Raw genomic sequence first — 113,785 nt, forward strand, 5'->3', positions numbered from 1 at the left:
CCTGGATCGAATCGAAGCGGAAGTGGCATGTCCGGCAAGGAACTTGACGGATCCTCACTTTGCCCAACTGACAGCTGACCGACAGAGTCCGTTCCTATGGTGCCGTGTCCATGACAGACACTTCGGAAGCCCCCCAGACCCAGATCAGGCGCCGCACCGTCCTGATCGCCACCGGCGCCACGGCCGCAAGCCTGGCTGTCGCCGCCACGCCCGAAGCCCCCACAGCCCGGACGGCCCCCGTGGCCGCCGCGGCCGTCTGCACCCTCACGAAGGAGATGACGGAAGGCCCCTACTACCTCGACGGACAGCTCGTGCGCGCCGACCTCCGCGAGGACAAGACCGGCATCCCGCTGAAGCTCAGCCTCACCGTCGTCGACGACGACACCTGCGTCCCGCTGGGCAACGCCCTGGTGGAGCTCTGGCACTGCGACGCCCTCGGCGAGTACTCCGGCTTCGTCGGCAACAACGGCCACGACGAACCGGACAACGGCAAGTTCCTGCGCGGCGGCGTGCTCACCGGCTCGGACGGCGTCGCGGCGATCACGACCGTGTACCCCGGCTGGTACCGCGGACGCTGCGTCCACATCCACATCAAGGCCCACACCGACGTCACGCTCACCGCCGACGGCTCCTTCACCGGCGGCCAGGAACTCCACACCGGCCAGCTCTTCTTCGACGAGACGATCACGACGGGCGTCGCCGCGCTCGCCACCTACGCCGCCAACACGGTCCCCCGCACCACCCTCGCCCAGGACTCCATCTACGACGACGGAGGCGCCGCATCCGGCCTCCTCGCCCTCACCGCCCTGGGCAGCTCCCCCTCCGCCGGCTACGCGGGGGCGCTGACCCTGGGAGTGGAGAGCAGCTGACCCGGCCGACCGGCAGAAGGCCGCGCCCGGCTCCCCGCCGGGCGCGGCCTCACGCGTGCGGGGCTACTTGCCCGGGCACTCCTTCCACGCCATGTGGTACACCGTGCTGATGTCGCCGTCGGTGGAGTCCATCGTCATGAAGCTGACCTTGTCGGCCGAGGTGCTCCCCGCCGCCACGCGCAGCTCGGTGTTGATGTTGAAGTTGCGCTGAACTCCGCAGGGTGCCCAGACCAGTTGGGCCCAGTCGGTGCTGTCGGTGGCCTGCCAGTTGTCGTTGAGGGGGCCGCTGAAGGGGTGACTCCGGTACGCCGTCTGCGGTGAGCCCTGGAAGTAGTACGAGGCTCTCTGTGTTGCGCTCGCGCCGGACTGGAGGGCGGCGAAGCCGCGGTAGTCCGCGCTGGCGATGGCGTACGTGAAGCCCTGCGGGACATGGACGATCAGGTTGAGCTGGCAGTTCTTGCGGAACGCGGTGGGGTCGGAGTTGCCGCCGGCCTGGGCGAGGTACTCGCTGTAGGTGACCGTGAAGGCCGTGTTGTCCTCGGAGACGGCCACTGCCGCGGTGCCCTGGGGACAGCCGGAGCCGTTCACCGTGGCGACGTCGATGACGATCTTGTCCGGGGGCGGGTCGACGATGGAGGACGGGGCCGCGTGCGCGGGCAGTGTGGCCATGAGCAGAGCGGCCAGTGCGCCGCCGCTCAGCAGGAGTCCACGAGACATGTCTCTCCTAAGGGTTGGGGGGTGGCTGTGCCTCCGGCCCTCGTTGACCTTTGAAGAAACTGTGAGGTTTTTGTGAAGGCGAGAGGCGTTCGCATCGTACGAGCCGTGCGCGCAGGCGTAAGGGTGAACTCCAGCCATTTACAACCCAGTTGAGCCAAGCCCGGTCAGGCGCTGACCGGCTGCCGCTCCGCGGCCGGCTCGGCCTCCGCCGCCTTCTCCCGACGGTAGGCGCGGATCGAGTAGGCCAGGGCGGCGGCCCACACCGCGTACAGGACGACGTACACGGCCGCGCTCAGCCCGCCCGACGCACCGATCCAGTCGCTCTTCAGCAGCGTACGGACGTTGGTCACGATGATGACGCCGCCGACCGCCGAGCCCAGGACCCGCGGCGGGACCAGGCGCACCAGCCACGCGGCGATCGGCGCGGCGATCAGCCCGCCGATCAGGAAGGCCGCCACCCACAGGAAGTCGATGCCCTGCGAGCCGAGCGAGAACAGGAAGCCGAAGCTCGCGGCGACCGCGACCAGGAACTCGCTGGTGTCGATCGAGCCGATGACCTTACGGGGTTCCATCCGGCCGCTGGCCAGCAGTGCGGGCGTACCGACCGGGCCCCAGCCGCCCCCGCCGGTCGCGTCCAGGAACCCGGCGACCAGGCCGAGCGGCGTCAGGAAACGCCTCCGCAGCGGCTTGCCCAGCCGGCCCTTGGGCAGTCCGCGGAAGGTGAAGCGGGACATGACGTACAGGCCGAGACCCAGCAGGATCAGGGACATCACCGGCTCGGCGAGCTCGGTCGACAGCTTGGAGAGCACGGTCGCGCCCAGGAAGGCGCCCACCGCCCCCGGCACGCCAATCCTCGCCACGACCTTCCAGTCCACGTTCCCGAACCGCCAGTGCGAGGCGCCCGACATCAGCGTCGTACCGATCTCGGCGAGGTGGACGGTGGCCGAGGCCGCCGCCGGGTTGGTGCCCATGGCGAGCAGCAGGGTGGTGGAGGTCACGCCGTAGGCCATGCCGAGGCTGCCGTCCACGAGCTGGGCGCCAAGGCCCGCGAGGGCGAGCAGTATCAGCGTGCGCATGCGGTCGGTCCCGTCTTCCCGAGGATTCCTACCGGGTGAGTAGGAATGAACAACGGGACGGGACCTTAGACCCTCAATCTGAGAACAGGCTGAGCACTCTGTGAGGCTTTACGGGTTCTCCCAGGCCGCGGGTTCGGCGGCCAGTTCCTTCACCGAGGTGGGCAGGGCGTTCCCCGCGAGGTCCGCGATGGTGACGCCCTCCAGGATCCGGCGGACATTGGCGCGCACCGCGATCCACAGCGGCAGCAGCGGCTCGGCCGACCCGGCGTAGGACAGGCCGGTCGGACGGACCCCTCGTACGGACACGATGGGTCCGTCGACGGCCCGGATCACGTCGGCGACCGTGATCGCCGCAGCTTCCCGGGCCAGCCGGTAGCCGCCGTTGCCGCCGCGCCGGCTGTCCACCAGCCCGGCGCGGCGGAGGTCGCCGAGAATGCCCTCCAGGAACTTGTGCGGGATGTCCTGGACGGTGGCGATGGTCTCCGCCTTCACCGGGCCGTCGTCGTGGCGTACGGCGAGCTCCAGTACAGCCCGTACCGCGTAGTCCGCCCGTGCCGAGATCCTCATACGCCCATTGTCACCGGTCGCGCCGGGCTCAGCGCAGCCGGATCACGTTCCAGGACAGCGGTTCCAGTACGGCGGTGAGGGTGGAGCCGTCCCGGAGCGCGGTGCCCTCGACCGGGTGCGGGGCGACCCGCTCGGGGTCGTCGAGCGTGTTGCGGGCGTCCGGGTCGGCGTCCGCGAGCGCGCTGTGCTCGACGACCGACGTCAAGTCCAGCCCGTTCAGGGCGACTTCGAGCGGCAGCGCTTCGGTGCGGCTGCGGTTCACGGCGAAGACGGTGACCGTGCCGTCCTCGGCGCGTACGGCGGTGGCGTGCAGCAGATCGGCCTCGCCGTACTTGACCGTCTCGTACGTCGGTGAGTCCACCCGTACGTCCAGGACCTTCCCGCGGCCGTACTGCGACGCCTGCGCGAACGGGAAGAACGTCGTCTGCCGCCACGCCGGGCCGCCCGGCTCCGTCATGATCGGCGCGATCACGTTGACGAGCTGGGCGAGACAGGCGACGGTGACGCGGTCGGCGTGGCGGAGCAGGGCGATGAGGAGGGAGCCGAAGACCACGGCATCGGTGACGCTGTAGTTGTCCTCCAGAAGCCGGGGGGCCTCCGGCCAGTCGTCCTGCTCGAAGGTCTTCGCGTGCGCCTCCCACTCGGGCAGGTACCAGACGTTCCACTCGTCGAAGGACAGGTTGATCCGCTTCTCCGTCTTGAGCTGCGCCCCCACGTGATCGGCGGTCGCGACGACGTTGTCGATGAAGGACTCCATGTCGACGGCGGAGGCGAGGAAGGAGTCGATGTCGCCGTTCTCGGGCCAGTAGTAGGCGTGCAGCGAGATGTGGTCGACGAGGTCGTACGTCTCCTTGAGGACGGTCGCCTCCCACTCCGCGAAAGTCGGCATGGACTGGCTGGAGGAACCGCAGGCGACGAGTTCGACACCGGGGTCCATCTGGCGCATGGCACGGGCCGTTTCGGCGGCGATACGGCCGTACTCCTCGGCTGTCTTGTGGCCGGTCTGCCAGGGGCCGTCCATCTCGTTGCCGAGGCACCAGAGCTTGATGCCGAAGGGGTCCTTGTCGCCGTGGGAGGCGCGGAGGTCGGAGAGGGCGGTGCCGGACGTGTGGTTGGCGTATTCCTGGAGTTCGAGGGCCTCCGTGACTCCACGTGTGCCGAGGTTGATGGCCATCATGGGTTCGGCCTGGGGGCCGATCTTGCGGAGGAAGGCGATGTACTCGGAGAGACCGAAACGGTTTGACTCCGTTGAGTGCCAGGCGAGGTCGAGGCGGCGGGGACGGTCCCCTGCGGGGCCTACCGAGTCTTCCCACTTGTAGCCCGAGACGAAGTTGCCTCCGGGGTAGCGGATGGCTGTCACGCCGAGTTCCCTGACCAGGTTCAGGACGTCTTGGCGGAGGCCCGCCTCGTCTGCGGTGGGGTGGTCCGGTTCGAAGATGCCGGTGTACACGCAGCGGCCGAGGTGTTCGACGAAGCTGCCGAAGAGCCGGGGGTTGACCTGGCCGACCGTGAAGGCGGGGTCGAGGGTGAAGCGGGCTGTGTGCATGTTCGCCTTTCGAAGGGGGTGCTTCATGTTTCGTGGGCGGCTTCGGGGTCGTTCGTGGCTGGTCGCGCAGTTCCCCGCGCCCCTAAAGGGGCGCGGGGAACTGCGCGACCAGCCCCCACCGGCCCGCAGACGAAAATCGTCACTGGCCTGCCAGACCCGTGTGGGCCACTCCCGCGACAATCTGCCGCTGGAAGAACACGAACACGACGATCAGCGGAATCCCCGCCATCAGGCCGCCGGCCATGAGCTGGGCCCACTGGATGCCGTAGGAGTTCATGACGGTCGCGATGCCGTTGGGCATGGTCATCAGGTCGGGGTTGTTGGTGACCATGTACGGCCAGAGGAAATTGTTCCAGGACGCGATGAAGGTGAAGATGCCCACCGCTGCCAGGGAGGGGCGGGCCAGCGGGACGACGATGGTGAAGAAGACCCGCCAGCGGCCCGCGCCGTCGATGAACGCCGCTTCCTCCAGTTCCCGCGGGATGCCCTGGAAGAACTTGTAGAGGATGTAGACCATCGCGGCGGGCGCGCACTGCGGCAGGATCATGCCCCAGTACGTGTCCACCATCCCCATCTGCTGGACCGTGGTGAACAAGGGGACCCCGAGGACCGCCGGGGAGATCATCAAGCCCGCCATGACCACGCCCATGAGGACGCCCTTGCCGCGGAACTCGGTGCGGGCGAAGCCGTATCCGGCGAGAGCGCTCACCAGCAGGACGACGGATGTCACGCACACCGACACGACCAGGGAGTTCACGAACCAGTTCGTGATGTTTCCGGTCTCGAACAGGGCGTTCCACGCCTGGCCCGTCCAGTCCTTCGGCAGCCAGTGCGGGGGCACCTCGACGGCCTCGGTCTCCGACTTGAGCGAGGTGAACAGGCCCCAGGCGAAGGGGGCGAGGAAGACCGCGGAGACGGCCGCGCCGAGGAGGGTGAGGATGATCTGGCTGGGGGTCCATGCCTTGGTCGTCATCGGGCGGCGCCCTCCTCACGGTTGCGCAGCAGCCACATCCGGGCGAGGGCGACGGCCGCGATGATCACGAAGAAGATGATGGAGATGGCGGAGGCGTAGCCCACGCGGTAGCTGGTGAAGCCCTCTTCGAGCGTGTACTGCACGAAGGTGCGGGTCGATTCCTCCGGTCCTGGGCTGAAGTCCATCATCACCACCGCCTGGTCGAAGACCTGGAGCGAGGCCAGGATCTGAAGGGCGATGACGAGGCCGGTGATGTTGCGCAGCAGCGGGAGGGTGATGCGGACCATGCGGTGCCAGGCGTTCGCGCCGTCCAGCTTGGCGGCCTCGTAGAGCTGCTCGGGGATGCCCTGAAGTGCGGCGAGATAGAGCAGGAAGCTGAAGCCGACCGTCCACCACAGGGTGGTGATGACGATGGCGAGCATCGCGTACGACTTGTCGGTCAGCCACGGCGTCTCGATGCCGAAGACGTGGTTGATCATGCCCGTGCCGGGGTTGAACAGCCACTGCCACAGGTCGCCCGCGACGGTGGAGGGGAGGAGGAACGGGGCGAAGAAGCACAGCCGCCACAGCCATTTGCCGCGCTCTAAGTGGTGGGCGAGCATCGCGAGGAGGAAGGCGAGGACCGTGATGCAGGGCACGACCAGCAGCGTGAAGTAGGCGCTGTGGCCGAGGGCGTCCCACATCAGCGGGTCCTGGAGGGCCTCGCGGTAGTTGTCGAGGCCGATGAAACTCGTGGTGTCGCCGGAGATGTTGGCGTCCGTGAAGCTGAGGTAGACGCCGCGGAGGAGAGGCCAGATCACGAAGAGCGAGAAGAGGGTGAGGAAGGGGGCCACGAACCAGCCGCCGTGCTGGAAGCCCTGCTTGCGGCGGACGGTGGCGCCGATCGCGGCTGTCCTTGCGCGGGCCGGCGCGAAGACGGTCTCAGCAGTTGTCATACGGCCGTACCTCCCTGTGCGGCGGTCTTGCCGTCCATGGGGTTCTTCATGGCGAGCAGTTCGGTGAGCGCGCCCTTCATCCGGTCGGCGACGGCCTCCGGCCTGGCGGAGCCCAGCGTCGAGGAGACGACGATCGGGCCCACGCGCTGGGCGAGGATGCCGGTGGAGCCCGCGAACCACACCTTCGGCTCGGTGGCCTGGTGGTCCATGGCCGACACATACTCGTTCTGCGGGCTCAGCTTCTTGTACGCGGCCGTCGACAGGGTCGGCGTGTAGGCGGGGATGTGGCCGCCGGCCGCCCACTGCTGGGCGTGCGTGACGACGTAGGCGGCGAGTCGGTGCGCGGCCTCGTTGGTGGTGCCGCCCCGGTCGGACTGGTGCGGCAGGACGAAGCCGTGCGACTCGGCGTGGGTGGCCTGCCTGCCGAAGACGGGCGGCAGTGGGGTGGCGCCGTAGTCGAGCCCCGCGCCGGAGTAGACCGGCACCGACCAGTTGCCCTCCCAGGCGAAGGGCGCGCCGTTGATGAACTGTTCGGCGCCGACGGAGCCCATCCCCGGGTCGGCGTACCCGTCGGTGATGTGGCGGCGCAGGAACTCCAGGACCTGGACGGCCTTGTCGGTGTCGAAAGTGACCTCGGAATGGGCGGCGTCGAACCAGGTGCCGCCGAGCTGGGTGTAGAAGGCGACGAAGAACCACCACTGGAAGTTCTGGTCGTTGACCCACAGCCCGATGGTCTGCAACCCCTTCTTGGTGGCCTTCTTGGCCTCCTTGAGTACGTCGAACCACTCGTCGGCCGACGTCACGGGCACGATCCGGCCGTCGTCGCCGAGCAGACCCGCCTTCTTCAGGACATCCTTGCGGTAGAAGCAGAGCTGGACGTGGATGTCGAGCGGGAGGGCGTAGAGCCTGCCGTCGATGACGGCGCGCTTCCAGAGGTCGGGGTTGAAGTCCGCTTCCCGTACGCCGTACTTGGCGAGCAGGCCGACGTCCCAGGGGTCCAGGAGCCGGCCGGGCGAGAAGCCGGTGACCCGGCCGAGGTGCATGACGCCGAGGTCGGGTGCGCGGTTGCCGGCGGCCGCCATGGCGAGCTTGGTGTAGAAGGGGTTGCCCCACTGGAGGGTCGAGTCCTTCACGTCGATGCCGGGGTTGGCCTCACGGAAGGCGTCCAGCATCGCGATCATGTTGGCGCCGTCGCCGCCGCTGAAGAGGTTCCAGTAGCGCACCCGGGTGTCCGCGCCGGAGGCGAGCGCGTCGGCCCCGGTCCCCAGTGCCGCGAAGCCGAAGCTGCCCGCGACCGCCAGTCCGCCCGCTGCGGCCAGAAGTTGCCTGCGATTCAGGCCAGGTTGTCCCATTCCCTGCCCCATCTGCTCGGTGTGTTCGAGATATCGAAACATGCTCGTAACTTCGAACGGGACCGTAAAGTTGATGCTCTTCGACGTCAATGGGTCGTGCACGAATTTCGGGCATCGGCGGTCGTTCTCGATTGAACGACGGTGACCGGATCGCATGACGTGCACAGTTCCGGGCGCGTAATCTCGGACGAGCCGCCGAACGGCGGGACGAAGGGGGTGCGATGGACATCGCGGGCGCGCGCAGGACGGCGTCCCGGATCGCCACGGCGCTGCGGAGCTCGCGACGCGGCTTCGCCATGCGGGCCCTGGCGGCCGACCTCGCAACCGCACTCTCCGCGGACTCCAGACCCCCGACCGACGTCCGCACGCTGTGTACCGCGCTGTGCGCGGAGATGAGCGCACGTCGCGGCGGGCGCCCCGTCGAGCTGCGCTTCGAGCGCTTCCCCGACGAGATCGAAGTGACCGGCCTGTGGGTCGAGTTCCAGGACTTCGACCTCGTCATCGTGGAGGATCGCGCCGAGGCCATGCAGCAACTGGTCATCCTCGGCCATGAGTTGTGGCACATGCACGCGGGGCACACACACCATCACGCGGCCGCGGCGCACGCCCTCGCCGGACGGTCCGGCTGGGACTCCGTCGCCCTGACCGTGGCCGCCCGCAACGGCTCCCGCGAGACGGACGAGGCCGAGGCGGACGACTTCGGGCACCGGCTCGCGGCGGCGTTCCAGCCCTTCGTGGCCGGACAGGGACGCGAGGCCGCACCCGACCCGCTCCAGAGGTCCCTCGGTTACCGCGGAGGCGGATCCCGGTGACGCATCTCCAACTGGCCGAGGGCCCGGTCGGGTTCCTCACCGGGCTGTACATATCCTTCTGGCTTCCCGGCCTGGTCCTCGCCGCGGCCCTGACGATCAAGCTGCCCAGCATCGTCAAGCTGTGGCGGGACCCGCTGCTGCGTGCCGTGGGCGGCCTGCTGCTGCTCGCCTGCGCGGTGTTCGTCTTCGCCGCCCCGAGCACCATCGCCTGGACCAACCGGGTCACCGGCGTACCGAACATCGCGGCGCCCTGGGTGTACTCCCTGATCACCGCGCTGTCCGCGTCCTGGCTGCTGCTCGTCATCCACTGGCGCAACGGCCGTACCGAGCACCAGGCGCAGACGCGGCGCGCGACCCGGTGGGTGGTCTCCGTCTACGCGGCCGTGGTGGTCGCACTGTGGGTCCTGTTCGCGCTCGCCGACGTACCGGTCGAACAGGTCCAGGACCTGGACACGTACTACGCCACCACACCGTTCATGCGCGAGGAGATCCTCCTCTACCTGATCGTGCACACGGTCGCCTGTCTGATCACCGCCCGGCTCATCTGGGTCTGGATCCGCACCGACGGCCTCGACGGCTGGCTGCGCTGGGGGCTGCGGATCCTGAGCTTCGGCTACGTCACGAACCTCCTCTTCAGCGCCGCCAAGTTCACCGCCATCGTGGCCCGGTGGACCGGGCACGACCTGGACTGGCTCAACACGAACATCGCGCCGTCCGCCGCCTGCATCGGCGCCACCATGGTCGCGACCGGCGTCATCGTCCCGCACGCCGGGCAGTACCTCCAGGACCGCTGGATGGTCCACCGCCAACGCCGGAACCTCGGGCCGCTGGCCCGGCTCCTGCGGAGCGTCGCGGTCAGCCGTGAGCCCTGGGGCCTTCGCGCGACGCCCGAGATCCGCCTGATCCGCCGCGAGACCTACATCCGCGACGCGCTCCTCCAGCTCTCCCGCCACCTCGACGAGGACCTACGACGACGGTCCTACGACACCGCCCTCGCGCTCGGCGCCGAGCACGGCCGGGCACAGGCCCTCGCCGCCGCCGTCACGATCCTGGACGCCGTGGAGGCAGGGCGGCGCGACCCGGACGGCGACCACACGACCGCCCCCGACACCGCATACCTGTTGCAGGAGATCCAGGCCGTGTCCGAGGCCCTGCGCAGCCCCGACGAGATCACGGCGGTACGCGCCCGCGCCGCCGTCCCGGCAGAGAGCATGTCCGCGCATGAGTGAACGCCCCTCCCCCGCCAGAGTCGCCGTCGTCCTCGGGGGATCCCACACCGGCATGCTCACGGCCCGCGCCCTGGTCGATCTCGCCGACCGGGTCGTCGTCGTGGAGCGCGACGAACTGCCCGCGGAACCCGCGCCCCGCAAGGGGCTCCCGCAGGCACGACACGTCCACCTGCTGTGGTCGGGCGGGGCCCTGGCCATGGAGGAACTGCTGCCGGGCAGCACCGAGGCGCTCCGCGCCGCCGGGGCGCGCCGGGCGCCGATCACCACGGACATGGTCGCTCTTTCGCCCGGCGGCTGGTTCCGCCGCTGGCCCGAGTCCCACCACGTGATCCTGGCCGGACGGGACCTGCTCGACGCCACGATCCGCGCGCAGGTCCTCGCGGACGAGCGGATCGAGGTGCTCGGCGGCACGCAGGTGCTGGGGCTGGTGGGCAACTCGGAGGCGGTCACCGGGGTCCGGGTGCGGGAGCGCGACGGCCGGGAGAGGACGCTCGGGGCGGGCCTGGTCGTCGACGCCACCGGCCGGGGCTCCGCAACGCCCCGCTGGCTGACCGGCCTGGGGCTGCCCGCACCGGAGCGACGCGAGGTCGACTCAGGCCTGGCCTATGCCAGCCGGCTCTACCTCGCGCCGGAGCAGGCGCGCGGCGGCTTCCCGGTGATCAACGTACAGCCGGCCCCGCAGGACGGCGGACCCGGCCGCAACGGCGTCCTGCTGCCCATCGAGAACGGCCGTTGGCTCGCCACCCTCAGCGGCACCCGCGGCGGCGAACCCACTCCCGCGAACGCCTCGGGCGACGACTTCGTCCGCTTCGCCCGCGAGGAGTTGCGGCACCCGCTGATCGGCGACCTGCTCACACGGGCCGAGCCGCTGTCCGAAGTGGCGTTCACCCGCGCCACCGTCAACCGCCGGTACTTCTACGAGCGGATGCCGGCCTGGCCCGACAACCTCGCCGTCCTCGGCGACGCGCTCGCCGCGTACAACCCGGTCTACGGTCACGGCCTGGCGGTCGGCGCCCAGAGCGCCCTGATCCTCAGGGATGTCGTACGGCGTCGCGGCTGGGGTGCGCCCGGTCTGTCCCGCCGTATCCAGAAGGCGGTGGCCCGGCCGGTCGGCGCGGCGTGGGATCTGGCGACCGGGCAGGACGTGTTCTACCCGGGGGCCACGGAGAACGGGCCCACCCTGCGCGACCGGCTCGTGGCCGCGTATGTGGACCGGCTGATGTACACGGCCACGGGGAACGGGCGGATCGCCCGCCGCGTGACGGATGTGACGTCGCTTGAGCGGCGGGCGGAGGTGCTGTTGACTCCGTCGGTTTTGTTGGGGGCTGTGGTGGGGCCGTTGAAGGTGCCGTTGGCTGCGCCGCCGTTGACTGCGGAGGAGTTGAAGCGGGTGGGGTTGCAGTAGGTGTTCGGGTGCGGGTGCGTGGGGGCTGAGCGCGCAGTTCCCCGCGCCCCTATGGGGCGCTCCAGTTACCCGGCGAATTTGGGTTGCCGTAGTCCCTTGCCTGCGGTCGGCACCACCAGTAGCGAACCCGCCATCGGGTGTGGCGTCTTCAGGCCCACCCGGGCTGTTGTGATGTAGAGGTCGGTCAGGTCGGGGCCGCCGAAGGTGCAGGCTGTGATCCGGGGGGTGGGGAGGGGGATTACGCGGTCCAGGTCGCCGGTGGGGGTGTAGCGGCGTACCGCTCCGCCGTCCCACAGCGCCACCCACACGCAGCCGTCGGCGTCGACGGTGAGGCCGTCGGGGAAGCCGGCGCCGTCCTCTATGTCGACGAAGGGGCGGCGGTTCGCGATGCGGCCGTCCTCGTGGTCGAAGATGTCGACGCGGCGGGTCGGCGAGTCGATGTAGTACATCAGCCGGGCGTCGGGGCTCCACCCCGTGCCGTTGCTGACCGCCACGTCGTCGAGCACGGTCTCGGCGGAGCCGTCGTCGGTGAGGCGGGTGAGTGTGCCGCCGCCGGGTGCCTCGTCGTAGCGCATGGTGCCGGCCCAGAGGGAGCCGTCGGGGGCGACGGCGGCGTCGTTGGCGCGGCGGCCCGGGACCGGCTCGTGGTGGAGCCAGCGGAAGGTGTCGTCGGGGTCGAGGAGGGCGACCCCGTCCCGGAGGTTGAGGACGAGACCGCCACCGGTGCGGGGCTTGACGGCGCCTATGTGCTGGTCGAGGGCGCGGATCGTACGGCGGCCGGAGAGGGGCTCGTAGGTGTGGAGCCGGGCGCCGAGGATGTCGATCCACAGGAGCCGCCGGCCGTCGGTGTCCCAGGTCGGGCCCTCGCCGAGCGTCGCCTCGGCGCGGACCGCCACGTCGTACGCGTAGGTCATCCCACGCTCCGGTGACCGAGGCGCTCGGAGAGTTCGACGGCGCCCTTGGCGGCGAGCTGCTCCAGTTCGACGCGGCGCTCGTCGCTCCAGCGGATCATGGGGACGGAGATGGAGAGCGCGGCGACGACCTGACCGGTGCGGTCACGGACCGGTGCGGCGACACAGGAGACGTCCGGATTGGACTCGCGGCTCTCCGCGGCGATGCCGCGCTGCCGGATCTCGTGCAGGGCCTCGCGCAGGGCGCCGGGGTCGGTGATGCTGTTGGGCGTCATGGCGACCAGTGGGACGTCGTCCGGGACGCGGGAGGTGAGCTCCGGCTCGGGGAGGGAGGCGAGCAGCATCTTGCCGACCGAGGTGCAGTGCGCGGGCAGCCGCCGGCCGGCCGCGGAGACCATGCGGACGGCGTGCGTCGAGTCGACCTTGGCGATGTAGATGACGTCGGTGCCCTCCAGGATCGCCACGTGTACGGTCTCGTCACAGGTCTCGGCGACCGACCGGGCGACCTGCTGTCCCTCGGCCGCGAGGTCCAGCTGCTCGGCGTACCGGCTGCCGAGCTGGTACGGACGTACGCCGAGCCGGTAGCGTCCCGGCTGACCCGGTACCTGGACGATGTACGACCGGGCGGCGAGCGTGGTGACCAGTTCGTGCACGGTGGTGCGCGGCAGCTGAAGCTTGCGCACGATGTCGGGGGCGGAGAGTGTGCCGTCCCCGTCGAGGAAGAGCTCGAGTATGTCGAGAGCCCGGGTCACGGCAGGTACGAGGCGTCCCATCTTCCGGCCCCCTCCCTTGTGTCGCTGGCTGCGTTCGAAATTTCAACAGCCGATCGGAATGACGAACACAGGCTACTCAAGGTGCGTTTACCCGGGCAATGGGGCGGCACGACCGATCGGCACGGGACCTGACGTCAGCCCTCACCGGGAGCGGACGTCAGCCCTGCACTTCGCCCACCCGTCCCCTCAGTCGCTGAGCCCGCAGTACCAGCTCCAGCTCGAAGCGCCGGTCCGGGTTGTCGATCTCGTCGCCCCACAGCTCCCTGATCTGGCGGAGGCGATAGCGGACGGTCTGGGGATGGACGCCGAGCCGGGCCGCCACCTCCGGTGCTCCACCGCGGGTCTCCAGCCAGGCGAGAAGGGTCTCGGCGAGACGGCGGCCGTGGGTGGGGCCGCAGTGGGCCAGGGGGGCGAGGCACCTGAGGGCCAGGTCGTCGATCAGTTCCTCGGGCTGGAGCAGGACCAGCGCCTCGGTGTGCTCGGTGCAGTACAGGACGTCGCCGCCGGGCAGCAGCCGGCGTTCCATCAGACGTACCGCCGCCTCGGCCCAGCGCAGCGACTTCGCGGCGTCCGCCAGCGGCACGGGCGGGCCGATCGCGCCCGACCAGCCGGTCAGCGCGCGGTGCAGCAGCTCGGGGCGGCCGGCGGCGTCCGGGTCGGGGACGACCATGCGGGGCTGCTCGTACTCCATGTCGAGGAGCACGCCCTGGCCGACGGCGGGGGCCACCGCCTCCCGGGCCGGGCGCAGCAGTACGCCCACCGAGACCTTCTCGGGCAGCGGCCAGCCGATCCGGGCGGCCCGTTCGCTGAGCGCGTCGGCCGGGTCGCCGCGGTGATGCTCGGCCAGCAGCAGCTCCATCAGCCGGCGCTGGAGGCGCAGTCGTTCCCCGGCCTGCCGCGCCGCCGCCTCCGCATAGCCCCGTACCGACTGGTCGACGAGGCCGTCGAGGTACTCGTAGCCCGCGTCGACCAGTTCGTACATCGCCGGGGGCGGGATCTCCACGCGCTGGCCGATCTCGGCGAAACGGCGCCAGGCCAGCCGTACGCCCATGCGGTAGATCGCTTGCAGGGAGTCCAGGCTTCGGCCGTTGAGGCCCTCGCCGCGGCCGAAGTCCTGGAAGACGCCCGGCGGTACCGTCGGCCGTCCCTCCGCCGTCTCCAGATGCTGGACGAAGACCTCGATGGCACGGCGGATGCCGATCAGGGCCATCGGCTCACCCGACTCGTCGAGGACGACGGGCAGATGGGGATACTCGCGGCGGATCTCGCGCAGGATCTCCTCGGCCAGGTCGGGCGCCTCGGACATGGCGATCGCGGCGAAACGGCGGACCTGGAGACGGGGGACGTCGAGCCAGGCCGAACGCGTCGGGACGACCGGTGAACGGGCGGGCTGCGTCATTTGCTTCGCACCGGTCAACTCCCCTGGCCGGCTTGCTCATACGTGATCAGCGGGGTGTTCGGTTGGTCGGGCGTCGCCTCCAGGAGCGCGACGATGCCGAGGGCGGCTCCTGCGGCGAGTGCGGCGGCGGCCGCCACGGTGAGCGCGGCGGCGAGCAGTCTGGACATCTCAGGGTCAGCCTTTCCGGACAGATCTAAACAGATCTAGACGTACTCGAAAGGTCACCCTCACCCCGGTGCCGGTCCCGTCCGGCAGAGGTTCAGTCTTGACTTTCCATTGACACTCCGTCAAGGGTGCGCCTACGGTTCCCGGCCCAGACGACCGCACGCGCACTGCCCTTAGCACTGTCCCAAGCCCTTGGAGTGCCAGGATGCGCCGTACCGCCTCACCTTTTTCGCTGATTTTGCTCTGCCTCGGCACGTTCCTGCTGGTGCTGGCGCCGCTGCTGGCCTGGTACGTGGAGCCGCGTGCCGCCGTGAATCCGATCGACATCGACCAGACCGCCGTTTACCAAGGCACGGGTTCCGTCTTCGACGTGGAGAAGGTCGAGACCGTCCCCGACCAGGACATCACCATCACTCAGCGCGTCCGCGGCGACGTCGCCGAGAGCGAGCGCAGCGGGAAGGCCGCGGTCTGGGACGTGACGACCACCGTCGACACCGACAAGTCGCTGCCGGCGGCGGATCCGCACGACGCGCTGGACTTCGCACCGCACCGCTGGGTCAGCGACCGGCGGACCAACCGGCCGGTGCACTGCTGTGGCGAGACGCCGTACATCGAGGGCGAGGCGTATCTGAAGTTCCCCTTCGACGTGCAGAAACGCTCCTATCAGTGGTGGGACAACACCGGGGAGCGCACGGTCACTTTGCAGTACCGGGGCGAGAAGAAGATCCAGGGCTACGAGGGCTACCGGTTCACCGGGACCGTTCCGGCCACGCGGACCGGAACGCGACTCGTGCCCGGCGCCATCGTCGACCAGCCCGAACGCTCACAGGTGTTCGCCGAGGAGTGGTACGCCAACCACGGCATCGAGCTGGTCGTCGACCAGGCCACCGGCCGGGTGATCTACGCACAGACCGGCCCGCGCCGCACGCTGCGCGCACCGGGCGGGGACACGGATGCGGCGGTCCTCCTGGACAGCAGGAAGATCGCATTCACGGACGAGACACAGGAGTTCGCGGTCGACCGGGCCGAGGAGGACAGCGGGCAGCTGCGCCTGGTGGGGCGGACCCTGCCGGTGGGTGCGGCCGTGGCCGGATTCGTACTCGCGGTGGTGGGTGGCGTTCTGGTGATACGTGGGCGGAAACATCCGGAAAGCGGCGGGGAATCCGAACAATACCCACCGACGCTCACGATGTGATGTTCCGTCAGCTCCACAAAGCCCGGAAATTGTCACGCCGGTGAGTAGCAGCTTCGAACCACTGGGCGAAAACTGTCCACTCCCACATCTGAACACAGTGCGCCCACACCCCGTTCACAGGAGATATCCCCTCGTTCACAGGAGGGTCCCACCCCTTCACCGGCGAAATCCACCTCACCCCCACACGCACCACTCCCGCCCCACCGCGTTCTTCCCCCACCTTGAGTTCCGCACCCTGAGACGAGTTGGAGCACCGATGCCCCAGCACGTGCCCGTCCCTCTGCGCGCCGCATTCCCCCGGGCGCCGCAGCACCCCCCGGCGCTCCCCCCACCTCCGCGCCGAATCGTTTTTCTCGCCCATCGGGACCTGGGCAACCCTGCCGCCGGCGGTTCCGAGCTGCTCGTCGACCGGCTCGCCGACGGACTGACCCGGCTCGGCCACCAGGTGACCCTGCTGTGCGGCGGCCCGGCCGCCTTCCGTGACTACCGGGTCGTGTCGGCGGGCGGTGAGTACGGCCATTTTCTGCGCGCCCGTTCGGCGTTCGCCCGGCAGGTCGGCGACTGCGATCTGCTGGTCGAGGTGTGCAACGGCATGCCGTACTTCGCGCCGATGTGGCACCGCGGTCCCACCGTATGCCTGGTCAACCACGTCCACACCGATCTGTGGAAGATGCGGTTCGGCGGCGGGCCACTGGCCCCGGCCGCCCGGATCGGCCGAAGACTCGAACACTGGGCACTGACCGGTGCGCAGCGCCGAAGTCTGCTGGTCGCCGTCTCCCCCTCGACGGCCCACGCACTGCGTGGGATCGGCGTCGAACGGGACCGGATCCGCGTCGTGCACAACGGGGTCGAGGACCCCGGCCCGCGCGCCGACCGCTCGCCCGAGCCGCTGTTCGTGGCGGTGGGGCGGCTCGTCGAGTACAAGCGGATCGATCTGCTGCTGCGGCTGTGGGAGCGGGTACGGCCGGTGACGGGTGGGCGGCTGGTGATCGTCGGTGACGGCCCCGAGCGCCGGCGGCTGGAGCAACTCGCCGGTCCGGGCGTGGAGTTCAAAGGGCATGTGAGTGAGGCCGAGAAGCATCGGCTGCTGTGCGCGGCCTGGCTGTTGCTGCATCCCTCCGCGGTGGAGGGGTGGGGGCTGGTCGTCACCGAGGCCGCGGCGCGGGAGACTCCGTCGGTTGCGTTCGATGTACCTGGCCTGCGTGACTCTGTCGTGCACGGTGAGACGGGGGTTCTTGCGCACGGTGAGTCGTCGTTTGCGGCGGCGTGGTGCACGTTGGCCCTGTCCTCGCACCGCCGTGAGCTGATGGGGAAGACGGCGCGTGACCATGCGGCGCGGTATCGCTGGTCGCGGACGGTGAGGCAGTTCCGGGTGGTTGCCTCCGAGGCGGTGAGGGGCTTTGCGCCGTGACGCCTATTCGCCGTGAGGGGGAGGACGAGTCGCGGCTGCGGCGCCGTCGTGGCTTGTCGCGCAGTTCCCCGCGCCCCTATCGGGGCGACCCAGTGGACGAGCGTTTGGAAGATCCGTCTCTTCGGCGGTCCCTTGCTCTCTTCCTTGCCTTTCTTCATGAGCAGGATGATCCCGTCGCCTGTTACTCGCTGCTCGCCCGGGATGCCGTCGATCAGGTCGAGGCCTACGACGGGCCTGTTGCCGGGCGTACCGTCGTCGATGTCGGCGGTGGCAGTGGGTACTTCACCGAGGAGTTCCGGCGGCGCGGTGCGCAGGCGTTTCTCTTCGAGCCCGACGTGGCGGAGTTGGGCGAGAAGCCTCCCGACTCAACTGTGATGGCGGACGGTTATCTGCTGCCGCTGTACGACGGGGTCGCGGACGTCGCGTTCTCCTCGAATGTGCTCGAGCACGTGGCCGATCCGCAGACGTTCCTGAGTGAGCTGGTGCGGGTGACGCGGCCCGGTGGGCTGATCTATGTGTCGTTCACCAACTGGCTGTCCCCGTGGGGCGGTCACGAGTGGGCGCCCTGGCACTACTTCGGCGCGGAGCGGGCCCGCGCCCGCTACCGGCGCCGTACCGGGAAGCCCGCCAAGCACACCCTCGGCGAGAACCTGTTCGCCGTGCACATCGGCTCCACCCTGCGGCAGGTCCGTGCCCGGGACGACGTCACGGTCGTCTCGGCGCGCTCCCGCTACTGGCCGTTCCTCGCGGAAACCGTCGTAAGAGTGCCGGGCATCCGTGAGGTCGCCACCTGGAACCTTCTCCTCGTCCTCCGGCGGTGTCCCACATGACGACCACGGTCCAGGCTCCCCCTCCGGCAGCCGTCCCCACCACCACGACCGCGTCGGGCCCGCCGCACGGCCCCCGGTCGCGGCGCTGGCTGCTGGGGTTCTGGGCCGTGGTTCTCGTGCTGCTGCTCGCGGTGCACCCCGGGCGGCAGACCTTCGACACCAAGCTCGGCGTGACCGTCGATCCCGGTCAGTTCCTCGCCGATCTGGGCCAGTTGTGGCACGACCGGGGTTCCTTCGGCGGGATCTCGGACCAGTACGTCGGCTATCTGTGGCCGATGCTGCCGTACTACTGGCTGTGCGATCTGGTGCAGTTGCCGGTGTGGCTGGCGGAGCGGCTGTGGCTGTCGCTGATCGTGTCCGTCGCCTTCTGGGGCGCGCTGCGGCTGGCCGAGCGGCTGCGGATCGGCAGCGGCGGCTCCCGGCTGCTTGCGGCGGCCGCGTACGCGCTGTGGCCGACCTTCACCATCGTCGTCGGCTCCACCTCGGCGGCCGCGCTGCCCGGCGCCTTTCTCCCCTGGGTGCTGCTGCCGCTGACGAACGAGCGGTACACGGCCCGGGTCGCCGCCCTCCGCTCCGTGCTGATCATCCCCTTCATGGGCGGCGTCAACGCGGCCGCGACACTCGCGTCCCTGCTGCCGGTCGGCCTCTACCTCCTCTCCCGCCCGTCCGGACCACGGCAGCGCAAGCTGATCGCCTGGTGGGTGCCCGGCGTGATCCTGGCGACCGCCTGGTGGTGGATCCCGCTGCTGCTGCTCGGCTTCTACGGCGAGAACTTCCTTCCGTACGTGGAGACTTCGCAGACCACGACGGACACGATGGCGGCGACGGAGGCGCTGCGCGGCGCCGGGAACTGGGTCGCCTATCTGCACTTCGGTGAGGCCTGGCTGCCCGCCGGCTGGACCGTCGTGGCCTCGGTCGTCGTGATCGTCTGCTCGGCGCTCGCCGCCGGACTCGGCCTCGCGGGACTGGCCCGGCGTGACCTGCCGGAGCGGCGCTGGCTGGTGCTGACCGTCGTGACGGTGGCGCTGATCATGCTCGCCGGGTACGGCGGAGCGTTCGGGGCGCCCTTCCACGGGGTGGTGCAGGACTGGCTGAACGGCGGGCTCGCCCCCTTCCGCAACATCTACAAGTTCCAGCCGGGCCTCGCCCTCGCGCTCGTCCTCGGTCTGGCCCATCTGGTGGGCGTGGCCGCCGAGCCGCGCGGCGCCCGCCCGGTCCGCGGCCGCCGTCTCGCGCCGCTCATCGCGGCGGTTCTGGTGCTGCCGGGGCTGCTGTGGCCGTACCTCAACGGCTCGATCCTGAACCCGGGCTCCTTCCAGGAGATCCCCAAGTACTGGACGGCAACGGCCGATTGGCTGGAGGAGTATTCGCCCGACTCGCGTGCCCTGGTCGTCCCGGCCACCGCCCACGGCATCCACACCTGGGGCTCGACGATCGACCAGCCCCTCGACGTCGTAGCCGAATCCCGTTGGGCTCAAAGGGATTACGTCCCGATGGGCACCCCCGGCAACCGGCGCGCAATGGACGCCGTGGAGCAGGCGCTGATGTCCGGCGCCGAAGTCCCGGGCCTCGCCGACTACTTGAGCCGCTCCGGCATCCACTACGTCGTCGTCCGCAACGACCTCGACCCAGACCAGATCGGCTATGTACCGACCACCACGGTCAAACGCACCCTGGAACAGTCCGGCTATACCCGGGTGAAGGGCCTGGGCCCGGTCGTGACGGGCGGCCGGATCGCCGAGGACACCCCGCTCGCGATCGAGGGCATCTACCCGAGGCAGCGGTCGGTGGAGATCTACCAGCCGCCGGCGGACGAGGGTGTGCCGCGCCCCGGGCAGGCCGCTCTGCTGCCGGTGGCCGACACGGCCGCGGTCTCCGGCGGCCCCGAGGCGCTGTTGCCGCTGGCGTCCGAACTCCGGGGCCGGGCAACCGTGTTGACCGGTGACAACCACCCCGGGGTCGGCACCCCGTCCGTGCAGGTGGTCGGCGACGGACTGCGCCGCGCGGACACCCGGTTCGGGCTGGTCAACTCGGGCACCTCGTACACGTACACCCGCGACGAACGCAACGCGCCGGACGCCGCCCAGGACGCCGGTGAGCAACCCCACCAGATCCTGCCGACCGAGGGCCTCGCCCACCAGACGGTCGCCGAACTGCGCGGCGCCCGCTCGGTCACGGCCTCTTCGTACGGCAACTGGCTGTTCCACCTCCCGCAGTACGACCCGGTGAACGCCTTCGACGGCAATCCCGACACCGCCTGGGCGGAGGGCGCGGCGGGCTCGGCGGACGGGCAGTGGCTGCGGATCGGGTTCACGGAGTCGTACGACATGCCGTCGTCGTTCAAGGTGACGCCGTTGCCGCAGGACAGTGTGCGGTCGGCGGCGACACGAGTGCGGGTGGAGACGGAGAAGGGGGTGCGGACCAGCGTCCTGCGCCCCGACGGAATGACGCAGACCATCAAGGCGCCCGCGGGCGGGACGAGTTGGCTGCGGCTGACGATCGTCGACTCCGTGGCGCGGCACACGGGTCTGACCGGCGCGGGCTTCTCCGAGATCTCCCTGCCGGACGTGCAGGTCACGCGCATGCTGCGGCTGCCGACGGACGCGGAGAACGCGAGCGCCGCCACGGAGATCGTCTCGCTGCACCGCACGGCCGACCCCACCGGCCTCTCCGCGACGGGCACGGAGGCGGGCCTGCACCGCCGCTTCTCCACGGGCACGGCGGGGACATACGAGGTGACGGCGAGCGCGGTGCCGGTGCCGGGCGAGGAACTCGACCGGCTGCTGTACCAGGTCGCCCCCGAGCAGCAGAACCGCATCGTGGCCACCGCCGACTCGACGGCACGGCTCGGCGCGGGCCTGTCCGCGCGCAACCTCACCGACGGCGACCTCACCACGGCCTGGATCGCGGGCGACCGCCCCACGATCCACCTCCGCTGGAACGGCGACCAGCCCGTCGGCGAACTGGTCCTGGCCCCCGCGGGCGGCCTGTCCACCCGCCCCACCGAGGTGCAGATCAGCTCCCCGGACGGCGCGGCCCTCGCCGGCGTCGACGAGAACGGCTGGGTCCGCTTCCCGCCGATCACCACGGACCGCCTGGACATCACGGTCACGGCGACGGCCCCGCTGACCCTCCACAACCCGGTCGTCGACGAGGACCTGCGACTGCCAGTCGGCCTGACGGAGGCGTACGTCCCGGCCCTCGACGCCTACCGCACTCCGCAACCGGCGGCCACCCGGCCCTTCTCGCTCCCCTGCGGACAGGGACCGGTGCTGGCGGTCGACGGGGAGCTCTACGAGACGAGCGTGCGCGGGACGGTACGGGACCTCACGGAACGGCGACCCGTGCAGGTGACGCTCTGTCAGGAACGGCGTGCGGACGCCGAGTTGCAGCTGACCTCCGGCACGCACCGGGTCGAGGGCGGGGACGCCGGGCCGCTGGCGCTGACCGACGTGACGCTGACGCGCGGCGGCGCGCTCACGGAGCCCACGTCGGCCGACCGCAACCTCCGGATCCGGGACTGGCTGGGCGACCAGCGCCAGGTGACGGTGGGGTCGGGTGCGGCCACGTACCTGACGACGTACGAGAACTACAACGACGGCTGGAAGGCGACGCTGAACGGCAAGGAACTGTCCGCATTGCGCCTCGACGGCTGGCAGCAGGGCTGGCGGATCCCGGCCGGGGCGGGCGGCACGGTCAAGCTGTCGTACGAACCGGCGACGACGTACGACGCCGCGCTGATCGGCAGCGGGGTCGCGGTGGCGGCCCTGCTGTGTCTGGTGTTGTGGCGCAGGCGCGCGCCGAACCCCGACGAACCGCAGCCGGTGCCCCCGCCGCCCGGCCTGTGGCTCGGCACGGTGGCGCTGACGCTGGTGGGCGTGGTGATCGCCGGCTGGTTCGCGCTGCTGGTGCCCGCGCTGGCACTACTGGCCTACCGACGGCACGCGCTCCTCGTCCCGATCGCGTTCGCCGCCCTCGCGGGGGCGGGGATCGCGGCGGCGGTGGGAGCCGGGGAGCCGGCGGGCGCGGAGGAGGGAGCCTTCGGTCCTGCGGCTCAACTCCTGGCGTTGATCGGGTTGTTCGCGGGGCTGGTGAGCATGCGGGAGCGGGACTCGGTGGCGGTACCGCCACCGGCCGCGGGGCCGCCCACTTCGGAAGCCCCGACGCAGCAGCTGCCGCAACGGCAACGGGGCGCGAGCCCTCTCGGAGCCGAGCCGGCGCCGCCTGCCCGCCCGGACTCCGGCCCGACCGTCTCGGCGCGGGGCCCCGGCGGCCCGGCACCCGATCCGCCCACCGTGCGCTTCCCGTTCCGCAAGCCGAAGTTCAGGGTGGCACCCCAGGACGACCCGAGGGGGGACCGCGCATGACCACGCTGGAGCACCGCGCCGAAGGCCCCGTACGGCCTCCCGAGCGCATCCCGTTCCCGGTGGTGGACGAGATCGCCCGCCACTGCCTCCAGGAGGAGGAACCGGAGACCGTCCACATCGAGGTCCACCTCCCCGGCCACCTCGACCCCGACCGCCTCCGCGCCGCCTTCGACGAGGCCCTGCACCGCCACCCCCGCATCCTCATGCGGGAGGCGGCGGGGCGGTGGTACCGGCGACGGTACGAGTGGGAACTGACGGCGGATCCGGATGTGGACGTGGTGACATTCCTGCCGCCGGGCCCGGATGCGTTACGGGACGCACGGACGCGTGCGCTTGTCGAGGCCCCGCCACTGTCGACCTCGCCGCCGATACGGCTGGAGGTGGTGGAGGGGGCGGGGCCGGTGGAGGGGAGCGAGGCGAGCGATGCTGTCGGCACAACGGCCGCAGCTGCGGGCAACGGTGTCCATCCAACCGCCGCCGCAGCGGGCGGCCGCGCTGGCCAGGGCGGCGCCCATCAAACCGCCGCAGCTGCGGGCAGTCGTGCCGCTGGGGCGGCACGGGTGGGCGCAGCGGCACCCGGCAAGCGCCGGCAAGTGACCCCACCCGCCCCCAGCAGCAAAGCCAGTCACAGCACAGGCACGGTGCTGTTCCTGACCATCAACCACACGGCCCTGGACGGCCCAGCCTGCCTCCGAGTCCTGGCCACCGCCGCAGAGCTGTACGGCGGCAAGGACAACTCACCGGCAAGCGCACCCATCCGTCCGACGGAAACCCCACCGCAGCCCGAAGAAACCCCCTCCAACTGGTCACCCCCCGCGCGGGTAGCGCCCGGCACCCCCGAACCCTCCCCCGGCAACGGCATGCTCGTCACCGAACTCCCCCTCCCTCACCGCCCCAAAGGCTCCCCCTACACCGTGAACGACCAGCTCATGGTCACCACGGCCCTGATGATCACCCACTGGAACAGAGAGCACGGCGAACACCCCCGCCCCCTCCGCATCACGATGCCCGTGGACGACCGCCCCAGGGACACGACCATGCCGATAGGCAACGGCACCCGCCTGGTCGAAGTCCCCTTCACTCCGGACGAGTTGACCCCGGCGGACATGCCCGCGCTCCTGAGCCGTACCGCAACCCGAACCCGCGCCCTCAAGTCCCTCCCCCGCCCCCAACTGGGCCACGGAGCCACGCTCCTCACCGCCCCTGTCACCCCCGTGTCCTGGCGCGCCGCCCTCACCAGAACCCTCCGCCGGACGGCCGCCCCCTGGACCTCGACCACGCTCCTCAGCAACATCGGCCGCATCCCGTACGCCCTGGACTTCGGCGAGGAGGCAGGCCGCGCGCACGCGGTCTGGTTCTCGGCGCCGGCGAGGGTGCCCCGCGGCCTCACCGTCACCACCGCCTCCACGAACGGCCGCCTGCACCTGGCCCTGCGCTGGTCCCGCGCCCTGCTCAGCCATGGCGACGGCGCCCACCTGCGCGACCTGTTCGAGCACTATCTGCACACCACGGAGGTGGCCCCATGACGACGACCACCCCACCCCGCACCGAGCTGCGCGACTTCTACGAGAACCCGGCGGTCCCCGTCGCCTCCGGCACCCCCCGCACCCTCCGCCAGGCCCGCCTCCTGGCCACCGCCCTCGGCCCCGCGACGCCGACCGGACCCACCCGCACGATCCTCGACATCGGCTGCGGCGACGGAACAGCGGCCGCCACCACCGCCCCCTTCCTCCCCGGTCACCGCATCATCGGCGTCGACTGGTCCCAGGACGCCCTGAAACGCGCCCGCGCCCGAATCCCGTACACACTCCGCGCCGAACTCAACTGCCTCCCCTTCAGGGACGGTTCAGCCGACGCCGTGCTGTTCAGCGAAGTGATCGAGCACCTCGTCGACCCGGACGCCGCCCTGGACGAGATCCGCCGGGTGCTGCGCCCGGGCGGCCATCTGATGCTGTCCACCCCGAACCTGGCCGCCTGGTACAACCGCGCCCTCCTCCTCGCGGGCGTCCAGCCGGTCTTCTCGGAGGTCAGCCTGCGCGCGATCCACGGCCGGCCGGGACGGGAAGTCGTAGGGCATCTGCGGCTCTACACGGCCCGCGCCCTCCGCGAGTACGTCACCGCGGCAGGCTTCGACGTCGTACGACTCAAAGGGGCCCCCTTCCACGGCGTACCGCGTCCCCTGCGACCGCTCGACCGGCTCGCCTGCTCCAGAGCACCGCTCGCCTCGATCCTGCTCCTGCACGCGCGAAGGACGTAGCCGATGTGGTGGGGAGTGGCCGCGGCCCTGTTGGCGAACGTCCTGTACAGCACCGGATTCGTCCTGGAGAAGCGGGCGCTCGCGGCCCTGCCCCAGGTCACCGTGCGCGAACCCGCGAAGCTCCTGCGGCTCGTCCTCGGCAGCCCGCTGTGGATCGGCGGATCGCTGTCCCTCGCCGCCGGTTTCGCCGCGCAGCTCGTCGTCTACCGCACGCTCCCGATCGCCGCCGCGCAGGGCATCTTCGTCTCCGGCCTGGTACTGCTCGTGCTGCTGTCGGCCCGGCTGCTGGGCGAGGAGACCACCGGCCGCGAGCGGTACGCGCTCGGCGCGATCCTCGCCGCGCTGCTGATGGTCGTGCTGTCCCTGCGGGGGGACGGCGAGGACACAGTCACCGTGGGCAGCGAGGCACCGTACCCGCTGATCCTCCTCGTCTGCGTGCCCTCGCTCGCCGCCGGCGTCTGGCTGTACGGCTCCGCCGAGCGCCGCGCCCGCCACCGGCACCGGCTGCCGACGACCGGCGTCGAGTACGGCGTGGCGGTGGGCGTGCTGTACGGCGTCAGCTCGCTGGCCATCAAAGGCGTCTCCAACTACCTGACGGCAGGCGGGATCAGCGAGGCGGTCCTCGATCTCCTCCGCTCCCCGTATCCGTATCTCCTGCTGTTCACCGGCGCGTTCGGGCTGGTCATGTCGCAGGCGGCACTCCAGCGCTGCCGGGCCTCGCTGATCGTGCCGGTGTGTACGACGGTGACCTGTCTGTACACGGCGGTGCTCGGCACGCTGTCGTTCGGCGAGGCGCTGCCGCAGGAGCCGTTGCGCCTGGCACTGCGGCTCGCGGGCACGGCGCTGGCGATCACCGTACTGCTGGCCATGCCCAAGCACGACCGGCAGGCAGCCGCCCAACCCCCCGTCGCCGCCAAGGAGTTGACACCACCGTGAAACCCGACGACCCCCTGCTCCAGATCCTGGCGTGCCCGCTCGACAAGGGCTCGCTGCACCTGGTCACGGCCGATGACGACGAGGAGGTGCTGTACAACCCACGCCTGCGCCGCCGTTACCCGATCGTCGACGGCATCCCGCAGCTGCTGCCGTCGTCCGGTGAGCAGGTCACGGACGACGAACACGAGGAACTCCTCGAACTCCTCAAACGGATGGCCCCATGACGCCCACCGCTCCCAGAACCCTTGCCGCCCGCATCGCGCCCCTTCTCCCGACCCGTCTCGTCGCGGCCGCCGCCCGGGCCGTGTACCCGCGCTTCGAACCGGAGTTGGCCCGGCTCGGTGAGCTGTGCCCGCCGGACTGCGGTACGGCGGTGGACATAGGCGGCTGGTACGGCCCCTGGACGCACCGCCTGGCGGGCCGCGCCCGCGAGGTCGTGACGGTGGAACCGGTCCCCCACCTGGCCCGTCTCCTCGCCGACGGGACCCCGCCGAACGTCCGCGTGATCCGCGCCGCCGCCTCCGACCGCCCCGGCACGGCCCGTCTGTGGCTCCCGGCGGACGACGCGGGCGACCGGGGAGTGTCCTCTCTCATCCGCCGCGACATCCACGCCCGTGCGCTGGACGTCGGGTGCGTGGCCCTCGACGACCTGGGCTTACGGAACGTCGACTTCATCAAGATCGACGTGGACGGCGGCGAACTGGCGGTGCTGCGCGGGGCGACGGGCATCCTGTCCCGCGACCGCCCGGCCCTCTTCGTCGAGCTGGAGTCCCGCATCCAGCCGATCGCCAGGGTGGTCACGTACCTCTCCCTCCTCCGCTACGACGGCTGGGTCCTGCCCGGCGACACCTGGGTCCCGCTGGCCTCCTTCCCCCTGGAGGCCCACCAGGCAGAGGCTGCCCACGTGGTCTCTCAAGGCCTACTCCCCCGCGTCCTCCCCTTCCGTCCCCGCCCCCGCTACGTCAACTCGGTCCTCTTCCTCCCGGACGGCCGCCGTCCGGCCGGTCGCGTGGTGAGCGACGATGGTGGGCATGCCGTCCGCAACGCGCCCCCCAGGCCCCTTTACCCCCCTCGACTTCCAGCTGGTCCTCCTGCGCCGCATGGCCGACCACAATCCGGACCTGGTGGCGGACGCACGGACTGAACTGGGCGCCTCCATCGCGGACATGCGCGAGGCGAACAAGCGTTGGCAGGCGATGCTGCACTCCCCGCGGTCCCGTGCGGCAGCCTCCCGCTACCGCTCGATCCTGGGCGCCCCCGAGTCATCCGTCATGCGCACCATCGGCGACCTGAAGTGCGAGGCCTTGCAGTGGCCGCTCCCCCTCTGGCCCGACCTCCGCTTCGAGGTCCTCGTCGCCCCGAACGGAGCGGTGTGGAACGAGTGGCTGGTCCGCGCCCCGGGCGCCAAGGGCCCCACCCTCCGAACCCTGGAAGACCTCACCCCCTGGTCCTGCACGGTCGACGAGGCGGCCCACGCCTTCCCCCCGGCCCGCCCACTGGAGGGGTCGGCTCCGACCCGGTGGGGGTTGGCGTTCACGGCGCCGGATGAGGAGGGGAGGACGCGGAAGGTCGTTGCCGAGTTCACTTGGGGGTTGTTGCAGCGGACGGCGGTCGGCGACGGGCTCTGAACGAGTGCAGGTTGGTCACGGCGAGGGTTTGCTCCGCGTCGTATGCCTCGAAGGTGCTGATGCGCTGGAAGCCAAGGCGGGCGGCGAGCTTGAGCGAACGCTCGTTGGTTGTCTGGGTCACGACCAGGACCGGCTGGTCGGGCAGTTCGTCGGCAGCGGCACGCAACGCGGCCGTGGCGGCCTCGAACGCCAGCCCCGCGCCCCAGGCGTTGTGTCGTAGCAGATACGTCAGTTCCAGTTCCCCACCCTCCTCGGTGACGTGCCCGGGAAGGTCGGCGGAGCGCCGGTCGAGCACGAGCGTTCCGATGAGCCGGTCGGTCGTCTTGTCGGCGATGACGAACGTACCGGGCTTGTTGGTCACGTTGCTTGTGCCGACCGCGTCGAAATACTGCTCGACAGCGCTCCGGGGTCTCGGTCCGCCGAGGTACATCCGGACCTGTGGATCGGTCAGAAGCTCGATGATCCCGTCGCGGTCGGTGTCGTGGGCCTTGCGCAGCCGGAGTCGGTCCGAGGTGATCACTGTGGCGGACAGCGTAGACGAGGACTTCATGGGACCCATCCTGGCCGGAGCCCGGACCCCTTCTTGTCAAGCCAGCCAGAGGAGAGACAGCCAATCCCCAGAAACCCCACATATCGCAGCCGGTGATCCGCCACGATGCCTCAATGAACGAACACGGATTCCTGGAGAGCACCAAGCAGTTCGCCCTCTACCTGTCCGAGCTCCAGAACACCCTTGACTCCGAGTCGTACGACCTTCTGCTGCGCATCCTCAAGGGCACGAACGACGCACTGGTCCACCGCAACACCGACATCGACATCGCCCTCTCCCCACGCGAACAGGAACTGTTCACCCCCGAGTTCGGCAGGCAGCTGCAGCAACTCCTGACCCTCCTGGGCCCACTCGGCGCACACACGTTCGTCGACTTCGACACCCCGACGGACACGGAACCCACTCAGGGAGACACCGAGCGGGAACAACTCCGCCGCGAGGTCGAGGCGATCGCCAGGGTCAGCGGACTTGAACCGTAGCCGCACGGCTTCTGTCCCGGCACGAGGTGTAGGCACGAAGCTTCGGGATCAGCTGAGGACCTTGCCCACCTCATAGATCGTGGGCCTGTCCTCGGGAGCTGGGCTGAGCATCGCGTCGATCAACTTGCCCAGCTCACCAGGCGCCTTCACGGGCCGACGACGACCGCTTGCCACGGCCTCTCGCTGCACCGGGCGCGGCGCGTCGTCTGGATACTCGACGGCCCGCCAGCCCGTGGCCGAGATCAGGAGCGAGGCGCCGAGTGCGTAGATGTCGGCTTCCTGCGTTGGCTCCGCTTCCCCGGTGGCGAGCACGTTGCGCGCGATCTCCGGCGCTTCGTAGTGGACGAGGCAGCCGCGGAATGGGAAGTCGTACCCCTCGGGCACGTGGCCGCCCCGGGCAAGGGCAAGGTCGATGAGATGTGTCCGCTCCGGCCCGATGATGAAGTGGGCGGGCTGTACATCGCCATGTGCCCAGCCTTTGGCGTGGAGTTCGGCCAACGCTTCGACACAACCCAGCGCCACGCTGGTGTGCGGTGCGATGGACGAGCCCTTCTGTCGGCAGGGCTGCCACAACGCGTACAGGTCCGGCCCTTCACGCCAGGGCTGGAAGTTCCACGTCCCGCGCTCCCACTCGCCGTACGCGAAGTCACCGAAGCCGAGGCGATGCAGCACAGCCCCCTCGCGTGCGGGCGCGAGTGCGGTCCAGGGCTGAGCGGGCCAGTCGACCGTGGCCTCGATCGGATAGCCGACCTTCACGGCGTAGTGGCCCCGGGGGCTCTGCACGTCCCAGACCGTGGAGCCCCGACGGTTGATGACCAGGTGTTGAGCCGTGGGCATGAGCGCGTCGAGCACGACGATGGGCAGTTCAGGGGGTGAGCCGGACAACGTCTCTTCTCCTTCCCGGCGAGCGCGGCCGACCACAGATCGAGGTCGACCGCGTCGCTGTTGTCGTGTGCGCTACGTCTGACCGTACGGTCGGCCGCAGTCCGAGTCGCGCTGCCCGAGGTTCGTGCCGTCCACGGTCCACAGGTCATCGAAGACCATGAACCCGGCCGCCTTCATGGTGCGTGCCGAGACGGCGACCATTTCCGGGTCTCGGGAGCCACCGCCCGGCTTCGGATTGTGGTCGAGGAAACGGCCGGCGTACTCGTAGCACAGCGCGGCGTAGTCCTTCGTGTGCAGGATGAGTGCATGCAGGCCGAGGTCCACGTCGTCCGACGGGACCATGGGGACGGAGGCGGTGGCCGCGGTGACCACGAAGGCAACCGCCTGGTCCGCGATTCGCTCGGCACGCTCGGGCGATTGCCCGTTGTGCGCGACCACGAAGTGGGCGAGGCTCTCGAACAACTCCTCACCAGCTAGCGCGCGACCGGTCTTCTGATCGTTCGCCGTTGCCGTTATGTGCAATCTCCTTCGCTGAGGCGGTACGTGGGACCTGCCGCCCGCGCGGATCTCCGAGTTCACGGACGATCAGGTGGCGGGCTTGGATAGCCGCCCCGAACGGGGGCGGGGAGTTGGGGAATTGGCGCCCTCGGGGCGGCCGGTTTAGTGGCTGATGCCGAGGAACATGCCGATCGCCAGGCCGTACGATCCACTGATGGCGATGTTGAGCAGGCCCCCCGCGTATCGGCCGACGCCACACATCACAGCCCGACCTGGCTGTTGCCGTTCTTGACGGCCAGACGCGCACTCAGTTCTTCCCGAGCGCTGAGCGCGACGACGTTGTCCGGCACGGCGTCCCACTCCACGCCGCCACGGATTGGCCTTATCTGCACACGTCCGCCGGCCTCATCCATGACGACGCCAATACGTCCCCTGGCCCGGTCCTTCGCCAGTTCACCGATACCTGGCCTGGTCTGTTGGTTACTCGCCATGAACAGGAGCATCGCGATCCGGGAGCCGTCTCCAAAAGGTCAGGTTGATTACCCAACGTGGGTAACATCGCGGCAAGTAGAGAGTCCGCGACGTTGCGTAGCCCTCGCACTGTGGGAGCTTGCCCATGCCCGACGCCGACCGGCCGCAGGAACTACCCGCCAGGTTGCTCACCGATCCCGAGATGATCAACGCGTGTCGAGTACGGGACTTCGCCAGAGTCTTCCGACTGGTGAAGACCCGGGCGGGCATCTACCCTTCGATGATCGCCAGACGATGCGATCTGACGCCCAGCCGAGTCGGCGAAGTGATCGCTGGGCAACGCCAGTTACTCCACATGGACGTGATCGAGCGCATCGCGGACGGCTTGCGGATCCCCGGACACATGCTCGGGCTTGCCCGCCGGTCTTGGGAGACGCCTGAGGCCATTGCCGTCGCCGAACGCGAAGTACCGCAAGTGCCGGAGCCCGAGCAGCAGACCCCTGCGTCTCTGCCGGGTCCCGATGTCGACAGCATTTTGGCCTTGGCCACCCGAACGAACCTCAGCGCAGCGACACTTGAAGCCTTCCGCTCCGCCATCGAGGACTATTGGCGACGGGACGACCAGCACGGCGGCGAGGCTCTGAGGCCGGCCACCGTCCATCCAGAACGGCCTCTACGGAATCGCCGCCGAACTGGCACGCCTCACCGGCTGGACGTACTTCGACGCCCGCCAGTACAACCAAGCCCGCGCGTACTTCACCGAGGCACTGCAACTGGCCAAGGAAATCGACGACCGCCAGTTCATGGCCAACGTCCTGGCCTGCATGAGTTTGCAAGCGACCTACCAGGACAAGCCCGCGGATTCCCTGGCACTCGTGACCGCCGCCCAGGACCAGGCCCGCTCAGCCTTCGGCACCACTTCGCGCGTCCTGTCCATGCTGTCCATGCGTGAAGCCTTCGCTCACGCCACCCTCGGGAACCGGGACTCCACTCACCGGGCGATCGGGGAAGCGCACGGCCACTTCGAGGAGATCCGCGCGATCGATCCGGACCCCTCATGGGTGTCCTACTTCGACGAGCCGAAGCTCATCGTGGACACAGGCATTGCTCATGGTCGACTGGGCGAAGCAACGACCGCAGAGCCTTTGATCGCGGATGCTCTGCGACGGGAGAACCAGACCAACCAGCGCGGCCGGGCGTTTCACTCGTTCTGGCTGGCTCGCACGCAACTGGACCAGGGCAAGCTTGACCAGGCGTGTCATACCGCCACCCAAGCGCTGGTGCCCGCGTCGGCAGTGGCCTCCGAGCGAGTGTCAGGCCATCTCCGGGAGTTCTACGACCAGTTGGCCCCACACAGGCATGAGCCCGTAGCCCTGGCCTTCGAGGCGCGGCTACGGGAACTCCTCCCACCGGTCAGCGGATCGCTTCGTCCATGAGCAGGTAGAGAAGACCCACGAGCGACCCACTGCTCACGACCTCGCGGCGGTCGATCATTCCCCGCACCTCCGAGAGCGGGATCCACTCGATGCGGTCGGACTCGTTCTTCTCCGTGGGCGGACCGGTGTAAGTGGCGCCATCGATGCGGAAGACGTGGTGCTGCGAGTCGGTGATCCCGTTGGCGGGCTCGGCGTAGATGAGGGGTTTGATGGGGCCAGGACGCCAGCCGGTCTCTTCCAGGACTTCGCGGGCCACAGCCTCTTCGGGGGTCTCGCCCTCCTCGACCAGACCCATGGGCAACTCCCAGGCCCACGAGTCCGTGATGAAGCGATGCCGCCACATCATCAGGACCTCTTGACGATCATTGACCACGGCGGCCACGGCCAAGTGGCGGAGGCGCACGACGTGGTACTCCCACCTGCGCCCGTCCGGCTGTTGGACGTCGACGAGACACAGATTCACCCACTTGTTGGTGTAGATCTGTCGCTCACCGTGGGTCTTCCACTCCATACCTGCGGCCCCTCTCGATCGGCCTCCAGGATCTCAGACCGATCCGGCGGTGGGCGCACGTTCGGCCCTTTTCGCGTCACCTTGACGAGATACCCGACGCGTGACCCTGGATACCAGGGACGTAAACGATGCAACAGGTCTCCTTCCTGCATTTCAGGCAGAGATGCCGGCTCGGGTTTGCGCCGGGATTAGCAAGAAAGATCTTTTGCTGGCTCGAGTTACGGGATAGACGGCGGCACAGAGCGGCGGAGTCTCAATGACCGAGTCAAGCCATCGTTCGACGTACGCTTTGCACTGCTGTACACAAGTCATCGTGGGATGTCTCGCGTCAGAGCCTGAAACCAGGGTTCAACGATTCGCGCATGACAACACGGAGTCGGCGGAACGCGTCGTCGTACGGGACATGGATGGCCCGCCAGTCTGCGGACTCGTCACCCACGACGACGTTGGTCGTGGCTATGGCTACTCGCATAGCCCTCAGCCGGTCGTAGGCCTCGTGCGCAGCGCTGTACACGCTTGGTGGCGCCACCAGGAACAGCTCATATCGTGCTGCCATCACATGGCGTGAGCGAAAAGCTTCGACTACTTCGGCGTTCGCGATGGGTGTCGAACGACTCAGCGCGAGCGCCTGTAGCGCAGCCTCGGTCTCGGTGAGCGCAGTCAGATACCGGACGCACGCCGTGCGTTGCAGTTCTACACGATGGTGCCCTCGCTCTCGCCTGGCGCGAACAGCTTCGACGACCAGTGTCGAGCCCACACCGAGCACGCCGCCACTCAACGTGCTGATCAAGGTCAACCATTCCACTCGGTCAACATACGAGCAGAACACAGTGGCCAACAGGCGCATCCCCAGCGCTTGGGTGGTCAGGCGGCTCTGACGGGGGCGGCGGAGTCTCAATGGGTAACAGGACGTCTCAACTGGTGACTGCACTCATTGGTGCAGGTGATCCAAGAGTCCGTCGGGCATGGGGTAGGGGAGTTCTTGTGGAAGAAGCTGCTGGGCGACTTCCAGGTCGCCGTCCCGCACATGCCCGTGGATCTCGTGCGCGAGGGCGGTTATGTCGGTGATGGAGAGCGTCCACTCATCTGCGTAGCGGTGTGCGGCTTCGCCGACGAGCCCGAGCTGCAGCGAGCGGTAGTGAAGGGGCTGCAGATGCATATCGCGCTCGGGGTCCCATTGAACTCGAGCCGGGGCCCGCTTCAACTGCCGTTTCCAGGTGGCTCGGTCGGAGTGCAGCCCGCGCTCGTAGTGGGACAGACACGCGTGCTGCAGCGCCCACTCGAAGCCTTCGCGGGTGATCTCGACTGCGAGGACGGCTTCCTGACCCTCCTTGGTCCCCCATCCACAGCGGTACATCATCCACAGGAAGGACGGCTTGATCCACGTCATCCGATCTCGCTTCCAGGTCGCCGGGAAGCGGCCCTCCTGGGCTGCGGGCAGGCCGATCTCTGGTTTATATGCCTGGTAGACGATGATCGTGGAGTCGGTGTAGCGGGCGCGGATCTGGTGCTTGAGTTCTGCCACGGTGACAGCGTGCGGAACCTGTTCGATGCGCGCCATCGAATTACCTGAGCATCCGGCCGAGCCTCCGGTAGCAGCTCAGAGCGGCGGCGATGCCGGCGAAGGCCAGGAAGTGTTCCGCCTTGCGCTCGTAGCGGCGGTGCAGTCGTCGGCATCCCGACGACCACGCCACCGTACGTTCGAAGACTCCCTGAACTGACAGCCGTCAGCGAGCAGCCGCCGCCAGGATCGCGTCCCTGACCGGCGGCACCGACCCCGGATGCAGGAACAGGAACAGGTTCGGCTCGACCAGCTCCAGCTCCATCACGCACGGTTCGCCATCGGGGCCGTCCACCAGGTCCACCCGCGCGTACAGCACGTCGTCCCCCTCCGGCACGGCGGCCAACGCCCGCTCTGCGACGGAGAGTTCGGCCGGGGTCGGGGTCCAGGGCTGAAGGTCCGGATGGGCGACCTTGGCGGCGTCGTACGCCGTGCCCGGCGTCAGGACCGCGCCCTTGCGGCTGGCGTGCAGGAAGTGGCCGCCGAAGAACTGGAGGGCGCGCTCACCGCTGACGTCTATGCCGGTCAGATACGGCTGGACCATCGCCGTGAGCCCCTCGGCGTGCATGCGCGCAAGATGACGTACGGCTGTGTCGTGGTCGTCGGGCGTGTAGCGGGCGGCGTAGCGGGCGCCGGCGCCGGAGGTGGGCTTGATGACGTACTCGTGGTCGGCCGGGAGGTCGGCGGTGTCACCGGGGGCGAGATACCGCGTCGGCACGACGGGCACCCCGGCCGCCGCGAGATCCCCGAGGTACCGCTTGTCGGTGTTCCACCGCACGACCTCGACCGGATTCGCCAGCCGCGTGAGCGCCGCGCACTTCTGCGCCCACACCAGGAATTCGTCCGCCCGCCAGCTGTAGTCCCAGGTCGACCGGATGACGGCGAGGTCGTAGGCGGCCCAGTCGGCCTCGGGGTCGTCCCAGTACACGGCCTCCGCCTCGGCACCTGCCTCGCGCAGCGCCCGCAGCAGTACGGGGAGGTCGGCGTCCCTGCTGGGCGCCGGTCGGGGGTCGTAGGTGACGAGGGCGACTCGGGGCACTGCGGGACTCCATTCTCGTACGGCTGTCCGAAGGGTAACCACCGCTCCCGCAACCGCGACAACCCATTTGACCTTCACCTTCGGGGAAGCCCCAGCATCAGTGGCGGAACCGGAGGAGCTCACGGATGGATCGGATGGATCTGTTGACGATCGGCGCCTTCGCCACGGCGTCCCGGCTGACGCCCAAGGCACTGCGGCTGTACGACGAGCTGGACCTGCTGCGGCCCGCGCGCGTCGACCCCGACACCGGCTACCGGTACTACGCGCCAGGCCAGTTGGAGCAGGCGCGGCTGGTGGCGTGGCTGCGGCGGCTGGGGATGCCGTTGGCCCGGATCCGTGCGGTGTGCGGCCTCGAGTCCGCTGCCGCCGCTCGGGAGATCCGTGCCTACTGGGCCGGCGTCGAGGCCGAGACGGCGGCCCGGCGTGATCTCGCCGTGTTCCTCGTCGATCAGCTGTCCGTCGTATCGGACGTATCGGAAAGGGGCATCACCATGCTGGAACTGCGTTACTCCGCCCACTCGGACACCGGGCTCGTACGCCCCGTCAACCAGGACACCGCGTACGCGGGGGCGCGGCTGCTCGCCGTGGCCGACGGCTACGGGCCGGCGGGGGCGCCCGCGAGCAGCGCCGCCGTGCAGGCACTGAAGGTCCTGGACACGGAGGAGGTGCCGGCGGGCAGCGTCCTCAATCTGCTGGAGGATGCGGTGCAGGGGGCGACCGAGGCGGTCCGGGACGTCGCGTCCGGCGGCGAGGAGGCCGGGACCACGCTCACCGCCGTGCTGTGGACGGGCTCTCAGCTGGCCCTGGTCCACATCGGCGACAGCCGCGCGTATCTGCTGCGGGACGGCGGCCTCTTCCGGATCACCCACGACCACACCATGGTCCAGTCGATGATCGACGAGGGCCGGCTCACGCCGGAGGAGGCGGCGTCCCATCCACAGCGGGCGCTGCTGACGAAGGCTCTGGGGAGCGGCACACCGGCGGCCGCTCCGGACCTGCGTCTGTACGAGACCCGCCCCGGTGACCGCTATCTCCTGTGCTCGGACGGCCTGTCGGCGGTCGTTCCCGAGGACCGCGTACGGCAGCTCCTCGTTTCCGTCCCGGATCCGGACGCCGCGGTGCGGGCCCTGGTCGGCGCCGCGAACGACGCGGGAGGCCCGGACAACGTCAGCTGTGTCGTGGCTGACGTCGTCCGGGCCGGGGAGCGGTCGGGGCGGGGCTAGGACGAGTAGAAGTCCCGGGGGCTGCCGCGTCGGTCCCGGGCCCGGGCCAGCAGGCTGCCCGGGTACTCCACCACCCAGTAGCTCACCGTCGCGGTGAGCAGGGCCATGGCCGTGACGATCACGACGGCCAGGGCGAAGCCCGGCCGGGACCCTTCGGAGGGGAGCAGGCCGGTGTCGTAGAGGAAGAGCATGACCGGTTCGTGCCAGATGTAGAGGCTGTAGCTGATCAGGCCGACGGCGGTGAGCCAGCGGGCCCGGAGGGCGCCTTGCCAGCGCGGTTGGACGCTGTTGTGGAGGATGGCGTGCAGCAACACGAACCACAGCACGGCCGCCATCGGGTGGTAGTACGTGCGCCAGAAGCCCTCCGGGCCGGTGGCATGGGCGGTGTACGACAGCCCGTAGAGGGCCGTCGCCGCCGTCGCCGCCAGCACGGTTGCCGTCCGTACGCCCAGTCGTCCGCGGTCCCCCAGGGCGACCAGCAGCACCGCCAGGCCCATGCCGGCCGCGAAGCCGCCGAAGCGGGCCTGCGGGCCGAAGTAGACGGGCCAGTCGGTGTGCGGGATGCCGAGGGTGTAGTGAGCTACGGAGATCCACGCCAACGGGAGAGCGTAGAGGGCCGCGCAGCCCGCCGCGCAGGCCGTGATGCGGGCCCGGCGGGTGGTCAGGCGGCGGCAGGCGCGGATCACCACCGGGCCCAGGGCGATCAGGACCAGGTAGAAGCTGATCTCCAGGGACAGGGACCACGTGGGTCCCAGGGTGTAGAAGATCCGCTCGCGGTCGAAGATGTGCGTGAACGTGAGGTGTTCGAGCAGGTCGCGCCAGTCGCCGGGCAGAGTCGGATTGCGGCTCGCCCAGACGACCAGCACCGCCACCACGTACACCGGCAGGATCCGGATCGCCCGCCGGAACAGGAAGTCCCGGCCCGTGCGGACGGTGCCCTCGCCGTCGATCGCGGCGCGCGCGTACGGGAGCGTGAGCAGGTACGCCGACATCACGAAGAAGAGGTCGATGACCTCCAGGGAGAGCAGTGCGGCCAAGTGGGGGTTCTCTACGGGGGGATGGCCGCCTGTCGCGTCGTACACGTAGTACTGCTGCCAGACGTGGAAGGCGACGGTGCTGAGGGCGGCCAGGCCGCGGACGCCCTGGAGTTCCTGGGTGCGGGTGCGCTTGCGAGTGGGGCGCGCCTCAGTAGGCGGTGCTGTCATTACCGTCATCGGGCCACCGCCTTCGCCACCGCGCGCGGCGTGACCCGCCAACGGCGGTCGCCCAGCAGCTCCTTGAGGTGCGACTCGCGGGCCACCATGTTCTTGAAATGGGTGTAGAAGACGGTGGACACCAGCACGTAGCGCCAGAACCAGCCGCGGCGGACCCGCAGTTCGGGCACGGCGAGCCGCCACGCGAACGCCGCCTGCACCGCGCCGGCCGACACGGTGAACGCGGCGGCGAGCAGGCAGGTGGGCACCGCCCAGTCGATCCGGTCCACACCGCCCGCACGCCACACGGAATGCAGCAGGATCGCCGGGATCTGAAGGGTCAGCCAGGGCTGCACCTCGCGCCAGCCGAGCAGCACGAACAGGCCCGTTTTCTGGCGGGCGGTGAAGGCGTCCGAGCGCAGCGCCCGCCACAGATGCCTGAGCGACACCTGGAGCCAGCCCTGCGCCCAGCGAGAGCGCTGGTTCCACAGCGGGCGCAGGGTCGTCGGCGCCAACTCCCGGGAAATCAGCGTCCGGTCCACGGCGATCCGCGCGCCCTGGGTCAACGCGCGTAGCGTCGAGTCGATGTCCTCGGTCAGCATCGAGCCGTGCATCCGCGTGCGGGCGAGGACATCGGTGCGCCAGAAACCGTTGGAGCCGCCGAAGATGCCGAAGCCGTACATCCGGGCCCGGCCGGGATGGCTGACCGCGTAGATCGCCTCGAACTCGGCCGCGACCTGCCGCGCCACCCAGGAGCCGTCGCCGTTGCGGATCACACAGTGGCCCTGGACGACGTCATAGCCGGCTGACAGCCAGTCCCAGGCATGACGGAAAGCGTCCGGCGCCGGGTGGTGGTCCGCGTCGAAGATCCCGACGAACTCGCCGCGTACCTGGGTGACGGCGGCATTGATGTTCTGCGCCTTGGAGGTGCTGCCCGGCACCTGGAGCAGGACCAGGCGCGGGTCACGGGCGGCGACGGCCCGCAGGGTGTCCTCGACCGGCAGCGGGTGCGGTGTGTTGTACGCGAGGACGATCTCCAGGTCGTTCGGATAGTCGAGGCTCAGGAAAGACTCGACGGTGTCGACGATCGTCGCCGCCTCGTTCGGCAGATACGCGGCGATCACGGCGCTCGCGGGCGGGTACGGCTGCGCGGGCTCGGCGGGTCGCGCCGGCGCGTCGAGCGAGAACAGGCACTCCAGGATGATCAGCGCCGCCGACAGCAGCAACCCGGCCACCACCACCCAGTACACGGCTCCGGCGATGTCCCAGCCGAGCACGTCGTACGCCTGCTCGTAGAGCAGGAAGGGGGCGCCGATGCCGAGCAGCAGGGCGAGCAGGGGGGACGTCGCGAGCAGTACCGGCCGTATACGAGGACGGCGTCCGCGCCGGTGGGTGGTGCTGGCCCGCATCCACGGTTCGTAGCGGACGGGCCGCAGGTCCCGGTGGCGCAGCGCCTCGGCGACCGCGGCGACGGACTGGGCCGTGACATGACCGGCTTCGCCGTTCTGATCGGCCAGCGGGACCCAGCCGACGGCAGGGGTCAGCCGTACGTTCTCGTCGGCGACGACGAACCGGGTGCCCGCCGCGGTGGTCGCGAACTGGTGCAGCCGGCGCCGGGCCGTCTCCTCGTCGAGGGCCGGCATCAGGACGAGCAGCCGCCCGTCCTCGTCCCGGCCGAGCCGGTCGCAGCCGCCGCCGAGCCGCTCGACGACCTGCGCCAGCCGCTCGGCCACCTCCTGCCGGACCCGCGGCCCGAACCGCTCCTCCAGCGTGGCCATTTCGGCGACCTGGACGACGGCGAGGACCCCGGCGCGCCGGCCGGTGACCGGGCGGCGGAGTTCACGGTCGAGTTCGGCGCGGAAGTGGGGCGCGGAGTACAGGCCTGTACGCGGGTCCAGGGCCAGCCGTTCGACGGGGACCGGGACGCGGTTGAGCTTGGCGGTGATGCGCGCGGACAGCTCCACCGGGTCGGACGCGTCCTGTACGCAGTCGTCGGCGCCGTGGCTCAACAGGTCGGCCACAGCGGCCGGTTGGCTGCCGTCGGTGACCATGAGCAGTGGGACGGTCTGTCCCTCGGGGGCGGTACGGATCTCCCGGACGACATCGACGCCCCGGGCGTGCTCGTCGAGCGCGACGATCGCGTCCGGCGGGACCTGGCGGAACTGCCGGTTCACCTCGCCGGGCAGGGCGTGGACGACTTCGTAGCCGGTCGATTCGAGGGTGCGGGTGAGCCGTTCGCGCCTCGGGCCGGGGGTACCGACCGTGAGAACACGTCCGGCCGCCTCCGTCGGAGGGCAGGTCACAGCGTCCCGGGGCGCGGGTGCGCGCCTCAGTTGGGTGTGCATGTATGGGGTCCCATCCTGTTCGGATTGTGGGGGGAGGACCTTATTTGTGGTGTGCGGTATGTGTTGTGCGGTGTGTGTTGTGTGATGGTTGTGCGATCCACCAGCCTCAACCACCCCTGTGACACCGCTCCTTCAGCGGCGTAACGCTTCCATGTCACGTTCATGCCCAAATTGCGGAGACGAGACGTTCGCGGCACGGTTTCAGGGCAGGTCAAGGTGCAGCGAGCACAGTCACACCAAACGGCGAACGTCCCTGCACTCGCCGAAACTGCTCGTCGCCCACGTGTCAGAGTCTCGGAGCAGCGCGAGAGTCTCCGACCGCGAGGGGCCCCATGGGAGATCCGGCGACGCCGTCCACCACCACCTCCGACACCGAGGAGCCTCCAGGCCAGGAGCCTCCGATCCGGCACCGGAGACGATTCGATCCGACCGTCGTGGTCGCCCTGATCGCTGCCGCGGCCAGCATCGCCGTAGCTGCCATCACCGTGGGGGTCAGCGGAGGAGACGACGCGAAGTCGGTGCCGACCGAGGGCTCCCCCGGCGTCAAGCCGGTCAATTCGGATCCGTTCGCGCAGGGGTGCGGACGGGATATGGAGCCGCTCGGTGAGTCCGCCACCAAGAAGGGCGTCGGGACGGTGCAGGTGTTCCGGTCAGAGGCGTGCCATGCGAAGTGGGTCGTACTCACGGAAGGGGAGGCTCTCGTGACTTTCTACATGGCTCCCGAAGGACACGACGACGACAAGCACCGTAAGTGGGGGACTGTCGACGGCACGTACAACATTGAGTCCGTCCCGGAAAAGTACCGGCGCGACGGATCGTCGAACGTGATCAACGCCTTCCACACGCCGCTGCTCTCCGCGGACATCCCGGTCATGGGCTGTGTCCGGAACAAGGGCAAGAAGGACCGCGTGTGCACGGAGTTCCTGTGACCCCTCAGGGGCTGTCACTTTGAACTAATTTCGGCGGGCGATCAAATGCGTCAGATTCGCATGCCCAGGGTGTGGAATACCTGCCCTGACCTGTCGACCGATCGCCCGCCGATAGGCTGTCGCACCAGGTTCCCTCTATTTCTGCCGCCAGCCTGCTTTTGAGCTTGCTCATTTAAACCCCGTTCCATAGAGCTCATTTGGCGTCGGTGGTCGTTGACGACGCCGGATGAATTCTAATTAATGCGGCACACTTGATCAACTTCGAAGACCGTTCGCCGCCCTGTGAGCCAAGACACAAAGCGAGTTCAACGCATCAGCGTGCGGACGACTCGATGGGTGGGGTTACCCCCAGCTTCAAAGCTCGGGGTTGCCGGATGGGCCTGGGGGTTGCCGCTGCGTAGCGTCCGAGGTGTGTTGATGACGATGCGAAAGACGTCAGGCCGGCCGGCCCGGCCGAGGTGGGCACTGGCCGTGGCCGGTGCCGGTGCACTCGGAGTCGCCACCGTGCTCGGCTCGGGGGCCTGGGCGCTGGGCGGCGACGCAGGCTCGGCGATCGGGAGCCGGTTGCAACGGGACGCCGACGCGGTGCGGGACACCGGCGCCTCCGGTCTGATCGTGCAGGCGCGGGACGTCGATGGGCGCAACCGCGAGGCCAGGGCGGGTGTCCGGGATCTGGACGAGGGCGGGCGGGTGCCGTTCGACGCGTACTACCGGATCGGCAGCGACGCCAAGACCTTCGTTGCCGTGGTCGCTCTTCAACTGGTGGCCGAGGGCAAGTTGGCCCTCGACGACACCGTCGAGAAGTGGCTGCCCGGAGTGGTGACCGGCCACGGCAACGACGGACGCCGTATCACCGTCCGCAACCTGCTCCAGCACACCAGCGGCCTGCCCAACTACACGGACATACTCTTCAGCGATCCCAAGGAACTGACGCCCGAGAACTATCGCGCGAAACGGTTCACCGTTCGCACCCCCGCCGAACAGGTCGCGTTGGCCATGACGCGCGCCCCGGGCTGGCTGCCGGACGCCGAGGATCCCGGGTCCGAGACCCGGTGGGCCTACTCCAACACCAACTACGTGCTGATCGGCATGATCGTCGAGCGGGCCACCGGACGCCCCTGGGAGCAGGCGGTCCACGAGCGGATCATCGAGCCGCTCGGTCTGCGCCACACCCTGACCATGGGCACCTCCGCCTACGTCCCACTGCCCACCGCCACCGCCTACGTCCAGTTCCCGGGACGGGACGACCTCACCGACACCACGCTCCAGGTGGACGGCGGTGCGGACGGCGGCATCGTCAGCACCACCAGCGACATGAACACCTTCCTGCGCGCCCTGATGGACGGCACGCTGCTGCCGGCGAAGCAACTGGAGCAGATGCGCACCACGGTGCCGGCACCCGACATGTCCGGCGGAGACAAGGCCCGCTACGGGCTCGGCATCGCCTGGCGCCCGGTCGCGGGCTGCGACGCGGGCGTCTGGTACCACGGCGGCACCTCCTTCGGCACCATCTCGGAGGCCGCCGTCACCCCGGCCGGCGACGCCTCCGCCGCCGCTGCCGTCTTCACCACCCGCTTCGGCGACGAGCAGCGCTCCGCGGAGCAGGACAAGGCGACGTACGACATGATCGAGAACGCGGTGTGCGGGAAGCGCCGTTAGTCCGGGAGAAGTGACGTCGGTCGCGCGCCTCGCGGCTACTCGCCCTCCCCCGGATCCCAGTCCAGCAGCCGCACCTTCGCGACCGTCCGGACATGCCGTCGCATCGCCGCGGCGGCCGCTCCGGGGCGGCGGTCGGTGATGGCGTCGAGGATGGCCTCGTGCTGGGCGTAGGAACGGGTGGGGCGGCCGGGCTGGCGGAGGGACTCGGTACGGCTCTCGGCGATCTGGTCGGAGATGGAGCGCATGAACTCGGCGAGGATGCTGCTGTGCGCGGCCGCGGTGACCGCCGCGTGGAACAGCCGGTCGCCGTCGACGCCGTGCCGGCCCTGCTCGATCTCCTCGGCCATGCGGGCGAGCGCCTGACGCATCGCCGTCAGGTCCTCCTCCGTACGGCGCTCGGCGGCCAGTTCGGCGAGCTTGGTCTCCAGGGCCTCGCGGGCGTCGAGGACGTCGGGCAGGCGCCGTCGGCGCTCGACCAGCTTCTCCACGGACTCCACGTCGAGGCTGTCCCGGACGAGATACGTGCCGCCGCCGTGCCGCGCCTCCACCAGGCCCTGTACCTCCAGGACCACGATGGCCTGCTTCACCGAGGCCCGGCTGACGCCCAGGCGCTGGGCGAGGTCGCGCTCGGGCGGGAGACGGTCGCCGGCCTTGAGGCCGCCCTCGGCGACGTACTGGCGCAGCCGGTCCAGCACTTGCTCGTAAAGGCGCTGCTTGCTCATGGGACGCAGGGCGTCGGTCACGGGATCCCCCTCTCGTGGGGAGGGTAACACTGAGTGGTCGAGTGGTTCATTGGTCGATTGGTCGATTGGCTCAGCCAATTCTGCGCGACCCCTTGACGCGTCAGACAGCTGGGCCCACGCTAATCAGCCAACCGGCCAAGTGGCTCAGCCACTCGACCACTCATCCAGCCAGTCAACCCTCTCATCCAGCCAGTCAACCCTCACCGCTCCGGGACCCAAAGACGGGAGCCCGTATGTCCTCCGAGCTCATTTCGATCCTCGTCCTCGTCGTGGTGTTCGTCATCGCCACCACGCGTTCCATCAATATGGGCGCGCTCGCCTTCGCCGCCGCCTTCGTGGTGGGCGAACTCGTCGCCGACCTCGACGCGGACGGCATCTTCGCCGGCTTCCCCGGGGACCTGTTCGTCGTCCTCGTCGGCGTCACGTATCTGTTCGCGATCGCGCGGGCCAACGGCACCACCGACTGGCTGGTGCACGCGGCCATCCGGCTCGTACGGGGGCGGGTGGCGCTGATCCCCTGGGTGATGTTCGCGATCACCGGGGCGCTCACGGCGATCGGCGCGGTCAGTCCGGCCGCGGTCGCGATCGTCGCGCCCATCGCGCTGAGCTTCGCCTCCCGTTACGGGATCAGCCCGCTGCTGATGGGCGCGATGGTGGTGCACGGCGCCCAGGCCGGCGGCTTCTCGCCGATCAGCATCTACGGTTCGATCGTCAACGGCATCGTGGAGCGCGAGAAGCTCCCCGGCAACGAGCTCGCCCTCTTCCTCGCCTCGCTCTTCGTCAACCTCGCCGTCGCGGCCGTGGTGTTCCTCCTCTTCGGCGGGCTGAAGCTGTGGGCGCAGGGCGCGGTGCCGTTGGAGACCGGGACGGATGCGGATGACTCCAAGGACAGCGGCGGTACGGGGAAGCAGGACCGGGAGCCGGAAGGTACGGGCACCAGCCCCGCCCCCACCACCACGGCCGTGGTCACCCGCCCCGACGCCCTCGACGTCCGCCTCACCCCGGCCCGGATCACCACCCTCGTCGCCCTGGTCGCCCTCGTCGTCGCCGTGCTCGCCTTCGACCTCGACGCGGGCCTGACCGCGATCACCCTCGCCGTGGTGCTCAGCGCCGCCTGGCCGGAGGACAGCAAGAAGGCGGTCGGGCAGATCGCGTGGCCGACGGTCCTGGTGATCTGCGGTGTCCTCACCTATGTCGGCGTGCTTCAGGAGATGGGCACGATCACCTGGGCGGGCGAGGGCGTCAGCGACATCGGCGTCCCGCTGCTCTCCGCCGTGCTGCTGTGCTACATCGGCGCGATCGTCTCGGCGTTCGCCTCGTCCGTGGGGATCATGGGCGCGCTGATCCCGCTCGCGGTGCCGTTCCTCGCGGAGGGGGAGATCGGGGCGGTCGGCATGGTGGCGGCGTTCGCGGTGTCGGCGACGGTCGTGGACGTCAGTCCGTTCTCGACGAACGGCGCACTGGTGCTGGCCGCCGCGCCGGACGTGGACCGCGAGCGATTCTTTAGGCAGCTGATGGTGTACGGAGGGATCGTGGTGGCGACGGTACCGGCGGTGGTGTGGCTGGTGCTGGTCGTGCCCGGCTGGGGGTAGGTCCCGTACCCGCGGCTCAGTGACACAACAGACAGGAGTACGACGCGTGTCCTCTCTCTTCCCCGCCCTGACCGAAGGCCCGACCGACCGGCCCGCGCTGCGGTTCGGCGATCGCTCCCTGACCTACGGGCAGCTCGCCGCCGCGGCGGGCGTGACGGCCGGGAGAATCCGGGGCGCGGGGCGGGTGGCCGTGTGGGCGACCCCGGCGCTGGAGACGGCCGTCGCCGTGGTGGCGGCGCTGGAGGCCGGGGTGGCCGTCGTACCGCTGAACCCGAAGTCGGGCGAGAAGGAGCTCGGGCACATCCTGGCCGACAGCGCCCCGTCGGCCGTGCTGACCGCACCGGGCTCCGAACTCCCCTCTCCGCTCGGCGACTTGCCACGCATCGACGTGGACCCGCAGGGCACCGGCACCATCGCCCCCGCTCGCTCCGTCACACCCGATGACGCGGCCCTCGTCGTCTACACCTCCGGCACCACCGGCCCGCCCAAGGGCGCCGTCCTCCCGCGCCGCGCGATCGCCACCACCCTCGACGCGCTCGCCGACGCCTGGCAGTGGACCGGCGACGACGTACTCGTCCATGGTCTCCCCTTGTTCCACGTGCACGGTCTCGTCCTGGGCATCCTCGGCCCGCTGCGCCGCGGCGGATCCGTGCGCCACCTCGGCCGATTCACCACGGAGGGTGTGACACGCGAGCTGAACGACGGCGCGACCATGCTGTTCGGCGTACCGACGATGTACCACCGCATCGCCCAAACCCTCCCCGACGACCCGGAGTTGGCGAAGGCTCTCGCCCATGCCCGGCTGCTCGTCTCCGGGTCGGCCGCGCTGCCCGTGCACGACCACGAGCGGATCGCGGCGGCGACCGGACGCCGGGTCATCGAGCGGTACGGCATGACGGAGACGCTGATGAACACCAGCGTGCGGGCCGACGGGGAGCCGCGGGCGGGAACGGTGGGCGTACCGTTGCCCGGCGTCGAGCTGCGGCTCGTCGAGGAGGACGGGGCGCCCATCACGTCGTACGACGGCGAGACGGTGGGCGAGATCCAGGTGCGTGGGCCGAACCTGTTCACCGAGTACCTGAACCGGCCGGACGCGACGGCCGCCGCCTTCACGGCCGACGGCTGGTTCCGCACCGGCGACATGGCGGTGCGGGATCCCGACGGCTATGTCCGGATCGTCGGCCGCAAGGCCACCGACCTGATCAAGAGCGGGGGTTACAAGATCGGGGCGGGCGAGATCGAGAACGCGTTGCTGGAGCACCCGGGCGTACGGGAGGCAGCGGTCACCGGTGAACCCGACGCCGACCTCGGCGAGCGGATCGTCGCCTGGATCGTCCCCGCGGACCCCCAATCCCCGCCCCCCATCGATGAGTTGGCCGACCACGTGGCCCGCCGCCTCGCCCCGCACAAGCGCCCGCGCGTCGTCCACCACCTCGACGCCCTCCCCCGCAACGACATGGGGAAGATCATGAAGCGGGCGCTGACCCGTGACTGACCGTCTCTCCGCACGCGAGACGATCGCCCTCGTCACCGACGACTTCACCGAACTCCCGCCCCCTTCAAGGGAGTCCGGGCCCGACGGCCCGCTCTCCTGGCAGGGCTACGACGCCTCGCGCGCCCGCGCCGCCGAACGCACCGGCGAGCAGGAGTCCGTAGTCTGCGGCACGGCCCACATCGAGGGCACGCAGGCCGTCCTCATCACCTTCGAGTTCGGCTTCCTGGGCGGCTCGTTGGGCGAGCGCACCGGCGACCGGCTGGAGGCGGCGTACGCCTACGCTCGCGCCCACCGTCTCCCGGTCGTCCCGCTCGTCGCCACCGGCGGCAGCCGGATGCAGGAGGGCATGCTCGCACTCACCCAACTCCAGCGCGCGGCACGGCAGTCCGTCCTCACCCGCGAGGCGGGCCTGCCCCAGATCGCCGTACTCCGCGACCCCACGACCGGCGGCGGCTGGGCCACCCTCGGCGCGGGCGCCGACGTCATCCTCGCCCTGCCCGGCGCCCAGGTCGGCTTCGCGGGCTCCCGGGTCCGCCCACCGGACGCGGACCCCGCCGCGTACACGGCGGAGGCGCAGGTGGCGGCGGGGGCGGCGGACGGGGTCGTCCGACCGGAGGAGCTGCGGAAAACGCTGGGGCGGTGGCTCCGGCTGCTGACGGGATCGTCCGTCCAGGAGGCGCCGGTACCACGGGCGCTGGGCGCGGCGGAGATACGGAGCACGGGCGACGCGACGGAGATCCGGACCGCCGGCGACGCGACGGAGCCCTCCGCAGCCGACAGCGCGGCGAAGCTCACCACCGCCACGGGCGACGCGACCGAACCCCCCGAGACCGGCGACGCACGCGAAGTCCCCGGCACCGGCCGCACACCGGAACCTCCGGCCCACGGCGGCACACCGGAACGCCCCGTCCACGGCCGTACACCAGAACCCCCCGCCCACAGCGGCACCCCAACCCTCCCGCCGACAGGCTGGGACGCCGTCCAGCGCGCCCGTGCCCCTCAACGCCCACGCGCCCAGGCCTACTTGGACTCCTACTTCACCCACCGCGTCTCCCTCAGCGGCGACCGCTGCGGCGGCACCGACGCGGGGATGCTCTGCGGGTTCGGCGAACATGACGGCCGTACGGTGGCGTACGCGGCGCAGGCCGGAACGGCGACCCGCCCGGCCGGTTACCGTACGGCCGCCCGGCTGATCCGTCTCGCCGACCGGCTCGGCATCCCCGTACTGACCCTCGTCGACACCCCCGGCGCGGCGAACGACGCGGAGGCGGAGCGGCAGGGCGTGGGCGCCGCCGTCGCGGACCTCTTCGCCGCGGTGGCCGCCGCACGGACGCCGATCACCACACTCCTCATCGGCGAGGGCGGCTCCGGCGGCGCGCTGGCGCTGGCCGCGCCGGGCAACACATGGGCCACGCCGGACAGTTACTTCTCGGTGATCGCACCGGAGCTGGCGGCGGCGATCCTGAAGCGCCCGCCGGAGGAGGTCGAGGCGACCGCGGACCAACTCCGGATCCGGCCTCAGGATTTGACGGAGCTGGGCGTGATCCGGGGTGTTACGGACACCGGACGTTCCTGAAGCCCTGGATGATGGCGCCGCTTCCCGTCCGAGGGAGGCGACGCGCCGTACAACCGCCGGAAATCACCCGTCCAGCGGCACCCCACCCGGCCCCCCACAACAGGCGCCCCCCACCCCCGCCCCCGCACGATGCGAGGGAGAGGTTCGCCGCCCGGCGGCCCGCGAAACGAGGCCCGGCCACCCCACCCGGAGGCCGCCACGGTCTGCACTCGGGAGGATCTGCCGTGACCGAAAGTCTGGGGCAGTTGCGCCGCTGCCATCTCGGAGTCGACCTTGGGGCGGCGCGGACCAGGGTCTGGGTGAAGGGCGCCGGGCTCGTCGTCGACCAGCCGTCGGCGGCGGCCGTGAACACCAAGACCGGCGCGCTGATCGCGGTCGGGGAGTTCGCGGAGAAGATGACGGGCCGTACGCCGCACTACATCCGGGTCGTGCGGCCCGTGTCGGGTGGCAGCGTCGTCGACATCGAGATGGCGCAGCGGATGCTGCGGCATCTGCTCGGCGACAAGATCCGCCGTTCCCTGCGCCGCAAGCCGATCCTGCGTGCCGCGGCCTGCACGCCGCACGACGCGGACCCGCTGGCCCAGCGGGCGACGATCGAGACGCTGGTCGGGCTGGGTGCGCGGCGGGTCGAGCTGGTGGACACGCTGATCGCCGCCGCCGTCGGCTGCGGGCTGCCCGTCGAGCAGCCGGAGGCCACGATGGTGCTGGTGTGCGGGGCGGCGGCCACCCAGATCGCCGTGCTCTCGCTGGGTTCGATCGTGACCGCCGAGCGGATTTCGGTGGGCGGCGAGGCGGTCGACCACGCGATCGTGCAGCACCTGCGTCACGAGCATGAACTGATGCTGCCGAGTCAGTCCGTACGGCCCCTGCAACTCGCCCTCTCCGGCAACGGGCTCACGCCCCACGGGCCCGCCTCCACCGAGATCCACGGACGTGACGTCGCCACCGGTCTTGCCCGTTCCGTGCAGGTCGACACCGCCGCCGTACGCGAATGCATCACGACCCCGCTGACCGCCGTCCTCGACGGCATCGGGAAGGTGCTGCGTGACTGCCCGCCCGACCTGGTGGCCGACCTCGGCGACCGCGGGATCATGATGGTCGGCGGGAGCGCTCTGCTGCCCGGGCTCGACCAGATGCTGCGGCAGTTCACCGGTATGCCGGTGCACATCGCGGAACGGCCCGACGTGTGCGCCGTACAGGGTCTCGGCTACATGCTGGAGGGCAAGATCGAGCCACTGGCGCTCGACACGTCGACGACCTGACCGTGCCCGAAGACTCCCTCTGGTGTATCTGCGGGTGCGTGATCCGGACGGCAATCGGCTCCGGATCGGCACGCCGGCGGAAAGTGCTCAGGGCCTGTCCGGCGCCTAGCGGGTCGGGCGAAGTCCACTGCGGTTCGGCAGCGCCCTGAAGGGGCGCGGGGAACTGCGCGACCAGCCACAACGGAGCCGCAGGCGATGGACGGCCCCTCGCTGCACGTCCAGCGGAGCGCTCAGGTGCGGCTGACCGTTCCGCAGCTCTCGTCGCGGTTCGGGTCCGGGGTGCGGCTGCGGTCGTAGGGGTCGACGGCCGAGCCGGAGGGCGAGGGGCCGACCGGGGCGTCCGAGTCGAAGTCGGGGTGGAGGAAGCCGTCGTAGAGGTCGCAGGCGGAGTTGCCGATCTCCTGGTCGTAGCGCTGCACGCTGATCTTCCCGGGGGTGACCTGGTAGCGGCTCGGGTCGAGGAGCTGGACGTCGAGCAGGCGTCGTACGACGGTACGGGCCACCTCGGTCGCGCCGTCCCGCGCCTTCACCAGCGGGTAGACGAAGGTGTAGTCGGCGTGCACGAGGACCGAGCCGTCCTTGCCGGCCTCGAAGGTCATCCGCCCACGGGTTTTGACGACGTCACCGGCCGGTCGTACCTCGGCGGGGTCGAAGCGGCTGAACATCGTCAGCGGATCGTGGTCCTTGTCGGGCTTGCGCAGCGAGGTGTTCAGCAGCTCGACCAGCTCCGGCTGCCGGGGATCGAGCACGCCGAGCGCGGTCTCGGGGCGCCCGCCGCGCAGCGTGGCCGGGTCGAGGTTGGCGGCGACCAGCAACTCCCTTGTCTGCTCCAGGGCCTGCGCGACCTGGGCCTTCGAGAACCCGCCGACCGCGGTCGCCTTCGGCGCCACGATCCCGGCCGCGCCGTCGGCGTACCGCTTGGCCGGTGAGCCGGCGAACGGGTCGGCGAGGGTGGGGGTGTCCGGGGCCATCGAGGAGGGTGGCCCGGTGGGTCGGCCGGTTTCGGCGGGCAGCGGGGAGGCGGCGACGGAGTCGTCCGAAGCGCCGGATCCGAAGGGGTCCCCGGGCAGCAGCGACGGCTTCACCGCCACCGACGCGACCACGACCGCGACGGGGACTCCGATGATCGCCCACATCCGCCGGCGCCGAGCGGTACGCACTTCCGGCCGGGCGGGCCCGGTGCGCCACCCTTCGGGCGCCTCCCCCCGCGCGTCCTGCTGCCGCAACCGCTCGGTGACCATGCGCGCCCGTGCGGACGGCTCCTTCGGCGCCGCGTCCGGGGTCTCCCGCTCCGCATCCTTGAGGAACCTCTCCCACTCCTCGTCGGATATCGGCGACTCGTCGGACGGCTGTCTGGCCATGCTGATACTCCCCCTCGCGGCTGACGCGCAGGCGCAAGTGTAAATGTGCCATGGACATGGCCGGTGCCGGGACCCTTGCCGGCTACAGTTCGCCAGCGCCCCAAAGGGGCGCGGGGAACTGCGCGACCAGCCACAACGGACCCGCAGGCGATGGACGGCCCCTCGCTGCACTTCCCGCGGAGCGCTTAGCGTGGATGTATGGGTGGCGGTGTGGTGACGCTGTTCCTGTGCGGCGATGTGATGCTCGGGCGGGGCGTCGACCAGATCCTCCCGTACGCCGGTGATCCGGCCCTGCGGGAGCCATGGGTCGCGGATGCCCGGTCCTACGTCGGCCTCGCCGAGGCTGCGAACGGGCCGATCCCCGTCCCCGTACCGCCGTCCTGGCCGTGGGGCGAGGCACTGCGCGTGCTGGAGGAGGCGGCACCGGACGCGCGGATCCTGAATCTGGAGACCACCGTCACGCGCGGCGACGCGTTCGCGCCCGGCAAGGAGGTCCACTACCGGATGCACCCGGCCAACCTGTCCGCCCTGACGGTGGCCCGCCCCGACGTCTGCGTCCTGGCCAACAACCACGTCCTCGACTTCGGCCGCCCGGGGCTCATGGAGACGCTCGGCTCACTCGCGGGCGCGGGCCTGCGGACGGCGGGCGCGGGACGCAACGCCGACGAGGCGTACGCGCCTGCGGTGGTCCCGGTCGGTCACGGGCGCAGGGTGCTGGTGTTCGCCCTGGGCGCCTCGTCCAGCGGCATCCCGCCCGACTGGGCGGCGACTTCGGACCGGTCCGGCGTCGCGTACGTCCCCGAGCTGTCGGCCGCGGAGGCCGCCGCAGCGGTCGTACGCATACGACGGACCGCACGCGCGGGCGATCTCGTGGTCGTCTCCGTGCACTGGGGCTCCAACTGGGGCTACCGCGTCCCCCGGGACCAGACCGGTTTCGCGCACGCCCTCGTGGACGCCGGCGCCGACCTCGTCCACGGCCACTCCTCGCACCATCCCCGGCCGCTGGAGATCTACCGCGACCGCCTGATCCTGCACGGCTGCGGCGACTTCATCGACGACTACGAAGGGATCTCCGGCCACGAGCAGTACCGCGACGACCTGCGGCTCGCCCACCTCGTGTCGCTGGACGCGGACACCGGTCGGCTGACCGGCCTGCGCCTGGTGCCGCTGCGGTCCCGCCGGATGCGGCTGGAGCCCGCGCCGCCGGAGGACCGTATGTGGCTCGCCGCGACGCTCGGCCGGATCAACGACGGGCTGCGCATCGTGCCGTCGGACTCGATGAGTTCGGCGACGTGGCTCTACGCCCACGAGCCGAGCCACACACGGGCCTGCCAGGAGTCGTAGGGAATGGTCACGCCGGCGTAAATGGCGAAGAAGTAGACGAAGTTCCACACGATCAGCAGGGTGAGTGTGCCGACGCTCACCGCGCCCCGGACGCGGCGTCGCCGACCGGCGCCGGGCGGTCCGGCCATGGCTCCCGCCATCATGGCCACGGCCAGGCACAGGTAGGGCAGGAAGACGATCGCGTAGAAGGAGAAGGTCGTGCGGTCCTGGTAGAGGAACCAGGGCAGCCATCCCGCCGCCACCGCGCACAGGATCGCGCCGGCCCGCCAGTCCCGTCGCAGCGCCCACCGGTACAGCAGATAGACGAGGGCACAACTGGCCGTCCACCACAGCAGCGGCGTCCCCAGCGCGATGATCTCCCGGGCGCAGCCGGCGGCCGCCCGGCAGCCGTCCTGACCCTGCGCCGAGAAGTGGAAGTCAATGGGCACGGGACGTCCGAGGACGAGCCAGCTCCATGGGTTCGACTCGTAGCGGTGCCAGGCGTCCAGGCCGATGTTGAACTCGTAGACCTGGTGTTGGTAGTGCCAGAAGCTGCGCAGGGGTGCGGGGATCCACGCCCATGGGCCGCCGCGGCCGTCCGCCCAGTGGCGGCCGTACCCCTGGTCGGAGGCGAACCACCCGGTCCAGGTGAGGAGATAGGCGGCCAGGGCGACCGGCACGAGGGACGTCAGCGACGGGACGAGGTCCTTGCGCAGCACCGCCCGGAAGGGGCGCCGGGCTCCCGCGACGCGTCGGGAGCCGACATCCCAGAGCAGGGCCAGCACCGTGAAGGCGACGAGGAAGTACCAGCCGTTCCATTTGGTCGCCGCCGCAAGCCCCAGGCAGACCCCCGCCGCCCAGCGCCACGGCCGCGAGCCCATGCTTCCCCGGTCGGCCAGCAGGGCGCGTGCCCGGTCCCGGTCGAGCAGCAGACAGCCGAAGGCCGCCAGCACGAAGAACATCACGATCAGGTCGAGCAGCGCGGTACGGCTGAGGACGTAGTGCAGTCCGTCCACCGCCATCAGCAGCCCGGCCAGGCACCCCAAGTAGGTGGAGCGGAACAGGCGTCGGCCGATGCGGCACAGCATCAGCACCGACAGCGTGCCGAGTACGGCCGTCGCGAACCGCCAGCCGAACGGGTCGAGGCCGAACGCCCATTCACCGGCCGCGATGACCCACTTGCCCATGGGCGGATGGGCGACGAACGCACCCGTCTCCGACAGTGGGACGACCTGCGGATCACCCAGCACCTGCGGGTCGGCGACCTTGCGGTCGGGCCACACCCCTTCGTAGCCGAACCGCAGCTGCGACCAGGCGTCCTTGGCGTAGTACGTCTCGTCGAAGAGCAGGGCGTGCGGCTGCCCCAGCCGCCAGAAGCGGATCACCCCGGCGAAGGCGGCCACCAGCAGCGGCCCCAGCCAGCCGGTCGCTCCGGCGAGACGCTCCGCGACAGCGGGCGGCAGGCCGATCAGCCGCCACAGATGGAACGGTGGCCGCGGAAACGGCGGTACAAGACGCTCCCGCGCACTGGTCCGGAGGGGCGGCACATAGCCGAAGCGACGCAGCCGGACCGCCCAGTTCAACGGCGTGTCCACGGTCCGGCGAACCACCCGCGTATCCCCAGTACTTGAGCACGGCGCGGGACGGAACCCCTCGTCGTCGAGGTCCATGAAGCGGCCGCCCCCCGGATGTCGCCCTGTACGGAGATCAGGCTCGTACGTCTCGCTGCTGAACTTCCTTGAGTACTCCGGACACCGTCGCGAAGTCGTTGTCCAAGTGGAGGACGGTATGGCCGTGGTGGACCGCGGTCGCACACACCAGCAGGTCGATCGCTCCTGCCGCGCGATGCTGACCCTGTTGGGTCAGTTTGTACTGGGCGGTGTCGACCCAGCGCCAGGCATTCTTGGGAACGGGAGACAGCAGGCAGAGTGCGTCCAGTTCCTCCGCGAGCTCATCCCGGTGGGACGGGCTGGTTGCCGAGTGGAGAAACTCGGCGCGGGTCGGCTCGCAGAGGTGGAACACTCCAGCGGCGATGTGCCCCTCCCATGGGCGCAACGCGCCCGGGGTGCGGAACAGGTGCCACAGAGCAGAGGTGTCCACCAGATACGTGATCACTCGAAGGCCGTGCGCCGGGCGCGCTTCTCCGCGTCATGTGCGGCCGATGCCTGCTCGAACTCGCCACGCGCACCCCGCGCGGCCAGCTTCTCCGCAGCCTCAAGCCTCTTGATCCGCGCCACGTAGTCCCGAAGGGCCGCGTTGACGGTCTCCTTCTTCGTCTTGACACCCATGAGTCGCATGGCCTCGGCCAGCGCCTCGTCGTCGAGATCGATCTGCGTGACGGACATCGGGCACCTCCAGCATCCACGATGTATGCATCCAGGATACATCACCAACATTGACACGCCCGCCGAAGGCAAGCGGACCGCTCAAGGGGGCCACTCAGGAGTCAGGGTGTTTCCGTCAACCCACCGACCCAGCAGCGAAGTTGCTGATCAGATCGTTTCTGCACGAAGAGTGCGCGGTGGGGCGGGTGGGACTCGAACCCACGGCCGACGGATTATGAGTCCGCTGCTCTAACCGGCTGAGCTACCGCCCCATAGCGGCGTGTCGCGCACATTTGTGCGCGCCGTCTGCCGCAGCATAGCCGCTCATACGATCTCCTGCCTCGGATGGTCGACTTCGCACGCCCATGAGGACTTCGGCCTGGCCTGGGCGGTTCCACCAGGCATGAAAAAGGACCCCAACGGGGTCCTCTTCCAGGTGCTCTCCCGACTGGACTCGAACCAGTAACCTGCCGGTTAACAGCCGGCTGCTCTGCCAATTGAGCTACGGAAGACCGAAGCTCCCCCGACTGGACTCGAACCAGTAACCTGCCGGTTAACAGCCGGCTGCTCTGCCAATTGAGCTACGGAGGATTGCCTCGCTGCATCGAACGTACCTCCCTGGGTATTCGCCAGGGGGCGGGCGCTCGCTGCGACACATACATTAGCGCAAGCAGGGGGGTGCTCCGCCAATCGGTTCCCCGTCGTCAAGGAAGGTGGCCGCCATGCGCTACCGGCTCACGTTCGTCGCCGGACTCGCTCTGGGTTACGTGCTGGGCACGAAGGCCGGACGCGAGCGCTACGAGCAGCTGAAGAAGTCCGCCCGCCAGATCTCCCAGAACCCCGCCGTCCGCAACACCGCAGAGTCGGCCGCCCACCAGGGCCGCCAGTTCGCCGGCAAGGCGTACCACACGGTCAGCGAGAAGGTCCCCGACTCCGTGGCCCAACGAGTCCGCTCCTTGCGCGAACGCAACACCAACGGCGCAGCAGAGGACGACTGGGGCACAAGCAATACATAGCGGTACCTCTTCAATGCCGGCACAGCCACCCCCTAGGGGCGCGGGGAACTGCGCGACCAGCCACGACGCACCCGCAGCCAGAAGACGAGACGCACCCCCACGGCGCTGGCCCATAGAATTTTGGCCATGGGGATAGTCGCCGGGCTGGACAGTGCGCCCGATTTCACTCGCATCGTCGTCTGCGACGCGGACACCGGAGCCGTGCTCAGGCAGGGGTACGCCCCGCATCCGATCGAAGGTGCCGAAGGCGGCTCGCGGCCCTCCGACGTCGACCCGCAGGCCTGGCTGCTGTCCCTCGGCGAGGCGGCCGGCGGCGGGCTCCTCGAAGGCGTGCAGGCCATCGGCGTGTCGGCGCAGCAGAACGCCGTGATCCCGCTGGACGCGCAGGGCAACACCGTGCGGCCGGCGATGGTCGGCGGTGACAAGCGGGCGCAGGTCGCGGCGGCCGATCTGATCGACGCGCTCGGCGGACGCGAGGCGTGGGCGCAGGCGGTGGGATGTGTACCGCAGGCCGCTCAGCCCGTGACCAAGCTGCGGTGGCTGGCGAAGACCGAACCCGAGAACGCCGTACGAGCCGCTGTGCTCATGCAGGCGCACGACTGGCTGGTGTGGCAGTTGCTCGGGCGGCCGGTGCGCAGGACGACGGATCGCGGCGGGGCTTCCGGTACGGGGTACTGGTCCGCGGCCACCGGCGCCTACCGGGGTGATCTCGTCGAGCTGGCGCTCGGGCATCAGGCGATGCTGCCCGAGGTGATCGGGCCCTCCGAAGCGGCCGGTACGACGCCGGAGGGGCTGCTGATCTCCGCCGGGACCGGCACGACCATGGCCGCCGCCTTCGGGCTCGGCATCGGGCTCGGCGACGCCGTCGTGTCGCTGGGCGCCTCCGGGTCGGTGATGGCCGTGCACCGCGAGGCGCTCGTCGACCAGACCGGGATGATCACCTCGCTCGCCGACGCGACCGGTATGCACCTGCCGGTCGTCACCACGCTGAACGCCGTACGGACCCTGCGCGGAACCGCCGAACTGCTCGGGCTGCCCGACCTGGAGAGCCTGTCCGAGCTGGCGATGAAATCGACGCCGGGCGCCCACGGTCTCGTACTCCTCCCCTATCTGGAGGGTGAGCGGACGCCGAATCTGCCGCACACCGCCGGGACCCTCGCCGGGCTCAGGCGGGAGTCGATGAGGGCGGAGCATCTGGCGCGGGCGGCGTTCGAGGGGATGCTGTGCGGGCTCGCGGACGCCCTGGATGTGGTGCGGGGGCGTGGGGTCGAGGTGCGGCGGGTCTTTCTGCTCGGGGCGGCCGCCGAACTGCCCGCCGTACAGGCGGCGGCGCCCGCGCTGTTCGGGGCGCAGGTCGTCGTACCGCAGCCCGCGGACTACGGGGCGATCGGTGCCGCCCGGCAGGCGGCGTGGGCGCTCGGCACGTCGCAGGGCACTCTCGACCCGCGGACCCCGCCGGCCTGGCAGGGTCCCGCCGCGCAGGTTCTGGAGCCAGGCGAGGATCTGGCGGTGGGACAGGCGGTGCGGCAGCAGTTCGTGTCGGTGCGGGAGCAGACCCATCCCGGGGCGTTCCGGGTGTGAGTTCGGCGTTCCGGAAGGTAAGAGACCGGTAGGAGTCGGCGCGATCCGCACCCAGAAGGCCGTACGAAGCACTGCTGACGGCTTAATCGGTTGAGGTAACACGGGCGGAGTGTTCGACGATAGGGGCCAGGGGCAACCACCGCCCCTACCGCCGACTCCGAGAGACGTAGCGTGCTCATACGACTTCTGCGGACCTATCTCAGGCCCTACAGGAAACCCATCGCTCTGCTGGTGCTGCTTCAATTCCTTCAGACCTGCGCCACCCTCTACCTGCCCACGCTGAACGCGGACATCATCGACAACGGTGTCGTGACCGGAGACACCGGCTACATCCTCAGCTACGGCGCCCTGATGATCGGCATCTCGCTGGTGCAGGTCTTCTGCAACATCGGTGCCGTGTACTACGGCGCCCGAACGGCGGCGGCGCTCGGCCGGGACGTCCGGGCCGCCGTCTTCGACCGGGTGCAGTCGTTCTCCGCCCGTGAGGTCGGTCACTTCGGCGCGCCCTCGCTGATCACCCGTACGACGAACGACGTCCAACAGGTCCAGATGCTGGCCCTGATGACGTTCACGCTGATGGTGTCCGCGCCGATCATGTGCGTCGGCGGCATCGTGCTGGCGCTCGGCCTGGACGTTCCGCTGTCCGGGGTACTGGTCGCGGTGGTGCCGGTGCTGGGCATCTGCGTGACGATCATCGTGCGTCGGATGCGGCCGCTGTTCCGGACCATGCAGGTGCGGCTGGACACCGTGAACCGGGTGCTGCGCGAGCAGATCACCGGCAACCGGGTGATCCGCGCCTTCGTCCGCGACGAGTACGAGCAGCAGCGCTTCCGGCAGGCGAACGCCGAGCTCACCGAGATGTCGCTGGGCACCGGCAAGCTGCTCGCGCTGATGTTCCCGATGGTGATGACGGTGGTGAACCTGTCGTCCATTGCGGTGGTGTGGTTCGGGGCCCATCGCATCGACAGCGGCCAGATGCAGATCGGCGATCTGACGGCGTTCCTCGCCTATCTGATGCAGATCGTCATGTCCGTGATGATGGCCACCTTCATGTTCATGATGGTGCCGCGCGCGGAGGTCTGCGCCGAGCGTATCGAGGAGGTGCTGGACACCTCCTCCAGCGTGGTTCCGCCGACCGCGCCCGTGGTCAAGCTGCTCCGGCACGGGCATCTGGAGCTCCGCGGGGCCGGGTTCCGCTACCCGGGTGCCGAGGAGCCGGTGCTGAGGGCCGTCGACCTGGTGGCCCGGCCCGGCGAGGTGACCGCCGTCATCGGCTCGACCGGCAGCGGCAAGTCCACGCTGCTCGGGCTGGTGCCGCGGCTGTTCGACGCGACCGATGGGGAGGTGCTCGTGGACGGCGTCGAGGTGGCGTCCCTGGAGCCGAGGCTGCTGGCCCAGACGGTCGGGCTCGTCCCGCAGAAGCCGTATCTCTTCGCGGGCACGGTGGCGTCCAATCTGCGGTACGGCAATCCGGACGCGACGGACGACGAGCTGTGGCAGGCGCTGGAGGTGGCGCAGGCCAAGGAGTTCGTGCAGCGGCTCGAGAACGGGCTGGAATCGCCGATCGCGCAGGGCGGCACCAACGTCTCCGGTGGTCAGCGGCAGCGGCTCGCGATCGCCCGCACGCTGGTGCAGCGGCCGGAGATCTATCTCTTCGACGACTCCTTCTCCGCGCTCGACTACGCGACCGACGCGGCGCTGCGGGCCGCACTCGCCCGGGAGACCGCCGAGGCGACCGTCGTGATCGTCGCCCAGCGGGTGGCGACCATCCGGGACGCCGACCGGATCGTCGTACTCGACGAAGGACGGGTGGTCGGCACCGGCCGGCACCACGAGCTGATGGCGGACAACGAGACCTATCGGGAGATCGTGCTCTCCCAACTGACGGAAGCGGAGGCTGCCTGATGGCCGGGCCTATGGGGCGGATGATGGCCGGGACGGGCCCCGAGCACCGCTCGATGGAGTTCAAGGTGTCGGGCAGACGGCTCGTCGCCCAGTTCAAGCCGGAGCGGCTCACCATCTACGCGCTGCTGCTCTGTGTGGTGGTGAGCGTGGGTCTGTCGGTGGTCGGGCCGAAGATCCTCGGCGAGGCGACCGACCTGGTCTTCGCGGGCATCGTCGGGCGGCAGTTCCCGGCCGGGTCCACCAAGGAGCAGGTGCTCGCGTCGATGCGGGAGCGCGGTGACGGTTCGGTCGCCGACATGCTCCGCAGTACGGACTTCACGCCGGGTGAGGGCGTCGACTTCGGTGCGGTCGGCTCCGTGCTGCTGCTCGCGCTGACCGTGTTCGTGGTGGCCGGGCTGCTGATGCTGGTGGCGACACGGCTGGTGAACCGTTCCGTGAACCGGACGATGTACCGGATGCGCGAGGACATGCAGACGAAGCTGTCGCGGCTGCCCCTGTCGTACTTCGACAAGCGGCAGCGCGGTGAGGTGCTCAGCCGCGCCACCAACGACATCGACAACATCGGGCAGACGCTCCAGCAGTCGATGGGCCAGCTCATCAACTCCGTGCTCACCATCATCGGTGTGCTCGCGATGATGTTCTGGGTGTCCTGGATCCTGGCGCTGGTGGCGCTGGTGACCGTGCCGCTGTCGTTCGTCGTCGCCACCCGGGTCGGCAAGCGCTCGCAGCCGCACTTCGTGCAGCAGTGGCGCTCGACCGGCAAGCTCAACGCGCACGTCGAGGAGATGTACACCGGGCACACGCTGGTGAAGGTCTTCGGGCGGCAGGACGAGTCGGCGCAGCAGTTCGCCGAGCAGAACGACGCGTTGTACGAGGCCGGGTTCAAGGCGCAGTTCAACAGCGGGATCATGCAGCCGCTGATGATGTTCGTGTCGAACATCAACTACGTGCTGGTCGCCGTCGTGGGTGGCCTGCGGGTCGCTTCGGGTGCGCTGTCGATCGGCGATGTGCAGGCCTTCATCCAGTACTCGCGGCAGTTCTCGATGCCGCTGACGCAGGTCGCGTCGATGGCGAACCTCGTGCAGTCCGGGGTCGCCTCGGCCGAGCGGATCTTCGAACTCCTCGACGCCGAGGAGCAGGAGGCCGATCCGATGCCGGGCGAGCGGCCGGAGGAACTGCGCGGGCGGGTGGCACTGGAGCACGTGTCCTTCCGCTACGACCCGGAGAAGCCGCTCATCGAGGACCTCTCGCTGAAGGTCGAACCCGGGCACACGGTCGCGATCGTCGGGCCGACGGGCGCGGGCAAGACCACGCTGGTCAACCTGCTGATGCGGTTCTACGACGTCTCCGGCGGGCGCATCACCCTCGACGGCGTCGACATCGCGCGCATGTCCCGGGACGAACTGCGCGCCGGGATCGGCATGGTGCTCCAGGACACCTGGCTGTTCGGCGGGACCATCGCCGAGAACATCGCGTACGGAGCCTCGCGGGAGGTCACCCGCGGGGAGATCGAGGAGGCGGCCCGGGCGGCGCACGCGGACCGTTTCGTCCGTACGCTGCCGGACGGGTACGACACCGTGATCGACGACGAGGGGGCCGGAGTCAGCGCCGGTGAGAAGCAGCTGATCACCATTGCCCGGGCGTTCCTCTCCGATCCGGTGATCCTGGTCCTGGACGAGGCAACCAGTTCGGTCGACACCCGTACCGAGGTGCTGATCCAGAAGGCGATGGCGAAACTGGCGCACGGGCGTACGTCGTTCGTCATCGCGCACCGGCTGTCGACGATCCGGGACGCCGACACGATTCTGGTGATGGAGAACGGCGCGATCGTGGAACAGGGCGCGCACGGTGAGCTGTTGGCGGCCGATGGGGCTTATGCCCGGCTGTACAAGGCGCAGTTCGCGCAGGCGGTGGCTGAGGTCGACTGACGGCTGCCGGCCCGTTGTGGCTGATCGCGCAGTTCCCCGCGCCCCTGAAGGGGCGTTAGCTGCACGTACCTGAGGGGCGCGGGGAACTGCGCGACCAGCCCCCACCGGCCCGCAGTCGGCATCAGTCCAGATAGCCCCGTAGCTGGTCCGCGAAGGCGTGGTCGCGGAGCTTGTTGAGGGTCTTGGACTCGATCTGGCGGATCCGCTCCCGGGTGACCCCGAAGATGCGGCCTATCTCCTCCAGGGTGCGGGGGCGGCCGTCCACCAGGCCGTAGCGGAGTTGTACGACCTTCCGCTCCCGCTCCCCCAGGGTCGACAGCACGACCTCCAGGTGCTCCTTGAGCAGGAGGAACGCGGCGGACTCGACGGGGCTGGCGGCATCGCCGTCCTCGATGAGGTCGCCGAGGGCGACGTCGTCCTCCTCGCCGACGGGGGCGTGCAGGGAGACGGGTTCCTGGGCGAGGCGCAGCACTTCGCTGACGCGCTCGGGGGCGAGGTCGAGGTGTGCGGCGACCTCTTCGGGGGTCGGCTCGTAGCCCCGCTCCTGGAGCATCCGCCGCTGCACGCGGACGACGCGGTTGATCAACTCGACCACGTGGACCGGGACCCGGATCGTGCGGGCCTGGTCGGCGAGGGCGCGGGACATGGCCTGGCGGATCCACCAGGTGGCGTACGTGGAGAACTTGTAGCCGCGGGCGTAGTCGAACTTCTCGACGGCGCGGATCAGTCCGAGGTTTCCCTCCTGGACGAGATCCAGCATGGTCAGTCCGCGGCCCACGTACCGTTTCGCCACGGACACGACGAGCCGCAGGTTCGCCTCGATGAGACGGCGTTTGGCCATGCGGCCCATGACGACGAGTTTGTCGAGGTCGAGGGCGAGCTGGCTGTCCAGGTCGGAGGCGCTGCCGAGCTTCTCCTCGGCGAACAGGCCGGCCTCGACGCGGCGGGCGAGGTCGACCTCCTCGGCCGCGGTGAGCAGGGGGATGCGGCCGATCTCACGGAGGTACTGGCGGAACAGATCCGAGGACGGGCCGCCGGTGTCGGCGCGGCTGCGCGGCAGCTCCACGGGTTCGGGGGCCTCGGCGGGCGGCTCTTCGGGCTCGGTCGGCGTGTCCGGCTCCGCCGTATCGGGATGGTGCACGGCACGGCCCTGCGGGGGCACCGCGATGAGCACGTCGGCCTCCGCGGCCGGTTCCGTGCCGTCGGTGATGTCGGTCTGGGTCAGGGTCTGGGTCTGCACGGGGGCGACCTCCAGGATGATCGCTGCTGAGGTGTGCGGCAGCGCTGCTTCGGGGGCGGAGTCGGCGGCCACGCCACTGTCCGTCCCGTACGCGATGAGCGGAACCGCGGGGGTGTGGGATCCGTTGGGGACGGATCGGCCGCGCTCCGAGGACTCAGGCACCGGAACCCAGTGTGGAGTACGACACATCGCCGCCACGAGGGGCGTGCGGTGACTTTTTGAGTCCGGTCCGTGACCGCGTGGTTACCCTCACGGAGAACGCGGGTGCTTGTTCGCGCCCTGATCTGGGACGATCCGCGGGTTCCGGTTTCCCTGTGGGGACCGGCCCGGCGCCCACACTTTCGGGTTCCCCGTCACAAGCCGACGAACCAGCCCGGCAGCGCCCCAAAGGGGCGCGGGGAACTGCGCGACCAGCCACAACGGACCCGCGGTCGACACACTGAACCCAGCGGAGCGCTAGAGCGCCGCCGCCCCCTGCTCCCGCAGCGCCTGGCCGTACTGCTGGAGTACCCACAACTCGTTCTGCACGGCGGCGAGTTGAGCCGGGTCTCCGCCGCTGGTGAGCCGGGTGAGGGTGCCCTGGATTTCCTGGATGCGGCGGTCCACGGCGCGGCGGCGGACCATGACGAGCTGGTCGCCGGCGTACATCTCGTCGACCGTGCGCCGCATGATCGCTTCCACGGCCAGTTCCGTGACCATCGCACGGACCGCGTCGTCCGGGGCCGCCTCGCGGACGCGGATCAGATACTCCTGGGGGTCCGATACGCCGTACTCCGCGCCGCCCGCGTCCATGACGGTCTGGCGTACGGCGGCGTAGGGCGGGGCGGTGAACTCGTCCACGCCGTAGGCGTCGAAGGCCGGGGAGACCAGCTCCGGGCGCTGGAGGGCGAGTTTCAGCAGCTCGCGTTCGGTGGCGTACACCGGGTTGCGGAGGTTCAGTGCCGGGCCGGCCGGGGCGCGGACCGTGTCGTACGTCTGCGTCGGCTGCTGTCGGCTCGGTGCCGGGCCCTTGCCGCCACGGTCCCGCGCCCAACGCGCCAGCTGGGCGACCCGCTTGACCACGAACTGTGTGTCGAGGATGCCGAGCATGCCGGCGAGCTGGACGGCGACCTCGTGCTGGGCGCCGGTGTTCTTGATGCGGGCGACGATCGGGGCCGCCTCGTCCAGAGCGGCGGCGCGACCCGCGGGGGTGTCGAGGTCGTAGCGGACGACGATCTGGCGGAGCGCGAACTCGAAGAGCGGGGTGCGGGGTTCGACCAGGTCGGCGACCGCCTCGTCACCCTTCGCGAGGCGCAGCTCGCAGGGATCCATGTTGTCCGGCGCGATCGCGATGTACGTCTCGGCGGCGAACTTCTGGTCGTCCTCGAAAGCGCGCAGGGCCGCCTTCTGGCCGGCCGCGTCGCCGTCGAAGGTGAAGATCACGCGGGCGCTGCCGTTGTCCATCAGCAGCCGACGGAGGATCTTGATGTGGTCGCCGCCGAAGGCCGTACCGCAGGTGGCGATGGCTGTGGTGACTCCGGCGAGGTGGCAGGCCATGACGTCCGTGTAGCCCTCGACCACCACCGCGCGGCTGGACTTCGCGATGTCCTTCTTCGCGAGGTCGATGCCGTACAGCACCTGGGACTTCCGGTAGATCGCCGTGTCGGGGGTGTTGAGGTACTTGGGGCCGTTGTCCGATTCGTACAGCTTGCGGGCGCCGAAGCCCACCACCTCGCCGCCGATGTCGCGGATCGGCCACATCAGGCGGCCGCGGAAGCGGTCGATGGGGCCGCGGCGGCCCTCCTGGGAGAGGCCGGACAGGAGGAGTTCCTTGTCGGTGAAGCCCTTGCCGCGGAGGTAGCGGGTGAGGTGGTCCCAGCCCTGGGGGCTGTAGCCGACGGAGAAGTGCTCGGCGGCCGACTGGTCGAAGCCGCGCTCGGCGAGGAACTTGCGCCCGGCGTCGGCCTCCGGGCTGGTGGCCAGCTGCTCCACGTACCACTGGGCGGCGATCTTGTGGGCCTCGACCAGACGGATGCGTTCGCCGCGCTGGTGGGCCGGGTTGTACCCGCCCTCCTCGTAGCGCAGGGTGATGCCGGCCTGGCCGGCGAGGCGCTCGACCGACTCCGAGAAGGTGAGGTGGTCGACCTTCATCACGAACGTGATGGTGTCGCCGCCCTCCTGGCAACCGAAGCAGTGGAAGAGTCCCTTGCTCGGGCTGACCTGGAAGGACGGCGACTTCTCGTCATGGAAGGGGCAGAGACCCTTGAGGTTTCCGCCGCCCGCGTTGCGCAGCTGGAGGTACTCGGACACGACGGCGTCGATCGGGACCGCGTCCCGTACCGCCTTCACGTCCTCGTCGTTGATCCGTCCTGCCACGAGGTGAGTCTACGGTGGTGCGCCGACACTCAAGGGACGAGGTTTTCGAGTGGAACGTGTGGATCCGCCAGTGCATCGGTGTCTACCCGGGCCCTGGACCGGATCAGCCGCTGGATCGGCTCTGTGACGTCCCACACATTCACGTTCATCCCGGCGAGCACGCGGTTGTCCTTCATCCAGAACGCGATGAATTCACGCTTCCCGGCGTCCCCCCGGATCACCACTTCGTCGTAGGAGCCCGGGGGCGCCCAGCCGGAGTACTCCATCCCCAGGTCGTACTGATCGGAGAAGAAATAGGGCACACGGTCGTACGTGACGTCCCGTCCGAGCATGGCGCGGGCCGCCGCCGGGCCGCCGTTGAGGGCGTTGGCCCAGTGCTCGACGCGCAGCCGGGTGTCGAAGAGGACGTGGTGGAAGGCGGCGACGTCGCCGGCGGCGTGGATGTCGGGGTCGGAGGTGCGCAACTGTGCGTCCACCGCTACGCCGCCGCCGTGGGCGCGGTCGACGAGCTCCAGGCCCGCGGCCTCGGCGAGGCCGACGCGGGGGGCCGCGCCGATCGCCGCGAGGACGTCGTGCGCGAGGTGCTCCTCGCCGTCGTCGGTATGGGCGGCGAGGACCATGCCGTCCTGGCCGGTGATCTCCGTCAGCCGGGCGCCGAAGTGGAAGCGGACGCCGTGCTCGCGGTGCAGCTCGGCGAAGAGGTTGCCGAGTTCGGGGCCGAGGACGCCGTGCAGCGGGGTCGGTTCCGGCTCCACGACGGTGACCTCGGCGCCGTACTCGCGGGCCGCCGCCGCGACCTCCAGACCGATCCAGCCACCGCCGGCGATGACGAGGTGGCCGTTGTCACGGCCCAGAGAGGTCAGGACGCCCTTGAGGCGTTCGGCGTGGGCGAGGCGGCGCAGGTGGTGCACGCCCACGAGGTCCGTGCCGGGGATGTCCAGGCGGCGGGGTTCGGCGCCGGTCGCGAGGAGCAGCTTGTCGTAGCGGATGACGGTGCCGTCGCCGAGGCGGACCGTCTTGGACGCACGGTTGAGCGCGACGACCGGCAGGCCGAGGTGCAGCTCGATGTCGTTGCGGGCGTACCAGGCGGGCTCGTGCACGAAGACGCTGTCGCGCTCCTCCTTGCCGAGCAGATAGCCCTTGGAGAGCGGCGGGCGCTCGTACGGGTGATCGCGTTCGTCGCAGATCAGTATCACGCGGCCGTGGAAGCCCTCCGCGCGGAGTGTCTCGGCCGCCTTGGCGCCGGCCAGTCCACCTCCGACGATGACGAATGTCTGATCCGCGTCGACCACTTGATGCCTCCTCGGGGGTCTGGGGGGTGGCCCCCAGTTGAACACTGCAGGTGCCGCCACATGTGAGCGTCCCGCACGCAGCGTGATGGGGGAAGAGGGAGTGGCCCGATCAGGCCACGGAGGGTCACGTTCGGGCTTGTTTCACTTCACAGGCGGCCCGTGAGCCGCTCGTGCAACGAACGCGCCGACGCGTCCGTGAGTGACGCGATCTGGTCGACGATCACGCGTTTGCGGGCGCGGTCGTCGGGCGCCCGGTCGAACAGGGCGCGGAACTGGGGGTCGAGGCCGTCGGGCGCGCGGACGGTGAGCGCGTCGGCGAGTTCCGCGACCACGATGCGCTGGTCGGCGCGGAGACGTTCCTGTTCGGCGCGCTGCATGACGTACCGGTCGGCGACCGCCTTCAGGACGGCACATTCGAGGCGGACCTCGCGCGGTACGCGGAGTTCGGCGGCGTATCTCGTGAGGCGGCCGGTGCCGTACGCCGCGCGCGTGGCGGCCTCGGCGCCGAGGCAGAAGCGGCCGATGAGCTGGCTGGTGGCGTCCTTGAGGCGGGCCTGGGCGACCGCCGTGCCGTCGTAGCCGTGCGGCCACCACTCCTCGTCGAGGAGACGGTCGAGGGCCTCGGCGAGTTCGGCGGGGTCGGTGTCCGCGGGGACGTAGCGGCCGATGGCGACCGAGAAGACCGACTGTCGTTCCGGTTCTGCGTGCAGGCAGTTGGGGTCGATGTGGCCGGCGTGCAGGCCGTCCTCGACGTCGTGCACCGAGTAGGCCACGTCGTCGGACCAGTCCATGACCTGGGCCTCGAAGCAGATGCGGGGGCCGGGGGCGTCCTTGCGGAACCAGTCGAAGACCGGGCGGTCGTCCTCGTAGACGCCGAACTTCGGGGACTTGGGGTCGGTGGGGTGCCCGCCGCGGGGCCAGGGGTATTTGGTGGCCGCGTCGAGGGCGGCTCGGGTGAGGTTGAGGCCGACGGAGCCCTCCGGGGTGAACCGTTTGGGTTCGATGCGGGTGAGGAGTCTCAGCGACTGGGCGTTGCCCTCGAAGCCGCCGCAGTCCTCGGCGAATTCGTTGAGCGCCTGTTCGCCGTTGTGGCCGAACGGGGGGTGGCCGAGGTCGTGGGAGAGACAGGCGGCTTCGACGAGGTCGGGGTCGCAGCCGAGGGCTGCGCCTAGTTCGCGGCCTACCTGGGCGCACTCCAGGGAGTGGGTGAGGCGGGTGCGGGGACTGGCGTCCCAGACCTGGCTGCTTGTGCCTGGGGTGACGACCTGGGTTTTGCCGGCGAGCCTTCGCAGGGCGGAAGAGTGGAGGATGCGGGCTCGGTCGCGTTGGAAGGCGGTTCGGCCGGGGCGCTTGTCCGGCTCGGGGGCCCAGCGTTCGCTTGACTGCAGGTCGTACGGCATGTCTCGACACTACGGGCAGGGGGTGACAAAGGGAGTGCGCCTTTGCGTCTGCCGGGTTCTGTTATCGGGCGAGTGCGGGTTGTGGGTGGCTTGTCGCGCAGTTCCCCGCGCCCCTGAGGTCGGGACGTGCTGCCGGGGTTGCCAGGGACTGGTCGTAGCGGTGCAGGACCAGGCGGGCCATCGCCGGGTGGGTGCCCAGCGGGGCCGAGGCTATCCACGGGGCCGCCTCCGCGCACTGGGTGGCGAAGTAGCCGGGGGCCGTGAAGTAGGAGGCCATGGCTATGTTGCGGCAGCCGCGGGCGGCGAGGGTGCGCAGGGCTTCCTGGACCGTGGGCTTCGCTGCCGACGCGTAGGCGGGGATCACCGGTACGCCCAGGCGGTCGGAGAGGAGCTGTGCCGTGCGGCCGGTGTCTGTCGCCGACTCGGGGTCCCGGGAGCCTGCCGCGGCCAGGACCACTCCACGCCCGTCCGCTCTCTTGCGCCAGCCCGCCTCGACCAGGCGGTCGTACAGGGCGTCCACGAGGAGGGGGTGGGGGCCGAGTGCGGCGGCCACGCGGGTGCGGGCCGGGGCGGCGGCGGCCATTTCCGGGATGTCGCGCTTGACGTGGTAGCCGCGGCTGAGGAGGAGCGGTACCAGGACGGCTTCGGCGGTGCCGAGTGCGGCGAGGGTGTCGGGGAGCAGCGGCTCGTTCAGCTCGATGTGGCCCAGGTGCACGGGCAGGCCGGGGCGCAGCTCGCGGACGTGGTCGACCAGGGCGGTGACCGTGCGCAGCGTGCGCGGGTCGCGGCTGCCGTGGGCCACGAGGACCAGGGCGGGCGGCTGGGGGCGCCGCCTGCCGTCCAGCGATACGAGGCTGAGCTGGCCGGCCAGCTGGCTGGAGATCCGGTTCATGATGTGCGCCGTACTGTCGAGGGTCGTGGACTCGTCGTGAAGTGGTTTCGACGCCGTCATGAACCGATGGTGGCGGCGGGAGGTTGCGGCCCCGTTGCGCGGGCATCACGGGTTTTTTCGGGGGGTTCACGGTGGGGTGCATGGGGTGTGTGAGCTGCCGTGACCTGCGGTTTCCGTGGGGAAGGTGAAGCTGGTCACGTGGCCAGGGCCGAACCGGAGGGGCCGACCGGACGTCTGTGAGTGTCGAGAGCCCACCGGGGAGGGACCGTGAGAGTGCGCCGTCTGAGACTTCGCCGGCCTCACCTGCCGCGCACCCGCACCGGGCAGCGCCGGCTGGTGCAGGCCGTGATGCTCGGGTGTGTGGTGGCGCTGCTTCCGGCGACCTGGATGTACGTCGTGACCGGTGACCGGCTGCGGACCACGGCGGACGTGCCCCGCACCGACGTCGCGGTCGTCTTCGGCGCCGGTCTGTGGGACGGCGAGCCGTCGCCGTATCTCGCGCACCGGCTGGACGCGGCGGCCGAGCTCTACCGCGAGGGCCGGATCAAGGTCGTCCTCGTCACCGGCGACAACAGCCGCGAGGAGTACGACGAGCCCGACGCGATGCGCACCTACCTGACCCGGCAGGGCGTGCCGGACGCGCGGATCGTCAGTGACTACGCGGGCTTCGACACCTGGGACTCCTGCGTCCGCGCGAAGAAGATCTTCGGGGTGGACCGGGCCGTGCTGATCAGCCAGGGGTTCCACATCCGGCGGGCGGTCGCGCTGTGCCAGGAGGCGGGGGTGCTGTCGTACGGCGTCGGGGTGACCGACGTACATGACGCCACCTGGTACTACGGCGGTGTCCGCGAGCTGCTCGCCGCCGGGAAGGCCGCCCTGGACGCGGTGTTCGAGCCGGATCCGCGGTTCCTGGGGCCGAAGGAGCCGGGAGTGGCGCGGGCGTTGGCGGCGGAGCGCTGAGGAAGCGGGAGCAGGGCGTCCGGTTCGGGACGGATTCGGGATGGATTCGGGACGGATGATGCGCGTGGGTGACAGAGGCGTGGCTGCTGTGGATGTGCGGTGCGATGCCGTGAGAGGCCCATGACAACCCCGTTCAGCAGGCGCCGGCCGAGACAGTCTTGTGGTGACCCCGGGGGCGGGACCACTGCCCCGCCCCCGGGGACGTACCACTTGTGCCCCTCACGGCAGACGGGCGGTCGCGGGGAGGTCGCCGTCCCGGCCGTGTAACAAAGAGCCGTCCCGGCGCGTAACAAGGACGAAGCATGCTGAATGGCATGCAGAACTCCGTGACGCCCACGCACTGCCCGTACTGCGCCCTTCAGTGCGGGATGAATCTGACGCCGGCCCCCGACGGGACCGTCGAGGTGACGGAGCGTGCGGACTTCCCGGTGAACCGGGGCGCGCTGTGCGGCAAGGGCCGTACGGCGCCGGCGGTGCTCTCGTCAACGGTGCGTCTGACCTCCCCGTTGGTGCGCTCCGAGGGCAAGCTCGTGCCCGCCTCCTGGGACGAGGCACTGGACCGGATCGCCGAGGGGCTGTCCCGCACGCGCACGGAGCATGGTCCGGACGCGTGCGGGGTCTTCGGCGGCGGCGGGCTGACGAACGAGAAGGCGTACACGCTCGGCAAGTTCGCGCGCGTGGTGCTGGGCACCTCACAGATCGACTACAACGGCCGCTTCTGCATGTCGTCGGCGGCGGCCGCGGGGACGAAGGCGTTCGGGCTGGACCGGGGACTGCCGTTTCCGTTGGAGGACATCCCCAGAACGGGGTGTGTGATCCTCGTCGGCTCGAACCTCGCGGAAACGATGCCGCCGTCGCTCAGGTTCTTCAACGAGCTGCGCGAGAACGGCGGCACGCTGATCGTCATCGACCCGCGCCGCACGAAGACCGCCGAGCAGGCAGACCTGCACCTGGCGCCCCGGCCGGGTACCGACCTCGCGCTGGCGCTGGGACTGCTGCACCTGGTCGTCGCCGAGGGCCGCACGGACGAGGAGTACATCCGCGAGCGCACGTCCGGCTGGGAGGAGGCGCGGGCCGCCGCGATGGCGCACTGGCCGGAGTACGTGGAGCGGATCACCGGCGTCCACGTCCCCCAACTCCGGGAAGCCGTACGGATGTTCTGCGAGCCCGAGGCCGCGATGGTGCTCACCGCGCGCGGACCCGAGCAGCAGTCCAAGGGCACCGACACGGTGGGCGCCTGGATCAACCTGTGCCTGGCGACCGGACGGGCCGGCCGGCCGCTGTCCGGCTACGGCTGTCTGACCGGGCAGGGCAACGGACAGGGCGGGCGCGAACACGGCCAGAAGGCCGACCAGCTGCCGGGCTACCGCAAGCTGACCGACCCGGCGGCCCGCCGGCATGTGGCGGAGGTGTGGGGCGTGGACCCGGACTCGCTGCCGGGGCCGGGGCGGAGTGCGTACGAGTTGCTGGACGCGCTGGGTACGGATATTCGGGCGTTGTTGCTGATGGCCTCCAACCCGGTGGTGTCGGCGCCGCGCGCCGGGCACATCGAGGAGCGCATCAAGTCCCTTGATTTCCTTGCCGTGTGCGATGTCGTGCTGTCGGAGACGGCGGCGCTGGCGGACGTCGTCCTCCCGGTCACCCAGTGGGCGGAGGAGACGGGGACCATGACCAATCTGGAGGGCCGCGTCCTGCTGCGCCGGCAGGCGATCACCCCGCCCGAGGGCATCCGCAGCGACCTCGACGTCATGCACGAACTGGCCGACCGGCTCGGCGTGGAGAAGGGCTTCCCGACCGACGCCGAGGAGGTCTTCGAGGAGTTGCGCCGGGCGAGCGCGGGCGGGCCCGCGGACTATTCCGGGATCACCTATCGCAGGCTGGTGGAGGAGAACGGGGTGTTCTGGCCGTGTCCGACGCCGGCGGCTGACCCCGGGGACGGTGAGGACGAGTCGCTCGACGCACGGGACGACGAGACGGGCGTCCACCCCGGCACCCCCCGCCTGTTCCTCGACCGCTTCGCCACGGAGGACGGCCGCGCCCGCTTCGTCCCCGTCTCGCACCGGGCGACCGCGGAGGAGCCGGACGACGAGTACCCGGTGTTCCTGACGACCGGCCGGGTCGTCGCCCAGTACCAGTCCGGCGCCCAGACCCGGCGCGTGGACGAGCTGAACGCCGCCGCGCCGGGCCCGTTCGTGGAGCTGCACCCGCGACTGGCCGAGCGGCTCGGCGCCAAGGAGGGCGAACCCCTGGCGGTCGTGTCCCGGCGGGGACGGGCGGTGGCGCCCGCGCGGATCACGAACACGATCCGTCCGGACACCGTCTTCATGCCGTTCCACTGGTACGGCGAGGGCCGCGCCAACACCTTGACGAATCCGGCACTGGACCCGACCTCCCGCATGCCGGAGTTCAAGGCGTGTGCGGTTCGCTTGGAGACCGTGAAGCCGTAGCGCCGGTTCAGCGCCGGGCGGCCGACCAGTCCCCGCCCTCCAACGGCCTCCCCCGCGCCCGCAGTCGTACGACGACCGCGGGCGCGGCGACGTACACCCAGGCGCGTACGGCCGCCCCGTCCACGTCCCGCGTCACGTCACGTGCGACGCGCTCGTAGAGGTTGCGCGGGTCGCCGGGGGCGTACTCCTCCAACTGGTCGAGGGCGGCGAGGAGTTCGCCGTACGCCTCGGGGAGGGCGGTGACGAGTTCCCCGTACACGACACCGCCTGCGGCGTCTTCCACGGCGTACGGGTAGCCGGGCCCGTCATACAGCACCGCGCCCGTGAGCCGTCCGGGCTCCTCGGCCTCGGTGCGGCCGCGCAGGAAGAGGTCGTGGTTGGGCTCGCCGGGGCGGAGGGTGCCGTAGACGAAGAACGGAAGTCGCTCAGAGCTCACAGAAACGATTCTCTCTCCACACACATCTCCTCAGCAGCGCCATGGACATGGCAGGTCAGCGGCCCCTTGAATCGCAGGACCGCAAGAAAGATCACCGCCCCCGTCCCCCTGCGCCCGCCCCAGGCGCTTCCCTGGCTTCCCTGAGGAGATCCATGAGCCGTATTCGGATACGGACCGGGAACATCCGAGGTTCCCGTCTCGCCGCGGCCGGTACGGCGGCCACCGCAGCCGCCGCTCTGCTGGCCGCCGTCCTCTCCCCCACCGCGAACGCGGTCGACCGGCCGACTGCGCTCGAGAACGCGGCAGCGGCCCTCACCGAGCACGCGACCGCCCTCGGTCTCACCTCCGCCCAGGACACCAAGGTCCGGGACGTCATCGTGGACGCGGACGGCACGCAGCACGTCCGCTACGACCGGACGTACCGTCATCTCCCGGTGCTGGGCGGCGACTTCGTGATCCATCTGGCCCCGGACGGTACGTACCGGAATGTCTCGCGCGCGACTCGTCAGGCGGTGGCGCTGTCGAGCGTGACTCCGACGCTGTCGGGGCCGAAGGCGGCGGACCTGGCGGCCAACGCCCTACGGGCGGCCAACTTGGGCGAGACGCTGAAGAAGTTGACGTCGAGGCCGCAGCTGGTCGTCGACGCCCTGCACGGCGCCCCGAAGCTGGCCTGGCGGACGGACGCGACGGCTCAGGACTCACTCGGCAACCCGGTCGCGCGCACGGTGCTGACCGATGCCGCCACGGGCGACCAGATCGACGCCTGGGACGTCCTCCATACGGCGACGGGAGACGGGAAGTCGCTGTACGCGGGGACGGTCCCGCTGGAGACGACGGCGAACGGATCGTCGTACGGCCTTCAGGACCCGACGCGCGGAAACACGTACACGGGCGACGCGGCGAACAAGACGGACCTCTGCCTGCTGACGACGATCTGCCTGAGCCGCGCCCCCTCCACGGTGTTCACCGACTCCGACAACCACTGGGGCACGGGCACGGCGACCGACCGCGCGTCGGCGGCGGTGGACGCGCAGTACGGCACGGACGTCACCTGGGACTACTACAAGAACGTGCATGGCCGTTCCGGTATCCGCGGTGACGGCGTGGGCTCGTTCAACCGCGTGCACTACGGGACGCGCTACAACAACGCCTTCTGGGACGACAGTTGCTTCTGCATGACGTACGGGGACGGTGACGGGACGCAGCTCGGCCCGCTGGTGTCGTTGGACGTCGCCGGGCACGAGATGTCGCACGGCGTGACGTCGTCGACGGCGGCGCTGACGTACTCGGGCGAGTCCGGGGGCCTGAACGAGGCGACGTCCGACATCTTCGGCACGCTGGTGGAGTTCTATGCGGCGAATGCCTCGGACCCCGGTGACTGGATGATCGGCGAGAAGATCGTCCGCTCGGGCCTCGGGCGGGATGCTCTGAGGTACATGGACAAGCCGTCCAAGGACGGCAACTCGGTGGACTGCTGGAGCACCGGGACCGCGAAGCTGGACGTCCACTATTCGTCGGGCGTCGGCAACCACTTCGCATATCTGCTGGCGGAGGGGAGCGGGGCGAAGACGATCGGCGGGGTTGCTCATAACTCGCCTACGTGTGACGGGTCTTCGGTTGCGGGGATCGGGCGGGGGAAGCTGGGGGCGATCTGGTATCGGGCGTTGACCGTGTATATGACGTCGTCGACCGATTACGCGGGGGCTCGGGTGGCTACGTTGAGTGCGGCTGCGGATCTTTATGGGGCCGGGAGCGTTGAGCACGACGCCGTGGCTGCGGCTTGGAGTGCGGTGGGCGTGGGGTGAGTTCACCGCGTTATCCGCCGCCGTTCAGGCGTCGCTCCAGGACTTCGAGGTCCTCCTTCAGGCCCTCCACCTGAGGGCTGTGGTCGTCCGCGAGGGCGAGGGACCGGTCGACATCCCGGATCAGGTCGTCGTCGCAGGGCGTGAGGTCCGAGGGAGCGACGGCGTGTATCCAGTCCAGGTAATCGGGGGCCTTGTCGACCGGGCCCAGGAACGCGACGGTACCGGCCGGGATCAGCTCCTTCTCGGCCCCCTCGCGGAACTCGACGTCCACGAGATAGAGGCTCGCGTCGTACGACTCGATGCCCCCGATCGTGAACAGGACGCGTTCCACCTCGCCGGCAGCCAGGTCGTACGCGCCCTTGACCACAGCAGTGACGGGCGCGCCCCGCTCGGTCAATTCGGAGAAGTCGACGTCGTAGTTGGCGGTGATCTCCGTGTCGCCGCCCGTGTTGGGGAGGCAGCCGCCGGGGCCCGTACCGCCGTACAGTGCCTTCTCCCTGCGCACGGTGAACCGGAACTCCGTGATCGCCGCCTTCAGGTCACCGCGGTTGCGCAGGGTGAAGGCCAGCCGAGTGGCCAGGGTGGTGCCGGCACGGAATGACTTCCCCTCCTTGAACTCGGCCGGAATCCGGGCAGGTTCGGGAAACTGCCGGGACAGCACCTCCAGGGCGGGCCGCTTCACCGGCGAAGGCGACGGTTCTTCGGCGAACGGATTGGGCAGCCACCCGAAGAAGACGGTGACGAAGGCCAGTACGGCCGCCGTGCCCACCGCGGTCAGACTGGCGCGCCAACCCCCGGTCCCGGTCCCGCTTCCGTTCGCGTTGCCGTTGCCGTTGCCGGACGAAGGGTCGGACGAACCCTCTCCGCGGTTTGCCGGTCCCGGCGCCCCATCCGTCATACCCCCGCCACCCGCCGTAGCCCCAGGCCTGCCGACAGCACTGGCCGTCCGTCCATCGTGGCCCGGCGCGGGCACCCGGCGCACCCGGAACAGCCCGCTCCCGCCTGCGGCTTCCCGTCCTAGGCGGCATACGGTCGCTTCTCTCGCGCCTCCCGCAACCCCCTCCCCCACCACACCAACTGATCCAGCATCGCCTTCGCCGCCGCGTCCGGCATGGACGGATCCTTCAAGCGTCCGTCGTCGTCGAAGGACGCCCCCGCGTTGTGGAAGGACACGGTGTCGCGGATCGTCACGGCGTGGAGTTCGGCGTAGACCTGACGCAGGTGTTCCACGGCCCGCAGGCCGGCGGGGAAGGAGTGGTTGTACTCGGGGGTCGGGGCGAGGGAGGTCGGGAGGGAGATCTCGGCTACGTCCACCACCTGGGGGACGAGGTCGTCATGGTCCCGGATGCGGTCGAGGAGCCAGTCGGCCACGACCGGGCCGAAGCGGCCGTGGCGGTTGCTGCCGATGACGAGGGTCAGGTTGAGGGGGCGTTCGGGGACGGCGCGAGAGCGGTTTTGGTGTCCATGGGGCACAGCCTCGTATCTCAACCTTGGTTGAGGTCAAGCTTCGGGGCGCCGACCCCAGGGTCACCCGTTCACACCCTCGCCCCCGCACCCTTCGGGTTCTTTTCCGACGGCTACCGCCCACACGCCGGTGACCTGCTGAAACGCCGGCACGGAAGGCCGCACGAATCTCCCGCCCGACACCCGTTCACCCCATTTCCGGCGCCCGCTCAGGAAGCGCGCTCGGCCTCGTGGCCTTTTCCTCGGAAGGGAAACCAGTGCTGATCTCGAGGGAGCACCGATGCGACGTACCGCCCGCCTGCTGTCCGGTGCCGCACTCGCCGTCGCCGCCGCGGGCCTCGGCACCGCGCCCGCGTACGCTGCGGACGCCGGCAGTCTCGACGTGTATCCGTCCTCCGTCGTCCCGGGCGGCCAGGTCTCGGTGAACACGACGGCGTGCGGGGACACGGGGACGGCGGCGGGGGACGCCAGCGCGGTCGGCGCGGGGGCGTTCACGCTGGCGCCGAGCACCCACGAGGACAACGCCATCGGGCAGTTCAGGGTGCCGCCGAGCGCGCAGCCGGGGACGTACGAGATCGTCGCGACCTGCGCAAAGGACGGTAAGCGGGTGGCGGGCGACCTGGTGGTCACGCTGACCGCGGCCCGAGAACAGGTGCACCCCAGAGGCAGTGTGAAGACGGGGGTCGGCGGCGCACTCGGCCCCGACCCCGTGCAGACCGCGGCCGGCATTGCGGCTCTCGCCGTCGCCGCCGCGGGCGGTACCTGGCTCCTGCATCGCCGGGCGAGAGGCGACGGGATCTGACGGACACCCTCCGCTGTCCGTCCGCCGGTACCGCACGTCCCCTCCCCCTCCGGGTCCGACGCCCCTCGCGGCTCGGAGGGGGATCGGGGCCGGCTCCAAGGGGTCGCTCCAGGAGGTCACCATGCGCAGGCCGGGCAAACCCGCCATAGCGAACGGCGCGATAGCCGCCGTGACCGTGACCGCACTGTGCTCCGGCGCGTGGCTGCTGAGCAGCGGCACCCGGACGCACGCCCCGCCTCAGCCGTCCACCGGAGAGGCACACGCCGAAGCGTCCGTACGGCAGTCCACCGCGCCCGGCCTGCCGCCCTCCCCGCCCGACCGCATCCGCATCCCGTCGATCCGCGTGAACGCCCCCCTGATGGGCCTCGGGCTGACGAGGACCGGCAGTCTCGACGTGCCGCCGGCCGCGGAGAAGAACCTCGCCGGCTGGTACGAGGACGGCACCACCCCCGGCGAGACGGGCACCGCCATCGTCGCCGGGCACGTCGACAACACCGACGGCCCCGCCGTCTTCTACGGCCTCGGCGCCCTCAGGAAGGGCAGCACGGTGGAGGTGGACCGGCGTGACGGGGGTGTCGCCCTGTTCACCGTGGACGCCGTCGAGGTGTACGGCGCGAAGGACTTCCCCGACGAGAAGGTGTACGGGGCGGCGCGGCGGCCCGAGCTGCGGGTGATCACCTGTGGCGGGGGCTACTCACGGACGACCGGCTATCAGGGGAACGTGGTCGTCTTCGCGCATCTGACAGGCAGCCGCTGACACGCACCCGACCGGCAGCCGTTGACACGATTCAGGCCGGGTCGGCAAGGGGGTAATCGGACTCACGCACACGTCCCTCACATATATGGCGAAAAGGTGATCTTGACCTGAGCGGTGAGCGCGCCGGACCGTAGCAGTCAGCGGAGGTGACATGGCTGCCACGGCGTACAAGGGGACGGCCGGCGTCGAAGCGGTGGTGCGGCAGGACGCCGCGCTGCTGGAGGACGACCTGCGGGAGTTCATCGGGTCGCTGGCCGTCGAGGAATCCGGGGACATGTACGCCACGGCCTTGAGCCGCTGCCTCTACGCGCCGGTCGCCGATGCCCTCGCCTCCAAGGTGGGGCAGGCGGCCCTGTCTCCGGATCGAGGGGCACCCGGTCACGACGGGCCGCGATTACGGCCCTCGATGGTCTATTGGGCGTACCGCAACTACCGCGGCTTCCCGGGCGAGACCGGTGACGACGCCGCGGACCTGGCGGTGGTCCGCCGCACCGCCGTCGCCGTACGGATCCTGCTGAAGGCAGCGGTCGCGCTCGACGACATCCAGGACGGCAGCGACGTGCGGTACGGCGAGCCCACCCTGCACCGCACCCATGGGATACCGCTCGCCCTCAACACCGGTTCCTGGCTGATCATGGCGGCGCTGCGGCACGCGGCCGATCCGGCGGTGGCGGCCAGTCTGATCCGCGCGGTGAGCAACGGCTTCACCGGCCAGGCGGGCGACATGTCGGCACGGACCGCCCGCACCCGCGCCGACCTGCTCGCCGCGCCGCGCGGGGAGCGGGTGCGCTTCTGGGAGTCGGTGGCGGCGCTGAAGACCGGGACGCTGTTCTGGATGCCGCTGGACGCGGCGGTCGCCGGGCTCGGCGTCGTCGAGGACGAGCGGCGCGCGCTGGACGACGCGATGCGGCGGCTCGGGCTGGCGAGCCAGTTGTTCAACGATCTGACCGACGTCGTGCCGGAGCTGGGCGGCGCCAACACCCACGAGGACTTCGACGGCTTGAGCAACCGGGTCTTCCTGGAGCTGCTGGACTCCGCGGAGCCGCCTGCCGCGGGTGAGCAGCTGAAGTCGTTCGTGCTCGGGCATCCGAGGTTCCAGCGGACCCTCCTCGAACTCTCCGCCGAGGCAGTCGAGTTGAAGCGCTCGGCGAAGGAGGCCGTACACCGCGTGTGCCGCTCGGCGCGCAGTGCGGCGTACTTCGATGTGACGATCGAGCGCAAGGGTCACCTCATCGACCGGCTCCACGAGACGGTCCGGCAGCGGAGCGGCGTATAACGGCTCTCGCACGAGGCGCCGCCCCCGCACTGCCACCGCACCCCGAACCAGAACATTCCGGACACCGTCCATCGCGCGCCTCCCTGGGCGTGAGCTGCTGAAACCCGACGCCTCCAGGCTGGCCCGGACCAGGTTCGTAGACGATGGTGGGGGCACGGAAGCCGGTGGTTCGGTTACCCTCACCGGCCTCGCCTCACAGCCCGCCACCTGCGTGCCGTCCGAACCCTCACACACTCTCCCCGCCCCCGCTGAGGGCAGCGTTCCCCGCGGGAAACAGACGTGATGCGGTCGGGTAACACCGGCACCGCACGCTCAGGGGCATGACCTCGAATACGCGTGTGGTGGTGATCGGCGCCGGCCTCGCGGGCGTACGTCTCGCCCGGCGGCTCGGTGAGCTCGGCACGCCCGCGACGCTGGTCGGTGAGGAGGAGCACCGCCCGTACAACCGGGTGCTGCTCGCCGAGGTGCTGGCCGGCCGGTACGCCCCCGAGGTGATCGCCCTGCCGGCCCCCGCCGGGCTCGTCCGCACCCGGGTCACCGGGATCGACCGCGCCGAGCGGCAGGTGGAGTGCGCGGACGGTTCGAAGATCGCATACGACACGCTGGTCCTGGCCACCGGCTCCAACCCCGTGCTCCCGCCCCTGCGCGGCCTGTTCACCCCCGACCACGAACTGCCCGAGGGCGTCCACGCGTTCCGCACCATGGACGACTGCCTCGGCCTGTCCAAGGCGGTACGGCCGGGCGTGCGCGCGGTCGTCATCGGCGGCGGGCTCCTCGGGGTCTCCGCGGCCCGGGCGCTCGCCATGCGCGGCGCGCAGGTCGTCCTCGCCCAGCAGTCCGAGCGGCTCATGGAGCGCCAGCTCGACCCGGGCGCCTCGAAGCTGGTGCTGCGGCATCTGAAGGACCTCGGCGTCGAGGTTCACACCGAGTGCCGGGTGCGCGACGTGCGCTGCGTCGGCGGCGCCGTCCGCTCGGTCGAGTTGGCCGACGGATACGCCCTCGACGCCGACCTCGTCGTCCTGGCCTGCGGGGTCCACCCGCGCGTGGGCCTCGCCCAGATCGCGGGACTGGCCGTCCGCAAGGGCGTCATCGTCGACGACGAACTGCGTACGTCCGACCCGCACATCCGGGCGATCGGCGACTGCGCCCAGCACGACGGCGTCCTGTACGGGCTCGCCACGCCGGCCCTCGAACAGGCCGACGTACTCGCGGAGTCGCTGGCCGGGGAAGGCAACGCCCGCTACACCGGCACCCGTTCGCTGACCCGGCTCACCCTGAACGGGACGGACGCGTTCGACCTCGCCGCGTTCGGCGAGACCGTGCCGCGGCCGGGCGACGACGTCGTCCAGCTCGCCGACGCCACCCGCGGCACCTACCGCAAGGTCGTCGTCCGCGACGACCGCGTGGTCGGCGGCGTACTGGTCGGCGAACTCGGCACCGTCGGCGCCCTGGCCCGCGCCTGGGAGGGAGCAGAGCCGCTCCCCGCCGACGGCGCCCCCCTGCTCCACCTGCTCACCAACGATGGAGGCTCCTGAATGACCGCCACTGAGGGGGCCACCCCCACGATCGTGCTCGTCGGCCATGGCATGGTCGGCCAGCGCTTCCTCGAAGCGCTCGCCGAGCGCGGCATGACCGCCACGCACCGCGTGGTCGTGCTGTGCGAGGAGCCGCGCCCCGCGTACGACCGCGTCGCCCTCACCTCGTACTTCTCGGGCAGGACACCCGAGGACCTCTCGATGACGGACATGGAGTTCATCGAGAAGGAGGGCATCGAGCTGTACGTCGGTGACCCGGCGGAGACGATCGACCGCGAGGCGAAGAAGGTGACCGCCCGCTCGGGCCTGGTCGTCGACTACGACATCCTCGTCCTGGCCACCGGCTCCTTCCCGTTCGTGCCGCCGGTCCCGGGCAAGGACGCCAAGGGCTGCTTCGTCTACCGCACGATCGAGGACCTCCTCGCCATCGAGGAGTACGCCGGGACGCGCACGACCGGTGCCGTGGTCGGCGGCGGTCTGCTCGGCCTGGAGGCCGCGGGTGCGCTGAAGGGGCTCGGACTCACCAGCCACATCGTCGAGTTCGCGCCGCGGCTGATGCCGGTGCAGGTGGACGACGGCGGCGGCGCCGCGCTGCTGCGCACCATCGAGGAGATGGGCCTGTCCGTCCACACCGGTGTGGGCACGCAGGAGATCGTCGTCGACGAGGACGGCGCGGTCACCGGCATGAAGCTGTCCGACGGCTCCGAACTCGCCACCGATCTGGTCGTGTTCAGCGCCGGTGTCCGCCCCCGCGACCAGCTGGCCCGCGCCTCGGGCCTCGCGGTCGGCGAGCGCGGCGGCATCTCGGTCGACGAGCAGTGCCGTACGGTCTCCGACCCGCATGTGTTCGCGATCGGCGAGTGCGCGCTGGCGTCGGACGGCCGGGTGTACGGCCTGGTGGCCCCCGGTTACGAGCAGGCCGAGACGGCCGCGGCCGCCATCGCCGCCGACGAGGCCGAGGAACTGACGTTCACCGGCGCCGACCTCTCCACCAAGCTGAAGCTGCTCGGTGTGGACGTGGCGTCCTTCGGCGACGCGCACGGTGCGACCGAGGACTGCCTGGACGTCGTCTACTCCGACTCCCGCGCGGGCCTGTACAAGAAGCTGGTCATCGGCCGCGACGGCACCCTGCTCGGCGGCATCCTGGTCGGCGACGCGGAGGCGTACGGCACGCTGAAGGCCTTCACCGGCTCCGTCCCGCCGGTCTCGCCCGAGTCGCTGGTGCTGCCCGCCGGCGCCGGAGAGTCCACCCAGCTCGGTCCGACCGCGCTGCCGGACGACGCGATCATCTGCTCCTGCAACAACGTCCGCAAGGGCACGATCCGCGGCGCGGTCACCGAGCACAACTGCACCACCGTGCCCGAGGTGAAGAAGTGCACCAAGGCCGGGACGACCTGCGGCAGTTGCGTCAAGGTCCTCGGCCAGCTGGTCACCGCCGAACTCGAGGCGAGCGGTGTCGTGGTCGACAAGGGCCTGTGCGGCTGCTTCGCACAGACCCGCGAGGAGCTGTACGAGATCGTCCTCGCCCTGCACATCAACACCTACCAGGACCTGCTGGACCGCTACGGCCGCGAGGACGCCCGGGGCGGCGACGGCTGCGAGATCTGCAAGCCGGCGGTCGCCTCGATCATCGCCTCCCTCGCCCCGACCATCGGCGCCGACGGTTACGTCCTGGACGGCGAGCAGGCCACCCTTCAGGACACCAACGACCACTTCCTCGCCAACCTCCAGAAGAACGGCTCGTACTCGGTCGTTCCCCGTATCCCCGGCGGTGAGATCACCCCCGAGGGCCTGATCGTCATCGGCGAGATCGCCCGCGACTTCGGCCTCTACACGAAGATCACCGGCGGTCAGCGGATCGACATGTTCGGCGCGCGGGTCGAGCAACTCCCGCTGATCTGGACGAGGCTGGTGGATGCCGGCTTCGAGTCCGGGCACGCCTACGGCAAGTCGCTGCGCACGGTGAAGTCCTGTGTCGGCCAGACCTGGTGCCGCTACGGCGTCCAGGACTCGGTCCGCATGGCGATCGACCTGGAGCTGCGCTACCGGGGGCTCAGGTCGCCCCACAAGCTGAAGTCGGCGGTCTCCGGCTGCGCCCGCGAGTGCGCCGAGGCCCAGTCGAAGGACTTCGGCGTCATCGCCACCGCGGGCGGCTGGAACCTGTACGTCGGCGGCAACGGCGGCGCCACCCCGCGCCACGCGGACCTGTTGGCCCAGGACCTCGACGACGCCGGGCTGATCAGGCTGATCGACCGCTTCCTGATGTTCTACATCCGCACGGCGGACCGCCTGGAGCGCACGTCGACCTGGCTGGAGCGCATCCCCGGCGGCCTGGACCACGTACGCGACGTGGTCGTGGAGGACTCCCTCGGTATCTGCGAGGAGCTGGAGACGCTGATGACCGCGCACGTCGCCAACTACCGCGACGAGTGGTCCGCCACCATCAACGACCCCGAGAAGCTCGCCCGGTTCGTGTCCTTCGTGAACGCGCCGGACACCCCCGACCCGGTCGTCGGCTTCGTTCCCGAGCGCGACCAGATCAAGCCCGACCTGCCGCTGCTGTCCATCGGCATGCGCCCCGCTGAAGACGTCCTGGAAGGAACCGCCCAGCGATGACCCTGGCACCCGAGACGACCGATCTGATGGTCCAACTGCGCCTCGACGACGGCTGGTTCACGGTCTGCGACCTGAACGTCCTGCTGCCGGGCCGCGGTGTGGCGGCCCTGCTGCCGGACGGCCGGCAGGCGGCGCTCTTCCGCGACCGGGCGGGCAGGCTGTACGCCATCGACAACCGCGATCCGTTCAGCGGCGCGGCGGTCCTCTCCCGCGGCCTCACCGGCACCCACAAGGGCCGCCCCTTCGTCGCCTCGCCGCTGCTGAAGCAGCGCTTCGACCTGGAGTCCGGGCAGTGCCTGGACGACGAGGCGGTGCGGGTGGGGACGTACGAGGTGCGGACGGCCTAGACAGACCGATGCTGCTTGATTCGGTACCGCTCCCCTCAGCCGAGGATGAGCGGGAGCCTCGAAGCGGCCGGCTCGCCCAGCGCGGCCGTCTCCGCGGCGGTCGGTGTGCGCCGTCCGGTGCCGATCAGCAGCGCGTCCCGGTCGGAGAACGAGGCGGGAAACGCGGTCCCGGCGATCTTCTCCAGTGACGCACGTGCCGCCGCGAGGGTCTCGGCGGGCGGCCCGGCGGCCGACGGCAGGTGTGCGATCAGGTCGAGGTGGTGCAGCGTCCATTCGAGCACGTACGCGGACAGGTAGTCGCCGACGGTCAGCACCTTGTCCTGGGTGCTGACGACGGCGGCGGGATCGGCGAGTCCGGCGGCGCGTCCCGCTGCGGAACCGACGTCGTCGAGATGGAACTTGAGCCACCGCGGCTCGCCGTAGGCGGTGGCCAGTCGGGGGATCAGCGCATCGAGCGGGTCGTCGCCGGTCGGGGGTTCGGCGAGGAGTTCCCAGTAGGTGACCGCGTCCGCGGTCGGTTCCGTATCGGCGGGTGTGACCAGGGTGATCAGGACGTCCTGGGCGTCGATGACCAGGTGGCACACCAGATCCCGCACGCGCCAGCCGGTACAGCCGGACGGTCGCTCGAAGTCCTCGTCCGGGGTTTCGGCGACCGCCGCCAGCAACGCGCTCCAGGAGCGGGAGAAGAGATCCACTGCGGCACGGTAGTGCGGGACCGGAACGGCGGACAAGCGTATTCCGCGGCTCATCGGCAGGCCTGCAACGCGGGCGGGCGCGCGCCGTGCACCACGGCCACCGCCGCGAGGGCGACCGCCAGGCCGACGGCGGTCTGCGGGGTGAACGGCTCGCCGAACATCGCGGCGCCCCAGATCGCCGTGACGGGCGCCATCAGGAACATGAGTGTGTTGACCCCGGTCACCCCGGAGCGCTGGAGCACCAGCCAGTAGAGGCCGTATCCGCCGAACGTCGACAGGGCCACGAGCCACACGATCGCCATCCAGAACGACCCTGTGGAGGGCGGTACGGCGCCCCCGGTTGCGAGGGCGGCGCCCGTGAAGACGAGCGCGCTGGTGGTGCAGTGGACGGTCATCGACACCAGGGGCGTGGCGTGCTTCGGGGAACGCTGGTCGAGGAATGTGGCCGCCACCAGGGAAAGCATTCCCGCGAAGGGGACGAGATAGGTCCACCAGGCGACACCGGTGTTCGCCGCGGCGTCAGCCGTGGTGACGAGGGCGACGCCGCCGAGACCCAGACACAGGCCGAGCCACTGCCTGGCCGAGACGTACTGACGCAGCAGCGGGCCGGCCAGCGCGCCCGCGACAAGGGGCTGGGTGCCGTCGATCAGGGCGGTCGTGCCGCTGGAGACGCCGAACTGGATCGCGTAGTAGACGGTGAGCAGGTAGCCGCTCTGGGAGAGCAGCCCGATCACGGTCTGTCGCGCCACGTCGCGCGCGGTCAGTCCCCGCCACGACGCTCTGCGGCTGCCGACGGCCACGGCGACGAGGATGACGGCCAGTGGCAGGAACCGCCACATCAGGATCGTCACGGCGGTCGAACTTTCCGTACCGAGCTTGGCGCCGACGAATCCCGAGCTCCAGCAGAGCACGAAGGCGACGGAGAGGAGAAGGTTCACGGTTCACCACCCCACGGCGACTATACAGATCGGTATACCTCAGGTCGTGGACCCCACTATACAGATCGGTATACTTGGCTGCCATGGGCACCCGAAGGATCACGAGGATCACGATGACGCCCGGCGCGCGCCGCGTTCTCACCGCCGCGTCACGGCTGTTCTACGAGCACGGCATCCACGCGGTCGGCGTGGACCTGATCGCCGCCGAGGCCGGGGTGACGAAGAAGACGCTCTACGACCGCTTCGGCTCCAAGGACCAGGTCGTCGTGGAGTACCTCGCCGACCGCGACGAGCGCTGGCGGGCGTTTCTCGCGGAGCGGCTCGCGGGCGTGGAGTCGGGACCCGTCGACCGGGTTCTCGCGGTCTTCGACGCCTCCCGGTCATGGATGACCGAGAGCAGCCCGAAGGGGTGCAGCATGGTCAACGCCCACGCCGAGATCAGCGATCCCTCCCACCCGGCCTACGCGATCATCACCGGCCAGAAGGAGTGGATGCTGGAGCTCTTCGCCGATCTGGTCCGTCAGGTCGCCCCGGACCGGGCCCAGGAGCCGGCCCGCACACTGATGCTGCTCCACGAGGGGGCACTGGTCGCCCACGGCCTGCGCATCTTTCCCGACCCGATCGGCCACGCGCGCGACGAGGCGCGCAAGGTTGTCGAAGAAGCGGCGAACGGCGGACCCTTCAGACCTTCAACCCCTCGTACGCCACCCCGGTCAACCGCTCCGACGCCTCCCAAAGGCGTTCGCCCGCCCGGTCGTTGAGGGTCCAGGAGGCGCGCCGGGACGGTCCCGGTGAACCCCGCCAGCCGACGAATGACGGGCCGGTGAAGGAGTCGGGGCGTACGTCGGGGGCGGTGGCGGCGTACAGGGCGGGCAGGGCGCCGCTCTCCGCGGGCTGGGCGATGATCCGGCTGCCCAGGTGCCTCATGCGTTCGGTGAGCTTGTTGCCCGTCATGCGTGGCCCGGCGGTGTGGAGGTCGGTGTCGGCGTAGCCGGGGTGCGCGGCGGCGGCCACGAGGTCCGAGCCGGCGGCGGCCGTACGGCGGGCCAGCTCGTGGGTGAAGAGCAGGTTGGCCGTCTTGGAGCGGGCGTAGGCGGTCCAACGGCTGTAGCGTCGTTCGCTGTTGAGGTCGTCGATGTCGATGTTGGACAGGGCGTGCATAAAGCTGGAGACGGTCACGACACGCGCCCCGTTGGTGGCGTTCAGCACCGGCAGCAGCAGTCCGGTGAGCGCGAAGTGGCCGAGGTGGTTGACCCCGAACTGTGTCTCGAAGCCGTCCGCCGTCGTTCCGTACGGCAGCGCCATCACCCCGGCGTTGTTGACGAGCAGATCCAGCCGCTCGTACGGATACCAGGCCGCGAACCCTCGTACGGAACCGAGGTCCGCGAGGTCCAGCCGGCCGAACTCCACGTCCGTGTCCGGAACTTCGGTGACCAGCCGGTCCCCGGCCTCATGGCCGCGCGCCTCGCTGCGGCAGGCGAGCACCACGCGGGCGCCCTTGCGCGCCAGCTCCCGCGCGGTCGCGTACCCGATGCCGCTGTTGGCGCCGGTGACGACGGCGACGCGGCCGGTCTGGTCGGGCATGTCACTCGCGTTCCAGCCGGGCATGACGGGGCTCCCTCCGGTGTGCGGACCCGATTCAGCCTACGGCGGCGAGCGGCCGGCGCGGCCCTCCGACGCGTACTCGGCCGCCACAGCCTGTCCATGACCCGTCAACCCACTGTGCCCGAGGGTAGTAACTCCGTGCCCCTAACGTCCCTCAGCGCACGACCCCGTCGCCGATCGGCGGCGGGGCGGTCACGCCACCCTTGGAGCGAAGAGTGGAACGTCGTACCCTCCTGCGTGCGGCCGTCCTCGGCGGGTCCTCCGCCGTGTTCGGCGGAACCCTGTGGCGCGGCGCCGCGTATGCCGCGCCCGCACAGCCCGGCACGGGCCCCTACGGAGCGCTCGGCTCGCCGGACGCCAATGGCATCAGACTGCCGAGCGGCTTCACCGGCCGGGTGATCGCCCGCTCCGGCCAGACGGTGCCCGGCACGTCGTACACCTGGCACAACGCCCCTGACGGCGGGGCCTGTTACGCCGACGGCAGCGGTTGGATCTATGTCTCCAACTCGGAGATCAACCCGTCCGGCGGCGCGAGCGCGGTGAAGTTCTCGTCGACGGGCTCGATCACGTCGGCGTACCGCATCCTGTCCAACACCCGGCAGAACTGCGCGGGCGGCAAGACCCCGTGGAACACCTGGCTGTCCTGCGAGGAGGTGTCCCTCGGCTACGTCTACGAGACGGACCCGTGGGGCGTGAACACGGCCACGCGCCGCGACGCGATGGGCCGCTTCAAGCACGAGGCCGCCGCCGCGGACCCGGTGCGCCAGGTGATCTACCTGACCGAGGACGAGACGAACGGCCGCCTCTACCGCTTCGTACCGACGACCTGGGGCAACCTCTCCTCCGGCACCCTTCAGGTCATGGTCGCCGGCACCGCCACATCGGGTTCCTTCACCTGGGCGAACGTGCCCGACCCGGACGGCTCCCCGACCTCGACCCGCACCCAGGTCTCCGGCTCCAAGTCCTTCAACGGCGGCGAGGGCTGCCACTACGCCGACGACACGGTCTGGTTCACCACCAAGGGCGACAACCGTGTCTGGCAGCTCAACCTGACGAACAACACCTACGAGTTGGCGTACGACGACTCCCTGGTGACGTCGGGCACGGCCCCCCTCACCGGCGTCGACAACATCACCGGCTCCTCCTCCGGTGACCTCTTCGTCGCCGAGGACGGCGGCAACATGGAGATCTGCGTCATCACACCGGACGACGTCATCGCGCCGTTCCTGCGCATCGACGGGCAGTCGGGCTCGGAGATCACCGGCCCGGCCCTCTCGCCGGGCGGGTCGCGGCTGTACTTCTCCAGCCAGCGGGGGACGAGCGGGAGTTCGTCCGGTGGGATCACGTACGAGGTGACGGGGCCGTTCCGGTCCTGACCGCCGTCCCGGGGCGCGGCGTGGCGCCGGCCGCAGCCGGCGTCACGCTCCGTCCGCACCCGAGGGCACGCAGGGCGCCGGGAGCGAAGATGCTCAGGGCCATCACCAAGGGGTGGTCGTCACCGTCCACGGGCGGATCGGGTGCGGGGGTCACCGAAGTGCTCACCGTGGCCTCCCGACCGGCTCGGCGCGTCGCCACACGAGCACGCGGCGCTGTGGGCGCGCGCCCACCTCCCGGGTGGCACGCACGATGAGCACATCACCGTCGAGTTCGGCGTCGCGGGTCTGCTCGACGCCGATCCAGTCGGCGCGCGAGGAGATCCGGATCCGGTGCACCACCTTCCCGCCCGCCACGCGCCAGTCGCCCGCATACCCCATGTAGGAGGGTCCGGGCTCCGGTGTCGTGGGCATCATGCTCACCGAGACATGGCCGTCGGCGGTGTACACGAGCATCCCCTCGGGGGCGGGTCCGAGCGGGCCCTCGCCGACGGGCCGTCCCGCCTCGTCCACGTCGTGGAATGCCTCCAGGTGCCACACACCGACCAGGTCCTGTGTCATGTCCGCTGCTCCTCACCGGTCTCGTCGTGCCGCAGGCAGTCCGCCACGAAGCCGAGCACCCCCAGGTGGTACTCGCGTGCCGTCCAGCCGAGGCTGATGTTGTGGCCGGCATCGGGCTGATGGTCGATCAGGACGCGGGGCGCGGTGTGCAGCCGGGACCGCAGCCGGTCGACGGCCCGCCGGTCACTGCGCCACCAGCCCTCGTGCTCGGCGAAGGTGAACCGGACGGGCACCCGGATCAGCCCGGCCAGCCGTGCGAACGTCTCCGGCCAGTGGGCGGCGTCCGCCAGCTCGCGAGCCGGCGTCGGGGCGACGACCGCGCCGCTCGCCCGGAACGTGCCCGGCGGATACAGCCGCAGCGGGCCCCAGTTGCGCTGCTGGTGTCCGGCCGAGCCGGCCGGCGCGGTGGGCGGGACCAGGTACTCGTCGCCGCACCCGGAGACCGCGAGGCCGATCAAGCCGGGCACTGTCCCGTCCGCCGCGATCCGCAGCGCCGGCTTGCCGCCGAAGGAGTGCGCGAGCAGGAAGAGCCCGGCGCCCGTCTCGTACCGGGCCGTCAGGTCGCTCAGTGCCGACGTCAGGGTGACCGCCTGTTCCGCGACCGTCTGTCCCTCGGGCAGCCGGCCGGCCGAGAGCCCGTAGCCGGGCCGGTCGAGGGCCACCGCCGCGAACCCCAGCTCCGCGGCGAGAGTCAGCAACGACGTCTCCGGACGGGCCGGTCCGTGGAAGTACCCCGCCGTCATTCCCGCGCCGTGCAGGGCGACGACGGTCGCCCTGCACGGGGTGTGCCGCGGTCGTGAGAGCAGCCCGGAGAGCGGGATCCCGGCCGCGTCCAGCGTGATCCCCTGCACCGTCGATGACGGTGTCGCGGAGACGGCCGTCCGTGCCCGGGTCGTCACGGCCCGTCGCCCCCGGCGCGCCGCTCCGCGTACTCCTTGGCCAGGGTGAGTGTCGCGAGGCTGTTGGTGCTGAGCGCGGTGCGGGCGTATTCGATCGCGTCCCGCACGGTCGCGTCCGCTCCCAGGACCCTTGCCACGGCGTCGGGGGCGACGGTGATCGTGTGCTGAGAGGAGGCCGTGACACCGTCCCCGTCCGGTGCGAAGGTCCAGCGGCCGGTGTGCAGACTCAGCAGGGCGGGGAGGGTGACCTGCTTGTACACGATCCGGTGCGGCGGCAGTCCCACCCGGTACGACTTCGTGGTGTGGGAGGTGCCGTCCTTGGCCACGGTGTCCATCTCCAGCGTCTGCAGGCCCGGCACCGGTTCCTCCAGTCGCACCGCGCGGACGTGCGGCAGACGCTCGGTCCACCGGTCCGCCCGGTCGATGAAGTCGTACACGTCCCGGGCGTCGCCCCTGATTTGGACCGTGTCCTCGAAGGAGCAGGTCAGTTCGTCGGCGGCGGCGCCCGACTCGGCGATGGTCCGCAGGGACTCCAGTTCGGCGCGGGAATTGCGGTCGACCACGTCGTCGAGCCAGGCGAGGTTCGCCGCGTCGGTCGCCCGGTAGTCGTGCGCGAGGCGCACCAGCGACTCCCCGGAGGGGAGGGCCTCGATGTGCCAGCTGCCGCCCATCGCCGCCACCGGGGGCGCGGTGACCTCCTGGCGGAAACCGATGCGCAGGTTCTCCGGGTCCAGGGTGCGGTACGAGGTCCAGTTCTTGACGGTGTCGCCGGCGGTGGCCCAGATGCGGATGCGCTCCTCGTGCGCGCCGCGTTCCACATGGTCGACGTGGATGTTCGGAGGGAAGAGCCGGGGCCAGTCCTCCGCTCGGGCCAGCAGTTGGTAGACGGTCTCGGCCGGAGCGGAGATCTTGATCTCGTGCCCGGACTCGTGCGGTTCGGACGGCATGGGACTCCTCGGGACTGGTGGCGGGAGAGGCGGCGCGGGTCAGAAGTTGCCGAGGCCCCCGCAGACGTTCAGGGCCTGGGAGGTGATGGACGCCGCGGTGTCGGAGATCAGGTAGCCGACCAGACCGGCCACCTCCTCGGGGGTCGAGTAGCGGCCCAGCGGGATCTTCGCCTGGAACTTCTCCAGGATCGCGTCCTCCGAAGTCGCGTACACGCGCGCGTAGTTCTGCCGCACCCGGTGTGCCATCGGCGTCTCGACATAGCCGGGGCAGACGGCGTTGACCGTGATGCCGGTGGGGGCCAGCTCGTTGCCCAGTGCCTTGGTGAACCCGACGACACCGTGCTTGGAGGCGGAGTAGGGGGCGCCGAGGACGACGCCCTGCTTGCCCGCGGTGGAGGCGATGTTGATGATGCGGCCCCAGTTCTTGTGCCGTAGGCCGCCGGTGGTCAGGACCTCTCGGGTCAGCCGGAACACGCTGTTGAGGTTGGTGTCGACGATGTCGTCCCAGAGCTCGTCGGCGATGTCGGCGGTGATGCCGCCGCCGCTGATACCTGCGTTGTTGACGAGTACGTCGACCGTGCCGTATCGCTCGGCTGCCGCCCGGACGTAGCCGCGTATCGAGTCCGGCGACCGGACGTCGAGGACCGCGCCGTCCACGTCGAGCTGCTCCTCCCGGAGCTGCTTGACGGTGGCGAGGACCTTGTCCTCGGTGCGGGACCCGATGAACACCCGGTGCCCCTGCTCGGCCAGCAGCCGGGTGACGGCCAGACCGATCCCGCTGGTGGCGCCCGTCACCAGGACGGTTCGCCGCTCCTGCTGTGTCATCTCTCCTCCGTTCTCCTCGGTGCGGGGTCAGGCGGCCCGGGTGGACAGGTACGCGCGGACGGCGTCGACGAAGGAGCGCGGGGTCGTGCCGTCCCCCAGGACGGACTCCCCCAGGTCGATGCCGTACTCGCGCTCGACCCGGCCGGCCGTCTCCAGCAGGGCGAGCGAGTCGTAGCCGATGTCGGTGAACTGCGTATCGAGGATGTCCCCGTCGAGGTCGGCGCCCTCGGGGACACCGGAGCCCTCGTGGAGGATCCGCTTGAGGTCGTCGAGCGAGAAGTGGGCGTGCGTCATGAGGGTCTTCCTCCTTGTGTGGGTGTTCCGGAGCGTGGGGCGGGTGTTCAGGAGCGCACGACCATGGCGGAGTTGAAGCCGCCGTGGCCGCGGGCGAGGATCAGCGCGGTCCGCAGACGAGCGGCGCGCGGCTGGGAGACGACCAGGTCGAGGCCGAACCGGTCGGCGGGCTCGACCTGCACCGTCGGGGGGATCAGCCCGTCCTCCAGGGCGAGGAACGCCGTGGCCAGGTCCAGGGCCGCGGACCCCGCGTAGAGCCGGCCGGTCATGGTCTTCGGCGCGGTGACCGGGACGCCGTGCGGCCCGAACACCGTGACGAGTGTGTAGGCCTCGACGCTGTCGAGCTCCGCGTCGGCGGCGGCGTCCGCGAAGACCACGTCCACGTCGCCCGGGGTCATCTCCGCGTCGGCGAGGGCCTGTTCCACGGCCCGGCGCAGCCCTGGCTCCCGTCCGTCCATGGTGGCGGCGTACCCGGCGATCTCGCCGTACACCCTGGCTCCGCGGGCGCGGGCGGTGTCGGCGGCCTCCATGATGAGCAGGGCGCCGCCCTCGCCCGGCACATGGCCGTCGGCCCGGTCGTCGAACGGGAGGTAGGCGTGGGTGGGTTCGTCGGCGGTGCTGAGCCGGCCGCCGGTGTGCAGGCCGACCCAGCCCCAGGAGCACAACAGGGCGTCGACCGCGCCGGCGACCACCAGCGAGGTGCCCTTGCGGATCTGCCGCCTGGCCTGCGCCACCGCGTCCAGGCCGCCGGCCTGGTCGGAGACGACGACGCCGCTGGGGCCCTTCATACCGTTGCGGATGGAGATCTGGCCGGTGTTGACGGCGTAGAACCAGGCGAAGGACTGGTAGGCGCTGACGTACTGACCGCCCCGGCTCCACAGGTTCTTCAGCTCCCGCTGGCTGAACTCGAAACCCCCCGCCGAGCTCGCGGTGATCACGCCCATGTCGAACTCGGGCAGTTCGGACGGCCGTACCCCCGCGTCCGCGAGGGCCCAGTCCGCGGCGACCAGGGAGAGCCGGGTGACCCGGTCCGTCTGCGGCATCAGACGGCTGGGGAGGTGCTCCTCCGCCGTGAAACCGGTGATCTCTCCGGCGAGCTTCGCCGGATACGGGGAGGCGTCGAAGCGGGTGAGCGGTCCGATACCGCTCTTGCCGGCGAGGGTCGCGTTCCAGTAGTCCCGCACACCGAGTCCGTTGGGTGCGGTGACGCCGAGCCCTGTCACCACCACGGATGTGCTCACGCCGCGCTCCTCTCCGGTGCGGCCAGCACCATGGCGCTCTGGAACCCGCCGAAGCCGCTGCCGACCGTGAGAACGGCGTCGACGATCTGGTCACGCGCCGTCAACGGCACATAGTCCAGGTCGCACTCCGGATCGGGCGTGTGCAGGTTCGCCGTCGGCGGGACCACGTCGTGCCGGATCGCCAGGACCGACGCGGCGATCTCGATGGACCCGATGGCGCCCAGCGAGTGCCCCACCATGGACTTGATGGAGCTCACCGGCGTGCGGTACGCGTGTTCGCCCAGGCTCCTCTTGAAGGCCGCGGTCTCATGCCGGTCGTTCTGCTTGGTCCCCGAGCCGTGCGCGTTGACGTAGTCGATCTCGGTGGGGTTCATCCGGGCCTCGTCGAGCGCGACGGTGATCGCCTCCGCCATCTCCGCCCCGTCGGCGCGCAGACCCGTCATGTGGTACGCGTTGCTCCGGGTGGCGTATCCCGCGACCTCCGCGTGGATACGGGCCCCACGGCGGCGCGCACTGGTCAGCTCCTCCAGGACGAACACCGCGGTGCCCTCGCCGAGGACGAACCCGTTGCGGGTGCCGTCGAAAGGGCGGGAGGCGTGGGCCGGCTCGTCGTGGCGTGGGGTGGTCGCCTTGATCGCGTCGAAGCAGGCCATGGTGATCGGCGAGATCGGCGCGTCGGTGGCACCGGCGACCATGACGTCCGCGCTGCCCTCCCGGATCAGCTCGACGGCGTAGCCGACCGCGTCGAGCCCTGAGGTGCAGCCCGCCGACACCACACCGCTCGGCCCCTGGGCCCCCACGGCCCGGGCGACCTCGGCCGCGAAGGAGCTCGGCACGAAGTGGTTGTAGAAGTGCGGGTCGGCGTAGCCATGGTCGACCAGGTCGAGCCGACCGCCGTCGCTGACGACGCGATAGTCCTGGTCCAGGCTCATGGTGGCGCCCACCGCGCTGCCGATGGTGACGCCGATCCGGTACGGGTCGAGGGCGGCGGTGTCCAGAGCGCTGTCGGCGACGGCGCCGCGCGCCGCGACCACGGCGAACTGCGCGGCCCGGTCCATCCGCCGCACCTCGTGCGGGGTCAGACCGTGCTCCTCCGGTACGAAGTCGATCTCCGCGGCGACCCGGGAGCGGAACGGTGTGGGGTCGAAGAAGGTGATGGTCCGGGTGGCCGTACGGCCTTCGGTCAGCAGGTCCCAGAAGGCGTCGGTGCCCACCCCGCCCGGGGCGAGGACCTGCATTCCGGTGATGACCACGCGCCGTCCGCTCATGCCGGCACCTCCCAGCGGTAGACGCGGGTGGCGACCTGGTCGGCGGTGGAGCGCCAGCTCGCCGGGTCGTACACCTTGACCAGGGGTTCGAGCTCCCGGCAGATCTTGATGAACCGGGGGTCCGCCTCCTTCCACGCGTGGTCGATCAGCGCGTACCCGTCCGACGTCGTGAAGTCCTGGAGGTGGAAGTAGACGCCGTCGAGGCTGAACAGCTGGCGGCGGCGCGTGCCCATGTGGTGCGGGAAGTCGGTGGCGTCGAGTTCGGCGAACAGCGCCGAGACCTCGGGGATCACCGTGGGGTCCATCCGGTTCACGATGACCGTGCTGTGCAGCGGCTGCCCCGGATCGGCGGGTTTGCCGTCCCACCGGTAGAAGCGGGTCGCCGTGGCATCGAAGGGGGCTCCCAGGCCGGGAATGGTCACTTCGTCGGCATCGGTGACCTGTACCAGCAGGTCGTGATAACTGAACAGCTGGCGCCGGAGAAAACCTGCCGCCCTGGCTTCACCGGTGTCATCGAATTCGGCGAAGGAATCACATATCCGGGTGATGGCGTCGGGTTCTGCTCGGCACAGCGAAACGACAGTCTGCACGCCTTTTCCTTTCCATTCGCAGTGGTCAGAAATACTTCGGGAACCGCTTCTGGAACCGCGCGGGAAAGGGTCAGTCCTCTTCGACCGACAGGGCTCCCGACGGGCAGATGAACACCGCTTGCCGCACCTTCGGCACCAGCTCGCCCTCGGCCCGGTCGGTGCGCAGCTCGACCACTCCCCGGGCGTCCTGTGTGAACACGCCGGGTTCCGTGAGCACGCACTGGCCGGCTCCGGTGCACACGTCCGGATCGCTGGTGATACGCATGCCGCCGCCCCTCACCAGACGACCGGCAGCTCGTACAGCCCGAACGCCAACGCGTCGTACTTGAAGGGGAGTTCGGCTTCTTCGGCGGCAGGCCTGAGCGTGGGGATGCGGTCGAAGAGGGTGTCGAAGACGATCTGTAGTTCCAGGCGGGAGAGGTTCTGGCCAAGGCACTGGTGCGGGCCGTAGCCGAAGGCCACGTGATGCCGGGCGCCCCGCTCCAGGTCCAGCCGGTCCGGGTCCGGGAACGCCGCGGGGTCGCGGTTGGCGGCGAAAACCGAGGCCATCACGCCGTCCCCGGCGCGGATCGTCACGCCGCCGATCTCCACGTCCTCCAGGGCGACCCGCCCGGCGGCGACGTCGAGGATGGAGTAGAAGCGCAGCAACTCCTCCACCGCGATCGCGGTCCTGGCGGGGTCCTTCCTGATCGCGGCGAGCCAGTCGGGGCGGGTCAGGAAGGTGTGGACGCCGAGAGCGATCATGCTCGCACTGGACTCGTATCCGGCGATCAGCAGGAGTTGGGCGAGGCTGTTGAGACCCTCGCTGTCGATCTCTCCGTTCTCCTCCCGTTGCAGGGCTATCTGACGGCTGATGATGTCGTCGCCGGGGTTCGCCGCCTTCTCGGCGATCAGTTCGTCGAAATACTTGCGCAGCCCGATCGAGATCTGCACCCGCTCCTCGCCCGAGGTCTTGCGCCACAGCATGCGGTGCACCAGGTCGATGAAGTAGGCGTGGTCGGCGTGGTTGGCGCCGACCAGTTCGGCGAGCAGCAACGTCGGTACCGGAAGGGCCAGTTCGGCGACCAGGTCGACGGGCTGCGGCAGGCCCAGGATCCTGTCGACGCAGTCGTCGACCAGCTTCTGGACCGTCGGGGCGAGTTCGGCGACCCGGCGCACCGAGAAGTCGCTGATGACCCGGCGGCGGGCGGCGGAGTGCTCCGCGCCGTCCATGCTGATCATGAATTTCGGCTGTTTGCTCAGCCCTTCGCGCTGGCCGAGCGCCAGGTTCGGGAAGCCGTCGGCGAGCCGGTCGGCGCTGAAGCGCGGGTCGGAGAGCACTGCGCGCACATCCTCGTACCGGCTCAGAAACCAGACGGGCTGACCGTCGCTCATCACCACCTTGCTGACCGGTTCCTCCGCGCGCAGCCGGGTGTAGACCTCCGGTATTTCATAAGGGCACCGGCGGCCCACCGGGTAACGCGGCAGCTTGGCAACTTCCTCGGGATCCAGATTGAGCATGACGCTCCTTTGGATGTCGTGGATTCTCCCCGCAGACTCGAGGAACTGTAACCACGGAATCCCTGGACCAGTGTCAGGAGAATGTCAATTGGACTTCTCCTGACACTCTCTTTCAAAGAATTGTGTTTCGCGGTTCGGCCGGGAATACAGGCCCCCAACCGTGTTCCACCAGCGCGAACAGCCGGCGCATGGCCTCCGCCGGATCGGCACTCGCGCGGACGAGGTGGGGAGCTTCCAGCGCGATACGGGCCAGGGCGGTGACGGCCAGGTCGTCGGGGTGCCGGCCCGTCTCCTCGGCGATGACGGCCGCCAGCGCGTGTTCGTGACGCAGCCACATGCGCCGGGCGTACTCCCTGAGCGCCGGGGTCGCCTCGACCAGGGCGAAATGGGGGTCGTCGGTGCGCAGGCCGGTGCGGGTGCGGACGAGGTGGTCGCACAGCGCGTGCAGCACCGACCGGTCCGGCGCCCGGTCGCGGACGGCGCGGACGAGGGCGTCCTCCACGTCCTGGTCCTCGTCGAAGACCAGCGCCTCCTTGCCGGGGAAGTGCTTGAACAGCGTGCTCAGCGAGACGTCGGCCGCCTCCGCCACCTCCCGGACCCCGACCTTGTCGAAGCCGCGCTCGGTGAAGAGCCGCAGCGCGGCGTCCGCGAGGGCCTGGCGGGTGGCGGCCTTCTTGCGCTCGCGACGGCCCATGGTCCCGGCCGCGGCGTCCTTGGAATCGGTCACATGGGCACTGTACTGCGCATTCGGCGATCTGATCAGTAATCAGTGCGGCTTCATCATCGGAGCGGTTGTACTTTCCGATCCGATGTGGTTCCGTGGAGTGGTGGGCAGCGGCCTCGGGCCGCAGTCATTCGACGGAATCCCGCGTTGCACAGCAGCCCGGCGCGAGCCGGGTCGCCTTTCGTACGCGCAGGAGAGGACGTCATGGCAAGTCCCACACAGTCGTTCGCCAGGCCGCAGGGCGTCGCAGAGGTGAGCGACCGGCGGTTGAACTTCACGATCACCGCACTCGGCATCGGCGCCATCGCGAGCATTCTCGACTCGACGATCGTGAACGTCGGCGTCGACCGGTTCTCCCGGGTCTTCGACGCGAGCCTCACCGCAACCCAGTGGGTGGTCACCGGCTTCCTGCTGGCGATGACCGCGATCGTGCCGCTGTCGGGATGGCTGATCGACCGTATCGGCGGGCGTGCCACCTGGATGTCCGCGCTCGGGGTGTTCCTCGGTGGTTCGATCCTGTGCGGCGTCGCCTGGGACCTCCCTGCGCTGATCGGCTTCCGGGTGTTGCAGGGCCTGGGCGCGGGCCTGATCATTCCGGCGCTGATGACCCTGCTCACACAGGCCGCCGGCCAACAACGGCTGATGACCGCCATGGGCAGTTTCTCGCTGCTGGTCCAGGTCGGCCCGATCCTCGGACCCGTGGTCGGCGGCGTCCTGCTGGAGAACGCGAACTGGCGCTGGCTCTTCCTGGTGAACATCCCCTTCTGCGTTGCCGGGCTGGTGCTGGCCGGCATGGTCCTGCCGCCGAAGCAGCCGTCCGCGCACAAGCGCCCGCTGGACGGCATCGGGCTCGCACTGCTCACACCGGCCCTGGTCGGCGTGATCTACGCGCTCAGCAACATCTCCGACGCGGGCGACCTGGGCACCGCGCGGGTCTGGGCGCCGCTCGTCTGCGGACTCGCGCTGCTCGTGGGATTCTGCGCCTGGTCACTGCGGGACGGCGCCTCGGCCCTGATCGACGTACGGCTGTTCGCCGACCGTGGTTTCGGGGTCACCAGCGGGCTGTCCGTGCTGGCCGGGTTCACCATGTTCGGCGGCATGCTGCTCTTCCCGCTCTACTTCCAGCAGGTGCGCGGCGCGTCCGTCGTGGACACCGGGCTGTTCATGGTCCCGCAGGGCGTGGGCGCGGCCGTACTGATCATCTTCGGCAAGAAGCTGCTACAGCGGATCACGGCCCGCACCAGGATCGTCTGCGGATTCGCACTTATGGCACTGGGCACCCTGCCGTTCGCCTTCCCCGGCACGCGGGACATGACCTGGCTGCTGATCGTCGCCCTGACCGTGCGCGGGCTGGGCGTCGGTGCCGGCACCTCGGCGATCAACGCCTCGGCCGTGGCCGGGCTGCCCAAGGACGAGATCCCGCGCGGCACCACGGCCTTCAACATCGTCCAGCGCATCGGTGCCCCGTTCGGCACCACCACCGTGGCGGTGATCCTCGCGCAGGCCTCGGCCCATGCGGCACACGGTTCCGCCGGCCTGGCGGGTGCCTTCGGCACGACCTTCTGGTGGACTCTCGGCTTCACCGCCCTGCCCGTCGCTCTGGCCCTCCTGCTGCCACGGGTTCCCGCCAAGGGACCCGAGCGGGCCGCGTAGCAGCGCACCCGGACCGGCCGCCGGGGTCCACCCCCGAGCCCCGGCGGCCTCCTTCTCCAAAATCCCCTCGAAGGGAGTCACGCCCTCATGGCCAGGCTTCGCCGCCGCCTCGGCAGCCTTTCGGACGGGGAATTACCCCGAGTTCTGATCCATCATGAATCCCACACCGCGAATCGATACGATCCAGTCGCGGTCACCGAGCTTCGAGCGGATGCTGCTGATATGCGTGTCCACCGTCCTGCGGGACCAGGAACCGCCCCATATCTGCTCAAGTATCTCGTCACGCGGAACAACGGTTCCCCGGTTCAGCGCGAGGAGCAGAAGAAGCTCGAACTCTTTCCGCGTCATCTTGATGACACGGTTCTTGAAAACCACCTCGCGCTTGCGTACGTCGATACGCAGCGGGCCGCGTTCCAGTACCGCCGGGGGCGTTCGCCCCGAGGTGTGCACCCGCCGCATGACCGCTTCCATACGTGCCAAGAGCTCACGAAATCCATAGGGCCGGACCACATAGTCGTCGGCGCCGGCCCGCAGGGCCAGGACAGCGTCCAGCTCGGACACCTGAGAGCCGATGGCGATGATCGGCGTGTCACTGGAGGCGCGCAGGCCGCGGCAGACCTCCAGACCATCGAGATCCACTAATTCAAGCCCGAGCAGAATGAGATCGACGGACAGGTCGCCGGCGATGGCCTCACGCCCGCCCGCCACGGCCCGTACCTTCTGCCCGCATCGGACCAGTTCTTCCGTGAGCGCCTCCCTGTACTCTGCCCGACTTTCCACCACGAGGACCGTCCAGGTTTCCGCGGGGTTCACTCCCCGCACCGACCCTGCCGATATCAGCGGCAAGCCGTTTCTCATGATCTTCCCCCGCATACGATCAATTCGATGCTTTACCGAGCGGGCCCATCCTGACACGGAAGGAAGATTACCTCAAGGGACTTGCCTTCCTCCGCGAGGGAGGCAACAAACCTTTAACTCGCCGTCTACCTGAACAGCGAAACCGAGCGCAAAATATCTGGAAAGAATCTCCCAATAGAAGTACTGAGGGATCTCAAGTCCAGATAAACAGGACCACTGGAATTCCAACTCGAAATACCTGGAGGAAATGGAAAACAATTCCCAAGCTCCGATTATCGAGCACACGGAAGCCCGCCCCGCCGCCAACCGTCGGACCCCATGAGCGGAGAGCTACCTTCCAGTCACGTCACGTTCGCATCACGGGTCCGTCATTCCGCCGCGGCATCAGCAGCCTCCCAATACTTTCGTCACCTCATATCCGACCGATCGCCTCACTGTGATCACACGTATGGATATCGGCTCAAATCTGAGGGGCTCCCCGTGAACCTGTTCCGCAAGCCCGCCGCCGTGGCCGTAGCCGCGCTGGCGCTGGCCGCCCTGCCGGCCACCGCCGAGGCTCATGACGGCAGCCACCCGTTCGAGAACTGCACCGAGGCGTACGAGAACGGGTACGCCAACATCCCCCAGGGTGACGAGCACTACGGCGACCATCTGGACCGCGACCGGGACGGCATCGGCTGCGACAACCCGCCCGCGGACTTCGTCCCCGCGGAGGACGAGGGTGCCGACTCCGCCGAGGACGCCGCGGGACAGGAGAACACGGAGGACACCGACCTGGCGGCAACCGGCGGCAACGGCGCCACCCCGTACCTCGCGGGCGGCGGCGCGGCCGTGCTCCTCGCCGGCGGCGGACTGCTGGTCGCCGTACGCCGGAACCGCGCAGCCCGCTGAGCCGTGGCCGGCGAAAGGGCCGGGGACACGGAATCGACCCGCCCGTCGGCGAGTTGACGCGTGCGTATCCGCAATCCCCGAGGAGCCGCCATGCCCGACGAGCCGGTCACCGATCCCGCCACCGATCCCGCCGTCCGTGAACTCCGCCTGGTCGTCACGGCCGACGACTACGACGCGGCGCTGCACTTCTACCGCGACGTGCTCGGCCTGACGGAGCAGGCGGCGTTCTCCTCACCCGGCGGACGGGTCACCATCCTCGACGCCGGCCGGGCGACCCTGGAGCTGACCGACCCGAACCACGCCGCGTTCATCGACGAAGTCGAGGTCGGGCGGCGGGTGGCCGGGCACATCCGGGTGGCGTTCCAGGTCGACGACTCCACGGCCGTCACGGCGAAGCTGGCCGCGGCCGGCGCGGAGGTGGTCGCCGAGCCGACCCGCACGCCCTGGAACTCGCTCAACTCCCGGCTTCAGGCACCGGGCGCGCTCCAGCTGACCCTGTTCAGCGAACTCGGCGACTAGCGGAGAGCGAGAGGGCGGCACCCCCCGCACGGGGTGCCGCCCTCTCGTGGTGCGCCGGAGCCGTCGTCCATCGGTGAGGGTCGGGGACGGACGACGGCTCCGGGGACTGATGGCTAGCGGTGGTCGCTGCCCTGGGACTGGGACGCTGCCCGGCCGGCCTCCAGGCGCGCCACCGGGATGCGGAACGGCGAGCAGGAGACGTAGTCCAGGCCCACCTCGTGGAAGAAGTGGACGGACTCCGGGTCACCGCCGTGCTCACCGCAGACGCCGAGCTTCAGGTCGGGGCGGGTCGCACGGCCCGCCTCGGCGGCCAGCTTCACCAGCGAGCCGACGCCGTCCCGGTCGATCGTCTCGAAGGGCGACACTCCGAAGATGCCCTTCTCCAGGTACGCCGTGAAGAACGAAGCCTCGACGTCGTCCCGGCTGAAGCCCCACACCGTTTGGGTGAGGTCGTTCGTGCCGAAGGAGAAGAACTCGGCGGCCTCGGCGATCTGACCGGCGGTCAGCGCGGCACGCGGCAGCTCGATCATCGTGCCGATCGACAGTTTCAGGTCGGTGCCGGTGGCCGCCTGCACCTCCGCGATGACCTGGTCGGCCTCCTCGCGGACGATCTCCAGTTCCTGGACCGTGCCGACGAGCGGGATCATGACCTCGGGGCGCGGGTCGCCCTTCGCCGCCTTGCGCTCGGCCGCGGCCTCGGCGATCGCCCGTACCTGCATGGTGAACAGGCCCGGGATGACCAGGCCCAGCCGCACGCCCCTGAGGCCCAGCATCGGGTTCTGCTCGTGCAGCCGGTGCACGGCCTGGAGCAGGCGCAGGTCGTTCTCGTGCGGGTCCTTGCGGGCCTCCGCCAGGGCTACGCGGACCGACAGCTCGGTGATGTCGGGGAGGAACTCGTGCAGCGGGGGGTCCAGCAGCCTCACGGTCACCGGCAGGCCGTCCATCGCCGAGAACAGCTCCACGAAGTCCTGCTTCTGGAGCGGGAGCAGCTCCTTCAGCGACTCCTCGCGCTCGGCCTCCGTGTCGGCCAGGATCAGGCGCTCCACCAGCTCACGGCGGTCGCCGAGGAACATGTGCTCCGTACGGCACAGACCGATGCCCTGGGCGCCGAAGCGACGGGCGCGCAGCGCGTCCTCGGCGTTGTCCGCGTTGGCGCGCACCCGCAGGCGCCGCTTGCGGTCGGCGAACGCCATGATCCGGTGCACGGCCTCGACCAGTTCGTCGGCGTCCTGAGCGCCCGCGTGCATCCGGCCCTCGAAGTACTCGACGACGGGAGAGGGGACGACGGGCACCTCGCCGAGGTAGACCTTGCCGCTCGACCCGTCGATCGAGATCAGGTCGCCTTCCTCCACCACATGCCCGCCCGGCACCGTCATCCGGCGCCGCTTGGTGTCGACCTCGAGCTCCTCGGCACCGCAGACACAGGTCTTGCCCATGCCGCGCGCCACCACCGCCGCGTGTGACGTCTTGCCGCCGCGGCTCGTCAGGATGCCCTCGGCCGCGATCATGCCGTCCAGGTCGTCGGGGTTCGTCTCCCGGCGGACCAGGATCACCTTCTCGCCCGAACGCGACCACTTCACGGCCGTGTACGAGTCGAAGACCGCCTTGCCGACCGCCGCACCCGGCGAGGCCGCGATGCCCCGGCCGACCTTCTCCACCTTCGCTTCGTCGTCGAAGCGCGGGAACATCAGCTGGGCGAGCTGGGCGCCCGTCACCCGCTGGAGCGCCTCGGCCTCGTCGATGAGGCCCTGGTCGACGAGTTGTGTGGCGATACGGAAGGCCGCGCCCGCCGTGCGCTTGCCGACGCGTGTCTGGAGCATCCACAGCTGGCCGCGCTCGATGGTGAACTCGATGTCGCAGAGATCCTTGTAGTGGTTCTCCAGGGTCCCCATGATCTGCATCAGCTGGTCGTACGACTTCTTGTCGATCTGCTCCAGCTCGGCGAGGGGGACCGTGTTGCGGATGCCCGCGACCACGTCCTCGCCCTGCGCGTTCTGGAGGTAGTCGCCGTAGACGCCCTGGTGGCCGGAGGCGGGGTCGCGGGTGAAGGCGACACCGGTGCCGGAGTCCGGGCCGAGGTTGCCGAACACCATCGAGCAGACGTTGACGGCGGTGCCCAGGTCGCCCGGGATGCGCTCCTGGCGGCGGTAGAGCTTGGCGCGGTCGGTGTTCCAGGAGTCGAAGACCGCGTGGATGGCGAGGTCCATCTGCTCGCGCGGGTCCTGCGGGAAGTCCCGGCCGGCCTCGGTCTTGACGATCTTCTTGAAGCGGGTGACCAGCTTCTTGAGGTCGGCGGCCTCCAGTTCGGTGTCGACCGTGACCTTCTTGGCCTCCTTGGCCTTCTCCAGGGCGTCCTCGAAGAGTTCGCCGTCGACGCCGAGGACGGTCTTGCCGAACATCTGGATGAGGCGGCGGTAGGAGTCCCAGGCGAACCGCTCGTCGCCGGCCTGCTTGGCCAGGCCCTGTACGGACTTGTCGGAGAGCCCGATGTTGAGGACGGTGTCCATCATGCCGGGCATCGAGAACTTCGCCCCGGAACGTACCGATACGAGGAGGGGGTTATCGGCCTGTCCGAGCTTCTTGCCCATCGTTGCTTCGAGGGTGTCGAGGTGCGCGCTCACCTCGTCACGCAGTGCCACCGGCTCCTCGCCGCTGTCGAGGTAGACCTTGCAGGCCTCGGTGGTGATCGTGAAGCCCGGAGGGACGGGAAGACCCAGGTTGGTCATCTCGGCGAGGTTCGCACCCTTTCCGCCGAGGAGGTCCTTGAGGTCCTTGTTGCCCTCGGTGAAGTCGTAAACGAACTTCTTGTTCTCCGACGCGTTTTCCGACACGGGTCCCAACTCCTCAGAGGACGCGGTGGCTGCCCTGACGGCGAGGAACATACCCAGATCGAAGGCGCCTGGGTACGTCCACTTGTGCGTCATGAGCCTGTAACCAGCCGTCCGCCACAGGATCAAAAGTCAAAGCTTGGCAAGGAATAGCCAGGCGATGTGTTCACTTCTTGAACGAACCCACCCTCACGAGCCACGGATGTCGCTCTTATGAGCATCTCTCGATACGTTTGATTTCGATCGATGAACGATCAAGGGGTGGCACTCAGTGCCACCCCTTGGAGAAGTGCAGTCGCCCAAGATCCGCTCATCTGAGCGCAGCCCTTATCAAGGGTGGCGAGAATCACGCTGCCACAGGCGGCGGGATTTCACCATGCGGACGGCATACGGACGACCTGCGGACCGGTATCCGGACCGAAACGCGCTGCTTACATCCCGAGCGCCAGCAAGCGCTCCTCCACCCGCTCGGGCGCGTAGAGGTACTCGACGACCAGCGCCCCGGCCCCCACCAGCCCGGCCCGCTCGCCGAGTCGCGAGGTCACGACGTCGAGGTGAGCGGTGGAGCGGGGCAGCGCCCGCTGGTACAGCAGCTCCCGTACGCCCGTGAGGAAGGGAGTTCCGGCCAAATCTCCGGCGATCATCAGAACCCCGGGGTTCAGCAGCGTCACGACCGTCGCCAGCACGTCCCCGACCGTCCGCCCGGCATCCCGCGCGAGCGCCGCCGCCTCCGGATGCCCGGACGCCAGCAGGTCCCGCACATCCGAGCCGGACGCCGCCGGCACCCCGGCCTCGGCCAGCCGCCGGGCCACGGCACCACCGCTGGCGACGGCGGCCAGACAGCCGTAGGAACCACACCGGCACAGCGCTTCCGCGCCCACCCTGATGTGCCCGAGGTCGCCCGCGCCGCCGTCGATGCCCCGGTACACCGAGCCGTCGACCACGACGCCGGCGCCGATACCGGTCGACACCTTGACCAGCACGAAGGCCGAGCAGTCCGGGTATCCGGTGCGCTGTTCGCCGTACGCCATGAGGTTCGCGTCGTTGTCGACGAGTACCGGCACCGCGGCGGCGCCCGTGTGCTCGGTGAAGGCTCTGGCGAGGCGGCTTCTTATGTCGTAGCCGTCCCAGCCGGGCATGATCGGCGGCTGGACGACGCGGCCGGTGTCGCGGTCGACGGGGCCCGGCACCGCGAGTCCGATCCCGCAGGCCTCGCCCGCCTGATGCCCGGCCTTCTCCAGGAGTTCGGCGAACCAGCGGCCGAGTTCGCCGAGCACGGCGTCGGGGCCGTCCTCGATGACCAGCGTGCCGGAGTGCTCGGCGAGGATCTCGCCGGTGAGGGAGAGGACGGCGGCGCGGGCGTGCCGGGTGTCGAGGTCGGCGGAGAGGACGACCGCGTGCTCGTCGTCGAATTCGAGCGTGATCGAGGGGCGGCCGCCGAGCGGGGAGTCGACCGGGCCGCCGGCGCCCTCGCGCAGCCAGCCCGCGCGGAAGAGGCGGTCGAGACGCTGGCCGACGGTCGCGCGTGAGAGGCCCGTCACTTGTTGGAGGGCACCGCGGGTCGTCGCTCGGCCGCTTCGCACCAGTTCGAGCAGGTCTCCGGCGCTCGCCTGGGTCCGACCGGCCATGCGCACCCCCTTGTGTTTCTCAAGCCTGCATTACATATTGAGTTTTGCGTGTTAAATAGACGTAACTCTACGGTAGCCACTGCCGAACTGGTCAGCCGGACGTCTTCGGGGAGCCCCGCGTGGATCGCACTGCCCAACTCACAGCACGCCGCACAGAGCGTGAGCTCGTATACGATCCGCTCCCCACGAAACCTTCGCTGCACCTCAGAGCCGTACGCGTGCTGGAGGACAACTGGACCGGCACGAACACCGTGCCCTCGCGCAGTCTGTACCCGCACCAGTGGTCCTGGGACTCCGCGTTCATCGCGATCGGACTGCGGCACCTCTCGCCGTTACGGGCGCAGACGGAGCTGGAGACGCTGCTCGACGCCCAGTGGGGCGACGGACGGATCCCGCACATCGTCTTCAGCCCTTCCGTGCCCCTCGACGCCTACTTCCCGAGCCCCGACTTCTGGCGCTCCTCGACCGCCGGGCACGCTGCGGGCGCCCCGCGCACCGTACAGACGTCCGGCATCGTGCAGCCACCGGTACACGCGCTGGCGGCCTGGCTGGTGCACCGCGCCGACCCCGGTCTGTCCCGGGCGCGCGGCTTCCTCGCCCGGCTGTATCCCCGGCTGGCCGCCTGGCACCGCTATCTGCTGCACCGGCGGGACCTGGGCGGAGGCTCTCTCGCGTCCGTCGTACACCCCTGGGAACAGGGCATGGACAACAGCCCCACCTGGGACGCCCCGCTGTCCCGCATCACACCCGCCCCGGCCCGCTCCTTCCGGCGCGCCGACCTCGACCACGGGGCGGCGGAGGACCGGCCGACGGATCTGGACTACGGACGGTATGTGCGACTGGCGACGGACTACCGGGACGGGGGCTACCAGGACGGTGGGGGTCAGTTCGCCGTCGAGGACCCGGCCTTCAACGCGCTGCTCATCGCCTCGGAGCATGCGCTGGCCCGGATCGCGCACGAGCTGGGGGCGACGGGGACGGCACGGCACGCGCGCGCGGAGCGGCTGACGGCGGCGCTGGTGGAGCGGCTGTGGGATCCGGCGGAGGGGATGTTCTTCTGCCGGGATGTGCGCGGCACCGGCCTGATCCATGAACGCAGCGTCTCCGGTCTCGTCCCGCTGCTCCTGCCGACCCTCCCCCGCGAGATCGCCACGGCTCTCGTGCGCACCCTCCGCGGACCGCACTTCGGGGACGGCACCCGCCTCGTCCCGTCGTACGACCTCCTCGGCGAGGCCTTCGATCCGCACCGCTACTGGCGCGGCCCCGCCTGGTTCAACACGAGCTGGCTGGTGGAGCGCGGGCTGCGAGTGCACGGCGAGCGGGCGCGGGCCGACGCGCTGCGGACGGCGGTGCTGGACACCGCCGACGCCACCGATTTCGCCGAGTACGTGGACCCGTACACCGGCGAGGCCTGCGGAGCCACCGGCTTCAGCTGGACCGCCGCGCTCGCGCTCGACCTGCTGCACAGCGACACCGCGCACACGGACACCTCGGCCGGCGACACCTCGGTCACGGCCATCGCGGCGATCAAGGGAGGGGACCGGGCATGACGGACCGGCATCATCTGCTCGTGCACGGCGGGACGTTCGCCGCCGTGGGCGACGGCGGCGACATCAGCGGCGTACGGGGCGGCAGTTCCCCGGACGGGTTGTTCGTGCGTGACGCCCGGCACCTCAGCCGCTGGCAGCTGACGGTCGACGGAGCCGTACCCGAGGCCTTGAGCCCCGTCGCCGACGGGGACACCGCGCGCTGTGTCCTGGTCCCGCGCGGCGGCCGCCAGGAACCGCCCGCGTACACGATCTTCCGCGAACAGGCCGTCACCGACGGCGCGTTCGTCGAGTTAATCCGGGTGACCAGCAACCGTCCGGTGCCGACCACGGTCCGCCTCGCGGTCACCGCGGACGCCGACTTCACCGACCAGTTCGAGCTGCGCTCCGACCACCGTACCTACGCCAAGATCGGCGCCACCCGTGCCCGCCAAGTCCTGGACGACGGCGTGGAGTTCACCTACCAGCGCGGCGAATGGCGCTCGCTGACGACGGTGACGGCCGAGCCCGTCCCGGACGGTGTCGAGGAGACCGGCACCGGCGCACGACGCCTCGTATGGACCCTGGACCTGGATCCGCACGGCACGGCGGAGCTGGCCCTGCGGGTCATGGCCCGCCCGCACGGCGACAAACGGGCCCGCCGAGTCCCCCGCTCCCCCGCCGCACTGAACGACCAACTCCTCTCCCTGGAGGGCGAGTTCGTGGAGGGCGTGGCCTTCCCGACCGGCTGGCCGGAGCTGGCCGCGGCCTGCGCGCGGGGCCTCGCCGACCTGGCCGCGCTCCAGGTCCCGGCGACGGGCCCGGACGGCGAGGAACTGCGCGTCCCGGCGGCCGGAGCGCCCTGGTTCCTGACGCTGCTGGGCCGGGACGCCCTGCTCACCTCACTGTTCGCCCTCCCCTACCGCCCCCAGCTGGCCGCCGCCACCCTCCCCGCACTCGCCGCGGCCCAGGCCACGGAGACCGGCGCGGGCTCGGTCGCCCAGCCCGGCAAGATCGTGCACGAGGTGCGGCACGGCGAGCTGGCGCACTTCGGGCAGGTGCCGTACGGGCGTTACTACGGGTCGGTGGATGCGACCCCGCTGTTCCTGGTCCTCCTCGGCGCGTACGTCGATCAGACCGGGGACGCGGAGTTGGCCCGCCGCCTGGAGCCCCACGCCCGCGCGGCGATCGGCTGGATGCTCGACCACGGCGGGCTCACCTCGCGCGGCTACCTGGTCTACCGCGCGGACCAGGGCGGCCTCGCCAACCAGAACTGGAAGGACTCGCCCGGCGCCATCTGCTCGGCCGACGGCACGCGGGCGACCGGCTCGGTGATGGCGGCCGGGGCTCAGGGCTATGCGTACGACGCCCTGCGCCGCACCGCGTTGCTGGCCCGCACGGTGTGGGACGACGAGGTGTACGCGGCGCTGCTGGAGCAGGCGGCGGGCGATCTGCGGGACCGTTTCCAGCGTGACTTCTGGATGCGGGACCGGTGCTTCCCGGCGCTCGCCCTGGACGGCGAGGGCCGGCATGTCGACGCGCTGGCGTCCGACGCCGGGCATCTGCTGTGGTCGGGGCTGCTCGACAAGGAGTACGGCGAGCTGGTCGGCCGGCGCCTGCTGGAACCGGACTTCTTCTCGGGCTGGGGCGTCCGTACGGTTGCCTCCGGCCAGGCTGCGTACCATCCGCTGTCGTATCACCGGGGGTCGGTGTGGCCGCATGACAACGCGCTGATCACCCTCGGTCTGGCCCGCTACGGCCTGCACGACGAGGCCCGTACCGTCGCCCACGCCCTGGTCGACGCGGCTTCGGCGACGGGGCATCGGCTGCCGGAGGTACTGGCGGGGTACGGCCGGGACACCCACGCGGAGCCGGTGCCGTATCCGCATGCGTGCGTGCGGGAATCTCGGTCGGCGGCGGCGCCACTCGCGCTGCTGACGGCGGTTGGCGGCGCCTAATCGCTCCGCTGAGGGCGCCGTGTCTGTCTGCGGGTGCACTGTGGCTGATCGCGCAGTTCCCCGCGCCCCTTTGGGGCGTGGGGTTTGCCCGGAGTTTGCCGAGTGCTGGCCGAATTGGCTGAACATGGGGTGGGGCCCTGCCGTACGGGATGACAGCGGGCCACCGTCCGCCGCTCAGTAAGTCTCGGGCCTCGCACGGAAGGACCTTCGGGTGCCTGTCTTCACGCGCCTACGTCAACTACCAGGTACGACCGACGAGCCCGCGCCCGCCGACGGCGAGAAGCCCCCTGAGGGGCCACCCGCACCCGACGACGAGAGCGGCACGGGTGGTGCGGGTGGGAGCGAAAAGGCCGAAGGCGAAGCCGAGGCCACCGAGCCACAAACCCTCCGCACGCGCCTCGCAAACCTCCGCACCTGGCGCACGCGTCACCCCACCGCCACCCGCAACCTCAGCTGGACCACGACCGCCCTCGCCGCGATCCTCGTCCTCGCCGCCCTCCTCCTCCCGAACGCCTGGCCCGCGCTCCGCCCGAACAGGTTCATACGCCTGCCGGCGGAGGCGATCATCGGGGCGGTCATCCTGCTCAGCCTGGAGCGCCGCCCCCGCACAGCACTCGCCGCGGTGTCCGGTGTGGCCCTCGGCGCGCTGACCGTCCTGAACTTCCTCGACATGGGGTTCCGGGAGTACCTCGGCCGGGGTTTCAACCTGGTGCTGGACTGGGAGTTGCTGGACGACGCGCAGTCGTACATGGCGGACTCAATGGGCGGTACCGTCGCGACGGTCGCCGCCGTCACAGTCGTACTCCTCGTCGTAGGACTGCTCGTCCTGATGGCCCTGGCGACGGTCAGGCTGGCCAACCTCCTCGCCCGGAACGCCCCGGTCGCGTCGCGCGGCACGCTGATCGCGGGCACCGTCTGGATCCTGTGCGCGGCGGTCGGCATCCAGATCTCGGGCATGCCGGTCGCCTCCGACCGCACCGTGGACACGCTGAGGATGCAGGTGCGGCGAGTGCAGGACACGCTGCGGGACGAGGCGGCGTTCGCGAAGGAGGCCAAGGCGGACAAGTTCGGCGGTACGCCGGGCAATCAGCTGGTCCCGGACCTGCGGGGCAAGGACGTCATCTTCACGTTCATCGAGAGCTACGGCCGCAGCGCGATCGAGGACCCAATCATGGCGCCCGGCGTGGACAGGACGCTCGACACGAGCACCGAGGCGCTGACGAAGGCCGGCTTCCATGCGAAGAGCGGCTGGCTGACGTCGGCGACCTACGGCGGCAGCAGCTGGCTCGGCCACTCCTCGTTCCTGTCCGGCCTGTGGATCGACAACCAGCAGCGCTTCCGCACCGTCATGTCCAGCGACCGCCTCTCCCTGACCAAGGCGTTCCAGAAGACCGGCGCGTGGGACACGGTCGGCATCATGCCCGGCATCCAGAAGGGCTGGCCGGAGCAGCAGTTCTACGGCCTGGACAAGGTCTACAACGCCTTCCAACTCGGCTACCAGGGACCGAAGTTCAGCTGGTCGACGATGCCGGACCAGTACGCCCTGGAGGCCTTCCAGCGCCAGGTGCACGGCAAGAAGCGCGACAAGCCGCTGATGTCGGAGGTGATCCTGACCTCAAGCCACCAACCATGGGCCCCAATCCCGAAGATGGTCGGCTGGGACGAACTGGGCAACGGCTCGATCTTCGACGGCATCCAGAAAGCAGGCCAGAACCCGTCGTCCGTCATGGCCGACAGCACCAAGTCACGTGAGGAGTACGGCAAGTCCATCGAGTACTCGGTCACGTCGCTCACCCAGTGGCTCGAGCGCTACGGCACCGACGACACCGTCATGGTCTTCCTCGGCGACCACCAGCCGATCGCCCGGGTCAGCGGCGACAACGCCAGCCGGGACGTCCCGGTGTCGATCGTCGCCAAGGACCCGAAGGTCCTCGACAAGATCTCGTCCTGGAACTGGACCGAAGGCCTCAAGCCCGCCCACAACGCCCCCGTCTGGAAGATGGACGCCTTCCGCGACCGCTTCCTGCTGGCCTACGGCTCGACGCCGAGCCCGTCGAAGGGCTGATCCGGCAGCCGCCCACGGCGAGAAGGGGACGGGGCGGGGGGTGTCCGCCCGCAGCGGCCGGCGTCCATCACCGGCACCTTGATCAGTGACCGAGCCGCCGGACCGAGGACGGACACCCCCCGCCCCGGCCCCGCCCCACGACGAATCCGTAGGCGCTACACAAGCCCCACCAAAACCCGCAGATGCGCCGCAGGCATCCACACCTCAGCCCCCGGACGTGTCCAGCCCGGCATCCACACCTCAGCCCCCGGACGTGTCCAGTTCGGCGTCCTCGCCGATGCCCGCGCAGTCGTACGGGTCCTTCAGCCAGCCGTCCGGGAGGACCACCCGGTTGTTTCCGGACGTACGGCCGCGGGGCCCGTCGGCGCCGGCCGGCCAGGGCTGGTCGAGGTCCAGCTCGTCCAGCCCGCCCCGGAGTTCGTCCAGCGAGGACGTGATCGCCAGGCGCCCCCGCATCTCGGAGCCGACCGCGAAGCCCTTCAGGTACCAGGCGACGTGCTTGCGGAAGTCGATGACCCCGCGCGCTTCGTCGCCGATCCACTCGCCGAGGAGGGTGGCGTGGCGGACCATGACGTCCGCGACCTCGCGGAGGGCCGGCCGCGCGATGGCGTCCGTGCGTCCTTCGAAGACCGCCACCAGGTCCGCGAACAGCCACGGCCGCCCCAGGCACCCCCGCCCGACCACAACCCCGTCGCAGCCCGTCTCCCGCACCATCCGGACCGCGTCCTCGGCCGACCAGATGTCTCCGTTGCCGAGCACCGGGATCTCCGGGACGTGCTCCTTCAGGCGGGCGATCGCGTCCCAGTCGGCCGTACCGCCATAGTGCTGCGCGGCGGTGCGGCCGTGCAGGGCGATGGCCGTCACGCCCTCCTCGACGGCGATGCGTCCGGCGTCGAGGTAGGTGATGTGGTCGTCGTCGATGCCCTTGCGCATCTTCATCGTGACCGGGAGGTCACCGGCGCCGCTCACCGCCTCGCGGAGGATCGCGCGGAGCAGGTGGCGCTTGTACGGCAACGCCGAACCGCCGCCCTTCCGCGTCACCTTCGGGACCGGGCAGCCGAAGTTCAGGTCGATGTGGTCGGCGAGGCCCTCCTCCGCGATCATGCGGACGGCCTTGCCGACGGTCGCCGGGTCGACGCCGTACAGCTGGATCGAGCGCGGCTTCTCCGTCGCGTCGAAGTGGATCAGCTGCATGGTCTTCTCGTTGCGCTCGACCAGCGCCCGGGTCGTGATCATCTCGCTCACGAACAGGCCCTTGCCGCCGCTGAACTCCCGGCACAGCGTGCGGAAGGGCGCGTTGGTGATCCCGGCCATCGGTGCCAGCACGACGGGCGGCTGGACGGGGTGCGGGCCGATCTGGAGGGTCGAGTTCATCGTGGCCGTGGGCGTGGGCATCCCCCCATTCTCACGTACCGAACGGGGTGCGGCCAAACTCATTAGTTAGGCGTACTATTCATGAATGCCCGAGCTGAGCCCCCGCCGCCGCATGCTGGTGCTCGCGATCTGCTGTATGAGCCTGCTGATCGTGAGCCTCGACAACACCATCCTGAACGTGGCCCTGCCCTCGATGCAGCGGGAACTGCACGCGAGCACGGCGGGCCTCCAGTGGACGATCGACGCCTACACACTGGTACTGGCCTCGCTGCTGATGCTCGCGGGCTCCACCGCCGACCGGATCGGCCGCAGGCGCGTCTTCATGACAGGCCTCGTCATCTTCACCGTCGGCTCGGCGCTGTGCTCGATCGCGCCGAATCTCGAGGCGCTGGTCGCGTTCCGCATGGTCCAGGCGGTCGGCGGTTCGATGCTCAACCCGGTCGCCATGTCGATCATCACCAACACCTTCACCGACCCGCGCGAACGCGCCCGCGCGATCGGGGTGTGGGGCGGAGTCATCGGCATTTCGATGGCCGCGGGCCCGGTCGCCGGCGGGCTGCTCGTGGAGTCGATCGGCTGGCGGTCGATCTTCTGGGTCAATCTGCCGGTCGGACTGGCCGCGCTCCTGCTGACCCTCCGATACGTCCCCGAGTCCCGCGCCCCCAAGGCCCGCCGTCCCGACCCGGTCGGCCAGCTCCTGGTGATCGCGCTGTTCGGCTGCGCCACGTACGGGATCATCGAGGCGCCGACCTCCGGGTTCGCTGCCGTGCTCCCGTTCGCGGTGGTCGCGGGCGCGGCGCTGATCGGAATCCTCTGGTACGAGCCCCGTCGCGCCGAACCCCTCATCGATCTGCGGTTCTTCCGGTCGGCGCCGTTCAGCGGGGCGACCGTGATCGCGATCAGCGCGTTTGCTTCGCTGGGCGGGTTCCTGTTCCTCTCGACGCTCTACCTACAGAACGTGCGGGGGCTGGATGCGCTGCACGCGGGGCTGTGGATGTTGCCGATGGCTGCGCCGACGCTGCTGTGCGCTCCGCTGGCGGGGCGGTTGGTCGCGAACCGGGGGCCGCGGTTGCCGTTGGTGATCGCGGGGGTGGCGATGACGGCCAGCGCGCTGCTGTTCGCCGTGTTCGAAGCGGAGACTTCTGACGGCACGCTGTTTGCCGGGTATGTGCTGTTCGGTATCGGGTTCGGGTTCGTGAACGCGCCGATCACCAATACGGCGGTGTCCGGGATGCCGCGGTCGCAGGCGGGCGTTGCGGCTGCCGTTGCTTCCACCAGTCGTCAGTTGGGGCAGACGCTTGGTGTCGCGGTGGTGGGGGCTGTGCTGGCCACTGGCGTGGGGGCGTCGTCCTATGAGGCTGCGTTTGTGTCGGCTGCCGTGCCGGGGTGGTGGATTCTTACCGGGTGTGGGCTGGCTGTGCTGGTGGTGGGGGCCGTGAGCAGTGGGCGTTGGGCCCGGGGGACTGCTGAACGTACGGCTGAGAAGCTGTCGTCTATTGAGGTGCCTCAGACCGTAGGGGCTTCTGATCGTGTGTGACTGCGGGCCGTCTGTGGCTGGTCGCGCAGTTCCCCGCGCCCCTTACGGGCGTCACCTCGCCCGCGCTATGGCGTGCAGCTTCTCCAGTCTTTGCCTCGACTGCTCGTCCGCCGGGGTGTACGTCACCATCCTTGGTCCCTCCCCCGGGCTCAGCCACATGTCCGTGTGGTCCACGGAGACTCGGCCCACGTAGGCGTTGTCGAACTCCTTGCGTTTGCCGCGGGGGGCGATGATCTCGTGGCGGTCCCAGGCCGTCTGGAAGTCCTGGGATTCCGTGCGCAGGCGCTTGAGCAGCATCTTCCAGGCGGGCTCGGCGAGATGGCCGGCCATGGAGCCGCGGAAGCGGGCGGCCATGAGGCGCTGGGTCTCCTCCAGATGGACGATCGACGAGCGCCAGTCCTCGTTCGTGTAGCAGAGGACCATGCAGTTGCGGTCCTCGGGCGGAACCGCGTCCAGGTCGCAGAGGAGCAGGCCGTAGGTGCGGTTGTAGGCGAGGATGTCGTAGCGGCTGTTCTGGAGGCAGGCCGGGATCGGTTCCAGTTGCTCCATCACGGCACGGAGTGCGGGGGTGACCGACGAGCAGCTGGTGGCCGGGGTCGGGTCGACGGCGCCGGCGAGCCGGAAGAGGTGGCCGCGCTCGCTCGGGTCGAGGAGCAGGGTGCGGGCCAGGGCGTCCAGGACCTGGACGGAGACCTGGATGTCACGGGCCTGTTCGAGCCACGTGTACCAGGTGACGCCGACGGCGGAGAGCTGGGCGACCTCCTCGCGGCGCAGACCCGGGGTGCGGCGTCGGCGGCCGCGGGGGAGGCCGACCTGCTCGGGGGCGATGTGCTCACGGCGGTGGCGGAGGAAGGCGGCGAGTTCGTGCCGGCGGATCTCCGCTTCGCGGGTCGCCTGGGGCTGCCGTACCGCCGTCTCCTGGACCATGGTCGTCATACCTCCAGCCTGCCGCCTCGCGGACCCTGTTGCCGGGTACTGCTACTACCAGGACAAGAACACTCTGGTACCAGTCTGGGCGCGCGCGCAAGCTCATCTTCGTGACCGAAACCACGATGTCAACGAACACGGTCCGCTCCCCCGCCGCGCCACCCGTACTCGGCGGTCTCGGACTCTTCACGGTGCTGCTCGGTGCGGCACTTCCGCTCATCGACTTCTTCATCGTCAACGTGGCCCTGCCGACCATCGGACAGGACCTCGCGGCGAGCGAATCCGTCCTGGAGCTCGTCGTCTCCGGGTACGGACTCGCGTACGCCGTCCTGCTCGTCCTCGGCGGCCGGCTCGGCGATCTCTTCGGCCGGCGCCGCCTCTTCCTGGGCGGCATGGCGGCCTTCGGGCTGACCTCGCTGGCGTGCGGGCTCGCGCCCACCGCCTGGACGCTGGTCGCGGCCCGGGTCGCACAGGGCGCGGCGTCCGCGGCGATGCTGCCGCAGGTGCTGGCCACGATCCAGGCGGCCACCTCGGGCCCGCGCCGGGCGAAGGCCATGGGCCTCTACGGCGCGACGGCGGGCCTGTCCATGGTGGCGGGCCAGATACTCGGCGGCGTCCTGGTCGCCGCGGACATCGCGGGCACGAGCTGGCGCGCGGTGTTCCTGGTGAACGTGCCGGTGGTGCTGCTCGGCCTGTTCC

The 113,785-nt window shown here is 70.1% G+C and carries 99 protein-coding genes, 3 tRNA genes and 2 pseudogenes (1 of these 104 cut by a window edge); 47 read left to right on the forward strand and 57 right to left on the reverse strand.

Translation table 11 applies throughout. The features are described from left to right. Window positions 1–110: 110 nt before the first annotated feature. Window positions 111–869 carry an intradiol ring-cleavage dioxygenase gene (locus KCH87_RS29540; protein ID WP_210589352.1) on the forward strand — a complete coding sequence of 253 codons (759 nt, stop codon included), beginning with the start codon at window positions 111–113 and terminating at the stop codon, window positions 867–869. A 63-nt stretch (window positions 870–932) separates the two neighbouring features. Here KCH87_RS29540 and KCH87_RS29545 read toward each other — a convergent pair whose 3' ends face one another. The 7 genes from KCH87_RS29545 to KCH87_RS29575 all read right to left on the reverse strand — a co-directional run bounded on the left by KCH87_RS29545 (window position 933) and on the right by KCH87_RS29575 (window position 8,035). Next, window positions 933–1,586 (reverse strand): DUF4360 domain-containing protein, encoded by a 654-nt coding sequence (locus KCH87_RS29545; protein ID WP_210589353.1) that lies wholly within the window; start codon window positions 1,584–1,586, stop codon window positions 933–935. Between the two features lie 164 nt (window positions 1,587–1,750). Next, window positions 1,751–2,662: a sulfite exporter TauE/SafE family protein gene (locus tag KCH87_RS29550; RefSeq protein WP_210589354.1), complete on the reverse strand. Its 912-nt coding sequence runs from the start codon at window positions 2,660–2,662 to the stop codon at window positions 1,751–1,753. Window positions 2,663–2,770: 108 nt separating this feature from the next. Continuing rightward, complete coding sequence (locus KCH87_RS29555; RefSeq protein ID WP_210589355.1) at window positions 2,771–3,229, reverse strand: Rrf2 family transcriptional regulator; 459 nt, start codon at window positions 3,227–3,229, stop codon at window positions 2,771–2,773. 28 nt (window positions 3,230–3,257) lie between these two features. Further along, a complete protein-coding gene (locus KCH87_RS29560) occupies window positions 3,258–4,775 on the reverse strand; it encodes an alpha-N-arabinofuranosidase (protein WP_210589356.1) in 1,518 nt (505 codons plus the stop codon). 139 nt (window positions 4,776–4,914) lie between these two features. Beyond that, a complete protein-coding gene (locus tag KCH87_RS29565; RefSeq protein WP_210589357.1) occupies window positions 4,915–5,748 on the reverse strand; it encodes a carbohydrate ABC transporter permease in 834 nt (277 codons plus the stop codon). After that, entirely contained in the window at window positions 5,745–6,683 is a 939-nt protein-coding gene (locus KCH87_RS29570; RefSeq protein ID WP_210589358.1) for a carbohydrate ABC transporter permease, read from the reverse strand. The genes KCH87_RS29565 and KCH87_RS29570 overlap by 4 nt, the downstream gene beginning before the upstream one ends. After that, window positions 6,680–8,035 (reverse strand): extracellular solute-binding protein, encoded by a 1,356-nt coding sequence (locus KCH87_RS29575; RefSeq protein WP_210589359.1) that lies wholly within the window; start codon window positions 8,033–8,035, stop codon window positions 6,680–6,682. Before KCH87_RS29575 ends, KCH87_RS29570 begins: the two co-directional genes overlap by 4 nt. A 221-nt stretch (window positions 8,036–8,256) precedes the next feature. On the opposite strand from KCH87_RS29575, the gene KCH87_RS29580 reads away from it, so the two are divergent. Genes KCH87_RS29580 through KCH87_RS29590 form a run of 3 tightly spaced genes read left to right on the forward strand, consistent with a single transcriptional unit; the run spans window position 8,257 to window position 11,481 of the window. Then, a complete protein-coding gene (locus KCH87_RS29580; RefSeq protein ID WP_210589360.1) occupies window positions 8,257–8,847 on the forward strand; it encodes a toxin-antitoxin system, toxin component family protein in 591 nt (196 codons plus the stop codon). Then, on the forward strand, window positions 8,844–10,076 hold the full coding sequence (locus KCH87_RS29585) for an MAB_1171c family putative transporter (protein WP_210589361.1): 1,233 nt from the start codon (window positions 8,844–8,846) through the stop codon (window positions 10,074–10,076). Before KCH87_RS29580 ends, KCH87_RS29585 begins: the two co-directional genes overlap by 4 nt. Continuing rightward, window positions 10,069–11,481, forward strand: coding sequence for a pyridine nucleotide-disulfide oxidoreductase (locus KCH87_RS29590; RefSeq protein ID WP_210589362.1), 1,413 nt, complete (start codon window positions 10,069–10,071; stop codon window positions 11,479–11,481). The genes KCH87_RS29585 and KCH87_RS29590 overlap by 8 nt, the downstream gene beginning before the upstream one ends. A gap of 65 nt (window positions 11,482–11,546) precedes the next feature. On the opposite strand, the gene KCH87_RS29595 is transcribed toward KCH87_RS29590, so the two are convergent. The 4 genes from KCH87_RS29595 to KCH87_RS29610 form a co-directional block, all read right to left on the reverse strand. Further along, window positions 11,547–12,395, reverse strand: a complete 849-nt coding sequence (locus KCH87_RS29595) for an SMP-30/gluconolactonase/LRE family protein (RefSeq protein ID WP_210589363.1) — start codon at window positions 12,393–12,395, stop codon at window positions 11,547–11,549. Next, a complete protein-coding gene (locus KCH87_RS29600) occupies window positions 12,392–13,165 on the reverse strand; it encodes an IclR family transcriptional regulator (RefSeq protein ID WP_210589364.1) in 774 nt (257 codons plus the stop codon). Before KCH87_RS29600 ends, KCH87_RS29595 begins: the two co-directional genes overlap by 4 nt. A 157-nt stretch (window positions 13,166–13,322) precedes the next feature. Beyond that, window positions 13,323–14,564, reverse strand: coding sequence for a CdaR family transcriptional regulator (locus tag KCH87_RS29605; RefSeq protein ID WP_210589365.1), 1,242 nt, complete (start codon window positions 14,562–14,564; stop codon window positions 13,323–13,325). Window positions 14,565–14,578: 14 nt separating this feature from the next. Further along, entirely contained in the window at window positions 14,579–14,731 is a 153-nt protein-coding gene (locus KCH87_RS29610; RefSeq protein ID WP_210589366.1) for a hypothetical protein, read from the reverse strand. Between the two features lie 203 nt (window positions 14,732–14,934). Between KCH87_RS29610 and KCH87_RS29615 the strand changes: the two genes are divergently transcribed. From KCH87_RS29615 to KCH87_RS29660, 10 genes are all read left to right on the forward strand, one after another. Further along, window positions 14,935–15,924 (forward strand): DUF3068 domain-containing protein, encoded by a 990-nt coding sequence (locus KCH87_RS29615; RefSeq protein WP_210589367.1) that lies wholly within the window; start codon window positions 14,935–14,937, stop codon window positions 15,922–15,924. A 256-nt stretch (window positions 15,925–16,180) separates the two neighbouring features. After that, window positions 16,181–17,335, forward strand: coding sequence for a glycosyltransferase family 4 protein (locus tag KCH87_RS29620; protein WP_210589368.1), 1,155 nt, complete (start codon window positions 16,181–16,183; stop codon window positions 17,333–17,335). A gap of 104 nt (window positions 17,336–17,439) precedes the next feature. Next, the gene (locus KCH87_RS29625; protein ID WP_210589369.1) at window positions 17,440–18,165 is read left to right on the forward strand and encodes a bifunctional 2-polyprenyl-6-hydroxyphenol methylase/3-demethylubiquinol 3-O-methyltransferase UbiG; all 726 of its coding nucleotides are present in this window, start codon (window positions 17,440–17,442) and stop codon (window positions 18,163–18,165) included. Continuing rightward, window positions 18,162–22,532, forward strand: coding sequence for an alpha-(1->3)-arabinofuranosyltransferase family protein (locus KCH87_RS29630; RefSeq protein WP_210589370.1), 4,371 nt, complete (start codon window positions 18,162–18,164; stop codon window positions 22,530–22,532). The genes KCH87_RS29625 and KCH87_RS29630 overlap by 4 nt, the downstream gene beginning before the upstream one ends. Then, window positions 22,529–24,058 carry a condensation protein gene (locus KCH87_RS29635; protein WP_210589371.1) on the forward strand — a complete coding sequence of 510 codons (1,530 nt, stop codon included), beginning with the start codon at window positions 22,529–22,531 and terminating at the stop codon, window positions 24,056–24,058. Before KCH87_RS29630 ends, KCH87_RS29635 begins: the two co-directional genes overlap by 4 nt. Next, complete coding sequence (locus KCH87_RS29640; RefSeq protein WP_210589372.1) at window positions 24,055–24,789, forward strand: bifunctional 2-polyprenyl-6-hydroxyphenol methylase/3-demethylubiquinol 3-O-methyltransferase UbiG; 735 nt, start codon at window positions 24,055–24,057, stop codon at window positions 24,787–24,789. Before KCH87_RS29635 ends, KCH87_RS29640 begins: the two co-directional genes overlap by 4 nt. A gap of 15 nt (window positions 24,790–24,804) precedes the next feature. Continuing rightward, window positions 24,805–25,725 carry a hypothetical protein gene (locus KCH87_RS29645; protein WP_210589658.1) on the forward strand — a complete coding sequence of 307 codons (921 nt, stop codon included), beginning with the start codon at window positions 24,805–24,807 and terminating at the stop codon, window positions 25,723–25,725. After that, window positions 25,722–25,949 carry a Trm112 family protein gene (locus tag KCH87_RS29650; RefSeq protein ID WP_210589373.1) on the forward strand — a complete coding sequence of 76 codons (228 nt, stop codon included), beginning with the start codon at window positions 25,722–25,724 and terminating at the stop codon, window positions 25,947–25,949. Before KCH87_RS29645 ends, KCH87_RS29650 begins: the two co-directional genes overlap by 4 nt. Next, window positions 25,946–26,869: an FkbM family methyltransferase gene (locus KCH87_RS29655; RefSeq protein WP_210589374.1), complete on the forward strand. Its 924-nt coding sequence runs from the start codon at window positions 25,946–25,948 to the stop codon at window positions 26,867–26,869. The genes KCH87_RS29650 and KCH87_RS29655 overlap by 4 nt, the downstream gene beginning before the upstream one ends. Further along, a complete protein-coding gene (locus KCH87_RS29660; protein ID WP_210589375.1) occupies window positions 26,757–27,353 on the forward strand; it encodes a hypothetical protein in 597 nt (198 codons plus the stop codon). The genes KCH87_RS29655 and KCH87_RS29660 overlap by 113 nt, the downstream gene beginning before the upstream one ends. Here the strand turns inward: KCH87_RS29660 and KCH87_RS29665 are convergent. Beyond that, window positions 27,307–27,903: a GNAT family N-acetyltransferase gene (locus KCH87_RS29665; RefSeq protein ID WP_210589376.1), complete on the reverse strand. Its 597-nt coding sequence runs from the start codon at window positions 27,901–27,903 to the stop codon at window positions 27,307–27,309. The genes KCH87_RS29660 and KCH87_RS29665 overlap by 47 nt on opposite strands. Before the next feature lie 113 nt (window positions 27,904–28,016). Here KCH87_RS29665 and KCH87_RS29670 point away from each other — a divergent pair, with 113 nt between their 5' ends. Further along, window positions 28,017–28,382, forward strand: coding sequence for a hypothetical protein (locus tag KCH87_RS29670; RefSeq protein ID WP_210589377.1), 366 nt, complete (start codon window positions 28,017–28,019; stop codon window positions 28,380–28,382). Between the two features lie 48 nt (window positions 28,383–28,430). On the opposite strand, the gene KCH87_RS29675 is transcribed toward KCH87_RS29670, so the two are convergent. The 3 genes from KCH87_RS29675 to KCH87_RS29685 form a co-directional block, all read right to left on the reverse strand. Beyond that, window positions 28,431–29,267, reverse strand: a complete 837-nt coding sequence (locus KCH87_RS29675; protein WP_210589378.1) for a protein kinase — start codon at window positions 29,265–29,267, stop codon at window positions 28,431–28,433. A 72-nt stretch (window positions 29,268–29,339) separates the two neighbouring features. Further along, entirely contained in the window at window positions 29,340–29,783 is a 444-nt protein-coding gene (locus tag KCH87_RS29680; protein WP_210589661.1) for a hypothetical protein, read from the reverse strand. Window positions 29,784–30,025: 242 nt separating this feature from the next. Beyond that, window positions 30,026–30,268, reverse strand: a complete 243-nt coding sequence (locus KCH87_RS29685; protein ID WP_210589379.1) for a hypothetical protein — start codon at window positions 30,266–30,268, stop codon at window positions 30,026–30,028. Between the two features lie 113 nt (window positions 30,269–30,381). On the opposite strand from KCH87_RS29685, the pseudogene KCH87_RS29690 reads away from it, so the two are divergent. Beyond that, window positions 30,382–31,672, forward strand: a pseudogene (locus tag KCH87_RS29690) (helix-turn-helix domain-containing protein). On the opposite strand, the gene KCH87_RS29695 reads toward KCH87_RS29690, so the two are convergent. The 5 genes and pseudogenes from KCH87_RS29695 to KCH87_RS29715 form a co-directional block, all read right to left on the reverse strand. Next, complete coding sequence (locus KCH87_RS29695; RefSeq protein ID WP_210589380.1) at window positions 31,650–32,183, reverse strand: NUDIX hydrolase; 534 nt, start codon at window positions 32,181–32,183, stop codon at window positions 31,650–31,652. The pseudogene KCH87_RS29690 and the gene KCH87_RS29695 sit on opposite strands and share 23 nt — an antisense overlap. A 328-nt stretch (window positions 32,184–32,511) precedes the next feature. After that, on the reverse strand, window positions 32,512–32,988 hold the full coding sequence (locus KCH87_RS29700; RefSeq protein WP_210589381.1) for a hypothetical protein: 477 nt from the start codon (window positions 32,986–32,988) through the stop codon (window positions 32,512–32,514). 126 nt (window positions 32,989–33,114) lie between these two features. Further along, window positions 33,115–33,744: a DUF4291 domain-containing protein gene (locus tag KCH87_RS29705; protein ID WP_210589382.1), complete on the reverse strand. Its 630-nt coding sequence runs from the start codon at window positions 33,742–33,744 to the stop codon at window positions 33,115–33,117. Window positions 33,745–33,748: 4 nt separating this feature from the next. Beyond that, window positions 33,749–33,892, reverse strand: a pseudogene (locus KCH87_RS29710) (IS5/IS1182 family transposase); the annotation flags it as partial. 18 nt (window positions 33,893–33,910) lie between these two features. Continuing rightward, window positions 33,911–34,783, reverse strand: a complete 873-nt coding sequence (locus KCH87_RS29715; RefSeq protein ID WP_210589383.1) for a RimK family alpha-L-glutamate ligase — start codon at window positions 34,781–34,783, stop codon at window positions 33,911–33,913. A gap of 134 nt (window positions 34,784–34,917) precedes the next feature. On the opposite strand from KCH87_RS29715, the gene KCH87_RS29720 reads away from it, so the two are divergent. After that, the gene (locus tag KCH87_RS29720; RefSeq protein WP_210589663.1) at window positions 34,918–36,006 is read left to right on the forward strand and encodes a MerR family transcriptional regulator; all 1,089 of its coding nucleotides are present in this window, start codon (window positions 34,918–34,920) and stop codon (window positions 36,004–36,006) included. Here KCH87_RS29720 and KCH87_RS29725 read toward each other — a convergent pair. Both KCH87_RS29725 and KCH87_RS29730 read right to left on the reverse strand, forming a co-directional pair. Continuing rightward, entirely contained in the window at window positions 36,003–37,220 is a 1,218-nt protein-coding gene (locus tag KCH87_RS29725; RefSeq protein WP_210589384.1) for an acyltransferase, read from the reverse strand. The two genes, KCH87_RS29720 and KCH87_RS29725, sit on opposite strands and share 4 nt — an antisense overlap. Further along, on the reverse strand, window positions 37,217–39,544 hold the full coding sequence (locus KCH87_RS29730; protein ID WP_210589385.1) for a glycosyltransferase: 2,328 nt from the start codon (window positions 39,542–39,544) through the stop codon (window positions 37,217–37,219). The genes KCH87_RS29725 and KCH87_RS29730 overlap by 4 nt, the downstream gene beginning before the upstream one ends. Window positions 39,545–39,876: 332 nt before the next feature. Here KCH87_RS29730 and KCH87_RS29735 point away from each other — a divergent pair, with 332 nt between their 5' ends. Further along, window positions 39,877–40,473 carry a hypothetical protein gene (locus KCH87_RS29735; RefSeq protein WP_210589386.1) on the forward strand — a complete coding sequence of 199 codons (597 nt, stop codon included), beginning with the start codon at window positions 39,877–39,879 and terminating at the stop codon, window positions 40,471–40,473. Window positions 40,474–40,896: 423 nt separating this feature from the next. Next, on the forward strand, window positions 40,897–42,132 hold the full coding sequence (locus tag KCH87_RS29740; RefSeq protein WP_210589387.1) for a serine hydrolase: 1,236 nt from the start codon (window positions 40,897–40,899) through the stop codon (window positions 42,130–42,132). Between the two features lie 35 nt (window positions 42,133–42,167). Here the strand turns inward: KCH87_RS29740 and KCH87_RS29745 are convergent, their stop codons facing one another. Next, window positions 42,168–42,875, reverse strand: coding sequence for a FadR/GntR family transcriptional regulator (locus KCH87_RS29745; protein WP_210589388.1), 708 nt, complete (start codon window positions 42,873–42,875; stop codon window positions 42,168–42,170). Between the two features lie 233 nt (window positions 42,876–43,108). On the opposite strand from KCH87_RS29745, the gene KCH87_RS29750 reads away from it, so the two are divergent. The 4 genes from KCH87_RS29750 to KCH87_RS29765 all read left to right on the forward strand — a co-directional run bounded on the left by KCH87_RS29750 (window position 43,109) and on the right by KCH87_RS29765 (window position 48,800). Then, window positions 43,109–44,467 (forward strand): SLC13 family permease, encoded by a 1,359-nt coding sequence (locus tag KCH87_RS29750; protein ID WP_210589389.1) that lies wholly within the window; start codon window positions 43,109–43,111, stop codon window positions 44,465–44,467. Between the two features lie 46 nt (window positions 44,468–44,513). Beyond that, window positions 44,514–45,962: an acyl-CoA synthetase gene (locus KCH87_RS29755; RefSeq protein ID WP_210589390.1), complete on the forward strand. Its 1,449-nt coding sequence runs from the start codon at window positions 44,514–44,516 to the stop codon at window positions 45,960–45,962. Next, window positions 45,955–47,538 carry a carboxyl transferase domain-containing protein gene (locus KCH87_RS29760; RefSeq protein ID WP_210589391.1) on the forward strand — a complete coding sequence of 528 codons (1,584 nt, stop codon included), beginning with the start codon at window positions 45,955–45,957 and terminating at the stop codon, window positions 47,536–47,538. Before KCH87_RS29755 ends, KCH87_RS29760 begins: the two co-directional genes overlap by 8 nt. A 224-nt stretch (window positions 47,539–47,762) precedes the next feature. Continuing rightward, window positions 47,763–48,800 carry a rod shape-determining protein gene (locus KCH87_RS29765; RefSeq protein ID WP_210589392.1) on the forward strand — a complete coding sequence of 346 codons (1,038 nt, stop codon included), beginning with the start codon at window positions 47,763–47,765 and terminating at the stop codon, window positions 48,798–48,800. Window positions 48,801–49,030: 230 nt separating this feature from the next. On the opposite strand, the gene KCH87_RS29770 is transcribed toward KCH87_RS29765, so the two are convergent. Then, window positions 49,031–50,161 carry a hypothetical protein gene (locus KCH87_RS29770; protein ID WP_210589393.1) on the reverse strand — a complete coding sequence of 377 codons (1,131 nt, stop codon included), beginning with the start codon at window positions 50,159–50,161 and terminating at the stop codon, window positions 49,031–49,033. A 198-nt stretch (window positions 50,162–50,359) separates the two neighbouring features. Here KCH87_RS29770 and KCH87_RS29775 point away from each other — a divergent pair, with 198 nt between their 5' ends. After that, the gene (locus KCH87_RS29775; RefSeq protein ID WP_210589394.1) at window positions 50,360–51,505 is read left to right on the forward strand and encodes a CapA family protein; all 1,146 of its coding nucleotides are present in this window, start codon (window positions 50,360–50,362) and stop codon (window positions 51,503–51,505) included. Here the strand turns inward: KCH87_RS29775 and KCH87_RS29780 are convergent. The 6 genes from KCH87_RS29780 to KCH87_RS29805 form a co-directional block, all read right to left on the reverse strand. Then, window positions 51,460–53,154 (reverse strand): phospholipid carrier-dependent glycosyltransferase, encoded by a 1,695-nt coding sequence (locus tag KCH87_RS29780; RefSeq protein ID WP_210589395.1) that lies wholly within the window; start codon window positions 53,152–53,154, stop codon window positions 51,460–51,462. The two genes, KCH87_RS29775 and KCH87_RS29780, sit on opposite strands and share 46 nt — an antisense overlap. A 37-nt stretch (window positions 53,155–53,191) precedes the next feature. Beyond that, a complete protein-coding gene (locus KCH87_RS29785) occupies window positions 53,192–53,599 on the reverse strand; it encodes a PIN domain nuclease (RefSeq protein ID WP_210589396.1) in 408 nt (135 codons plus the stop codon). Next, window positions 53,596–53,829, reverse strand: a complete 234-nt coding sequence (locus KCH87_RS29790) for a type II toxin-antitoxin system VapB family antitoxin (protein WP_210589397.1) — start codon at window positions 53,827–53,829, stop codon at window positions 53,596–53,598. The genes KCH87_RS29785 and KCH87_RS29790 overlap by 4 nt, the downstream gene beginning before the upstream one ends. A gap of 177 nt (window positions 53,830–54,006) precedes the next feature. Then, window positions 54,007–54,080 (reverse strand) — tRNA-Ile (locus KCH87_RS29795). A 167-nt stretch (window positions 54,081–54,247) separates the two neighbouring features. Further along, window positions 54,248–54,320, reverse strand: a tRNA-Asn gene (locus KCH87_RS29800). A gap of 6 nt (window positions 54,321–54,326) precedes the next feature. Then, window positions 54,327–54,399, reverse strand: a tRNA-Asn gene (locus tag KCH87_RS29805). A gap of 131 nt (window positions 54,400–54,530) precedes the next feature. Here KCH87_RS29805 and KCH87_RS29810 point away from each other — a divergent pair. The 4 genes from KCH87_RS29810 (at window position 54,531) to KCH87_RS29825 (ending at window position 60,238) form a co-directional block, all read left to right on the forward strand. After that, a complete protein-coding gene (locus KCH87_RS29810; RefSeq protein WP_210589398.1) occupies window positions 54,531–54,824 on the forward strand; it encodes a YtxH domain-containing protein in 294 nt (97 codons plus the stop codon). Between the two features lie 126 nt (window positions 54,825–54,950). Next, the gene (locus KCH87_RS29815) at window positions 54,951–56,405 is read left to right on the forward strand and encodes an FGGY family carbohydrate kinase (RefSeq protein ID WP_210589399.1); all 1,455 of its coding nucleotides are present in this window, start codon (window positions 54,951–54,953) and stop codon (window positions 56,403–56,405) included. Between the two features lie 171 nt (window positions 56,406–56,576). Continuing rightward, window positions 56,577–58,310, forward strand: a complete 1,734-nt coding sequence (locus tag KCH87_RS29820) for an ABC transporter ATP-binding protein (RefSeq protein ID WP_210589400.1) — start codon at window positions 56,577–56,579, stop codon at window positions 58,308–58,310. Continuing rightward, window positions 58,310–60,238 (forward strand): ABC transporter ATP-binding protein, encoded by a 1,929-nt coding sequence (locus KCH87_RS29825; RefSeq protein ID WP_210589401.1) that lies wholly within the window; start codon window positions 58,310–58,312, stop codon window positions 60,236–60,238. The genes KCH87_RS29820 and KCH87_RS29825 overlap by 1 nt, the downstream gene beginning before the upstream one ends. Before the next feature lie 121 nt (window positions 60,239–60,359). On the opposite strand, the gene KCH87_RS29830 is transcribed toward KCH87_RS29825, so the two are convergent. From KCH87_RS29830 to KCH87_RS29850, 5 genes are all read right to left on the reverse strand, one after another. Beyond that, window positions 60,360–61,640, reverse strand: a complete 1,281-nt coding sequence (locus tag KCH87_RS29830) for an RNA polymerase sigma factor (RefSeq protein ID WP_210589402.1) — start codon at window positions 61,638–61,640, stop codon at window positions 60,360–60,362. Window positions 61,641–61,934: 294 nt separating this feature from the next. Continuing rightward, the gene (gene dnaG, locus KCH87_RS29835) at window positions 61,935–63,833 is read right to left on the reverse strand and encodes a DNA primase (RefSeq protein ID WP_210589403.1); all 1,899 of its coding nucleotides are present in this window, start codon (window positions 63,831–63,833) and stop codon (window positions 61,935–61,937) included. 29 nt (window positions 63,834–63,862) lie between these two features. Beyond that, the gene (locus KCH87_RS29840; protein WP_210589404.1) at window positions 63,863–65,125 is read right to left on the reverse strand and encodes an FAD-dependent oxidoreductase; all 1,263 of its coding nucleotides are present in this window, start codon (window positions 65,123–65,125) and stop codon (window positions 63,863–63,865) included. A 146-nt stretch (window positions 65,126–65,271) separates the two neighbouring features. After that, window positions 65,272–66,525, reverse strand: a complete 1,254-nt coding sequence (locus tag KCH87_RS29845; protein ID WP_210589405.1) for a deoxyguanosinetriphosphate triphosphohydrolase — start codon at window positions 66,523–66,525, stop codon at window positions 65,272–65,274. 61 nt (window positions 66,526–66,586) lie between these two features. After that, the gene (locus tag KCH87_RS29850; RefSeq protein WP_210589406.1) at window positions 66,587–67,477 is read right to left on the reverse strand and encodes a sirohydrochlorin chelatase; all 891 of its coding nucleotides are present in this window, start codon (window positions 67,475–67,477) and stop codon (window positions 66,587–66,589) included. Window positions 67,478–67,690: 213 nt separating this feature from the next. Between KCH87_RS29850 and KCH87_RS29855 the strand changes: the two genes are divergently transcribed. Then, the gene (locus KCH87_RS29855) at window positions 67,691–68,377 is read left to right on the forward strand and encodes a vancomycin high temperature exclusion protein (protein WP_210589665.1); all 687 of its coding nucleotides are present in this window, start codon (window positions 67,691–67,693) and stop codon (window positions 68,375–68,377) included. A 314-nt stretch (window positions 68,378–68,691) separates the two neighbouring features. After that, window positions 68,692–70,824, forward strand: a complete 2,133-nt coding sequence (locus KCH87_RS29860) for a molybdopterin oxidoreductase family protein (protein ID WP_210589668.1) — start codon at window positions 68,692–68,694, stop codon at window positions 70,822–70,824. Between the two features lie 7 nt (window positions 70,825–70,831). Here the strand turns inward: KCH87_RS29860 and KCH87_RS29865 are convergent, their stop codons facing one another. Further along, entirely contained in the window at window positions 70,832–71,260 is a 429-nt protein-coding gene (locus KCH87_RS29865) for a gamma-glutamylcyclotransferase family protein (protein WP_210589407.1), read from the reverse strand. A gap of 152 nt (window positions 71,261–71,412) precedes the next feature. Between KCH87_RS29865 and KCH87_RS29870 the strand changes: the two genes are divergently transcribed. Next, window positions 71,413–73,065 (forward strand): M4 family metallopeptidase, encoded by a 1,653-nt coding sequence (locus tag KCH87_RS29870; protein WP_210589408.1) that lies wholly within the window; start codon window positions 71,413–71,415, stop codon window positions 73,063–73,065. A gap of 10 nt (window positions 73,066–73,075) precedes the next feature. On the opposite strand, the gene KCH87_RS29875 is transcribed toward KCH87_RS29870, so the two are convergent. Both KCH87_RS29875 and KCH87_RS29880 read right to left on the reverse strand, forming a co-directional pair. Further along, complete coding sequence (locus tag KCH87_RS29875; protein ID WP_210589409.1) at window positions 73,076–73,834, reverse strand: hypothetical protein; 759 nt, start codon at window positions 73,832–73,834, stop codon at window positions 73,076–73,078. 248 nt (window positions 73,835–74,082) lie between these two features. Continuing rightward, entirely contained in the window at window positions 74,083–74,538 is a 456-nt protein-coding gene (locus KCH87_RS29880; RefSeq protein WP_308298945.1) for an NADPH-dependent FMN reductase, read from the reverse strand. Between the two features lie 271 nt (window positions 74,539–74,809). Here KCH87_RS29880 and KCH87_RS29885 point away from each other — a divergent pair, with 271 nt between their 5' ends. The 6 genes from KCH87_RS29885 (at window position 74,810) to nirD (ending at window position 81,862) form a co-directional block, all read left to right on the forward strand. Next, window positions 74,810–75,331: a hypothetical protein gene (locus KCH87_RS29885; protein WP_210589411.1), complete on the forward strand. Its 522-nt coding sequence runs from the start codon at window positions 74,810–74,812 to the stop codon at window positions 75,329–75,331. Between the two features lie 121 nt (window positions 75,332–75,452). After that, window positions 75,453–76,088: a class F sortase gene (locus tag KCH87_RS29890; RefSeq protein ID WP_210589412.1), complete on the forward strand. Its 636-nt coding sequence runs from the start codon at window positions 75,453–75,455 to the stop codon at window positions 76,086–76,088. Between the two features lie 151 nt (window positions 76,089–76,239). Then, window positions 76,240–77,364 (forward strand): polyprenyl synthetase family protein, encoded by a 1,125-nt coding sequence (locus KCH87_RS29895; protein ID WP_210589413.1) that lies wholly within the window; start codon window positions 76,240–76,242, stop codon window positions 77,362–77,364. 320 nt (window positions 77,365–77,684) lie between these two features. Beyond that, window positions 77,685–78,899: an NAD(P)/FAD-dependent oxidoreductase gene (locus KCH87_RS29900; RefSeq protein ID WP_210589414.1), complete on the forward strand. Its 1,215-nt coding sequence runs from the start codon at window positions 77,685–77,687 to the stop codon at window positions 78,897–78,899. Further along, window positions 78,900–81,515, forward strand: coding sequence for a nitrite reductase large subunit NirB (gene nirB / locus KCH87_RS29905; protein WP_210589415.1), 2,616 nt, complete (start codon window positions 78,900–78,902; stop codon window positions 81,513–81,515). Continuing rightward, window positions 81,512–81,862, forward strand: a complete 351-nt coding sequence (nirD, locus tag KCH87_RS29910; protein WP_210589416.1) for a nitrite reductase small subunit NirD — start codon at window positions 81,512–81,514, stop codon at window positions 81,860–81,862. The genes nirB and nirD overlap by 4 nt, the downstream gene beginning before the upstream one ends. 35 nt (window positions 81,863–81,897) lie before the next feature. On the opposite strand, the gene KCH87_RS29915 is transcribed toward nirD, so the two are convergent. Both KCH87_RS29915 and KCH87_RS29920 read right to left on the reverse strand, forming a co-directional pair. After that, complete coding sequence (locus tag KCH87_RS29915) at window positions 81,898–82,557, reverse strand: maleylpyruvate isomerase N-terminal domain-containing protein (RefSeq protein WP_210589417.1); 660 nt, start codon at window positions 82,555–82,557, stop codon at window positions 81,898–81,900. Window positions 82,558–82,607: 50 nt separating this feature from the next. Continuing rightward, window positions 82,608–83,495, reverse strand: a complete 888-nt coding sequence (locus tag KCH87_RS29920) for a DMT family transporter (RefSeq protein WP_210589418.1) — start codon at window positions 83,493–83,495, stop codon at window positions 82,608–82,610. A 113-nt stretch (window positions 83,496–83,608) separates the two neighbouring features. Here KCH87_RS29920 and KCH87_RS29925 point away from each other — a divergent pair, with 113 nt between their 5' ends. Then, window positions 83,609–84,256, forward strand: a complete 648-nt coding sequence (locus tag KCH87_RS29925; RefSeq protein WP_210589670.1) for a TetR/AcrR family transcriptional regulator — start codon at window positions 83,609–83,611, stop codon at window positions 84,254–84,256. Here KCH87_RS29925 and KCH87_RS29930 read toward each other — a convergent pair. After that, complete coding sequence (locus KCH87_RS29930) at window positions 84,177–85,103, reverse strand: oxidoreductase (RefSeq protein ID WP_210589419.1); 927 nt, start codon at window positions 85,101–85,103, stop codon at window positions 84,177–84,179. The two genes, KCH87_RS29925 and KCH87_RS29930, sit on opposite strands and share 80 nt — an antisense overlap. A gap of 212 nt (window positions 85,104–85,315) precedes the next feature. On the opposite strand from KCH87_RS29930, the gene KCH87_RS29935 reads away from it, so the two are divergent. After that, window positions 85,316–86,476 carry an alkaline phosphatase PhoX gene (locus KCH87_RS29935; RefSeq protein ID WP_210589420.1) on the forward strand — a complete coding sequence of 387 codons (1,161 nt, stop codon included), beginning with the start codon at window positions 85,316–85,318 and terminating at the stop codon, window positions 86,474–86,476. A gap of 162 nt (window positions 86,477–86,638) precedes the next feature. Here KCH87_RS29935 and KCH87_RS29940 read toward each other — a convergent pair whose 3' ends face one another. The 11 genes from KCH87_RS29940 to KCH87_RS29990 form a co-directional block, all read right to left on the reverse strand. Further along, window positions 86,639–87,034: a lipocalin-like domain-containing protein gene (locus KCH87_RS29940; protein ID WP_210589421.1), complete on the reverse strand. Its 396-nt coding sequence runs from the start codon at window positions 87,032–87,034 to the stop codon at window positions 86,639–86,641. Further along, entirely contained in the window at window positions 87,031–87,933 is a 903-nt protein-coding gene (locus KCH87_RS29945) for a serine aminopeptidase domain-containing protein (RefSeq protein WP_308298946.1), read from the reverse strand. Before KCH87_RS29945 ends, KCH87_RS29940 begins: the two co-directional genes overlap by 4 nt. Continuing rightward, window positions 87,930–88,880, reverse strand: a complete 951-nt coding sequence (locus tag KCH87_RS29950; protein WP_210589422.1) for an aromatase/cyclase — start codon at window positions 88,878–88,880, stop codon at window positions 87,930–87,932. Before KCH87_RS29950 ends, KCH87_RS29945 begins: the two co-directional genes overlap by 4 nt. A 39-nt stretch (window positions 88,881–88,919) precedes the next feature. Next, the gene (gene fabG / locus KCH87_RS29955; RefSeq protein ID WP_210589423.1) at window positions 88,920–89,705 is read right to left on the reverse strand and encodes a 3-oxoacyl-ACP reductase FabG; all 786 of its coding nucleotides are present in this window, start codon (window positions 89,703–89,705) and stop codon (window positions 88,920–88,922) included. A gap of 27 nt (window positions 89,706–89,732) precedes the next feature. Beyond that, window positions 89,733–89,999, reverse strand: a complete 267-nt coding sequence (locus tag KCH87_RS29960; protein ID WP_210589424.1) for an acyl carrier protein — start codon at window positions 89,997–89,999, stop codon at window positions 89,733–89,735. A 47-nt stretch (window positions 90,000–90,046) separates the two neighbouring features. Continuing rightward, window positions 90,047–91,240 (reverse strand): ketosynthase chain-length factor, encoded by a 1,194-nt coding sequence (locus KCH87_RS29965; protein ID WP_210589425.1) that lies wholly within the window; start codon window positions 91,238–91,240, stop codon window positions 90,047–90,049. Further along, window positions 91,237–92,508, reverse strand: a complete 1,272-nt coding sequence (locus KCH87_RS29970; RefSeq protein WP_210589426.1) for a beta-ketoacyl synthase — start codon at window positions 92,506–92,508, stop codon at window positions 91,237–91,239. Before KCH87_RS29970 ends, KCH87_RS29965 begins: the two co-directional genes overlap by 4 nt. Next, entirely contained in the window at window positions 92,505–93,098 is a 594-nt protein-coding gene (locus tag KCH87_RS50505) for a TcmI family type II polyketide cyclase (RefSeq protein ID WP_210589427.1), read from the reverse strand. Before KCH87_RS50505 ends, KCH87_RS29970 begins: the two co-directional genes overlap by 4 nt. Before the next feature lie 70 nt (window positions 93,099–93,168). Beyond that, window positions 93,169–93,363 carry a ferredoxin gene (locus KCH87_RS29980; RefSeq protein ID WP_210589428.1) on the reverse strand — a complete coding sequence of 65 codons (195 nt, stop codon included), beginning with the start codon at window positions 93,361–93,363 and terminating at the stop codon, window positions 93,169–93,171. An 11-nt stretch (window positions 93,364–93,374) separates the two neighbouring features. Further along, window positions 93,375–94,598: a cytochrome P450 gene (locus tag KCH87_RS29985; RefSeq protein WP_210589429.1), complete on the reverse strand. Its 1,224-nt coding sequence runs from the start codon at window positions 94,596–94,598 to the stop codon at window positions 93,375–93,377. A gap of 112 nt (window positions 94,599–94,710) precedes the next feature. Further along, window positions 94,711–95,292, reverse strand: coding sequence for a TetR/AcrR family transcriptional regulator (locus KCH87_RS29990; protein WP_210589674.1), 582 nt, complete (start codon window positions 95,290–95,292; stop codon window positions 94,711–94,713). Between the two features lie 234 nt (window positions 95,293–95,526). On the opposite strand from KCH87_RS29990, the gene KCH87_RS29995 reads away from it, so the two are divergent. Then, entirely contained in the window at window positions 95,527–96,975 is a 1,449-nt protein-coding gene (locus KCH87_RS29995) for an MDR family MFS transporter (protein ID WP_210589430.1), read from the forward strand. 132 nt (window positions 96,976–97,107) lie between these two features. Here the strand turns inward: KCH87_RS29995 and KCH87_RS30000 are convergent, their stop codons facing one another. Further along, the gene (locus KCH87_RS30000; protein ID WP_210589431.1) at window positions 97,108–97,848 is read right to left on the reverse strand and encodes a response regulator transcription factor; all 741 of its coding nucleotides are present in this window, start codon (window positions 97,846–97,848) and stop codon (window positions 97,108–97,110) included. Window positions 97,849–98,313: 465 nt separating this feature from the next. Between KCH87_RS30000 and KCH87_RS30005 the strand changes: the two genes are divergently transcribed. Both KCH87_RS30005 and KCH87_RS30010 read left to right on the forward strand, forming a co-directional pair. Further along, complete coding sequence (locus KCH87_RS30005) at window positions 98,314–98,724, forward strand: LAETG motif-containing sortase-dependent surface protein (RefSeq protein ID WP_308298947.1); 411 nt, start codon at window positions 98,314–98,316, stop codon at window positions 98,722–98,724. A 90-nt stretch (window positions 98,725–98,814) separates the two neighbouring features. Further along, on the forward strand, window positions 98,815–99,243 hold the full coding sequence (locus KCH87_RS30010) for a VOC family protein (protein ID WP_210589433.1): 429 nt from the start codon (window positions 98,815–98,817) through the stop codon (window positions 99,241–99,243). A gap of 113 nt (window positions 99,244–99,356) precedes the next feature. Here the strand turns inward: KCH87_RS30010 and ppdK are convergent, their stop codons facing one another. Together ppdK and KCH87_RS30020 are read right to left on the reverse strand one after the other, a co-directional pair. After that, the gene (gene ppdK, locus KCH87_RS30015) at window positions 99,357–102,125 is read right to left on the reverse strand and encodes a pyruvate, phosphate dikinase (protein ID WP_247197051.1); all 2,769 of its coding nucleotides are present in this window, start codon (window positions 102,123–102,125) and stop codon (window positions 99,357–99,359) included. Between the two features lie 377 nt (window positions 102,126–102,502). Then, a complete protein-coding gene (locus KCH87_RS30020; protein ID WP_210589437.1) occupies window positions 102,503–103,699 on the reverse strand; it encodes an ROK family protein in 1,197 nt (398 codons plus the stop codon). Window positions 103,700–103,818: 119 nt separating this feature from the next. Here KCH87_RS30020 and KCH87_RS30025 point away from each other — a divergent pair, with 119 nt between their 5' ends. The 3 genes from KCH87_RS30025 (at window position 103,819) to KCH87_RS30035 (ending at window position 109,248) form a co-directional block, all read left to right on the forward strand. Continuing rightward, window positions 103,819–105,249, forward strand: coding sequence for a trehalase family glycosidase (locus KCH87_RS30025; RefSeq protein ID WP_210589438.1), 1,431 nt, complete (start codon window positions 103,819–103,821; stop codon window positions 105,247–105,249). Beyond that, complete coding sequence (locus KCH87_RS30030) at window positions 105,246–107,183, forward strand: glycogen debranching N-terminal domain-containing protein (RefSeq protein WP_210589439.1); 1,938 nt, start codon at window positions 105,246–105,248, stop codon at window positions 107,181–107,183. Before KCH87_RS30025 ends, KCH87_RS30030 begins: the two co-directional genes overlap by 4 nt. A gap of 211 nt (window positions 107,184–107,394) precedes the next feature. Next, window positions 107,395–109,248: a CDP-alcohol phosphatidyltransferase gene (locus KCH87_RS30035; RefSeq protein WP_210589440.1), complete on the forward strand. Its 1,854-nt coding sequence runs from the start codon at window positions 107,395–107,397 to the stop codon at window positions 109,246–109,248. 240 nt (window positions 109,249–109,488) lie between these two features. On the opposite strand, the gene dusB is transcribed toward KCH87_RS30035, so the two are convergent. Then, window positions 109,489–110,643, reverse strand: a complete 1,155-nt coding sequence (gene dusB / locus KCH87_RS30040; RefSeq protein ID WP_210589441.1) for a tRNA dihydrouridine synthase DusB — start codon at window positions 110,641–110,643, stop codon at window positions 109,489–109,491. Window positions 110,644–110,707: 64 nt separating this feature from the next. Here dusB and KCH87_RS30045 point away from each other — a divergent pair, with 64 nt between their 5' ends. Further along, a complete protein-coding gene (locus KCH87_RS30045) occupies window positions 110,708–112,159 on the forward strand; it encodes an MFS transporter (RefSeq protein ID WP_210589442.1) in 1,452 nt (483 codons plus the stop codon). A gap of 51 nt (window positions 112,160–112,210) precedes the next feature. Here KCH87_RS30045 and KCH87_RS30050 read toward each other — a convergent pair whose 3' ends face one another. Further along, window positions 112,211–113,095, reverse strand: coding sequence for a helix-turn-helix transcriptional regulator (locus KCH87_RS30050; protein ID WP_210589443.1), 885 nt, complete (start codon window positions 113,093–113,095; stop codon window positions 112,211–112,213). Window positions 113,096–113,211: 116 nt separating this feature from the next. On the opposite strand from KCH87_RS30050, the gene KCH87_RS30055 reads away from it, so the two are divergent. Beyond that, window positions 113,212–113,785 carry the start of an MFS transporter gene (locus KCH87_RS30055; RefSeq protein WP_247197031.1) on the forward strand. The gene runs 842 nt beyond the window's last position, so only the first 574 of its 1,416 coding nucleotides appear in the window; its start codon is at window positions 113,212–113,214; the stop codon falls past the right edge of the window.

Origin of the sequence: Streptomyces sp. GESEQ-35 (assembly GCF_017948485.1) — a bacterium.
GTDB lineage: Bacteria > Actinomycetota > Actinomycetes > Streptomycetales > Streptomycetaceae > Streptomyces.

What these genes read in the sequence shown, in the direction of transcription:
- KCH87_RS29615 (WP_210589367.1), top strand. Translation starts at nt 14,935, where the DNA reads ATGCGCCGTACCGCCTCACCTTTTTCGCTGATTTTGCTCTGCCTCGGC.
- fabG (WP_210589423.1), bottom strand. Translation starts at nt 89,705, where the DNA reads ATGACACAGCAGGAGCGGCGAACCGTCCTGGTGACGGGCGCCACCAGC.
- KCH87_RS29725 (WP_210589384.1), bottom strand. Translation starts at nt 37,220, where the DNA reads ATGACGGTAATGACAGCACCGCCTACTGAGGCGCGCCCCACTCGCAAG.
- KCH87_RS29665 (WP_210589376.1), bottom strand. Translation starts at nt 27,903, where the DNA reads ATGAAGTCCTCGTCTACGCTGTCCGCCACAGTGATCACCTCGGACCGA.
- KCH87_RS29610 (WP_210589366.1), bottom strand. Translation starts at nt 14,731, where the DNA reads ATGTCCAGACTGCTCGCCGCCGCGCTCACCGTGGCGGCCGCCGCCGCA.
- KCH87_RS29735 (WP_210589386.1), top strand. Translation starts at nt 39,877, where the DNA reads ATGGGAGATCCGGCGACGCCGTCCACCACCACCTCCGACACCGAGGAG.
- KCH87_RS29990 (WP_210589674.1), bottom strand. Translation starts at nt 95,292, where the DNA reads ATGGGCCGTCGCGAGCGCAAGAAGGCCGCCACCCGCCAGGCCCTCGCG.
- KCH87_RS29900 (WP_210589414.1), top strand. Translation starts at nt 77,685, where the DNA reads ATGACCTCGAATACGCGTGTGGTGGTGATCGGCGCCGGCCTCGCGGGC.
- KCH87_RS29640 (WP_210589372.1), top strand. Translation starts at nt 24,055, where the DNA reads ATGACGACGACCACCCCACCCCGCACCGAGCTGCGCGACTTCTACGAG.
- KCH87_RS29685 (WP_210589379.1), bottom strand. Translation starts at nt 30,268, where the DNA reads ATGCTCCTGTTCATGGCGAGTAACCAACAGACCAGGCCAGGTATCGGT.
- KCH87_RS29775 (WP_210589394.1), top strand. Translation starts at nt 50,360, where the DNA reads ATGGGTGGCGGTGTGGTGACGCTGTTCCTGTGCGGCGATGTGATGCTC.
- KCH87_RS29790 (WP_210589397.1), bottom strand. Translation starts at nt 53,829, where the DNA reads ATGTCCGTCACGCAGATCGATCTCGACGACGAGGCGCTGGCCGAGGCC.
- KCH87_RS29740 (WP_210589387.1), top strand. Translation starts at nt 40,897, where the DNA reads ATGCGAAAGACGTCAGGCCGGCCGGCCCGGCCGAGGTGGGCACTGGCC.
- KCH87_RS29845 (WP_210589405.1), bottom strand. Translation starts at nt 66,525, where the DNA reads ATGCCGTACGACCTGCAGTCAAGCGAACGCTGGGCCCCCGAGCCGGAC.
- KCH87_RS29925 (WP_210589670.1), top strand. Translation starts at nt 83,609, where the DNA reads ATGACGCCCGGCGCGCGCCGCGTTCTCACCGCCGCGTCACGGCTGTTC.
- KCH87_RS29850 (WP_210589406.1), bottom strand. Translation starts at nt 67,477, where the DNA reads ATGACGGCGTCGAAACCACTTCACGACGAGTCCACGACCCTCGACAGT.
- KCH87_RS30000 (WP_210589431.1), bottom strand. Translation starts at nt 97,848, where the DNA reads ATGCGGGGGAAGATCATGAGAAACGGCTTGCCGCTGATATCGGCAGGG.
- KCH87_RS29730 (WP_210589385.1), bottom strand. Translation starts at nt 39,544, where the DNA reads ATGCACACCCAACTGAGGCGCGCACCCGCGCCCCGGGACGCTGTGACC.
- KCH87_RS29670 (WP_210589377.1), top strand. Translation starts at nt 28,017, where the DNA reads ATGAACGAACACGGATTCCTGGAGAGCACCAAGCAGTTCGCCCTCTAC.
- KCH87_RS29770 (WP_210589393.1), bottom strand. Translation starts at nt 50,161, where the DNA reads ATGGCCAGACAGCCGTCCGACGAGTCGCCGATATCCGACGAGGAGTGG.
- KCH87_RS29985 (WP_210589429.1), bottom strand. Translation starts at nt 94,598, where the DNA reads ATGCTCAATCTGGATCCCGAGGAAGTTGCCAAGCTGCCGCGTTACCCG.
- KCH87_RS29630 (WP_210589370.1), top strand. Translation starts at nt 18,162, where the DNA reads ATGACGACCACGGTCCAGGCTCCCCCTCCGGCAGCCGTCCCCACCACC.
- KCH87_RS29720 (WP_210589663.1), top strand. Translation starts at nt 34,918, where the DNA reads ATGGATCTGTTGACGATCGGCGCCTTCGCCACGGCGTCCCGGCTGACG.
- KCH87_RS29595 (WP_210589363.1), bottom strand. Translation starts at nt 12,395, where the DNA reads ATGACCTACGCGTACGACGTGGCGGTCCGCGCCGAGGCGACGCTCGGC.
- dusB (WP_210589441.1), bottom strand. Translation starts at nt 110,643, where the DNA reads ATGCCCACGCCCACGGCCACGATGAACTCGACCCTCCAGATCGGCCCG.
- KCH87_RS29890 (WP_210589412.1), top strand. Translation starts at nt 75,453, where the DNA reads ATGCGCAGGCCGGGCAAACCCGCCATAGCGAACGGCGCGATAGCCGCC.
- KCH87_RS30020 (WP_210589437.1), bottom strand. Translation starts at nt 103,699, where the DNA reads ATGGCCGGTCGGACCCAGGCGAGCGCCGGAGACCTGCTCGAACTGGTG.
- KCH87_RS30010 (WP_210589433.1), top strand. Translation starts at nt 98,815, where the DNA reads ATGCCCGACGAGCCGGTCACCGATCCCGCCACCGATCCCGCCGTCCGT.
- KCH87_RS30050 (WP_210589443.1), bottom strand. Translation starts at nt 113,095, where the DNA reads ATGACGACCATGGTCCAGGAGACGGCGGTACGGCAGCCCCAGGCGACC.
- KCH87_RS29885 (WP_210589411.1), top strand. Translation starts at nt 74,810, where the DNA reads ATGCGACGTACCGCCCGCCTGCTGTCCGGTGCCGCACTCGCCGTCGCC.
- KCH87_RS29950 (WP_210589422.1), bottom strand. Translation starts at nt 88,880, where the DNA reads ATGCCGTCCGAACCGCACGAGTCCGGGCACGAGATCAAGATCTCCGCT.
- KCH87_RS29570 (WP_210589358.1), bottom strand. Translation starts at nt 6,683, where the DNA reads ATGACAACTGCTGAGACCGTCTTCGCGCCGGCCCGCGCAAGGACAGCC.
- KCH87_RS29550 (WP_210589354.1), bottom strand. Translation starts at nt 2,662, where the DNA reads ATGCGCACGCTGATACTGCTCGCCCTCGCGGGCCTTGGCGCCCAGCTC.
- nirD (WP_210589416.1), top strand. Translation starts at nt 81,512, where the DNA reads ATGACCCTGGCACCCGAGACGACCGATCTGATGGTCCAACTGCGCCTC.
- KCH87_RS29860 (WP_210589668.1), top strand. Translation starts at nt 68,692, where the DNA reads ATGCAGAACTCCGTGACGCCCACGCACTGCCCGTACTGCGCCCTTCAG.
- nirB (WP_210589415.1), top strand. Translation starts at nt 78,900, where the DNA reads ATGACCGCCACTGAGGGGGCCACCCCCACGATCGTGCTCGTCGGCCAT.
- KCH87_RS29705 (WP_210589382.1), bottom strand. Translation starts at nt 33,744, where the DNA reads ATGGCGCGCATCGAACAGGTTCCGCACGCTGTCACCGTGGCAGAACTC.
- KCH87_RS29655 (WP_210589374.1), top strand. Translation starts at nt 25,946, where the DNA reads ATGACGCCCACCGCTCCCAGAACCCTTGCCGCCCGCATCGCGCCCCTT.
- KCH87_RS29575 (WP_210589359.1), bottom strand. Translation starts at nt 8,035, where the DNA reads ATGGGACAACCTGGCCTGAATCGCAGGCAACTTCTGGCCGCAGCGGGC.
- KCH87_RS29995 (WP_210589430.1), top strand. Translation starts at nt 95,527, where the DNA reads ATGGCAAGTCCCACACAGTCGTTCGCCAGGCCGCAGGGCGTCGCAGAG.
- KCH87_RS29810 (WP_210589398.1), top strand. Translation starts at nt 54,531, where the DNA reads ATGCGCTACCGGCTCACGTTCGTCGCCGGACTCGCTCTGGGTTACGTG.
- KCH87_RS29780 (WP_210589395.1), bottom strand. Translation starts at nt 53,154, where the DNA reads ATGGACCTCGACGACGAGGGGTTCCGTCCCGCGCCGTGCTCAAGTACT.
- KCH87_RS29540 (WP_210589352.1), top strand. Translation starts at nt 111, where the DNA reads ATGACAGACACTTCGGAAGCCCCCCAGACCCAGATCAGGCGCCGCACC.
- KCH87_RS29620 (WP_210589368.1), top strand. Translation starts at nt 16,181, where the DNA reads ATGCCCCAGCACGTGCCCGTCCCTCTGCGCGCCGCATTCCCCCGGGCG.
- KCH87_RS29560 (WP_210589356.1), bottom strand. Translation starts at nt 4,775, where the DNA reads ATGCACACAGCCCGCTTCACCCTCGACCCCGCCTTCACGGTCGGCCAG.
- KCH87_RS29600 (WP_210589364.1), bottom strand. Translation starts at nt 13,165, where the DNA reads ATGGGACGCCTCGTACCTGCCGTGACCCGGGCTCTCGACATACTCGAG.
- KCH87_RS29960 (WP_210589424.1), bottom strand. Translation starts at nt 89,999, where the DNA reads ATGACGCACGCCCACTTCTCGCTCGACGACCTCAAGCGGATCCTCCAC.
- KCH87_RS29660 (WP_210589375.1), top strand. Translation starts at nt 26,757, where the DNA reads ATGCCGTCCGCAACGCGCCCCCCAGGCCCCTTTACCCCCCTCGACTTC.
- KCH87_RS29825 (WP_210589401.1), top strand. Translation starts at nt 58,310, where the DNA reads ATGGCCGGGCCTATGGGGCGGATGATGGCCGGGACGGGCCCCGAGCAC.
- KCH87_RS29870 (WP_210589408.1), top strand. Translation starts at nt 71,413, where the DNA reads ATGAGCCGTATTCGGATACGGACCGGGAACATCCGAGGTTCCCGTCTC.
- KCH87_RS29695 (WP_210589380.1), bottom strand. Translation starts at nt 32,183, where the DNA reads ATGGAGTGGAAGACCCACGGTGAGCGACAGATCTACACCAACAAGTGG.
- KCH87_RS29970 (WP_210589426.1), bottom strand. Translation starts at nt 92,508, where the DNA reads ATGAGCGGACGGCGCGTGGTCATCACCGGAATGCAGGTCCTCGCCCCG.
- KCH87_RS29580 (WP_210589360.1), top strand. Translation starts at nt 8,257, where the DNA reads ATGGACATCGCGGGCGCGCGCAGGACGGCGTCCCGGATCGCCACGGCG.
- KCH87_RS29895 (WP_210589413.1), top strand. Translation starts at nt 76,240, where the DNA reads ATGGCTGCCACGGCGTACAAGGGGACGGCCGGCGTCGAAGCGGTGGTG.
- ppdK (WP_247197051.1), bottom strand. Translation starts at nt 102,125, where the DNA reads ATGTTCCTCGCCGTCAGGGCAGCCACCGCGTCCTCTGAGGAGTTGGGA.
- KCH87_RS29590 (WP_210589362.1), top strand. Translation starts at nt 10,069, where the DNA reads ATGAGTGAACGCCCCTCCCCCGCCAGAGTCGCCGTCGTCCTCGGGGGA.
- KCH87_RS29545 (WP_210589353.1), bottom strand. Translation starts at nt 1,586, where the DNA reads ATGTCTCGTGGACTCCTGCTGAGCGGCGGCGCACTGGCCGCTCTGCTC.
- KCH87_RS29815 (WP_210589399.1), top strand. Translation starts at nt 54,951, where the DNA reads ATGGGGATAGTCGCCGGGCTGGACAGTGCGCCCGATTTCACTCGCATC.
- KCH87_RS30045 (WP_210589442.1), top strand. Translation starts at nt 110,708, where the DNA reads ATGCCCGAGCTGAGCCCCCGCCGCCGCATGCTGGTGCTCGCGATCTGC.
- KCH87_RS29940 (WP_210589421.1), bottom strand. Translation starts at nt 87,034, where the DNA reads ATGACACAGGACCTGGTCGGTGTGTGGCACCTGGAGGCATTCCACGAC.
- KCH87_RS29980 (WP_210589428.1), bottom strand. Translation starts at nt 93,363, where the DNA reads ATGCGTATCACCAGCGATCCGGACGTGTGCACCGGAGCCGGCCAGTGC.
- KCH87_RS29605 (WP_210589365.1), bottom strand. Translation starts at nt 14,564, where the DNA reads ATGACGCAGCCCGCCCGTTCACCGGTCGTCCCGACGCGTTCGGCCTGG.
- KCH87_RS29750 (WP_210589389.1), top strand. Translation starts at nt 43,109, where the DNA reads ATGTCCTCCGAGCTCATTTCGATCCTCGTCCTCGTCGTGGTGTTCGTC.
- KCH87_RS29635 (WP_210589371.1), top strand. Translation starts at nt 22,529, where the DNA reads ATGACCACGCTGGAGCACCGCGCCGAAGGCCCCGTACGGCCTCCCGAG.
- KCH87_RS29555 (WP_210589355.1), bottom strand. Translation starts at nt 3,229, where the DNA reads ATGAGGATCTCGGCACGGGCGGACTACGCGGTACGGGCTGTACTGGAG.
- KCH87_RS29930 (WP_210589419.1), bottom strand. Translation starts at nt 85,103, where the DNA reads ATGCCCGGCTGGAACGCGAGTGACATGCCCGACCAGACCGGCCGCGTC.
- KCH87_RS30030 (WP_210589439.1), top strand. Translation starts at nt 105,246, where the DNA reads ATGACGGACCGGCATCATCTGCTCGTGCACGGCGGGACGTTCGCCGCC.
- KCH87_RS29565 (WP_210589357.1), bottom strand. Translation starts at nt 5,748, where the DNA reads ATGACGACCAAGGCATGGACCCCCAGCCAGATCATCCTCACCCTCCTC.